Origin of the sequence: Micromonospora sp. NPDC049374, from assembly GCF_040677165.1 — a bacterium.
Lineage (GTDB): Bacteria > Actinomycetota > Actinomycetes > Mycobacteriales > Micromonosporaceae > Micromonospora.
The window spans coordinates 57,672-173,014 of record NZ_JBFAQH010000015.1 but is presented as its reverse complement, the minus strand read 5'-3'; the positions used below and the strand labels follow the sequence as shown (position 1 = coordinate 173,014).

Below are 115,343 nucleotides of genomic sequence, written 5' to 3'. Positions count from 1 at the left end.
CGGGCGGCTGGCGTAGCAGCAGCAACCGACCTGCCCCCGTCGCCTCACTGTCGCGGAGCAGGGTGACCGCGCCGACGATGTACTTGGGTACGGCCATCCGGACCAGCCGACGTCGGACCGGCAACGGCAGCCGGTAGAAGACCTGGTACGCGACGGCGCGTCCGGTGCGGCGGGTACGGGGGATCATGGCTCCAGGCTAGTGGCCGTGAGGCGCGCTCGCGCCACGAGGAGCACGCCGGGTACCGCATGGGGCCAGGACGGTCACTGACGGTGGTCGACCAGGTCGATGAGTTGGCGTACCACGGCGTCCGGCTCGATGACCCGGTCGAAGACCGCGACCAGCAGGGTTTCCAGATCCGGGTAGCCGAGTTCCTCCGACAGCCGCAGCAGCGGCAGATCGCTGGCCAGCCCTCGGTTGTGCTGACGCAGGGCCAGCCCGATGGTGGCGCGGCCCAGGCGTACCTTGTCGCTGATCGAGATGCCCGGCTCGCTGTGCTCGGCGAACCACCGGTTGATCTGCATCTGTGCGTGCGGTGACTTGACGAACCCCAGCCACTCGCGACGCGGCCCGCGGGGGGCCACCTCGGCGTCGAGGCTGCTCTCCTCGTCGGTCTCGGTGAAGATCTCCACCACGTCACCCTCCTCAAGCTCGGAGGAGAGCGGAACCAGCCGACCGTTGACCCGTGCGGCCAGGCACCGGTCCCCCCGGTCGGTACCCAGCTCGTACGCCAGGTCGACCGGGGTGGCGCCGGCGGGCAGCACGATCTGGCGACCGTCGGCGACCACCTGGATCTGCGCCTCGGACAGGTCGCAGCGCAGCGAGTGGAGGAACTGGGCCGGGTCGGCGGCATCCTGCTCCCAGTCCAGCACCCGGCGCAGCCAGTCGAGCTGACCCGAACGGGCCGTGGCCCCGCCGGAGCGGGGGAAGCGGAAGTCGGCGGCCACCCCGTACTCGGCCGCGCGGTGCATCTCCGTCGTGCGGATCAGCACCTCGACCGTACGGTTCTTCGGCCCGCAGACGCTTGTGTGCAGGGACCGGTAGAGGTTGTTCTTCGGCGAGGCGATGAAATCCTTGAACCGGCCCGGCACCGGCCGCCAGAGGCCGTGTACCGCACCGAGCGCCGCGTAACAGTCGGTCGCCGGGCCGTCCACCACGATGGTGATCCGGGGCAGGTCGAACGGGGCGGTGTGGCCGCCGGCCACGGTGTCCTTCCAGATCGAGTAGAGGTGCCGGGGCCGTGGCGCCACCTCCGCGTCGACCCGGCTGCGCCGCAGCGCCACCCTGGCCTGGGTGACCACCTCGGCGAGGTAGCTGTCCCAGCCGGGCCGGTCGTGCACGTGCCGCGCGATGCGGGCGTGCTCGTCCGGTTCGAGGTGCAGCAGCACCACGTCGTCCAGCTCCCGCTTGAGGGTCTGGATACCCAGCCGGTCGCAGAGCGGTACCAGCACCTCCTGGGTCTTGCGGGCGATGCGCTCGCGGGAGGCGGCCGAGCGTACGCCCAGGGTGCGCATGTTGTGCAGCCGGTCGGCGAGCTTGATGATGAGCACCCGGACGTCCTTGCCGGCCGCAATGATCATCTTGCGGATGGTCTCCGCCTCGGCGGCCTGCCCGTAGAACGCCTTGTCGAACTTGGTCACCCCGTCGACCAGGTGGGCGACCTCGTGGTCGAAGTCCTCCGCGAGGGCCTGCAACGTGTAACGGGTGTCCTCCACCGTGTCGTGCAGCAGCGCCGCGACCAGGGTGGTGGTGTCCATGCCGAGTTCCGCGCAGATCTGGGCGACCGCCAGCGGGTGGGTGATGAACGGTTCCCCGCTCTTGCGGAACTGGCCGCGGTGCATGTTGTCCGCGATGGTGTAGGCGCGCCGCAGCACCGCCGGGTCGGTGCCGGCGTGGATGGCGCGGTGGGTGCGTACCAGTTGGCCGACCGGCTCGGTCTCGGCGGTCGGCCAGGTCAGTAGCGATCGGAGTCGTCTGGTCAGGGGCAGCTCGCCGGGCTGTGTCGGGAGCGCACCGCCCAGGGCGCCGCCGTGTCCGGCGTTGACGTCCACCTGGGACACCCCCTCACGCCTGCTGCGCCACCACCGGAATCCGGCAAGCGGGAGCAGACCCTCGAAACGGGCAGGACTGCACTTCCTTAACAGAGTAAGTGAGTCGACGTAGTCCGATCGGACAGTTGCTCATGAGCGTTCGGACCAGAGTTGCCGGGACGCTGCGCCCTCGGCCTTGGTCAACAGGTCGCGGAACCGTGCCGCGCCGGCCACCGGGGAGGACCAACCGGCGGACATCTCGACCAGCCGGGTCTCCGGTCGCTCCAACCAGGACAGGATCCGCTCGGACTCCTCCGGGCTGGCCGCCGGGACCGGGCCGTGCCCGGGCGGCACCGTCTCGGCGGTGGCCCGGATGGTGGCCAACGTCGGTCGAGGGTGGACCCCGGGTGGGGACACGCCGGCCCCGGCGAGCCGCCCGTGGCGTACCAACGCCAGCTCCCAGCCGCCGCCGGCCGCCGGGTGGGCGGCGGCCACCTCGGCGAGCCCACTCAACGCGGCGAGGCGCTGCATGCGTACGGCGGCCCGTAGCACCGCGGCGAGGCGGGAGCGCAGCACGGCCGCGTCCTCGTAGCGCTGGTCGGCCGAGAGTGCCTCGATCCGGGCGAGCAGGGCGTCGACCACCGGCTGCGGATCGCCGGTGGTGGCGGTGGCGAACGGCGTGACCGCCCGGACGTCGTACTCCTCGGGAGAGATCCGGTGCTCGCAGGGTGCCGGGCAGCGACCCAGCTCGGCCAGCGCGCAGGCCGGCGTGACGGTGCGCAGCGACAGCCGGTGGGTGCACTGCCGTAGCGGCACCGCGTCGTGGAATCCGGCGGCGGCCAGCTCGGCGGCGCGTCGCGAGGTGAACGGGCCGAGGTAGGCGCGGTCGCCCGGGGAGATCTCCCGGACCACCGACAACCGGGGGTACGGCCCGTCGGTCAGCTTCAGCCAGACCACCCGCTCCGGGTACTTCGACCGGCGGTTGTACGGCGGTGCGTGCGCTGCGATCAGCCGCAGCTCACGCACCTCGGCCTCCAGCGAGTGCGCACACTCCACCGCCTCCACCTGTTCGGCGGCGGCCAGCATCTCCGAGATCCGGGCGCGTTTCTCCGCGGCGGTGAAGTAGCTGCGTACCCGGGTGGCGATGTCCCGGGAGGTGCCGACGTAGAGCGGCCGGTCGTCGGCGGCCCGGAAGATGTAGACCCCGGGGGAGCGGGGCAGGCCGTCGGCCAGGTGCCGCTTGCGACGCTGCGTCGGGGTGACGGCGCGGGCGAACTCGATGGCGTCGCCGATGGTGTCGACCCGGTGCCCGCCGAGGCGTCCGATGAGCCCGTGCAGCACGTCGACGGTCGCCCGGGCGTCGTCCAGGGCCCGGTGGGTCGGCTGCGTGGCCGCCCGGAAGTACGCGGCGAGGGTGCCGAGCTTGCGGTTGGGCACCTCGTCGCGCAGCAGCACCCGCCGGGCCAGCGCCGCGGTGTCCAGCACCCGAGGGTTCGGCCAGCGGTAGCCGTGCTTCGCACAGGCCGCCTTCAGGAAGCCGACATCGTACGGTGCGTTGTGGGCGACCAGCACGGCGTCCGAGACGAACTCCAGGAAGCTCGGCAGCACCTGCTCGATCGGCGGTGCCGGCAGCAGCATCGCCTGGGTGATGCCGGTCAGCACGGTGATGAAGGGTGGGATCGGCACCCCGGGGTTGACCAGGGTGGCCAGCACCCCCAGCTGCTCGCCGCCGCGTACCTTGACCGCGCCGATCTCGGTGATGCCGCCGCCGTCGGGAGCTCCGCCGGTGGTCTCCAGGTCGACCACCACGAACGTCGTCGCGTACAGCGGCAGCGCCGGGTCGACACCGCCGACGGTCGGGTCGAGCCCGGCCAGCGCCGGTTGCAGGAACTCCTGTGCTGCCATCCGCGGCACCGTAACGGTCCGGTCCGACACTCACGCCCCATCCGTCCCACCCGCCACTGCCGGGTCTAGGATGAGAGATCGGCTCACTCACCGGGCGGTGGGCCCGGTCGCGGTGGGAGACTTGCCACATGCCCCTCACCGAGCCGCACGACGACAACCTCCCGCAGGAGGAGCAGGTCGTCGCGGTGCCCGCGGCCGGTGACGGTGCCACCGACGACCCGGTGGTGGACCCCGGGCCGATGGAGCCCGGGCAGCCGGAGCCGGAGCCGAGCCTGCCCGAGCCGGTGCGACAGCGGATCGTCTCGCTCACCGCAGCGGTGCTGCCCGGCCTGCCCGGTGACGAGGTGCCCGTGCCGCTGCGCCGGGTCGCCAAGTTCGCCCCGAACCGACGGGCCCGGCTCGGCGCGCCGGCGATCGCCGCCCAGCTCGCCGCCGATCCGCTGTTCCGGCAGCGGGTCACCGCCCGGGTTCTGGCCGACGCCGGTGACCTGGGTACCGCCGTGGTGGAGGGCACCGCCCCCGCCGCCGCCGACCCGGTCGAGGTGGCCGCCCTGGCCTATCTGGCCCGCCCACGCGGCTGGCGGAAGTTGATCGACGCCAGCGGGGCGGCGGTCCGCGCCGAGGCGGACACGGCGGTGGTGGCCGAACTGGTCCGGCAGGCCGAGCAGCGGGCCACCCGGGCCGAGCATGACCGGGCGGTGGCCCGGGTGGAGGCCGACAAGCTCCGCGACGAGCTGGCCCGGGTACGCGAGGAGTTGGGCCAGCTGCGTGAGGAGGCCCGGCAGTTGGCCCGTACGCTCCGGGAGAGCCAGGTCCGCGAGCGTCGGGCGAACGAGCTGCTGGCCACCGAGCGGGGCCGGGCCACGCGGGCCGCCGCCGACGCGGACGCCGAACTGCGTCGTGCCCGGGCCCGGCTGGCGGAGGCGGAGGCGGCGGCCGGGGCGGCCCGCAGCAGCGCCAAGGAGGCCCGCTCGGTCGACGACGCACGACTGTGGCTGCTGCTGGAGACGATCGGTCAGGCCGCTCTCGGGTTGCGCCGGGAGCTGGCCCTGGACCCGGTCGACAAGCTGCCCGCCGACTTCGTGGCCGACTCCTTCGCCGATTCTCCGGCCGCCACCGCGGCCGCGGCCCGTGCCCAGGACACCGACGACCCGGCCCGGCTGGATCAACTGCTGGCCCTGCCCCGGGCGCACCTGGTGGTCGACGGCTACAACGTGACCAAACGCGGCTTCGGTGAGATGTCCCTGGAGCAGCAGCGCAAGCGGCTGGTCACCGGCCTCGGCGGGATCGCCGCGCAGACCGGTGACGAGGTCACCGTGGTCTTCGACGGCGCCGAGCGGGTGCACGGTCTGCCACCTGCCCCGCGAGGCGTGCGGGTGCTGTTCTCCCGCAAGGGTGAGACCGCCGACGAGTTGATCCGCCGGCTGGTCCGTGCCGAACCGCCGGGCCGCCCCGTGGTGGTGGTGTCCTCCGATCGTGAGGTCGCCGACGGGGTACGTCGGCACGGTGCGTACCCGCTGGGGGCGGACTCGCTGGTGCGCCGGCTGTCGCGGTCCTGAGTCCGGCTGCGGTTCCGGGCCGGCTGCGGTTCCGGGGCTGGCGGCAGCGGTCCGCTGCGCCGGCGGCGGATCCTGAGCCGGTCGGGTGGGGGTCGACGGGCGTGGGGCGGGCACACCCCGGGACATAGGATGGGCGCCCATGGCGACAGGGAGCAGCGGTATGAGGCGCACGGCGGGCGAGGGTTCGGTTCGCGTTCGCTGCGGCGGTTCGCCGATGCCGGGCGGAGCGGCGCGGTGAGCCCGCGGGGCTGGGCACTGCTGACCCTGGCCGGACTGGGCGTCGCCCTGGTCGTGGCGGCACTGGTGCTGATCCCGTGGCAGCGTCCACCAGCTCCCCGGGCAGACCAACTCGCCGCCCTGCGTGACCTGCCGACCGAGCAGGTGGAGCAGGCCCGGCAGTTCCGGTCCGCGTTGCGTCCCGGCGGATGGGCGGCGCTCGGCGTCGGGCTGCTGGTGGCACTGGCGCTCGGGTTGACCCCGCTGGGCAGTCGCCTGGTCGAGTTGGCCGGGCGCCCCTTCGGCGGGCACTGGATCGCGCAGGCGATCCTCGGCGGTCTGGCCGTGGTGCTGGTCGCCGACCTGGTGACGCTGCCGTTCTCGGCCTGGCGGCACAGCGTGCTCACCCGTTACGGGCTGGCCACCAACGGCTGGGGCGGCTGGGCGGTGGACCTGCTCAAGTCGTACGCGGTGAGCGCCGTCATCGGCGCGGTGGCGCTGCTCGGCTTCTACACCGTCATCCGACTCGCCCCTCGCTGGTGGTGGGCGTTCGGCGCGGCCGGAGCCGCGACCCTGGTGGTGCTGCTCTCCTTCGTGCTGCCGGTGCTGGTCGAGCCGGTCTTCAACCGGTTCAGCCCGATGGAGCCGTCGCCGCTGCGCAGCCAGCTCATGGAGCTGGCCGAACGTGACGGAGTGCCGGTGCGCGACGTGCTGGTCGCCGACGCGTCCCGGCGCACCCGGGCGGTCAACGCGTACGTCTCCGGATTGGGGCCGACCCGCCGGGTGGTGGTCTACGACAACCTGCTGCGTGAGGCGACGCCGGCCGAGGTGACCGCGGTGGTGGCGCACGAACTCGGCCACGCCCGGGACCGCGACGTACCGGTCGGCACCCTCACCGGCGCGCTCGGTGCCGCCGCCGCCGTGGTGGCGCTCTACCTGATCGGCTCCTGGCCACCGCTGCTGCGCCTGGCCGGTGTCGACTCGGTGGCTCAACCCCGCGCGTTTCCGCTGCTGCTCGCCCTGGTGACGGTGGCCGGGCTGGTCTTCGCCCCGGTGCAGGCGCTGATGTCGCGGCGGATCGAGGCCCGCGCCGACGCGCACGCGCTGGCGTTGACCGAGGATCCGGCCGCATTCGAGTCGATGCAGCGGCGCCTGTCCGCGGTCAACCTCTCCGACCCCGACCCGCCCCGCTGGGAGTACCTCTACTCGGCGTCCCACCCGTCCACCGTGGAGCGGATCGCCGCCGCCCGCGCCTACGCCCGAAAGGTCGGCCGGTGAGCGAGCGTCAGCGAGCGAATCATCAACGCAGCGTCCTGGTGCCTCCTGGCGGCGCGCAACGTAGCGGAGGGCCGGCATGAGCCGCACGTTGCTGGTGACGAACGATTTTCCGCCCCGGCCGGGCGGCATCCAGTCGTTCGTGCACAACCTCGCGGTGCGTCAGCCGGCCGGTTCGGTGGTGGTGTACGCGTCGCGCTGGGCCGGGTCGGACAAGTTCGACGCCGACCAGCCGTTCGAGGTGGTGCGGGAGCGCACCAAGGTGCTGTTGCCCACCCCGCTGGTGGCTCGTCGGGCCGCCCGGCTGGCCCGGTCGTACGGGTGCGACACGGTCTGGTTCGGCGCGGCGGCTCCGCTCGGCCTGCTCGCCGCCGGGCTGCGTCGCCGGGCCGGGATCCGGCGGGTGGTCGCCCTGACCCACGGCCACGAGGTCGGCTGGGCGGCGCTGCCGATGGCCCGGACGGCGCTGCGGCGCATCGGTCGGGACACCGACGTGGTCACCTACCTGGGGGAGTACACCCGCACCCGGCTGGCTCGGGCGCTGGACGGCCTGACCGAGCTGCGGCGGCTCGCGCCCGGCGTGGACACCGACGTCTACCATCCGTCCGTCGACGGCGGCGCGGTGCGGCACCGGCTCGGCCTGGCCGATCGGCCGGTGGTGGTCTGCGTGTCCCGGCTGGTGCCCCGCAAGGGCCAGGACATGCTGATCCGGGCGATGCCGCTGATCCGTCGTCGGGTGCCCGACGCCGCGCTGCTGGTGGTCGGCGGCGGACCGTACCGGACCACGCTGGCCCGGCTGGCCCGCCAGGCCGGAGTGGAGCGGGACGTGGTCTTCACCGGATCGGTGCCGTCGGCCGAACTACCCGCCCACTACGCGGCCGGCGACGTGTACGCCATGCCGTGCCGCACCCGTAACCGGGGATTGGACGTCGAAGGTCTCGGCATCGTCTACCTGGAGGCGTCGGCGACCGGCCTGCCGGTGGTGGCCGGCAACTCCGGCGGTGCCCCGGACGCGGTGCGCCAAGGCGAGACGGGCTACGTGGTGGACGGTCGGGATCTCGTCGAACTCGCCGACCGGGTGGCCACCCTGCTGGCCGACCGGGACCTGGCCCGGCAGTTCGGCGCCGCCGGCCGGGCCTGGGTGGAGCGGGAGTGGCGCTGGGAGACGCAGGCGCAACGCCTGGCAACGCTGCTCGCCGGCTGAGACACCGACGGGCGTCGCACACGCTGGTCCGGGGCGACGGTGGCTGGCTCAGCGTCGTGGTGGCGGACGTGGCTGGTTCAGCGGATGCGGGCGAGGATGTGGTCGGGGGGAGCGGGGCGGCCGAAGTGCCAGCCCTGACCGGCGTCGCAGCCGATCGCCCGCAGTCGTTCGGCCTGGCCGCCGGTTTCCACGCCCTCGGCGGTCACCGTCAGGTCCAGCGCGTGTGCCAGCGAGACCAGCGAGGCGAGGATCCGCTCGTCGGCGCGGGCCTCCGGGGCGCGTAGGCCGCGGACGAACTCACCGGCCACCTTCAGCTCGGTCACCGGCAGATCCCGCAGGTAGGCCAGGTTGCTGTAGCCGGTACCGAAGTCGTCGATGGCGATCCGGATGCCCAGGTCGGCGAGGGCACGAAGGGCGCGTACCGGCTCCTCGGAGGTGGTCATCATCATGCTTTCGGTGATTTCCAGCTGGAGCCGGTTCGGCGGCAGGCCGGTACGCCGCAGCAGGGCCCGCACCTCCTGCACCAGACCGGGGCGGCGGACCTGACGGACCGCCAGGTTGACGCTGACGTACGGCGGTTGGCCCGAGGTGGACGTCCAGCCGACCGCCTCGCGGCACGCCTCGGCGAGCACCCAGCCGCCGAGCTGCACGATCAACCCGGTCTCCTCGGCCAGGCCGATGAAGCTGTCCGGACGCAACACACCCAGCCGTGGGTGGCGCCACCGGACCAGCGCCTCCACGCCCAGCAGAGAGCCGTCGTGCAACGAGGTCAACGGCTGGTAGTCGAGGAAGAACTCACCCCGTTCCAACCCCGTCGGGATGGCCGCGCTCAGCTCCTGACGGGCCTGTTCCCGCCCGTCGCGTTCCGCGTCGTACAGGGCCCACCCCGCGCCCCCGGCCGACTTGGCCCAGTGCAGGGTGCTGCCGGCGGCCCGCATCAGGTCGTCCGGTGAGGTACCCGCGACCCGCCGCTCCACGATGCCCACGCTCGCCGTGACCGTCACGTCATGCCCGTCGACCACCACCGGCTCGGAGAGCGCGGCCAGTGCCGCCTCGGCGACGGCGACCACGTCCCCGGTGCCGGTGGACCGTTCGACGAGAACGACGAAGGCGTCCCCGCCGAGCCGCGCGACCAGGTGCGGCTCGACCGCCCGCCGCAGTCGCCGCGCCGCCGCCACCAGGGCCCGGTCGCCGATCTGGTGCCCGAACGAGTCGTTGACCCGCTTGAACCGGTCCAGGTCGAGAAAACACAGCCCGACCCGACGGCCACTGCCGGACGGCCCGTCGACGGCCGCGGCGAGGCGTTCGGCGAAGAGCGTGCGGTTCGGCAGGTCGGTCAACGGGTCGTGGGTGGCCTGATGCCGGAAGCGGGCCTCGCTGGCCCGCAGGGCCTGCTCCGCCTCGGCGCGGGCGGTCATCGCGGCACGTCGGATGGACTCCTGCTCGTCGAGGGTCCGGTCACGCAACGCCCGGGCGTAGCCGGTGGCGACCGCGCCCAGCAGGCGGGCCATCCGGTCCTCGATGTCGTCGGAGACCAGGTCGAGGTCGCGGACCAGGCGGAGCTGGATCACCTCGACGGTCCGGCCGAGCGCCTCGGCGGAGGCGATGTGCGCGGCGACCAACTCGTCGGCGACCTTGTGCCCTACCCGCAGGTCGAGCGGCTCCGCCCGCAGCGCCTCGGCGAGCAGGTCGGTGAGCCGCTGAAGCAGCGTCTCCAACTGGGCGTGGGTCATCGGTAGATAGCTGGTGCCCGCTACCGCCTTCGCCCAGGCGCGGGCGAACACGCCGGCGCAGGGCTGGCCGTCCGGAGGCTCACCCACGAAGGCGCCCGACCCCGCCGAGGAACACCGCCCGTTCGGCGTCCTCGGCGCTCTCCGGGGTTTCCGGACGCCACTGCGGCACCCACACCACGCCGGGCTCGACCAGCTCGAAGCCGTCGAAGAACCCGGTCAGCTCGGCCCGGCTGCGTACCCACAGCGGGTTGTCGGTACGCCGGTAGACCTCCTCGGCCTCGGCCCGCTCGGCTTCGTCCCGGCCGTCGTCGCTGGCCTGCGACAGGACCAGGTAGCTGCCGGGGGCCAGCGCCGCCCGCAGGGTCCGCAGCACCTCGGCCGGCCGGTCGTCGTCGGCGACGAAGTGCAGCACCGCCACCACCAGCACGGCCATCGGCTGGGAGAAGTCGAGCATCGCGCGGACGTCGGGGTGGGCCAGGATCCGGTCGGGCTGGCGTAGATCCTCCTGGATGACCGCCGTGCGGTCGTTGCCGGCCAGGATCTCCCGACTGTGCGCCACGGCGACCGGGTCGACGTCGACGTAGACCACCCGCGAGTCGGGGGCGTGCCGCTGCGCGATCTCGTGCACGTTGCCCACCGTGGGGATCCCGGAGCCGATGTCCAGGAACTGCCGGATGCCGGCGTCGGTGAGGAACTGCACGGCCCGGCGCAGGAAAGCGCGGTTGGCCTGGGCCATCAGCGGTGCCTGTGGCACCGCCGCCACCATCGCGCGGGCGGTCGCCCGGTCCACGGCGAAGTTGTGTGAGCCGCCGAGGTAGTAGTCGTACATGCGGGCGACGCTGGGACGTTCGACATCGATTGTCTCGGGTGCCCAGTCCGGCCGCTGCAATGCCCTCACCCCTTCGCACGTCCTCGGGGCGACGGCGCCCCGGCGGGTATTCTGCCCCGCTTTCGCAAGGGAGGCCATAGCCGTTCCGTGCCGGAGGGCGATCGATGCGAAGATCCGTGCCCCGCCGTGGCCGGCGGGACACGGATCCCCTTCGGTGCCGCGTCGGTCAGAACTTCGGCGCGTCCGGTGCCTCGAGCAGACCGAGCCGCAGTGCGGTCATCAGCGCCTGCGCCCGGTTGGCCGCGCCGAGCTTTTCGTAGAGCTTCGAGATGTGGGTCTTGGCGGTCGATTCGCTGACGAACAGCTGCTTGGCGATCCCGGCGACGCTCATCCCGTCGGCGAGCAGCCGCAGCACCTGTCCCTCGCGGGGGGACAGCTGCGGGCCGGACGGGGCGAGTCGACGCTTCATCGCCTCAGCCAGGTCGGCGGCGGTGAAGGCGCTGGGGGAGGAGGCGGCGTGCCGGGCGGCGGCGACCACCTCGTCGGCCGGCGCGGTCTTCGGCACGAACGCGCTGGCGCCAGCCTCCAGGGCCCCGAAGAGCTGGTCGTCGCCGGCGTACATGGTGAGCACCACGATGCCCATCGACGCGCTGGACTTGCGCAGCGCCCGGGTGGCCTCCAGGCCGCTGCCGTCGGGCAGTCGCAGATCCATGATCACTACGTCCGGCTGCAGGGCACCGGCCTGCCGGACGCCCTCCGCCGCCGTGGCCGCCTCGCCGACGACCTCGAACTGCCGGTCGCGCTCGAAGGCGTGCCGCAGGCCCTTGCGGATCAAGTCGTGATCGTCGACAAGGAGGACCTTGGTACGGGTTGCCGGTGTCGGGCTTGTGGTCATCCTCGGCTTACTCCCCTTCTGCTGCGGCGGCGCTACCGCGAACGTTATCGCGCCGGGGCGGTGAACCGACCACCACCGCGACGGTCGTCCCGCTCGGCTGCCGCGGCCTGATCTCCAACCGGCCTCGGATACGTTCCGCTCTCTCGGCCATGATCGCAAGACCATAGTGCCCGTCCGAGCGCTGGTCACCTATGCCGTGACCGTCATCCGACACTTCGATCTGCGCGTAGGGCGGGTCCACCTCGCAGGTGACCCAGAGATTGGCCGCGCCGGCGTGCTTGCGGGCGTTGGTGACCGCCTCCTGGGCGATGCGCAGCAACTCGGCCTCGGTCGCGGCGGGCAGCCTGGCGGTGGACTCGTCCAGGGACAGGTGCACCCGCAGTCCACCGGAGGCACCGACGGTGCGCGCGTACTCGGCGATCGCGGCGGCCAGGCCACCGTGCCGGTCCACCTCGCTGCGCAGCTCGAACAGGCTCAGCCGCAGCTCGGTGATCACCCGGGTCACCTCCTGGCGCAGCAGGCGCAGCGACTCGGCGGTCTCCTCCGCGTCGTCGTGCACGGTGGCCAGGGCGTTGTCGATGCCGTAGCCGACCATCACCAGTTCCTGGGCCACCCCGTCGTGGATCTCCCGGGCCAGCCGCTGCCGTTCCTCGTTGGTGGCCAGCGAGCGCACCTCGTCGAAGAGCAGGGCGGCCTCCAGGCGTAGCGCGGCCGGGCCGGTCAGCCCGGTCACCTGCGCCACCACCGGTGGCGGGTACGCGTGCGCCGTGTCGGTCTCCAGCACCACCAGGCCCACCGTGCGCAACCCGGCCACCAGCGGCACGATCAGCGCCGAGACCTCACCACCGCGGTGTGAGCGGGACTGCGAGCGGGCCGAGGTCTGCGACTGCTGACTCGCCCAGGCGTCGGCGATGGCCGAGTCCGCGTCGATGGTGGTCTCCCAGTCGACCCGGTCCGCACCGAGCTGGGCGAGCACCACCAGCCGGCCACCACCGCTGGCGGAGAGCACCGCGCCCCGGTCGGTACGGGCCACCGTGCGCAGCTCCTCCAACAGGTGCTCGGAGATGCCGCCCGGATCCAGGGTGGCGCCGGGCAGTTGGCGGGCCACCGTACGCAACTGGGTCAGCAGCCGGGTCGCCTCCGCGTACGGCTGGGGTTTGTTGTCGTGGCGGGCCTGCATCACCCGGTGCAGGGTGCCGGCAGCGTAGAGACCGAGGGCGGCCAGGATCAGCCACTGCGCGCAGACGGCGAGGTAGCCGGGCTGGCTGAGCTGGCGAACCCCGCCGACCTCGGTGACCGCGCCGGCGACCAGCAGACTGCCGGCGGTCACGGCGATCAGCGCCGCGCCCTCACGGAACCGGCGACGCAACGCCGTGACGGTGACCGGCACCGCGAGGTAGGGCAGCACCGCGGAGGCACCCAGCCCGCCGATGTGGCCGCCGACGGTGGCCACCGCGGCGACCTGGCTGGCCGCCAGACCGAGCACCACCACCTCCGCCACCCGGCTGAGCGGGCCGACGAGCCGGTGCTGGGGGGCCAGCATCGCCGGTAGCCCGGCCAGCGCCAGCAGGACGATCCACCACAGTTGGCTCACGTCACGGGTGGCGAACAGCGTCAGGACGGCGACCAGTGTGAGCACGACGACGCGTGCCGCCGCGGCGAGCGGGTGCGAGCGGGCCAGGGCGGATGTGGAGGCGGGCACGTGACGGATGGTAGTCAGCCGCGGTAGATGTCGGCGATTTCCGCCGCGTACGTCTTGTGCACGACCTGGCGCTTGACCTTCAGCGACGGGGTCAACTCCCCGGTCGCCTCGGTGAAGTCGCGCGGCAGCACCCGGAAGACCTTGATCGCCTCGGCCTTGGAGACAGACTGGTTGGCCCGGTCCACGGCCGCCTGGATCTCCGCGCGCAGCCCGTCGTGCTGGCGCAGTTCCTCGATCCCGGTGTCGGCCGGCAGCCCGGCCGACTCCAGCCAGCCCGGCAGGGCCTCCTCGTCCAGGGTGACCAGCGCGGCGATGAACGGCTGCCGGTCACCCACCACGACGCACTGGCTGACCAGACGGTGCGAGCGGACCTGGTCCTCCAGCACGGCGGGGGCGACGTTCTTGCCGCCGGCCGTCACGATGATCTCCTTCTTCCGGCCGGTGATGGTCAGGTAGCCGTCACCGTCGAGCGAACCCAGGTCGCCGGTGCGGAACCAGCCGTCGGCGGTGATCGCCTCGGCGGTGGCCGCGTCGTTGTGCCAGTACCCCTGGAAGATGAGATCACCGGCGACGAGGACCTCGCCGTCGTCGTCGATGCGGATGGTCACGCCGGGCAGCGGCCGGCCGACCGTGCCGATCCGGGTGAATCCGGGCAGGTTGGCCGAGGCGGCGGGAGAGGTCTCGGTCAGGCCGTAGCCTTCGCAGACCGTCACGCCGATGCCCCGGAAGAAATGGCCGAGCCGGGCGCCGAGTGGTGCGCCGCCGGAGATCGCATCGCGGCAGCGCCCGCCGAGCGCGGCCCGCAGCTTGCCGTAGACCAGCCGGTCGAAGAGCGCGTGCTGGGCCCGCAGCGCCAGGCCGGGACCGCCGGGCGTTTCCAGCGCCTCGCTGTACGCGATGGCGACCGCCTCGGCCCGGGCGAAGATCTTGCCCTTGCCGCCGGCCTCGGCCTTCTGCTTGGCGCCGTTGTAGACCTTTTCGAACACGCGCGGCACCGACAGGACGAAGGTCGGCTTGAACTCCTGGAGCTGGGCGACCAGATCCTTGGTGTCCGAGCAGTGCGCCATGGTGGCCCGGGCCTGCACCACGCCGATCTGGATGAGCCGGGCGAAGGCGTGCGCGAGCGGCAGGAACAGCAGGGTCGACGCGTTCGGCCCGAACAGGTTCGGCAGCACCGGGACGGCATTGGCGATGTCGGCGTACATGTTGCGGTGGGTCAGTACGCAGCCCTTGGGCCGGCCGGTGGTGCCGCTGGTGTAGATGATGGTCGCCACGTCCGTGGAACGCAGGCCCGCGCGGCGGCGGTCGATCTCGGTCGGTTCCACCTCCGCGCCGGCGGTCATCAGGTCGTCCACGCCACCCAGGTCGATCTGCCAGACGTGGGACAGGGCGGGCAACTGGTCGCGGACGCCGGCCACCAGGGTGGCGTGCGCGGTGGTCTCCACCACGACGGCCACCGCACCGGAGTCGCCCAGGATCCAGGCCGCCTGCTCGGCACTTGAGGTCTCGTAGATCGGCACGGTGACCGCGCCGGCCGCCCAGACGGCGTAGTCGACGAGGGTCCACTCGTAACGGGTGCGGCTCATCAGCGCCACCCGGTCGCCCGGCTGCACCCCGGCGGCGACCAGCCCGCGGGCGACCGCGGCCACCTCGTCGCGGAACTGCCGGCAGGTCACGTCGACCCAGCCACCCGCCGCGTCGCGGCGGGCGAACTGCACCGCGTCGGGCGCGGTCTCGGCGTTGTCCCAGACCGGATCGGTGAGGTTGGCCGAATCGCCGACGGTGACGATCGGCGGGACGGTGAACTCGCGCACCTGCACTCCCTCGTGCTCACGGGACCGGGTCGGGGCCGCCACCTGCGCCGGTGGCTTTGTCGAAACCTACCCGCCCGGCCGGCCGGGAGCACACCGCAGGTGGGCGGCGCGGCGCGCGGGGGGTCACCGGACGGTAGCCTCCCAGCATGGCGGACTCCTCCACCCAGTCGATCATCATCGGCGCGTCACCGGACCGGGTGGCCGCGGTCATCTGTGATTTCCCGAGCTACCCGGAGTGGACCGACGCGGTTCGCGAGGCGGAGGTGATCGAGGAGTACGAGGACGGTTACGCCAGTCAGGTCCGTTTCGTCCTCGACGCCACGGTGATGGCCGACGAGTACGTGCTGGCGTACGCCTACGCCGACGACCTGTCCCGCATCGAGTGGCACCTGGTGGCCCCGTCGAAGATGCAGAAGGCGCAGCGGGGCGCGTACGACCTGGTGGCCAACGCCGACGGGAGTACCACCGTGACCTACACCCTGGAGGTGGAACTCGCGGTCGGGATGCTCGGCATGTTCCGTCGCAAGGCCGAAAAAATGATCATGGATGCCGCGTTGAAGCAGCTCAAGCGCCGGGTAGAAGCATCCGGTGCGGCGCAGTGACGCGTCCGGCGACCCGGTCGCCGCGGTAGAGGAGCCCAGCATGGGTGCGACAGATCCGGGCACGGCCCGGGAAGAAGCGGAGCGGCTGGTCGCCACTCTGCTGGCCACCGTACGGTTGGCCGCCGCCAACCCGGCGGCGGTACCGCTGGGCCCGCTCGGCGGGATCGTGACCGGTGTCCTCGGTCACAACGAGGCCCCGGGGGCCGCGTCCGGTGGCACCGGGGGTGGTTTCGCCACCGGTGCGGCCGAGTGCTGCGTATGCCCGGTATGCCGGGGCATCGCCGCGTTGCGTGACCCCAGCCCCGAGTTCGCCGAACGACTGGCCACCGGTGCCGGGGATCTGGCCGCTGGCCTGGCCAGTTTCCTGCGTGCCTTCGCCCCGGCCGAGTCGCCGGGCGAGCCGGCCGCCGGACCGGCGTCGGGGCCCGCCGCCGATGCCACCGCCACCGCCTCCGCCGATCCGTACGACGACCACGTGTGGCGCGAGGCGACCCGGACCGGGCATGATTCTCAGCCGGCACCGGAGCGGGACGTCTGGTCCGCCGCGACCCGGGCGGAGGACGTCACCGTCCCGGCCGCCGTGCCCGTCGACGCCGCCGGGCCGGTCGCACCGGCCGGACGCCGGACGTCGACCGAGCGTCGCGTGGTGCCCGCCTCCCGGGTACCCGACGGCGAACCCGCGCCGGGTGACGAGCCCGCACCGGACGGCCGAACCGTGCCCGGCGGGCGGCAGGGCGCACCAGGCGACGGGGCCTGATCACGGACGACCCGCACCACCGGCGAGGGCAGGTGTGCGCGGGGTGGCACAGCAGAGGGGAGTGGCAGCGGTGACGCTGACCATCGGAGTCGACGTCGGTGGCACCAAGGTGGCCGGCGGTGTCGTCGACGACACCGGCACGGTCCTCGTGCAGACCCGACGGGACACCCCCGCCGACGACGTCGGCAAGACCCGCGACGTCATCATCGAGCTGGTCGCCGAACTGGCCGCCGGCCACGACATCCGGGCGGTCGGCATCGGCGCGGCCGGTTGGATCGACGCCAGCCGTTCCACCGTGCTCTTCGCCCCCAACCTGGCGTGGCGGGACGAGCCGCTGCGGGCGTACGTCAGCGCGGCGGTCGGACTGCCGGTCATCGTCGAGAACGACGGCAACGTGGCAGCCTGGGCGGAGTTCCGCTACGGCGCCGCCCGCCACGCGGACGACTCGATGGTCATGTTCACCATCGGCACCGGCGTCGGCGGCGGCATCGTGCTCGGCGGTGAGCTGGTGCGCGGTGCCCACGGCATCGCCGCCGAACTGGGCCACATGCTCACCGTTCCCGACGGCCACCAGTGCGGCTGCGGCCGACTCGGCTGCATCGAGCAGTACGCCAGCGGCAGCGCCCTGGTCCGGTTCGCCCGGGCCGCCGCCCGGCAGGAGCCGCACCGGGCCGCCGCCCTGCTGGAACTGGCCGACGGGGAGGCCGAAGCGATCACCGGCCCGATGGTCACCGCCGCGGCCAAGGGCGGCGACCCGGTCTCGGCCGAGGCGTTCGCGCAGGTCGGCCGCTGGCTCGGCACCAGCCTGGCCGACATGGCGCAGATCCTCGACCCGCAGATCCTGGTCGTCGGCGGTGGCGTCATCGACGCCGGTGACCTGCTGATGGGCCCCACCCGTCGCTCGTTCACCGAGGCGTTGGCGCAGCGCAGCCGGCTGCCGGTGGCCGAGATCCGGCCAGCCGAACTCGGCAACTCCGCCGGGGTCATCGGCGCCGCCGACCTGGCCCGGCGGATCTAGCGGTGTCCTCGACGCCGCACCCGGTGACCGCACCCGGTGTGCCGCTGCGCGTGCTGTCGTACAACGTCCACGGCCAGCGCGACGACACCGCCGCGCTGGCCACGGTGGTGCGCGAGGCGGCACCGGACGTGGTCATCGTCCAGGAGGGGCCGCGCCGGTTCCGGTGGCGGGAGAAGTCGGCCGCGTTGGCCGAGTCGTTCGGTCTGGTGGTCGCCGCCGGCGGGCTGCCGTCGCTTGGCAACCTGGTGTTGACAAGCCTCCGGGTGCGGGTGACCGACACCCGCTGCCGGCGCTTCCCGCTCACCCCCGGCCGGCACCTGCGCGGCGCCGCGTACGCCGACTGTCGGGTGGGCACCTCCGCCCGGTTCACGGTGGCCGGGTCACACCTGTCCACCGATCCTGCCGAGCGTCCCGGCCAGGCCGAGCTGTTCAAGCGGGACCTGACCGCCGCAGCGCACCCGGTGATCGCCGCTGCCGACCTCAACGAGGAGCCGGGTGGGCCGGCGTGGCGCACCATCGCCGACGGGCTGACCGACGCGGCGGTGGCGGCCGACCGGACCGACCGGCTCACCTACTCGTGCGCGGACCCCCGACGGCGCATCGACGCCCTGTTCGTCGATGCGCGGATCACCGTGGTCGACTACGACGTGGTGGACACCCCGCTGACCCGGCGGGCCAGCGACCACTTCCCGGTCCTGGTCGACCTGCTGCTGCCCGCCACCGCCTGAGACCGGCCGGCCGCCGGGCTGGACATCCCGCTCCGTTGTGGAGAGGATTTCGCGCGACCCGGCACTCGTGCCGAGACGAAGGAGATCCCCGGTGCCCACCTCCACCGAGCCCGGCCGGCCAGATCCGGAGACGACCACGCTCGCCCGCGGCCACGACGGCCGTCCGGTCTCCGACCGGGGCGACACCGTCTGCGTCATCGGCGCCGGTGCCAGCGGCCTGACCGCCGTCAAGAACCTCGCCGAGCACGGCTTCGGGGTCGACTGCTACGAACGCGAGACCGGCGTCGGTGGCGCCTGGAACTGGCGGCACGACCGCAGCCCGGTGTACGCCAGCACCCACCTGATCTCGTCGCGGCCGTTCACCCAGTTCCCCGACTTCCCGATGCCCGACCACTGGCCGGACTACCCGCACCACAGCCAGCTGCTGTCGTACTTCGAGCGTTACGCCGACCACTTCGACCTGCGCCGGCACATCTGGTTCGGCACCGAGGTGGTGCGGGTCGAGCCGGTCGCCGACGGCCGGTGGGACGTCACCACCCGCAGCACCGGCGGCTACGGCCCCGAGCGCACCTCCCGGTACGCCGCGGTGATGATCGCCAACGGGCACAACTGGTCACCGAAGCTGCCCCGTTACGAGGGGTTGGAGCAGTTCCGCGGCGAGGTCATGCACGCCTCGTCGTACAAGGACTCGGCACAGCTGCGGGGCAAGCGGGTGCTGGTGGTGGGCGCCGGCAACACCGGCTGCGACATCGCCGTGGAGGCCGCCCAGCAGGCGTCGCGTTGTTGGCACTCCACCCGCCGCGGCTACTGGTACGCCCCGAAGTACGTCTTCGGTCGCCCCGCCGACCAGGTCAACGACCTGCTGCTGGCGCTGCGGGTGCCGCTGCGCGTACGGCAGTGGCTCTACCACCGGACGCTGCGCCTGACCGTCGGCGACCTGACCCGCTTCGGCCTGCCGAAACCGGACCACCGGGTGTACGAGACACATCCGATCGCCAACAGTCTGCTCGTCTACCACGTGGGGCACGGCGCGATCGCCCCGGTGCCGGACATCGAGCGTTTCCACCCGCACTCGGTGGAACTGACCGACGGCCGGCAGATCGACCCGGAACTGGTCGTCTTCGCCACCGGTTACCTGCCGCGCTTCGAGTTCCTCGACGGGAAGATCCTCGGCGACGACGAGGGGGTGGGTCGACCCCGGCTGTGGCTCAACGCCCTCGTACCGGACCATCCCACGCTCGCGGTGACCGGGCTGCTCCAGCCGGACTCCGGCATCTTCACCCTGGCCCACTGGCAGGCCGTGCTCTTCGCCCGGTTGCTGCGGCTGCGTGCCAGCCGTCCGGAGCGGGCCACGGCCTTCGCCGCCCGGGTCCGTGCCGGGGCCGGCGAGCGCTACTCGGGACAGGTGAAGGACTCGACCCGGCACTGGTTCGAGGTCGGGCACGCCGACTACCTGCGCGCGCTGGAGCGCGCCCTACGCGAGCTGGAGAGCAAGTGACCGAGCGGGTGATGCGCAGCTGGGAGTGGGCGCGGCCGGTGCGCCCGGTCCGGCGTGAGGTGCTCAGCGCCGTCCCGGAGCTGGAGGAGGGGCGACCACCGCTGCTGTTCGTGCCGGGCTTCGGCCACGGTGCCTGGGCGTACGCGGAGAACTGGCTCGGACATGTCGCTGCCCGTGGCTTCAGCGCCTACGCGGTCAGCCTGCGCGGGCACGGCGGCAGCGAGCCGGCACCGGAGGCGAGCCTGCCGGCGTACGCCCACGACGTGGTCCAGGTGGCGGCGAGCCTGCCGCGCCGGGCGGTGCTGGTGGGGCACGGCGCCGGGGCCCTGGTGGTCGCGCACGCCATGGCCCGCTATCCGGCCCGGGCGGCGGTGCTGGTGGCGCCGGTGTTCGGCGGTTGGGCGACGTTCGGCACCGCGTTGCGTCGCAACCCGTTCGGTACCCTGCCGGCGGTGTTCGGCGCCGGGCTGCGGCTGAACCGCAGGCAGCTGTTCAGCGGCGAGCTGCCCGACGCCGACGCCCGGCGGCACGTCGCCCGGCTGGGGCGGGCGGCCCGGCGGGCCCAGTGGCAGCTGTTGACCGGCGTCGAGCCGGAGCCGGCGGTGGGTGACCCGCCCGTGCTGGTGCTGGGAAGCCCGGACGACCGGGTGGTGCCGGCCTCGGCGCTGACCCGCGCCGCCCGGCGGTACGGTTCGGCTCCGCTGCTCTTTCCCGGTATGGGGCACGACCTGATGCTCGACGCCCGGTGGCGGGAGCCGATCGACGCGATCCTCGACTGGCTGGTCAAGGAACCGGCCCGCGACGACCTCGGCTGAGGCGTCGCGGGCCTGGCCCGGCGGGCCGGTCTCAACCGCCGCCGAGACGGGTGAGCATCGAACCGCTCTGATCCAGCGTGGACAGATAGGAGCGGGCCCAGGCCCGGATGTCGTGTTCGTGCAGGTGCGCGCGCATGGATCGCATCCGCTCCCGTACGTCGGCGGGGTCGGCTCGTAACGCCGCGAGCAGGCCCTGCTTGAGCCCCTCCAGGTCGTGCGGGTTGACCAGGTACGCCTGCGGCAGCTCGGCGGCGGCCCCGGCGAACTCGCTGAGCAGCAGCGCGCCGGTGTCGTCGACCCGGGCGGCGACGTACTCCTTGGCAACCAGGTTCATGCCGTCGCGCAGCGGGGTCACCGCCATCACGTCGGCGACCCGGTAGAGCGCGGCCAACTCGGCGCGGTCGAACGGTTGGGTGAGGTAGTGGATGGCGGGCTCGCCCACCCGGCCGAACTCCCCGTTGATCCGCCCGACCTCCCGCTCCACCCGGTCCCGGAGGATCTGGTACTGGCTGACCCGCTCCCGGCTGGGCACCGCCACCTGCACCAGGACCGTGTCGCGGACCTTGACGTGCCCGCCGGCCAGCAACTCGCTGTACGCCTTGAGTCGCTGCTCGATGCCCTTGGTGTAGTCCATCCGGTCGACGCTGAGGATCACCTGGTCGGGGCTGCCCAGGTCGTGACGCAGCCGGCGAGCCCGGTCGGCCACGTCCGGGCGGTCGGCCAACGCGGCCATCTCGACGGTGTCGATCGACACCGGGAACGCGCCGATGCGCACCACCCGGTCCTCGATCCCGATCCGCCGGTCGGTGGCCGGCAGCCCCAGCACCTTCGTCACCAGCTGGGCGAAGTTGTGCGCCGCCTGGGCCCGCTGAAAGCCGACCAGGTCGGCGCCGAGCATCCCGCGCAGCAGCTCGGCCCGGCGGGGCAACTGCATGAACAGCTCCGGTGGCGGGAAGGGCACGTGCAGGAAGAAGCCGATGCGCAGGTCGGGTCGGAGGGTGCGGAGCAGCCCCGGCACCAGTTGCAGGTGGTAGTCCTGCACCCAGACCACCGCATCGGCCTCGGCGACCTGCGCGGTGGCCTCGGCGAACCGCTGGTTGACCCGTAGGTAGGCGTCCCACCAGCGTCGGTGGTGCTGCGGCTGCTCGACCGCGTCGTGGTAGATCGGCCAGAGGGTCGCGTTGGCGAAGCCCTCGTAGTGGTCGCGCAGGTCTTCGCCGCTGAGCGGCACGGAGTGCATCCGTACCCCGTCGATGTCGGGCAGGGCGGGCGCGGGACCGGTCCCGCCGGCCCAGCCGACCCAGGTGGCGGGGGTGTGGCGCAGCAACGGGTGCAGCGCGCTGACCAGCCCACCGGGGCTGCGCCGCCACTCGCAGGCACCGTCGGGGGCCACACTGTCGTCGATGGGTAGGCGGTTGGCCACCACCACGAGGGAACTCTGTCGCATCTCGGGCATTCCGATCAGCAGGGGAGTGACCGCCACGAGGGAGGAACAACCGGGCAGTCGGCGGGTGACGTGACGTACTGCGGTATTCCTACTGACAGTAAGTTACACCACTGTTACGCACGTCGGCACGGGCGGTCGCCGTCCCGGTATCCGGACGGCTACCCTGCGCGGCGAATCAGACGACGGCGCCGTCGTCCGGGTCGCGATCGTCGGCATCGCCCGGACGCAGCCGCCACACAAGCGTGACGAAGCCGGCGAGGATGCCGGTGAAGCCGAGCAGCGTCACGATGCCCTGGTCGGCGGGGAGCAGATCGGGAAAGAGGAACAGCACGAAGCCGAGCAGCACGGCGAGGATGCCGGCCATCGCGAACTTCGACACCCGGGGCAGCGGTGGTGGTGGCGGCGGTACGTAGCGCTCGTTGTCATCCGGGTCGTCGGGCAGCTCCGCGCCGAAGGTGTCCAGGCCGTCCAGCAGCGACGGCCCCTCCCCGTCCCGGGGGCCACGTCCCAACGAGACGCCGGAGATGTCGGCGGCGTACGGCAGCCGGCGTACGTCGGTGGCGGCCGGGCCGGGCTCCTCGGAGCCGGGCCGGGTGGCAGTGGCCGTGCCACCGCCCCGCCCGGCCGGGTCGTCCACGTTCTCGGCGGCGGGCCACGGATGGTCGCCGGAGTCCGGCGGGGCGTGGAAGCCGGCGACGATCCGCTCCCACTCGGCGTCGATGTCCGGTTCCTCGCTGGCGCGGGCGTCGCCGGTCTCGTCGGCGAGCTGGCTGAGGTAATCCCGGGCGGTGCTCAGGTGCGAGCGGTCCACGTAGAGCCGGTCCACCGGTCGGGGTGGCACGGTGGTGGTGCGGGTGACCGGGTTCAGGTCAGCCGACGGTTGCAGGTAGGCGGCGATCCCGCCGGCGGCCAGCACGTCGAGCAGGTGCTCGCCGACGCGCGGATCGACATCGCCGGCGATGGCGTACTCGCTCGCGTCGAGACCGTTGTCCCGCCGTCCCCGGCGGGCCCCACCCGCTGACACCGGACCATCCTCCTCATCGCGCCACCGGCGCGCCCCGCAGCCCCTCGACGCGCCCCCGCACGCCCCGTGCCCTGAATCGTGACACGTCGAGGGTGGGTTCGGGGAGTGCCTTGTGGCGCGGCGTACGGTCCGACGCCGGCCCGGGGGTCGGTCCGGCACCGAACGTGACGGGCGATTTCGGGCCGAGCGTCCGTTGCCGCGGCTGGCCGACGGTTCGTAGGCTCGTGTCACGATCACCCGACCCGGCGCGGTCCGCGGTGACAAACACCTGGGGAGAGGATGGCCGGTGCTCTACTGGCTGCTGAAGTACGTGCTGCTCGGCCCGCTGCTGCGGCTCATCTTCCGGCCGCAGGTGGAGGGTCTGCACCACGTACCGCCCACCGGTCCGGTCATCCTGGCCAGCAACCACCTCTCCTTCTCCGACTCGATCTTCACGCCGCTGATCGTGCCCCGGAAGGTCACCTTCGTGGCCAAGGCGGAGTACTTCACCGGCAAGGGGATCAAGGGCTGGCTGACCAAGATGTTCTTCACCGGCACCGGCACCATCCCGGTGGACCGCTCCGGCGGCCGAGCCGCCCGCGCCGCGCTGGACACCCAGCTGAACGTGCTGCGGGCCGGCGGCATCGCCGGCATCTACCCCGAGGGCACCCGCTCGCCCGACGGTCGGCTCTACCGGGGCAAGACCGGGGTGGCCCGGCTGGCGCTGGAGAGCGGTGCGCCGGTCGTACCGGTGGTGATGCTCAACCTGGACGAGATCCAGCCACCCGGTCAGCTCGTCCCGAACCTGGCGCGGGTCCGGATCCGCTTCGGCCCGCCGCTGAACTTCTCCCGCTACGCCGGGCTGGCCGGCGACCGGTTCGTCGAGCGCGCGGTCACCGACGAGATCATGTACGAGTTGATGGAACTCTCCGGCCGCGAGTACGTCGACGTCTACGCCCAGCAGCTCAAGACCCGGCCCACCGCGACCACCACGACGCCCGCCACACCCGTCGCGGCCTGAGCCGCCCACCCAGGGCAGCAGACCGGGCGGGAGGGGCCGGGCCTGCCGCGGTTCAGGAGGCGAGGGTCTGCGTGGTGCCAGCGGGCGGATGGGCCAGGGCGAGCAGGCCCGGTGCGCCGTTGCGGTGGGCGAAGGCGCGCAGCTCGGCCAGGGGCGCATCGGCCGCCGCATGGTCGCCGGCGCGGGTCAGTTCGCGTACCGCGAAGGTAAGCGCCAGCATCCGGTCGGTGACGTCGGGGATGCCGGCGTAGGTCTCCGCGGCGGCCAGGTGCAGCTCGGCGGCGTGCCGGTGGTTGTCGTCGGCCCCGGCCAGCGCGCCGGTGACGGTCCGCAGCGCCGCCTCCGACCAGGGCGTACGGTGACCGACCTGGTCGAGCATGGCGCGTACCCGGGCGGCGGGCTTGCGCCCGGCGAGACTGGCCGCCCAGCTGGCCGCGGCGATCCACTCGCCACTGGCCAGCGCCGGCACCGCCGTCCACGACCCGGCCAGCTCGTCGACCAGCGCTGCGGCCTCGTCGAGGCGACCCTGTACCGCCCGGCACAACGCACCCATCGCCAACATCGTCCAGTGCAACCGGTGGAAGCCACTGCGCCGCGCGGTGTCCAACGCGGCGGCCACGTCGTCGCGCGGCGGTGCCCCGGTCGGCGACCCGTCGGCGGGTGGACCCGGCGGCACCGGCTGGCCACGCAGCACCAGCAGGCACGACCGCAGGCCGCGTACCTGCATGTCCCAGCTGCCGGTCGGAGTGTCCACGAACGCCTCGGCGGCGGCGAGCAGTCGGCCGAAGTCCCCCTCGAACCAGGCCCGCATCGCCTCGCCCGAGTAGCTGGTGGTCAGGGTCTGCCCGCTCGCGGTGCGGGCCGGTGCCGCCGAGAGCAGGGCGTCGGAGCGCAACCAGTCGCCCTCCTCGCGCACCGCGTAGGCGAGATTCTGGGTGGCCCGGGGCAAGGCGAGGAGTTGACCGGCCCGGCTGAACTCCACGATGGCGTACAGCTCGTCGAGCCCGGCCCGGTCGCCGGCCTGGTATCGGGCGGTGGCCGCGGTGATCCGGGCGTTGGTGCGGATCTCGGTCAGCCCGAGCCGCTCACCGATCTCCGCGGCCGTGTCGGCCGACGCCACCGCCGGATCACGCTCGTAGTTGAGCATGTGCAGCCGCCCCAACTCGGCGAAGGCGTCGGCCTTCTGCGCGCTGTCCGGCAGCGGGTCGAACAGCCGTACCGCCCGGTCCAGGCAGGCCAGCGCCGCCCGCCGGTCGGCCCGCAGCCACGCGGCCTGGCCGAGCAGTGTCCAGGCCCGCGCCGCGCACGCCTCGTCGCCGTACGCGAGCAGCCGGTCGGCCAGCGCCTGCACCTGCTCGGAACCACCGCCGGAGAGGAAGGCGTTGCCGTCGCGGTAGAACGAGATCTCGGTGCTCAACAGCTCCAACTGGAGCCGGCCCACCGGGTCGGAGTCGTCGGCCAGGCCGAGTGCCCGCCCCGCGTGGCTGGCGGCGGCGTCCAGCCCGTGCAGCGCGTACGCCCGGCGCGCCGCCCGGTGCAGCGCGGCCCGGGCCGGCGCGGCGTAGCGACGGGTCTCCATGCCCAGCGAACGGGCGATCTCGTGTGCCGCCCAGCGGTGGTGGGCCAGCACCTCGGCCAGGTCGGTGTCCCGGCTCTGCGACAGCGTGTCCAGCCAGTCGGCGGTGCGTTCGTGCCGGGCCACCCGCTCGGTACGGGGCAGCCGCTGATAGCACACGTCGCGGACCAGGACGTGCCGGAAGCGGTACTCCGGTTGACCGGCCATCGTGGAGGCGGCCTGCTCGTGGACGAAGTCCCGCTGTTCCAGCCGACGCAGGGCACGCTCGACGGACTCGACCGGCTGTCCGACGGCGGCGGCCACCGCCCCCGGCCAGAACTGCACCCCGACGACCGCGGCGGCCAGCAGCACCGCCCGGTCCTTGGCGTCGAGCAGGTCGACCCGGTTGGCGATGACCGCGTGCACACTCTCCGGCATCGGCAGGTCCAGGTGCTTCTCCAGCGACCAGCCACGCCCGCACTGCCGCAGCGCTCCCTGCTCGATCAGCATCCGGACGTACTCGTGGGCGTAGAGCGGATTGCCGCCGGCCACCTCGATCAGCGGGGTCAGCAGGTCGGCGGAGAACGCGGCCTGGCCGAACATGTGCGCGTACAACGCGGCGATGCCGGTGTCCCGCAACGGCGGCAGGGCGATGGTGACCGAGCCGGTGATGGTTCCCGCCCAGCTCGGATCCCGGTCGACCAGTTCGGGACGGGCGGTGCACAGCAGCAGCAGCGGTACGTCCCGGGCCGCCGCGCCCAGCAACTCCACGAAGCGCAACATCGCGTCGTCGGCCCAGTGCAGGTCCTCGAAGACCAGCACGGTGGGGCGGCGGGCGGCGAGCGCGAGCAGGAACCGCCGCCACGCCGATTCCGCCTCCTCCGCCGGCAGCGGGTTGCCGGCCAGCCCGACCAGCGGACGCAGCGCGTCGGCCACCCGGTCCCGCTCGGCGACGCCGACCAACTCGCTGACGGCGGCGGTGAGTCGTTGCGCGGCGCTGGCCGCCGGGTCGGTGTCGAGGATGCCCGCCTCGGCCTTGACGATGTCGGCCAGCGCGGCGAACGTGACGTTCTCGCCGAACGGCGGGCATCGGCCGATCCGCCAGGTCAGCGGCTCGTCCACCAGCCGGCCGGTGTGCCGGTGCAGCTCACGGACCAGCCGGCTCTTGCCGATGCCGGCCCGGCCGAAGACGGTCACCACCTGGGGTCGGCGGTCGCGCAGGCTGCGGTGCAGGGCGTTGACCAGCATGCCCAGCTCGTGTTCCCGGTCGATCAGGGGGGTGGTGTCCGGCTCCCGGTCGGTGGATTGCTGGCGTACGGCGGACCGGGCCAGCCACACCTCGGTCGGTGCCGACCGACCGCGCAGGGTGACCGCGGGCTGCTCGTCGTACCGGATGGTGTCCCGGGTCAGCGCGTGCGTGGCGCCGTCGACAAGCACCCCGCCGGGCGGTGCCGCCGACTGCAACCGGGAGGCGGTGTTGACCACGTCGCCGGCCACGATCGCCTGCCCACCGTCGCGGGCGGCGGCCACGTCGACAAGCGCCTCCCCGGTCGCCACCCCGACCCGGAAGCGCAACCCGTCGGTGCCGGTGGGGGTGAACCGGGTCAGCACCCGCTGCAACTCCAGCCCGGCCCGCACACACCGCAACGCGTCGGTCTCGGTGGCCACCGGCGCACCGAACAGCGCCATCACCGCGTCGCCGATGTACTTCTCCACCACCCCGCCGTACTGGCCGACCACCCGCCGGGCGGCGGAGAAGAAGCCGGTCTGCATGCCCCGGACCAGCTCCGGGTCGGCCCGCTCGACGTACGGGGTGAAGTCGATCAGGTCGACGAAGAGCACACTGACCCGGCGGCGGTCCTCCTGGTTGATGGTCGCCGGCCGGTCCGTGCCGGCCCGGGGTGCCCCGCAGGAGGTGCAGAAGGCCACGTCCGGCGCGAGCGGGCGCAGGCAGTGCGGGCAGACGGCACCGAGTTCCGCGCCGCAGCCACCGCAGAAGCGGTCGCCCTCGGCGGCGGTACGTCCACAGCGGTCACACTGCGCGGCGATGACACCCTCCACTGGCAGGCCCCCGACGCCCCGGGGCGCAGCATCGAGTATCGCCGCCCGGCGCTCTGTCGGGTACCGGGCTGTTGGCTTGTGGACACTCAGCCGGGCAGCTCACCGCGTTCCGGAACGGCTAGATTCAGGCAGCCGATTCGTCGACCGCTGATCAGGGGGACAGCTCCATGGTGTACGTGATGCTGAAGAGCGACTGGACCGACGGTAACGGGGTGGCCCACTCCGCGGGTGACTCGGTGGACGTGGACGCCGCCACCCTCGCGCAGTTGCAGGCGCAGGGAATCGTCGGCGAGGTGCCCGGCGGTGGCAAGGACGGCACGGACTGGGCCGGGCCGGGTGGCACCGACTGGGCCGGGCCGGGTGGCACCGACTGGGCCGGGCCGGGCAGCACCAAGCCCTGACCGAACAGCTACGGGCGGGGCCGGGACGATCGTCCCGGCCCCGCCTCGGTCTTCGTCCGGGTGGGCTGGTCAGCGCTCGTTCATGCCGGCGCGGCGGCGCAGCGCGGGCACGTCGGTGACCACGATCCGGCGGCCCTCGGTACGCAGCCAACCCCGGTTGGCGAACGACCCGATCGCCTGGTTGACGCTCTGCCGGGAACCGCCGGCCATCTCGGCGAGCTGGCTCTGGTTCAGCTCGATGGTGATCATCGGAGCCTGACTCTCGCCGGCGAGCCGGACCAGCGTCTTGGCCACCCGGCCGGGCAGATCGAGGAAGACGTGGTCGGCGTTCTGCTCGGTCAGCCGACGGATCAACGCACCGAGGGACCGCATCACCGCGTCGAGGATGCGCGCGTTCGAGTGCACCAACTCCATGAACGCCGGCCGGGACAAGGCCAGCGCGGCAGTGTCCTCGATCGCCTCGGCCGAGGTCGACCGGGTCGAGGCGTCCAGCAGGGAGACCTCACCGAGCACGTCCGGTGGTCGCATCACGGTCAGGATCGCCCGTTCACCGGTGGGCGCGGTCCGGAACACCGCCACCGCTCCCCGCCGCAGGATGATCAGCGACTCGCCCGGGTCGTTCTCCACGAACAGCAGCTGACCCTTGCGGTACGTCCGGGGCACCGCTGCGGCGACCACCCGCTGGCGTACCTCCGGCTCAAGCCCGGCGAACATGTCAACGCCGGTGAGCGCGTCGCCCGGCTCCGGCAGGCGCATCTCCACGGCCCCACCCCTCCCCGGTCAAGGACCCCAACTCGCTCACCGGGTGAGCCTGGCGGCCCTGACGAGGTGATCCGACACCCGTTCGGCGTCCGGCAGCGGTAACACATCAGATCATGACGGTCCGGTCGCGTGCTGTACACCCCTCAAATCACTTCCGTGACCGGTTCGAGCTGGGGCGTGACCTCGCTGCGGACCATGGAAGCGCTCCCGGCGCCGCGGACCCGGTGGACGGGCCGCGGTGACCGTCGGCGAGGATGGTCCCGATGGCCTACCGCTACTTCTACGACTGCGAGTTCATCGAGGACGGCCGGACCGTCGAACTGGTCTCGATCGGCGTCGTCGACGAGCACGGCCGCGAGTTCTACGCGGTCTCCACCGAGTTCGACGCGTCCCGGGCGGTGCCCTGGGTGCGTCGCAACGTGCTGGACAAGCTGCCCTCCCCGGCCGACCGGGCGTGGCGGTCCCGCGAGCGCATCCGCGATGACCTGTACGACTTCCTCGTCGAGCCGATCCGGGGTCGCCCCGGCGAGGAGGTGGAACTGTGGGCCTGGTACGCGGCGTACGACCACGTGGCGCTGGCGCAGTTGTGGGGCGCGATGCCGGCGCTGCCCCGGGAGATCCCCCGGTACACCAAGGAACTGCGGCAGCTGTGGGACGACCGGGGTCGGCCTCCGCTGCCGAACGCCGCGGCGGCCCGGCACGACGCGTTGGTCGACGCCCGGCACAACCTGGCCCGGTGGCGGGCGATTACCGGTTCGTGAGATCCGGTATTTCGGTGGTTTGACCCGTGCTGTCCCGGGCATCGGGTTCGCCGAAGGCCGAGGCGAGGGAGTGTCGGCGTGGGCAGGCACAGGGGGGTACCGACGTGAGCGGCGGGGTGATCGGCGGCCGGCAGGCCCGGAACCGGATCACCGAGCTGATCCGGGCGGCGCGGATCTGCACCCTGACCACGATCTCCCTCGACGGTCGGCTGGTGGGCCGGCCGATGACCCTGCAACGGGCGGAGTTCGACGGGCAGCTCTGGTTCTTCGCGTACGCCGGTTCGGCGACCGTCCGACAGTTGCGGGTCAATCCGGAGGTCGAGATGAGCCTGCACGACCCGCAGGCGCAGGTCTGGGCCTCGATCACCGGCAGCGCCCGGGACGACCATGACCAGGCGCGCGCCGAACGGCTGTGGCATCCGGGACTGGCCGGGTGGTTCCCGGACGGTCCGGCCACGGCCGGGCTCACGCTTGTCGCCGTGCACGCCACGGCCGCGCGGTGCTGGGACGCCCGGGGCGGCCAGGTCGAGCTGATCGGTCCGGTCGGCGCAGCGTCCAGCGGTGGGTCGTCGGCCGATCGTCGGGAGGATGGCTACTGACCGGTAGCAGGGCGCGGTGTGTGCCGTAACGAGCGGCGACTACAGTTCGTAGGGACGGCCCGCCCCGGGCCGGCAACGGTGCCGAGGGTCCGCGCTGACACATATCCTGGGGCTTGATCGGGCTTGACCAGATGCTCCCCAGGAGGATGAGCAGATCATGCGTATCGGCGTGCTCACCGGCGGCGGCGACTGCCCGGGTCTCAACGCGGTCATCCGGGCGGTGGTCCGTAAGGGCGTCGCCAGCTACGGCCACGAATTCGTAGGCTTCCAGGACGGTTGGAAGGGTCCGCTCGAGGGGCTGTCCCGCCCGCTCGGCATCGCGGAGGTCCGCGGCATCCTGCCCCGTGGCGGCACGATCCTCGGCTCCTCCCGGACCAACCCCTTCAAGATCGAGAATGGCGTCGAGCGGATCAAGGACAACCTGGCTGCGCAGGGCGTCGACGCGCTCATCGCCATCGGCGGTGAGGACACCCTCGGTGTCGCCACCAAGCTCCACGAGCTGGGCGTCAACGTCATCGGCGTGCCGAAGACCATCGACAACGACCTCGGCGCGACCGACTACACGTTCGGCTTCGACACCGCCGTCAACATCGCCATGGAGGCGATCGACCGACTGCACACCACCGCCGAGAGCCACCACCGCACCCTGGTGGTCGAGGTGATGGGCCGGCACGCCGGTTGGATCGCCCTGCACGCCGGTCTGGCCGGCGGCGCCAACGTGATCCTGCTGCCGGAGCGGAACTTCGACGTCGAGCAGGTCGCCGGCTACGTCGAGAAGCGTTTCCAGCACCAGTACGCCCCGATCGTCGTGGTCGCCGAGGGTGCCCAGCCGCTGGAGGGCCAGATGGTCCTGCAGAACCAGGAGCTGGACGCGTTCGGGCACGTGCGGCTCGGCGGCATCGGCCAGTGGCTGGCCGAGCAGCTGGAGGCCAAGACCGGCAAGGAGGCCCGCACGGTCGTGCTCGGCCACATCCAGCGTGGTGGCACCCCCACCGCGTTCGACCGGGTGCTCGCCACCCGGCTGGGCCTGCAGGCCATCGACGCCGTCCACGAGGGCGACTGGGGCAAGATGGTCGCGATGCAGAGCACCGACATCGTCCGCGTTCCGCTCGCCGACGCCACCGCCGAGCTGAAGACCGTTCCGCTGGAGCGGTACGCCGAGGCCGAGGTCTTCTTCGGTAGCTGATCGTCGTTCCGGCGTCGCGGTCGGGCCGCCGGGCCCGCCGCGACGCCGGCCCACCAAGGGGGTACGCCAGGTGTCAGCCGTGGTGCACACCGTCGCGGTGATCGGGGCGGGCAAGATCGGCGAGCTGATGCTCTCCGGGCTGCTGCGATCCGGCTGGCCGGTGGACCGGCTGCTGGCCACCGCCCGCCGCCCGGCCCGCGCCGAGGAACTGGCTGCCCGCTACGGCGTACGGGTGGTGGACAATCTCACCGCCGTGGACGAGGCCGAGGTGCTGGCCGTCTCGGTGAAACCGCAGGACGCCGCCGCGCTGCTGGACGAGATCGGGCCCAAGGTGCCGCCCGGCAAGCTGCTGATCTCGCTCTGCGCCGGCCTGCCGAGCAGCTTCTTCAGCCGCCGACTGCCCGAGGGCACCCCCGTGGTGCGGGTGATGACCAACACCCCTGCCCTGGTGGACCAGGCGATGACCGCGATCTCGGCCGGCGCGTACGCCACCGGCGAGCACCTGGCGTTGGCCGAGGAGATGTTCAAACCGCTCGGCGCGACCATCCGGGTGCCGGAAACCCAGCAGGACGCGGTGACCGCCCTCTCCGGCTCCGGCCCGGCCTACTTCTACCTGCTGGTCGAGGCGATGACCGACGCCGGCATCCTGCTCGGCCTGCCCCGCCAGGTGGCGCACGACCTGATCGTGCAGACCGCGATCGGCTCGGCCGTGATGCTGCGCGACTCCGGTGAGCACCCGGTGAAGCTGCGCGAGGCGGTCACCTCGCCCGCCGGCACCACCATCTCCGCCATCCGCGAACTGGAGAACCACGGCGTCCGCGCGGCCCTGCTGGCCGCCCTCGAGGCCGCCCGCGACCGCGCCCGCGAACTAGCCACCCAGGCCGAGTAACCGCCCCACCCCACCCCCCACCCCACCCCCCCCGCCCCCACCCAACCAGCGTTGATCATGAGGTTAGCGGCAGTAGTCGATCTCTGAACTGCCGCTAACCTCATGATCAACGGGGGCAAGGGAGCCTTTCGGCGTACCGGAGTGTGGTGGGGGGGTGGTGGGGTGATCGGGGTGGCGCATACTGGCGCGGTGTTCACTCTTGCCCAGGCCCGGCACCTGGTAGCCACTCTGCATCCGCGGATCGACGAACTGATTCGGGTCCGTGCCGACCTGGCCGAGTTGCAGGCTGACCTGGCCAACCACGGGCTGAGCGCACTTGGCGGCCGGGCCGAGGTCAAGGGCCTGGAGGCCCGGCTGCACGCGGTCCTCGACGAGATCCAGCAGCACGGCATCGAGGTCAAGAGCGTGGCGCCGGTGCTGCTCGACTTTCCCGGTGAGCGTGCGGGACGGCAGGTGCTCTGGTGCTGGCTGGAGGGCGACACCGACGTGCGTTGGTACCACCGCGCCGACTGCGGCTTCGCCGGGCGCCGCCCGATCTGACCCCCGGTGCGTCGGGGCCGCGACATTGCCGAGTCGGTGGGGGGCCAGGCGGAGACGCCGAGACGGCTAGGCTCTGCCGGTGAGTGGAGCGCGGCGGGCGACTGTGGACGACGCCCGGGAACTGGTCCGGCTGCGGGCGGTCATGTTGGGTGCGCTGAGCGGTACACCGCCGGAGCCCGGCGAATGGCAGCACACGGCCCTGCGTACGCTCCGGTTGCAGCTGCCGGACCTGGAGGCCGACCTCGCCGCCTACGTGGTGGATGCGCCGGGCCGACCTGGGACGCTTGCCGCCTGCGCGGTCGGGGTGGTCGACCTGCGGCTCGGCGGGCCGGTGGATCCGAGCGGCCGGTCCGGGTACGTCTTCAACGTGGCGACCGATCCGGGGTACCGTCGTCGGGGTTTCTCCCGGGCCTGCCTGGGCGCCTTGCTCGACTGGTTCGCCGAGCGGGGCGTGCGCACGGTGGATCTGAAGGCCAGTCCGGAGGGCGAGCCGCTCTACCGGGAGCTTGGCTTCCGTCCCACGTCGATGGCCGCGATGCGGCGGGGTGAAGGGCTCTGATGTTCGCCATTGCGTTGGGTGAGGACGCCGAGCTGCGGCCGCTGAACCCGTGGCACGCCGAGGAGTTCCTGGGCAACCTGGACCGGGCGCGGCAGCACATCGCGCCGTGGGTGTCGCCGTCCTTCGTGGCCACCGACCTCGACGGGGCGCGGCACGTGCTTCAGCGTTATGCCGACCGGTGGGCCCGCGACGACGGCGGTATCTGGGGCATCTGGTCGGGCGGCACGCTTGTCGGCGGGGTGCTGCTGGTGTCGCTCAACGCGGCGTCCGGGGTGTGCGAGGCGGGTTGCTGGCTGGAACCTGCCGCCGAGGGCCGGGGTCTGGTGACCAGGGCGGTCGAACGGCTCATCGACTGGGTGCTCGTCGAACGCGGACTGCACCGGGTGGAGTGGCGCACCAACGCCGGCAACGCGCGCAGCATCGCGGTGGCCCGCCGGCTCGGCATGCGGCGGGACGGCGTACTGCGCGAGGTGTCGCCCGGCCCGGACGGTCGGATCGACCTGGAGGTCTGGTCCCTGCTCGCCCCCGAGTGGCGGGCCCGGGGCGCCGGCGTCCTGTCGATCCGGGACTCCGGCGGCGTGGCTTCTGACAAGTAGTTCAGCCGCCGGTGGCGGGGCAGTTGGCCCCGCCACCGACGGCTGATCGCTCAAGGCCGGGTCAGGAGCTGGCGACGTCCACCGTGCCGGCGTAGTCCGGGTTGGCCTTCAGCCACTCCTCGACGGCCTTCTCCTCGTCGTCCTTGTGCACGTTGAACATCAGGTCCTCGAGCGAGCCGAGCTGCTGATCGTCCATCTTGAACTTCTTCAGCATCTCGGTGACCTCGGGGAAGTCGGCGCCGAAGCCCTGACGGGCCAGCATGTTGATCTCCTCGGCGCCGCCGAGCGTGCCCTTCGGGTCCGCCAGGTCCTTCAGCGGGTAGTTCGCGTAGGCCCAGTGCGGGTGCCAGAGGGTCACCACGATCGGCTTCTGGTCCTTGATCGCGCCGTCCAGCGCGGCCAGCATCGCTGGCGTCGACGACGTCTTCAGGGTGAGCTTGCCGGTCAGGTCGTACTCGGGGATGACCTTGTCCTGGGTGGCGGCGGTCAGGCCGGCGCCGGGCTCGATGCCGATGATCTCGCCGCCGAAGGTGTCGGCCTTGGCGGCGAGGTCCTCCAGCGAGTTGACGTCGCTGACGTACTCCGGCACGGCGATGCTCAGGCTGGCGTTGTCGTACCAGACGCCGACCTTCTCAATCTTGTCGCCGTACTCCTTCATGTAGTCGGCGTGGGTCTGCGGCAGCCAGCTGTCGAGGAAGAGGTCGATGTCCCCCGTCGCCAGGCCCTGGTAGACGATCCCCGCCTCGACGTTCTTGAGTTCGACGTCGTAGCCCTTCTCCTCCAGCAGGTTCTTCCAGAGGTAGGAGCTGGCGATGGCTTCGTCCCAGGCCATGTAGCCGATGGTGATCTGCTTGTTGTCGCCGGCGGCGTCGCCGGAGTCGCCGTCGTCGCCGCAGGCGGCGACGCCGGTCAGCGCCAGGGTGGCGGTGGCCGCCAGCGCGACCCGGCGCACCAATTTACTGCTCCACATGTGGAGTTTCCTTCCCTTGTTGCGGTCAACCGGCGGAACTCGCGGTAGCGAGGCAGGGCGCCGGCAACGGTGACTTCCCCGCGTGGGTCAGGACGGAGGGTCAGGCCTGTTGCATGGCGCGTTGCGCCTTCGCCGAGGCGGTACGCGCGCCGATCGAGTCGGTGAGGCGGTCGAGCACCACCGCCAGGATCACCACGGCGATGCCGCCCTCGAAGCCCGCGCCGACCTGGACCCGGGCGAGCGCCGTCATGATCACCTCACCGAGACCGCCGGCACCGACCATCCCGGCGATGACGACCATCGACAGGGCCAGCATGATTACCTGGTTGACGCCGGTCATGATGGTCGGCAGGGCCAGTGGCAGTTTGGTCCGCAGCAGGATCTTCCACGGCGACGCGCCGAACGCCTCGCCGGCCTCGATGACCTCGCGGTCGACCTGGCGGAGGCCCAACTCGGTCAGGCGTACCCCGGGCGGCATGCTGAACACCACGGTGGCCAGCACGCCGGGCACGGCGCCGACGCCGAAGTAGAAGATGGCCGGGATCAGGTAGACGAACGCGGGCATCGTCTGCATCAGGTCCAGCACCGGCCGGACGACTGCCGAGACACGGCGGCTCTCCGCGACGAGGATGCCCAGCGGTACGGCGAGCAGCAGGGCGATTCCGCTGGCCACCAGGACCAGCGCCAGCGTACTCATGGTCTGTTCCCAGATCGGCAACCCGGCCACCAGGCCGAGTCCGAGCATGGTGCCGAGACCGAACCTCCAACTCCGCAGCCACCAGCCGAGGCCGGCGAAGATCATTACCATGACGATCGCCGGGGGCGCGGTCAGCAGGTCCACCAGCGGCTCCACCAGCGAGTCGACGGCGGAGGCGATGCCGTCGAAGACGGCGGACAGATGATCCCTCGACCAGTCGACGCCGACCTTGAACGCGTCGCCGATCCGTACGTACGGCAGCAGGTCATCGATACTGTCGGCGCTGTTCATGCGGGCTCTCCCGTCAGCCGGGCCGATGGTTCGGCAACCACCTGGGCCGGCACCTCCGCTGTCGGGTCGCCGTTCCCGGTCGGTGCCGTGCCGGCCGCTCCGACGGCCTGGGTCGGGTCAGTGGTCGGGTCAGTGGTCGGCGTCGTACCAACCTCGTCGGCAGGCCCGGGTGTGGCGGTGGTCTCGCCGGTGTCGGTGCTGAGGCTGCCCAGGGCGCTCAGCAGGGTGACCCGCGGAATCACGCCGGCGAGCCGCCCGTCGCTGTCGATCACGGCGACCGGTGCCGGGCTCTGGGCGGCGGCGGCGAAGATGTCGGCCACCGGCGTCGTGTCCTCGACCGTGTGGACGTACTCGGTCGACACGATCTCCTGGAGGTTCTTCCGGCCGTCCCGGACCGCCTGGGTGGCGGCGTCGGCGGTCACGGTGCCCAGGTACCGCTTGTCCCGGCCGGTGACGTAGACGGCCGACGTCTGGGTCTCGCGCAGCACCCGGGCGGCCACCCGTGGGCCGGAGTTCACGTCCACGACGCCGAGCGGTCGCTCCATGACCGCCGACGCGGTGAGGATCCTGGTCCGGTCGACGTCGGCGACGAACTGGGCGACGTAGTCGTTGGACGGGTCGGTGAGGATCTCCTCGGCGGTGCCGATCTGGACGATCCGGCCGGCACGCATGACCGCGATGCGGTCGCCGAGGCGCATCGCCTCGTTGAGGTCATGCGTGATGAACACGATCGTCTTGCCGAGTTCGGCCTGTAGCCCGATCAGCTGGTCCTGCACCTCGCGGCGGATCAGCGGATCGAGCGCGGAGAAGGCCTCGTCCATGAGCATGATGTCGGTGCCGGCGGCGAGCGCGCGGGCCAGGCCGACGCGCTGGCGCATGCCGCCGGAGAGTTCCTGCGGCAGCTTGTCCGCCGAGCCATCGAGTCCGACCATCCGGAGCGCCTGTAGCGCCTTCTCCCGGCGCTCGGCGCGAGGTAGGCCCGCGATCTCCAGCGCGTAGCCGGCGTTGTCCAACACCGACCGGTGTGGCTGGAGCGCGAAGTGCTGGAAGACCATGCTGATCTTCTCGCGGCGCAGCTTCCGTAGCGCGGCCGGCTTGAGCTTGGTGATGTCGACCCCGTCGATCTCGACCGTGCCGTGCGTGGGGGACAGCAGCCCGTTGAGCATCCGGATCAGGGTGGACTTCCCCGAGCCGGACAGGCCCATGACCACGAAGATCTCGCCGCGCCTGACCTCGAAGTTCGCGTCGACGACCGCGGCCGTGACCGGTAGTCCTGCCAGCTTCTCGTCCCGGCCTGCGCTGTTCCGGAGAATCTCCGCCGCCTTGTCGGCGCGGCTCCCGTAGACCTTGTAGAGGGATTTCACTCTGAGTGCGGACACGGTCTCCATTCCAAGGGACATGCGGTACGCGGACAGCTTTCTTGGGCGACGCACGAAAGTGCGTTTCTACCGACACTATTTCCTTGCCGTGGACCTGCCGAAGTCACGACAGCCCAGGTGAGCGAGCCTCGACCCTACCCGAGAGTTTTCTGTGAACGGCAACCCCGTAGCCCGGTCCGTTGGCGCATCGTTGCACGAGGGTGAAGCGATGTGGATCGATGCGTCTGCGTCTGGACATTGGTAACCGACGCGCAATTCTGGTATCGAGGATCGGGTGGTCGACGAGCCCCTCCGACGCCTGACACTCCGGACGTGATGGGCCATATCGGCACCGGAGTGATCACGGTTCGCCGCCATGACCATCCGAATGAGTTCTTCGCCCGTGTTGGCGCCAGGCGTCCGCTGAGACCGGTGGTGCCGTTTTCTTCGCTGGCGGCGCGTCATTCTTCGGTGTGGTCCGCGTCTCGGTCCGGCGGCTCGTCTCGTGCCCGTCATATCTGGCCAGCGGGGATATTCACGGAATCGACATGGAATCTCCATGGGACCGAGACGGAATCTCCATGACATCTACATGACCCGACGGCACCTGATTCCGGCGACCGGCGGAGATCGACGAATCTCGACCGACGCCCGAATGGTGGCTCCGGGGGTGAGGGTGTGATCCCGCCGTCGACCTCATGGCCGCGGTGTCCGGATGCCCAACGCCACCTGGCCCCGCCTCCGCCTTTGCCGCCCTCGACCAGCCTTCACGGCCTGTTGCCGGAGGGCGGACCGGCAGGCGCAGGCGGGGACGACGTCGGGTGTCGGAATGCGGGGACGACGTCGGGTGTCGGATCGCGGCCGGGACGTCGGGCGGGAGTGCGGCCGGGTCAGCCGGCGTCAGCGAGGGCGGCGCGTAGCACGCCCGCACCGGCCGGGGCCTCCTGTTCCCATTTCGTCGGGTCGGCGGAGTAGATGACCCCGTAGGCCGGGGTGTCCGGCTGGAAGCGCCAGCTGTCGGCGAGCGTGCCCGCGTCCACCGTGTCGTAGCCGATCCGGTCCAGGAAGTCGGTCACGGTGGACTTGGCCTCGGGGGCGTCACCGGCGATCGGCAGCGCGCTGCGGTCGGCGGCATCGCCGGGCCGGGCCAGGGTGAGCAGATGCTTGAAGAAGATGTTGTTGAACGCCTTGACCACGCGGGACCGCGGCAGGTGACGTTGCAGCAGCTCGCTGCTGGTGACGCTGCCCTCGTCCAACTCGGGGATCTGACCGTCCCGCTGGGGGTAGTAGTTGTTGGTGTCGACGACGACCTTGCCGGCCAGCGGCTCGGCCGGCACGGACCGGTACGACTTGAGCGGGATGGTGACCACCACCAGGTCACCGGCGCGAGCCGCGGCGTCGACGGTGCCGGCGCTCGCCTGCGGCCCCAGTTCGTCGACCAGGTCGGTCAGGGTCTCCGGCCCGCGTGAGTTGCTCAGCACCACGTCGTAGCCGGCGTGCACGGCCAGCCGCGCCAGAGTCCCTCCGATGTGCCCGCTGCCGATCAACCCCACCGTCGCCATACCTCACCCCTCCACCGCGCTGGCTGCCCCGGACCTACCTCGCTCCGCCGTTCCACCCACCGGCTCGTCGATCATGCAGTTTTTGTCGGTCCAAAAGTGTGCGAAAGCCAGAAAAAGGCGACCACAACTGCAAGATCGACGAGGTGGGGGGTGGGGGCGGGGGTGGGGTGGGGTGGGGGGTTAGGCGGGGAGGTGCTTGTCGAGGGTGGTGTGGAGGGTGGGGTCGTCGGGGGTGGCGGTGGGGGCGAAGCGGGCGGCGACGGTGCCGTCGGGAGCGACGAGGAACTTCTCGAAGTTCCAGCGAACGTCGCCGGTGTGACCGTCGGCGTCGGCGGTGTCCACCAGGGCCGCGTACAGGGGGTGACGGTCGGAGCCGTTGACCTCGACCTTCTCCGTGATCGGGAAGGTCACTCCGTAGTTGACCTGGCAGAACTCGCTGATCTCCGCCGCGCTGCCCGGCTCCTGCCCGGCGAACTGATTGCACGGCACTCCGAGCACGGTCAGCCCACGATCGGCGTACTCGTCCTGAAGTGCCTGCAGGCCCGCGTACTGCGGGGTGAGGCCGCAGCGCGAGGCGACGTTGACGATCAGCAGGGCGCGTCCGCGGTACTGCGCGAGGTCGGCCGGGCCGCCGGCGAGCGCACCGATCGGGATGTCGAAGACGGTCATCACCGGAGGCTACCGCCGGAACGATGACTGCGGGCGATGCGGGTGGCGGTGAAGTTACCGATCGGTACCCGAGCCTTGACCGGCGGTGACGCCGGGGGAAGTCCAATCTGGCCTCCTCGCCCAATCGATACATGGACATCTTGACGAAGTGGTGGCGTGTGAGTAGCGTCTCCTCATCCTTTTGGAAAGTTTCCTAACTGTTTGGAGACGCCACATGAAGAGATCGCTTCGCCGGGCCCTCTGGGTCGGCGCCGTGGTCGCGGTGACCGTCGCCACGGTCCCGATGGCCTCGGCGTTCGGCGCCGGAAGCGTGACCACTTCGTTCACCCGGGTGTCGGACTGGGGGACGGGTCACGAAACGCGGGTCACCATCACCAACGGGTCGGACGCCAGCGTCAGCACCTGGCGCATCGAGTTCGAGCTGCCGTCGGGCACCAGCATCGGCAGCTTCTGGGACGCCGACGTCACCCGCAACGGCAACCGCTATGTGGCGGTCAAGAAGAGCTGGGCCGGTGCGCTGGCCCCGGGCGCCTCCTTCAGCTGGGGCTACAACGGCACCGGCGCGTACCGGGCACCGCTGAACTGCACCATCAACGGCGCGTCGTGCGGCGGTGGCAGCACGCCGCCGACCACCACCGCACCGCCCACCACGACCCCGCCCACGACCACGCCGCCCACGACCACTCCGCCGACCACCACGCCCCCGACCACCACGCCGCCGAACCCGGGTGCGCAGAAGGTGGTCGGCTACTTCGCCCAGTGGGGCGTCTACGCCCGCAACTACCACGTGCGGAACATCCACACCAGCGGCTCGGCCGCGAAGCTGACCCACATCCTGTACGCCTTCGGCAACACCACGGGCGGTCGGTGCACCATCGGGGACAGCTACGCCGACTACGAGAAGGCGTACACCGCGGCGGAGAGCGTCGACGGCGTCGCCGACACCTGGGACCAGCCGCTGCGTGGCAGCTTCAACCAGCTGCGCAAGCTCAAGAAGATGTACCCGCACCTCAAGGTGATCTGGTCGTTCGGTGGCTGGACCTGGTCCGGCGGCTTCACCCAGGCCGCGCAGAACCCGACCGCCTTCGCCGAGAGCTGCTACAACCTGGTCGAGGACCCGCGCTGGGCGGACGTCTTCGACGGCATCGACATCGACTGGGAGTACCCCAACGCCTGCGGCCTGACCTGTGACGCCAGTGGCCCGAACGCGTTCAAGAACGTGGCCGGTGCGCTGCGTGCCCGGTTCGGCTCGAACAACCTGGTCACCGCCGCGATCACCGCCGACGGCAGCAACGGCGGCAAGATCGACGCCACCGACTACGCCGGTGCCGCCACGCACCTCAACTGGATCATGCCGATGACGTACGACTACTTCGGCGCCTTCAACGCGCAGGGCCCCACCGCCCCGCACTCGCCGCTGTACTCGTACTCGGGCATTCCGCAGCAGGGCTTCTGGTCCGACGCGGCGATCCAGAAGCTCAAGAGCAAGGGCATCCCGGCCAACAAGCTGCTGCTCGGCGTCGGCTTCTACGGCCGTGGCTGGACCGGGGTCACCCAGTCCACGCCGGGCGGCACCGCCACCGGGCCGGCACCGGGCACCTACGAGCAGGGCATCGAGGACTACAAGGTGCTGAAGAACACCTGCCCGGCCACCGGCACCGTCGCCGGCACGGCGTACGCCAAGTGCGGCAGCAACTGGTGGAGCTACGACACCCCGTCGACCATCGGCGGCAAGATGACGTACGCCAAGAACCAGGGCCTCGGTGGCGCCTTCTTCTGGGAGCTCTCCGGTGACACCAGCAACGGTGAGCTGATCAGCGCCATCAAGGGCGGTCTCGGCTGAGCCGACGGCCGACGCACCACCCACACGACGGGGAGGGGCCCCGCACCGGCCCCTCCCCGTCCGGCGTGCCCGGGGTCGATCCCGATGCCTGGACGGCGGTGTGACAGACTCGCCGCTCGACCGTGTCTCGATGTCCGGCGTCGAGGGAGGTGCCGATGCGGGTCATGTACCGGCGTCCGGCGAGCGTCATCGCGCTGCTCGCCACCGTGCCCTTCGCGCTGGCCGGCTGCGGGCTCGTCGGCGGTGAGCCCGAGGCGGAGCAACCGGGGCGGGCGCCGGCCGAGGAGGCCACGCTGAAGTCCCGCGAGCGGGTCCAGGCGTACCTCGACGCGATGGCCGCCAAGGACGTGGCGGCCGGTCGCAGCCAACTCTGCGCGGTGCTGCACGAGGCGTTCGACGCCGCCGCCACCGACCCGAACGGCGACTTCGCCGACCACTTCGAGGTGTCGAAGTCCGAGATCACCGACATCCGACCCGGCCCGTCCGGGCAGCAGGTCAGCACCGCGGTCACGGTGACCGTCGGCAAGAAGAAGGCGACCCGCCCGCTGCTGTTCACCGTCACCCGCGACGGGCTCGACTGGTGCATCTCCGACGAGCGGCCCGGCGCGAACAGCCCGGCCCCGGCACCCACGCCCTGACCTGCGCCACCGTCGAGGGTCGTCCATCTGCCGGAACCCGGCCCCTCGCCGGTGGCCCACCCGGCTGGTCGCCGTACGCTGAATACCATGCGCCATGAGTGGCATCAGTTGAGTCATCCGGCGGTGGGCAGCCCGGTGCTGCAGACCAGCCGCCCGACCGTCGACTCCGCCGAGGACGAGGCTCTCGGCCTGGACCGCTGGCGGGAGCTGCCGCGCGCCCAGACCCCGCCCTGGCCCGACGAGGCCCAGGTCGCCGAGGTCTGCAAGGTGCTCGACACAGTGCCGTCGGTGGTCGCTCCGTACGAGGTCGATCAGTTGCGCCAGCGTCTGGCGTTGGTCTGTGAGGGCAAGGCGTTCCTGCTGCAGGGCGGTGACTGCGCGGAGACCTTCGCCGACAACACCGAGAGTCACCTGCTGGCCAACGCCCGCACGCTGTTGCAGATGGCCATCGTGCTGACCTATGGCGCGTCGTTGCCGGTGGTGAAGGTGGCCCGGGTGGCCGGGCAGTACACCAAGCCCCGGTCGCTGCCGACCGACGCTCGCGGCCTGCCGGCCTACCGCGGCGACATGATCAACTCGCTGGAGACCACGCCGGAGGCGCGGGTCGCCGACCCGCAGCGCATGATCAGGGCGTACGCGAACTCGGCCGCCGCCATGAACATGTTGCGTGCCTACCTGGCCGGTGGGCTGGCCGACCTGCACGCGGTGCACGACTGGAACAAGGGCTTCGTGCGCAACTCCCCGGCCGGCGAGCGGTACGAGGCGATCGCCCGGGAGATCGACCGGGCCCTGGCGTTCATCCGCGCCTGCGGGATGACCGAGGACGACGCGTTGCGCACGGTCACCCTGTACTGCTCGCACGAGGCGCTCGCGCTGGAGTACGACCGGGCGTTGACCCGGGTCTCCGGTGGCCGGCCGTACGGGCTTTCCGGGCACTTCCTGTGGATCGGTGAGCGCACCCGGCAGATCGACGGGGCGCACATCGACTTCATCTCCCGCATCGCCAACCCGATCGGGGTCAAGCTCGGCCCGACCACCACTCCGGACGAGGCGATCGAGCTCTGCGAGAAGCTGAATCCGGACAACATCCCCGGCCGGCTCACCCTGATCAGCCGGATGGGCAACCACAAGGTCCGGGACGCACTGCCGCCGATCGTGGCGAAGGTGACCGCCGCCGGAGCCAAGGTGGTGTGGCAGTGCGATCCGATGCACGGCAACACCCACGAATCGTCAAACGGCTACAAGACGCGCCACTTCGATCGGATCGTCGACGAGGTGCTGGGCTACTTCGAGGTGCACCGTGGCCTGGACACCCACCCCGGCGGTCTGCACGTCGAGCTGACCGGCGAGGACGTCACCGAGTGCCTCGGCGGCGCCCAGGGCATCGCCGACCTCGACCTGCCCGACCGCTACGAGACCGCCTGCGACCCCCGTCTCAACACCCAGCAGTCCCTGGAGCTGGCCTTCCTCGTCGCGGAGATGCTCCGTGGCTGACGCGAGGAGTGAGCTTGCGAGCCCCGCAGTCGGCGGCCGAAGGAGTGACTGTGGCTGACGCGAGGAGTGAGCTTGCGAGCCCCGCAGTCGGCGGCCGAAGGGGCGACTGTGGCTGACCTGATCGACCTGCGTTCGGACACGGTGACCCGGCCCACCGCCGAGATGCGGCAGGCCATGGCCGGCGCCGAGGTGGGTGACGACGTCTACGGCGAGGACCCCACGGTCAAGGCCCTGGAGGCCGAGGTCGCCGCGATGTTCGGGCACGAGGCGGCGTTGTTCTGCCCGAGCGGGTCGATGGCCAACCAGATCGCCCTGCAACTGCTGGTGCCGCCCGGCTCGGAGCTGCTCTGCGATGCAGACGCGCACGTGGTCACGTACGAGATGGGGGCTGCCGCCGCGTACGGCGGGGTCACCTCGCGGACCTGGCCTCCGGTGGGTGCCCAGCTCGACCCCGACGTGGTCGCCGGAATGGTGCGTCCCGACGGCTACTGGGCGGTGCCCACCCGGGCGATCGCGGTGGAGCAGACCCACAACCGTGGCGGCGGCGGGGTGATCCCCCTCGACACGCTGCGCGAGCTCCGCCGGGTCGCCGACGCCGGGCAGGTGGCGCTGCACTGCGACGGTGCTCGGATCTGGCACGCCCACGTCGCCGACGGGGTGCCACTGGCCAACTACGGTGCGTTGTTCGACACCCTGTCGGTCTGCCTGTCCAAGGGGCTCGGCGCGCCGGTCGGCTCACTTGTCGTCGGCGCTGCCGACCGGATCGAACGGGGCCGGGTGATCCGCAAGCGGATGGGCGGTGGGATGCGTCAGGCCGGCATCCTGGCCGCCGCCGGTCGGCATGCCCTGGCGCACCACATCGACCGGCTGGCCGCCGACCATGCGAAGGCGGCCCGGCTGGCGGAGGCGGTCGCCCCGTTCGGGGTGCTGGCCACCACGGTGCGCACCAACATCGTTCCGCTGGATCTGACCAAGGCCCCGCTGGACGCGCCCACGCTGGCCGCCGCCGCCCGCGCTGAGGGCGTACTGATCTCGGTGCTCGGTCCCCACACGGCCCGCCTGGTCACCCACCTGGACGTCACCGACGCCCAGGTCGACCAGGCCGCCACCACCCTCACCCACATCCTCCGCCACTGACCCCCGCCCCTACCCGCCACCTCTGTTGATCATGAGGTTAGCGGCACTCGCAGAGATCGACATCGCCGCTAACCTCATGATCAACGAGGGGAGCGGGGGAGGGGCGGGGGCGGGGAAGCTGGGGGCGGGGAGTTAGGCGCGGGGGAGGAGGCGGCGGAGGGTGGTTATGTCGGCGGCGTGGCCCTCGTGGCGTTCGGTGGGGGTTTCCACCAGCACCGGGACGCCGAGGGTGGCGGGGTGACGCATCAGCTCGGCGAAGGCTGGTTCGCCGATCGTGCCCTTGCCGATGTTCTCGTGGCGGTCCCGGGTGGACCCGCACAGGTCCTTCGAGTCGTTCGCGTGTACCAGCCGTAGCCGGTCCGTCCCGACCGCGGTCACCAGGGCGTCCAGCGTCGCGGTCATCCCGCCCTCGGCGGCCAGGTCGTGCCCGGCGGCCCAGGCGTGGCAGGTGTCGAAGCAGACACCGAGCCACGGGTGCCGGTCCACCGCGTCGAGGTACGGCCCGAGCTGTTCCACCCGGCAGGCCAGTGACCGGCCGCCACCGGCGCTCGGCTCGACCAGCAGCATCGGGCCGCCCGCGTCGGCGGCCGAGTCGAGCAGCGGCAGCAGCGACTCGCGCACCTGCCGCATGGCCGCGTCGGCGTGCCCGGCGTCCACCGCACTGCCGGCGTGGAAGACCACCCCGCGCGCGCCGATCGCGGCACCTCGGCGCAGCGCGTGCGCCAGGGCCTGGGTCGACCGCTCGACGGTTGCCGCGGTCGGCGAGCCGAGGTTGACCAGTAGCGACGCGTGGATGTAGACGGCGACGCCGCGTTCGGCGCAGCCGTCGCGGAACAGCGCGTCCTGCACCGGATCGCCGGCCGGCATCGCCCAGCCCCGGGAGTTGCCGACGTAGACCTGCGCCACCTCGGAGCCGGCCGCGTCGACGTACGGCAGTGCCGCCTTCGCCAGCCCACCCGAGGTGGGTGTGTGCGAACCGATCGGTCGGTGGCCGGGATCCGGAGCCGGCATCAGAAGCACCCGATGGTGATCTGGGTCCCGGGGGCGACCTGGGCGTTCTCGTTCGGGTTCTGGAACCGGGTGACGGCGTTCGGGTTGAACTGCACCGCCACCGGGAAGCCCTGGCTCTCCAGCACCTGCTTGGCCTGCTGGCACGGCAGGTCGACGACGCGCGGCACGGTCACCAGCGGCGGACCCTCGCTGACCTCCAGCCGGATCTGGGCACCCTTCTCCACGCCGCCGCCGGCGGTCGGGCTCTGCCCGATCACCTCGTCACGCGGCTTGTCGGACTCCTTGCGCGTCGGCTCCACCAGCACCAGGCCGAGCTGCGCGATCTGGTTACGGGCGTCGTTGAGGTTCTTGCCGACCAGATTCGGCACGGTGATCGGGGCCCGGCCCTTGCTGAGGATGACGGTGATCTCGTCGCCCGGTTTGACCTCCTCGCCCGCCTTCGGGTCGGTGGCCACTACGATGCCCTCCGGCAGGCTGTCGTCGTACCGGGCGGTGCCCTTGACGACCTCGAGCTGGGCGCTGAGGAGGTCGGCCTCGGCCAGCGCGAACTCCTTGCCGACCACGTCCGGCAGCTCGAAGCGCTCCGGCCCGAGCGACAGGGTGAGGGTGATGGTGCCGCCCTTGAGGATCCGGGCGGACGAGGCGGGATCCTGGCCCAGCACACCGTCGCGGGGGATCTGGTCGTCGTACCGCGGGTCGGCGTAGATCACCTCGAAGCCGGCCTGGGATGCCTGTGCCTCCGCCTCGGCCTTGTTCATGCTCACCAGCTGCGGCGCGGTGGTGTACCGACCGACCCCGAACCACCAGCCACCGAGCGCGGCCACCAGCCCGAGCACCACGACGACGGCCGCGACGGCGAAACGTCCGCCGCCCTGGCCGGTCAGCCGGGCGCCCAGCCCGGCCAGTCGGGTACGCAGATCGTCGCCGCCGCTCGGCGTCGCCCGACGCCGACCGCGAGTGGGTGGGCCGCCTTCCGGCAGGCGGGCCCAGGTCGGTCGCTCGGGCGGACGTACGGGCGCGACCATCATCGTCGGTTGCGACACGGCCGGGCCGCCGGTCACCGGAGCGATCAGAGCGGTGTGGCTGTTCGGACTGCCCAACCCGTCCCGGGCCACCTGCACCTCGGCCAGCAGCGTGCCGGCGTCGGCGGGGCGGGCCGACGGGTCGCGCCGGGTTGCGTGGGCGACCAGGTCGTCGAGCACCCTCGGCAGGCCGGGCACCAGCATCGACGGTGCGGGGACGTCCCGGTCCACGTGCTGCCAGGCGATGTCGATCGGCCGGTCACCGTCGTACGGCACCCGGCCGGTGAGCATCTCGAACAGCACGATGCCCGTCGAGTAGACGTCGGTGCGGGCGTCGGCCCGGCCGTCGGTCACCAGCTCCGGAGCCACGTACGCCACGGTGGCCATCAACTGGTTCCCGCTGTCGTGGTCGGTGCTCGCCTCGACGGCCCGGGCCAGCCCGAAGTCGGTCACCTTGACCACGCTGTCGACGAGGTTGGCCGGGCCAGCGCTGGGTGCCTCGGCGACCAGGACGTTCTCCGGTTTCACATCGCGGTGCACCAGGCCGGCCCGGTGGGCGGCGCCGATGGCCGCGAGCATCTGCTCGGTGATGGCCAGCGCCTCGTCCGGGTTGAGTCGGCGCCGCTCGGCCAGCACCTCGCGCAGGGTACGGCCGCGGACGTACTCCATGATCAGGTACGGTCGCCCGGCGTGGGTGCCCTGGTCGTAGACCGCCACCACGTTGGGGTGGGTGAGCCGGGCGATCGTCTTGGCCTCGTCGGTGAACCGGTCGACGAAGCTGGGTCGACCGGCCTGACCGGGTGACCCCTGGGCCGAGTGAATGATCTTGACGGCGACGGTGCGTTCGAGCCGCTCGTCGGTGGCTGTGTACACGGTCGCCATGCCGCCACGGGCCACGCGACCGCGAATGCGGTAGCGCCCGTCGATCAGCGAGCCCAGCAACGTGTCGGCGACCTGTGTGTCCATCAGCAGGCAGTCTATGTGTCGGGGGACGAAGGTTGAACAGGATGCTACCGGCAGGCGCCCGCCCCCGGGTCCGGCGCGCGCGCAGGGTGACGATTGCCCCTGCTCAGGGTGGTCGCCGGGAGGTCGTTGACCGGGCGCGAGGGCGGCGTGGCAGGGTGTTGCGCGTGACCGATTACGTACCCGCTGAGGGCACCGCGCCCCTGGCCGGTCCCGCCGACGCGGCGGGCTGGCTGACCCTGCCGGACGTCGCCGAGCGGCTCGACCTGCCGATCAGCAAGGTCCACCAGATGATCCGGGACCGGGAAATGATCGCGGTGCGCCGCGACGGTGTCCGCCGGATCCCGGCCGACCTGGTGGCCAACCACACCGTGCTCAAGCACCTGCCGGGCGTGCTGACTCTGCTGGCCGACGCCGGTTACGACGACGAGGCCGCGCTGCGCTGGCTCTACGAGCCCGACGAGACGTTGGCCGCTGGTACCCCCGCGGCCGCCCTCGGCGGCGATCAGGCCCGTGAGGTCAAGCGCCGCGCCCAGGCCCTGGGCTTCTGACGGAGTCAGTCGGCGCGACGGGTGGCGGCGATGGCCAGGTCCACCAGCGCCTGCCGGGCCTCGGTGTCCAGGTCGACGGCGGTGAGCGCGGCGAGCGCCGCGTCGGTCAGCGTGACGATGCGCTGCTCGGTACGGGCCAGTGCACCGGTGTCGACGATCAGTTCCCGCAGCCGAGCCACCCCGGTGGCGTCCAGCTCGCCGTCGCCGAGGCCACCGAGGAGCAGCGTGCGACCGGCGTCGTCGGCCACCTCCAGGGCCGCCGCCACCAGGTAGGTCCGCTTGCCCTCGCGCAGGTCGTCGCCGGCCGGCTTGCCGGTCTGCGCCGGGTCGCCGAAGACGCCCAGCACATCGTCGCGCAACTGAAAAGCCTCACCCAACGGCAAGCCGTACGCCGAGTAGGCGATGCGTACGTCGGCGGGGGCGTCGGCCAGCGCCGCGCCGATCAGCAGTGGCCGTTCCACGGTGTACTTGGCCGACTTGTACCGGGCGACCTTGCCGGCCCGTTCCAGCGAGGTGTCGCCGGTGGCCTGGGTCAGCACGTCGAGGTACTGCCCGATGGTGACCTCGGTGCGCATCTCGTCGAAGTCCGGTCGGGCCCGGGCCACCGTCCGGGGGTCGAGCCCAGCGGAGTGCAGCAGCTCGTCGGACCAGACCAGGCACAGGTCGCCCAGCAGGATCGCCGCTGCGTCACCGAAGCCGTCCGGGTCGCCACCCCAGCCGGCTGAGCGGTGCCGGGTGGCGAACCGCCGGTGTACTGCGGGCTCACCCCGTCGGGTGTCGGAGCGATCCATCAGGTCGTCGTGGATCAGGGCGCTGGCCTGCACGAACTCGAGTGCGGCGAGAGCGGTCACCACCGGGTCGGTGTCCACTCCGCCGGCACCCCGGTAGCCCCAGTAGGCGAAGGCCGGCCGCAGCCGCTTGCCGCCACCCAGCACGAACGCCTCGATCGCCTCGGCGACCGGTACCAGGGCGTCGTCGACGTCGGTCAGCCAGGCGCGACGGCCGGCGAGGAAGTCCGACAGCGCCTTGTCGACCCGCTGGCGCAGGCTGGCACGGTCGACCGGGGAGACGGGAGCAGCATGGGTCACGTCCCGACGCTAATGGGTCGGGGTACGCCGCGACGACCCACCCGCCCTCCGGCGCGTCGTGCGTCGCTGGTCGCGGCCGGGTTGGCCCGGCCGGGCCGGGGAGCGCCGTGCCGTGCGTGGCGGGCTGCCGGGCACCGCGAGGATCCGGACCAGCCAGCCGCGCCAGAAGCGTCCCGGCACGCGCACCCCTCGCTCCCATCGGGAAATCTCGTGCCGGCTCAACGTGAACACTCCGGCGGCGGCACAGAGTTCGGCGGCGAGCCGGGACTGGCTCCACCCACGGGCGAGCCGTGACCGGGCCACCAGCGGGCCGAGGGCGGCCGGGGCGGGCCGGGTAGGGGCGAGCGGGGACGGGGACATTGATCCTCCGGCGGGTCGGCGGGGTGACGGCCCGACCCCACCCGATCAGGGCGGTGCCGGTACGCACCGTCTGCTGCTGACCCCCGCGCGGCCCCCCGGTGGGCTCTCGACCACACCCGCGCAGGTCAGCAGGCTAGTCCGGCGGTGCGACAGTTTTCCGCGCCGCTGGGCGCGGCGGGCCATGAACATTCTGTTGTCTCCACCGCTGGGAAGTCGGTAGGGGTGCCCGGCCCGGCCCGCTAGAGTCGGTGCGTGGCGCTCGGTCTTCCCTCGGTCCTCCCGAACTCGCAACCGGCGATCGGAGAGCTGGTCCGCGACTGCCAGCCGACCTTCTCCTTCGAGTTCATGCCCCCGAAGACGGAGCAGGGCGAGCGGCAGTTGTGGCAGGCCATCCGCGAGCTGGAGCCCCTGCGTCCCTCCTTCGTCTCGATCACCTACGGTGCGGGCGGCTCGACCCGGGACACCACGGTCGCGGTCACCGAGCGGATCGCCACCGAGACCACGCTGCTGCCGATGGCCCACCTGACGGCGGTCAACCACTCCGTCGCCGAGTTGCGGCACGTCATCGGCCGGCTGGCCGGGGTCGGGGTGCGCAACGTGCTGGTGGTGCGCGGCGACCCGCCGGGCGATCCCACCGGCGAGTGGATCCCGCACCCCGACGGCGTGCACTACGCCGAGGACCTCGTCCGGCTGGTCCGTCACTCCGGCGATTTCAGCGTCGGCGTCGCCGCCTTCCCCTACCGGCATCCGCGCTCACCGGACGTCGCCGCCGACACCGAGTACTTCGTGCGCAAGTGCCGGGCCGGCGCGGATTTCGCGATCACCCAGATGTTCTTCGACGTCGACGAATATCTTCGGCTGCGTGACCGGGTGGCTGCCGCCGGCTGCGACACCCCGATCCTGGCCGGTGTGATGCCGGTGACCCGGATCGGCACCATCGAGCGATCCGTGCAACTGTCCGGGGCACCCTTCCCGCCCGCACTGGCCGCGCGGTTCGAGCGGGTCGCCGACGATCCGGAGGCGGTCCGCCGGCTCGGCATCGAGCAGACCAGCGAGATGTGCCGGCGGCTGCTCGACGAGGGGATCCCGGGGATCCACTTCATCACCTTCAACCGTTCCACCGCGACCCGGGAGATATGGCAGAACCTTCGGGTGGGCGCCGCGACGTGACCCCCGGCGCGCGACACCTCGGCGCTGTCGCGACGGTTGAACCGTGGTGGGCAGACAGCTGAACTGGAACGAGTACGCCACGGCGTGGGCGCGGCTGCACGGCGGTTTCGATCCCCGGGTCGCCACTCCGGTGGTGCGTGGCTGGCTGCGCTTCTCCTACCACGTCGGGTTCCTGCTGGGCCGGCTACGGGTCGGCCCGACCGCGGTGACGGTGGTCGGGGTGCTGCTCTGCCTCTGCGTACCGCTGCTCGCGGTCCGGCCGGGTGACGGACCGTTCCTGGGTGCGCTGTTCGTGCTGCTCGCCTCGGTGGCCGACAGCGTCGACGGTGCGGTGGCCGTGGCCACCGGGCGTACCACCCGGCTCGGCTACGTCTACGACTCGTTGGCCGACCGGATCGGCGAGGCCGCCTGGCTGGTGGCGTTCTGGCTGGTCGGCGCGCCGGGTGCGCTTGTCGCCGCGGGTGGTGCGCTCTCCTGGTTGCACGAGTACGTCCGGGCCCGCGCGGTCGCCGCCGGCATGCGGGAGATCGGCGCGGTCACCGTGGGGGAGCGGCCCACCCGGGTCTGCGTGGCTGTGGCAGGGCTGCTGCTGGCCGGCCTGAGCGGACTTATCGAGGTGGACCTGGCCGCCGGCACCATCACCATGGCGACCGCGGTCTGGGTGCTGCTCGCCGCCTTCGGGCTGGGGCAGTTGCTCTCCGCCGTCCGCCGGGCGTTGCTCGACGCCGACTGAACCCGCCGGTCGAGCCACCGGCCCCGCCGGTCACTACCAGGCCGGGCCGATCGCGTCGGCGACGATCTGCGCGGACAGGGTCACCATCGGCAGGCCACCGCCGGGATGGCTGGAGCCACCGACCAGCCACAGGCCCCGGGCCGGTCCCCGGTTGGCCGGCCGGAGCAGGCCACCGGCCGTGCCGTAGATGGTGCCGCCCGGCGCGCCGGTGGCGGTGGCCAGATCGGCCGGGGTGCGCACGTCGCGGAACACCAGCCGGTCGCGGACGTCCACGCCGCGTTCGGCCAGCACGTCCAGGACCCGATCGGCGTACGCCTGGGCCAGGCCCGGCCGGCGCCAGTCGATCGCTCCCGGGGCGGTGCCCTGACGAGCGGCGTTGACCAGCACGAACCACGCCTCGTGTCCGGCCGGACGGACTGCCGGGTCGTTCGCCACGGTGACGAAGACCGTCGGGTCGGCGGCCGGGCGGGCCCGCCTCCCCCGTCCCGGATCACCGAAGACCGCGTCGAACTCGGCGTCGTAGTCGTGGGGGAAGAAGACGTTGTGGTGGGCCAGCCCGGAGTCGCCGCGTACGCCGAGCAGCAGCACGAACCCGGCCAGGCTGCGGTCGGTGAGCCCGGCCAGCCGGTGCGGATCGGGCAGCAGGTCGCGGTAGACGCTGAGCGCGTCGACGTTTGCCACGACCACGTCGGCCGGGACCGGGGTGGTCGAATCGGCGATGCGTACCCCGTGCACCCGGCCGCCCACCGCGTCGATCCGGGTGACCGTGGTGCCGGTGCGCACCACCACCCCCAGGTCCAGGCAGCGTGACAGCAGCGCGTCGGCGAGGGTGCCCAGCCCGCCGCGCAGATACCAGCCGCCGAAGGCCAGCTCGGCGTAGGGGACCGCGACCAGCGCGGCGGGTGCCCGGCGCGGGTCGGCCCCGGTGTAGGTGGCGTACCGGTCCAGCAGCATCCGCAGTCGTCGATCGAAGATCAGGGTGCGACCCAGCCCACGGAGGCTCTGGCCGGGCCGGATCGCGGCCAGGTCGCCCAGCCGCCAGGCCAACCGGGCCAGGTCGCGGGGAGAGTCGACGCGGCGGCGCAGGATGTCGCGTTCGGAGGCCCGCCACACCCGGCCGGCGCGCCGCCACAGTCGCTGCCAGTCGGCGGCGGCCCGGTCCCCGAGGGCCGCGCCGATCCGGGCGGTGAACTCGGCCGGGTCGGCGCAGGAGTCGAGCACCGGGCCGCCACCGGGGAAGACGTGCCGCACGATCGGGTCCAGCGGCACCAGGTCGAGGTACTCGTCGAGCTTCGCCCCGGTCGCTTCGAACAGCTCGTGGAAGACCTCGGGCAGGGTGAGCAGGCTGGGGCCGGTGTCGAAGTGGAACGAGCCCTCGGGGGCGTCCCGGCGGTGCCGTCCGAGTTTGCCGCCGACCTCGTCGGCACGTTCGAGGACGGTCACCTGGTGTCCGGTGACGGCCAGCCGGGCCGCGGTGGCCAGCCCACCCACCCCGGCACCGACCACCACGATCCGCGCCATGCCGCGTCCTCCCAGGCCTATCCGACCGGACGGCCACGCCAGGACAGGCGTCGCCGCTTGCGCAGATGGTACGACCGCAGCGTCAGCCAACCGAGGACCGCGACCGACACGGGGTGGCTCAGCGCGTCGGGCCAGGCCCGACCGCCGGTGGCCCGGGCGCTGACCACCCGCCCGGCCACCCCCGCCAGGTACGCGCCCACGGCGACCCCGGCCACCGTCGGGGCGCCGGCGAGCAGCGCCACGACGGCCACCAGCGGCGGTGCGGTGTAGAGCGCCAGCAGCAGGGTCAGCACCACGGCCGCGGCGGTCGGGTGCCCGAACGAGGCCCACAGCGACTTGGTGTAGCCGTCGCGCAGCTGCGGCCAGTCCTCGTACATCCGGCAGCTGGCCAGCCGGGCGCCGTCGGCGAGGGCGATCCGGCCGCCGGCCCGCTTCACCGCCCGGGCCAGCTCGATGTCCTCCAGCACCTTGTCGGCGACCGCCGCGTGCCCGCCGGCCCGCAGGTAACCGGCCCGGTCGACGACCAGGAACTGCCCGCCGGCCGCGGCCAGCGACGGCCGCGGCGAACGCTCCATCGCCCGCAGCGGCAGGAAGGTCAGCCACAGCCACTGCAACAGCGGCTGCACCAGCCGGTCGGCCACCGTCCGCACCACGATCCGTGGGTACGGCGACAGCAGCGTCGCCCCGGCGGCGCGCAGTTCGGTGACCGCCGCCGCCACGGCGTACGGTTCGAGCACCACGTCGGCGTCCACGAAGACCAGTGCGGTGGCCGACTCCCCGCCGCGGGTGGCCAACTGCCAGCAGGCGTGCGGCTTGCCCAGCCAGCCCGCCGGTGGGGTCGCCCCGGTGAGCAGGGTGACCCGGGGGTCGTCGGCGACCACCGCGCGAACCACCTCGGCGGTGCCGTCGACCGAGCCGTCGTCGAGCACCACGACGCGCAGCCCGGGCACTCCCCGCTGGGCGAGCAGGGCGCGCAGGCACGGGGTGACCCGGGCGGCCTCGTCGCGCAGCGGCAGCAGCACCGTCACCGTCTCGCTGACCTCCACCGGTCGGTCGGTCGGCCGGCGCAGCCAGCGGCCCGCGTTGACCACGGTGTGCGCGGTCAGCACGGTGACACCGAGCAGCAGGATCAGCGCGACGGTCATGCCGCCACGTCGACCGGGGAGCGTGGCGAACCGGTGTCCCGGTCGCGGGTCCGCCGGGCCCGCAGCAGGGCGACGGCCAGTGGTACGGCGACCACCGCCATGCCGGCCGCGCCCCACACCGCCGAGGCGGGCAGGTCGAGGAAGACGGCGTGGGCGAGCACGCTGGAGCCGTACGTCCACAGGTAGAGCGCGTACATCGGCTGGTCGCCGGTGCCGGTGGTGGCCACGGTGGATCCCGCGAGCGGGCGCAGCGCGGTCATCATCAGCACCGCGAACAGCAGCCAGCCCAGGTAGTTGCTGACCGGGATGCCGGGCAGTCCGGGCAGGGCCGGTGTGGCATCCCGCCACACCCAGTGCCCCTCGGCCACCATCTGCGGGTCGAGGAAGAGATCCCAGGTGGCCAACCCGACGGTGGCCAGCGCGATCCGGCCCGGCCAACGCCACCGACCGGATGACCCGCCGGTGATCCGGGTGGCCGCCAACCAGGCGGGCCAGGCCATCCAGGTCCAGGCCAGCGGGATGATCAGCGGTACTCCGGCCAGTTTCGGGCCGAGCTGGCCGGAGTAGTCGTAGCTGCCGAACGGGAAGCCGGTGGCCACGCCGAGCGCCTCGATGGCGAACCCGCCACCGGTGGCCACCGCGACCAGCGCCGCCGCCGCCCGTGGCCCCCGGGTGGCCAGGGCGTGACCGACCGAGAGCAGGTAGCCGAGCACGACGGTGGCCACGGTCAGCCGGGCCCGGGTGACCCCGCCGGTCAGCGGGTAGCAGATCTGCGCCAGTACCAGCAGGGCCAGCAACGTCCAGGCGTAGCCGCGGGCCGGTGCGCGTGCGGTCATGACCGGGCAGGCGGTGGGGTCGGCACCGACGGCTGTGGTGTCGATCCCGGCACGGGCAGCGGCAGGTCCCGGCCGAGCACCCCGAACGGGCGTTCGTCGCCGGGGAAACGGAAGTCGCGCAGCACGTCGACGAAGCCGAACCGGCGGTACAGCCGCCAGGCGCGCGAGGTCTGCTCGTCGGCCTCCGGGGTGGACAGCAGGGTGGTGGCGCCCTCGGCCATGGTGAGCAGGGCGCGCAGTTGCCCGGCGCCCAGCCCGTGCCCCTGAGCCGGTGGCCGCACGTGCAGCTCGACCACCTCGAAGCAGTCGGTCAGCCAGCGCCGCCGGGTGGGCTGGTCCAGTGCCCGCCAGACCTGGTCGTGCCACCACTGACCGGCGGCACCGACGTAGCCGTACCCGAAACCGGCCAGCTGGCCGGAGCTGGTGAGGCTGGCCACGGCGCGGAAGCCGGGCCGACGTACGTGGGTGGCGATGTAGCCGCGACGGGCCTCCAGCAGGTCGGCGCGGTAACCCATCGCCTCGCCGTAGACGGCCACCACGTCGTCCAGCCGCCGGAGGAGATCGTCCGGCGTCCACCGCACCAACCTCATGCCCGCTCACCCTTCGCCGGGTCACCGTCGTCGGTGACCCACCCCAGTACCGTCCGGTCGCCGACCACGTCCCGCACCTCGAACCGGGCGAAGAGTTCCTCCGCGTACCACCGCTGGGTCTCCGTCCGGATGATCGCGGCCCGGTGCTGCGGGTGACGGTACGCGAACGCCACGAGATCCGCCGGTTCACGCCACACGCTCACCGTGCCCTGCCAGCCCAGGGGTGCCTCGCCGACACCGAAGCGGGCCAGCAGCCCGGGTGCGGCGTGCAGGGCCGCGGCCACCGGCGGGACCGCCCGCCAGAAGGTGAGTGCCCGGGTCGGGCGTAGCCGCGCCCGGGTCAGCGCCAGCACCGGGCCGGTGACCCGGCCGCCGGCGGGCGCACCGAACGGCCGCCGTCCGGACCATTCACCCCGGCTGGTCAGCGGTCGCAGGTCGAGCCGGACGCCCGCGCGGGCGAGACCGGACCAGGCCCGCGCCACCGGCGAGTCGGCGAACCGGGCGGCCGCGGCGGGGGAATCCCAGACCGTCAGCGCCGCCCACCGGGTCAGGTCCGCGTCGCCGGGCCCGAAGCCGGTGCCGGTCCCGGTGCCGAGCAGCTTGCCGAACCGTACGCCGGGCAGGGCACGCAGCCGGCGCGGGTCGACCGCCATCCGGGTCAGTGCCCGGCCCACGGCGGCCGGTGCGATCCGCCACACGTGCAGGGTGACCAGCTCGGGGACGCTCTCCGGGTGACTCACGCCGCCACCTCGCTGCGCTCGCCGCCGGCGCGAGGCACCACTGTGCTGTGCCTGATGGTTCGCTCGCTTCGCTCGTTCACGCCACGTCGGTCGGGGTCCCGCCGGTGACCCGGAGCAGCTCGGCGTAGGTGGTGGGGAAGACCGCCTGCGGTACGCCGCCGGCGGCCCAGATCTCGTCGTACTTGTCCAGGGCGGTGTCGACAAGCGTGCGCAGCGGCTGCGGGTGACCCACCGGGGCGACCCCGCCGATCACCTGCCCGGTGTGTTCCTTGACGAACTGCGGGGTGGCCCGGCGCAGCCGGGTGACGGCGAGCCGGGTGGCCAGCGCGGTGGTGTCCACCCGGTGCGCGCCGGAGGTGAGCACCAGCAGCGGGCTTCCGTCGGCGTCGAAGACGAGCGAGTTGGCGATGGCGCCGACGTCGACGCCGAGTGCCTCGGCGGCGGCCGCGGCGGTGTGCACGGCGTCGGGCAGCAGGCGGACCGTGGCGGGTGCGTCGGAGCCGTTCCGGGCGTTCGCGGCATCGAGCGCGTCCTGCACCGCCCGGACGTTCGGGTGTGACTGCATGCCGCCATTCTTCCCGGTACGCGGACCGCCCGCGCCACCGCCCAAGTTGGTGTGCGTCGTGCGTTGCGTTTTCGTCGGAGGGAGGGTGTACTGTCAGCAGCAGTTAGAACGAGTGTTCGATTGCCTCGAACGTTCGTTCCAACCCCTCTCGGGGGCGGGTGTTTCGCGGCACCGGCTTCCGACAGGTGCGGTGCCGCGGACCGCACCTGGGCTCCGGGCAGTCGCGAGTCCGGGCCCGTCAGGCAGGACCGTCGTCCGCCGCCCAACGACCCCCGGGCGGCGGACGATGGACCCGCCGGTACGCCGGCCGGGTGTGGTGTGGGGAAGCTCCGCACCCGGCCGGCCACCCACCTGGTGCGTCTTCCTCCGCACCGACCGCCGCGGGTCGCCGCGTCGACGGCTCCGACTCCGTCGCGCGCCTGCCCGCCCCGGCTCATCTGGAGGAGACCAATGCCGACCAGCCCGGCTCAGGCGCCGACGGTGCCCGCGAACGTGCTGCCGCACCGTACTCCCGTCCAGTTGCTCGCGGTGGCCCGGCAGGGGCTCGCCGAGGCCGCCCGGACCGGCCCCGATGGCCTCCGGTACGCCGCCGCTCACCTCGCAGCCCTGCGTGCCGCCGCGGCGGTGCTCGCCGCCCGTGCCCGTCCCGCGCCCACCCGACGCCACCGGATCACCAGCGTCTGGGTCCTGCTCGCCAGTGTCGCCCCCGAGCTCGACGAGTGGGCCGGCTACTTCGCCCTCGGCGCCGGCAAACGAGCCGCCGCCGAGGCCGGTATTCCCCGGGTGGTGACCGCCCGGGAGGCCGATGACCTGCTCCGCGCCGCCGAGGAGTTCGTGACGGTGGTGGAGGCGGCACTCGGCCTGGCGCACCAGCCGGCGATCGACGGTCTCGCCGCCTGAGCCGCGGCGTCCGGCCACCGTTGGCGGGACCCTAGGGTGGCCGGACGCCGCCCCGCCACACACACGTTCTTCTGATCCACGACAGCACCATCCACGGGCCGGATGTCCGTGGCGATGACGGGGGAGGTCCGATGGCGGGCCGCATGGTGGTCGGTTCCGCCGCGCTGGCCGGGCTGGTCCGCCCGGCCAGCGCACCCGACCCGGCGGGTGGGCACCGGGTGCTGCCCGTGCGGCCCGAGTTGACCGGGTTGCTGCCCAACCGGGGGCTGCGGCGCGGCAGCACCATCGCGGTCGGTGGCGGGCAGACCCGACCCAGCGGCACCACCTCGTTGTTGCTCGCGCTGCTCGCCGAGGCGTCCCGCGCCGGATCCTGGTGCGCCGTGGTCGGGATGCCGACCTTCGGGGCCGGGGCGGCAGCCGAGGCCGGCATCGTCCTGGACCGGCTCGCCCTGGTGCCGCAGCCCGGTCCGGAGTGGCCCACCGTCGTCGCCGCGCTCATCGACGGGGTCGATGTGGTGGTCACCGCGGTCCCGTCCACCGTCTCCGCCTCCGTCGCCGACCGGCTGGCCGCGCGGGCCCGGCAACGCGGCAGCGTGCTGGTGCCGTACGGCCGGTGGGACGGCGCGGACGTGACGCTCCAGGTGGTCCGTGGGATCTGGCAGGGGCTCGGGCCGGGGCGGGGCCGGTTGCGCCGTCGGGAGGTGACCATCTCGGCTCGCGGGCGGGGCGCCGCCGCCCGACCCCGGGAGGTCAAGGTCTGGTTGCCCGGTGACGAGCTGACCCGGGTCGTGCCCGGCCCGGCCGCCGCCGCTCGGTCGGGTGCCACTCGGCTGCGGGTGGTGGCGGGCCGTGGGTGAACCGGTCCGGACACTGCTGCTCTGGTGCCCCGACTGGCCGGTACTCGCCGCCGAGATCGTCGACGGGGTGCCCGCCACCGGGCCGGTCGCCGTGCTGCACGCCAATCGGGTGATCGCCTGTTCCGAGCGGGCCCGCGCCGAGGGGGTACGCCGGGGGCTGCGTCGGCGGGAGGCGCAGGGTCGCTGCTCCGGGCTCACCGTCGTCGACCACGATCCGGGGCGGGACGCGCGGGCATTCGAGCCGGTGGTGGCCGCCGTCGAGGAGGTGGCGGTCGGGGTCGAGGTGATCCGCCCGGGGGCCTGCGCGCTGGCCGCCCGGGGGCCGAGCCGCTATCTGGGTGGTGAGGAGGCCGCCGCCGAGCGGATCGTCGAGCACGTCGCCCTCAGTTGCGCGGTGGAGAGCCAGATCGGTGTCGCCGCCGGGGTCTTCGCCGCCGGTCTGGCCGCCCGCGAGGGGCGGATCGTGCCGCCCGGCGGGACACCGGAGTTCCTGGCCGGTCAGCCCGTCGAGGCGCTCGGCCGCTCCGCCCTGGCCGACCTGCTGCGCCGGCTGGGGGTGCGTACGCTCGGCGACTTCGCCGCGCTGCCCGCCGGCGACGTACTGGCCCGGTTCGGGTTCGACGGGGCGCTGGCCCACCGGCTGGCCGCCGGACGGGACGACCGGCCGCTCGCGGTGCGGCGCCCGCCGGTCGACCTGACGGTCACCGCCGACCTGGACGAGCCGATCGACCGGATCGACGTGGCGGCGTTCGCGGCCCGGACACTGGCCGAGCAGCTGCACGAACGGCTCGCCGGGCACGGACTGGCCTGCACCCGCCTGGGCATCGAGGCGGTCACCGCGCACGGCCAGGAGCTGCACCGGGTCTGGCGGCACGACGGGCTGCTCACCGCGGCGGCGATCGCCGACCGGGTCCGCTGGCAACTGGACGGCTGGCTCTCCGGTGCCCGTCGCGGCGGTGACCGGCCGGCCCGTCCCACCGCCGGAATCATCCGGCTGCGGCTGCTGCCGGACGGAGTGCTGGCCCAGGCCGGCCTGCAACCGGGGCTGTGGGGGGAGACCGGTGCGGAACGCGAGCGGGCCCACCGCGCGCTGAGTCGGGTGCAGGGCCTGCTCGGTCCCGAGGCGGTGGTCACCGCGGTGCTCGGTGGTGGACGGTCCCCGGCCGACCAGACCCGGCTGGTGCCCTGGGGCGACGAACGACTCCCGGCCCGTCCCGGTGGGCGGCGGGCGGGCGCCGGGCCGGCTGTACCGTCCTGGCCGGGGCGACTGCCGCCGCCCTCGCCGGCCGTGGTGCTGCCCACCCCGCTCGCCGCGAGCGTGCTCGACGCCACCGGTGCGCCGGTCGTGGTGAGCGCCCGGTTGGCGATGAGCGCCCCACCGGCCCGGCTGAGCATCGGCACGATGCCTCCGCAGCCCACCGGCTCCACTCCCGCACCCGGTTCCGCCCCTTCGGCCACCGCCCCTTCGGCCACCGCCCCTTCGGCCACCGCGCTCCGTGGGGGCACGGTCGCGTCGGTCGAGATCGTCGGTTGGGCCGGTCCGTGGCCGGTCGACGAGCGGTGGTGGGCACCGGCCGAGGCCCGCCGCCGAGCCCGGTTCCAGGTCCGCCTCGCCGACGGCAGCGCCCTGCTGCTCGCCGTCGAGTCCGGCCAGTGGCTGGTGGAGGCGCTCTATGACTGACGGGGCACTCGGGCCGGCGGGCTTCACCAGTTGCGGCATGTCGGGGCATCTGGGCCGGTTGAGGGCACGAGGCACGGCGTCCTGCGCGACGGCGGGGTGGCGGCGGTGAGTTTCCACAACCCCCGGCTGCCGTGGTCGGAGTTGGAGCGGGTGCTCTCCGGGCGGTCGGGCGGCGGGAAGGGCGGCGGCGGGAAGGGCAGCGGCGGCGGGAAGGGCGACGGTGCGGGGCGGCACCTGCATGTGGTGGATCCCCTGGCGGTCGACGCCGACGGAGGTGACTCGCCGGCCTGGAGCCGGCGGCGGGAGCACTACCGACCGCCGGAGCTGACCCGGCCCGACGACGTGCCGCCGTACGCCGAACTGCACGCACACACCAACTTCAGTTTCCTCGACGGTGCCAGCCACCCCGAGGAACTGGCCGAGGAGGCCGTCCGGTTGGGGCTCACCGCGCTCGCCGTCACCGACCACGACGGTTTCTACGGCGTGGTGCGGTTCGCCGAGGCGGCCCGTGCGCTGGGCCTGCCGACGATTTTCGGAGCGGAGTTGTCTCTCGGCCTGCCCGGTCCGCAGAACGGCGTACCCGACCCGCACGGCAACCACCTGCTGCTGTTGGCCCACGGTCACGAGGGGTACGCCCGGCTGGCGGCGACAATCGCCCGCGCCCAACTGCGTGGCGGTGAGAAGGGCCGCCCGGTCTACGGCGAGCTGGAGGAGATCGCCGCCGACCTGCGGGACCACGTGCTGGTGCTCACCGGCTGCCGCAAGGGGCACGTGCCGGCCGCCCTGCTCACCGAGGGGGTCGACGCGGCGGCCCGCGAGCTGGACCGGCTCACCGCACTGTTCGGCGCGGAGACGGTGGCGGTGGAGCTGACCGACCACGGGCATCCGATCGACGGCGACCGCAACGACGCCCTGGCCGAGCTGGCAACCGCCGCCGGCCTGCCCACGGTGGCCACGAACAACGTGCACTACGCGACTCCGGGGCGGCGTCGGCTGGCCACCACCCTCGCGGCCGTCCGGGCCCGGCGCAGCCTGGACGAGATCGACGGCTGGCTGCCCGCGGCGGGTACCGCCCACCTGCGCGACGGCGCCGAGATGGCGGCCCGGTTCGCCGCCTACCCGGGCGCGGTGGCCCGGGCCGCCGAGTTCGGCGCCGAGCTGGCCTTCGATCTTCAACTCGTCGCGCCGCAGCTGCCGGCGTACCCGGTGCCGCCGGGGCACAACGAGATGAGCTGGCTGCGCCACCTCACCGAGCGGGGTGCGCGGGAACGCTACGGCCCGCGCGAGGCGCACCCGCAGGCGTACGCGCAGCTCGACCACGAGCTGAACATGATCGAGGAACTGGGCTTCCCCGGCTACTTCCTGGTGGTGTACGACATCGTCGACTTCTGCCGGCGGGCGGACATCTACTGCCAGGGCCGGGGTTCGGCGGCGAACTCGGCGGTCTGCTACGCGCTGCGGATCACAAACGTGGACGCGGTCCGGCACCGGCTGCTGTTCGAACGGTTCCTGGCACCCGAGCGCGACGGGCCGCCCGACATCGACGTGGACATCGAGTCCGACCGCCGGGAGGAGGTCATCCAGCACGTCTACGCCCGCTACGGCCGGGAGCACACCGCCCAGGTGGCCAACGTGATCTCCTACCGGCCCCGCTCGGCGGTGCGGGACGTGGCCAAGGCGTTCGGCTTCCCACCCGGCCAGCAGGACGCGTGGAGCAAGCAGATCGACCGCTGGGGCGACGTGGCCACGGTGGACGTGCCGGAGATCCCCGAGCAGGTGGTCGCGTACGCCAACGAACTCCAGACGTTCCCCCGGCACCTGGGCATCCACTCCGGCGGCATGGTGATCTGCGACCGGCCGGTGATCGAGGTCTGCCCGGTGGAATGGGGGCGGATGCCCGGCCGCAGCGTGCTCCAGTGGGACAAGGACGACTGCGCCGCCGTCGGCCTGGTCAAGTTCGACCTGCTCGGCCTCGGCATGCTGTCGGCGTTGCACTACGGCTACGACATGATCGGGATGAGCCTGGATCTCGGCGACATGACGCTTGACGACCCCGAGGTCTACGACATGCTCTGCCGGGCCGACTCGGTCGGGGTGTTCCAGGTGGAGAGCCGGGCCCAGATGGCCACCCTGCCCCGCCTGCGGCCCCGCGAGTTCTACGACCTGGTGGTCGAGGTGGCGCTGATCCGGCCCGGGCCGATCCAGGGCGGCTCGGTGCACCCGTACATCCGGCGCAAGAACGGCCAGGAACCGGTGACCTTCGCGCATCCGCTGATGCGCAACGCGCTGGAGAAGACCCTCGGCGTGCCGCTGTTCCAGGAGCAGCTGATGCAGCTCGCCATCGACCTGGCCGGCTTCGACGCGGCCGAGGCCGACCAACTGCGCCGGGCGATGGGCGCCAAACGGTCGGTGCAGCGGATGGAGCAGATCGCCGACCGGCTCTACCGGGGCATGGCGGAGCGCGGCATCACCGGCGAACTGGCCGACGACGTCTACCGCAAGCTCACCGCGTTCGCCAGCTACGGATTCCCGGAGAGCCACGCGATGAGCTTCGCCTACCTGGTCTACGCCAGCTCCTGGCTGAAGCGCTACCACCCCGGTCCGTTCCTGGCCGCGCTGCTGAGTGCCCAGCCGATGGGCTTCTACTCGCCACAGACCCTTGTCGACGACGCCCGCCGGCACGGCGTGCAGGTACGCCGACCGGACGTCAACGCCAGCGACGCGAAGCCGGTGCTGGAATCCACCCCGGACACCCGCTGGGGCAGCCGGGCGGGTGAACCACCGCACGCCTGGGGGCTGGGCGGTCCGGCGGTCCGGCTCGGGCTGTCCAGTGTGCGTACCCTCGGCGACGGCGTGGCCGAGCGGATCGAGGCCGAGCGGACAGCGAACGGCCCGTACCGCGACATGCCGGATCTGGCCCGGCGGGTGGGTCTGACCGCCGCGCAGTTGGAGGCGCTGGCCACCGCGGACGCGTTCGCCTGTTTCGGGTTGACCCGGCGGCAGGCGCTCTGGGCGGCCGGCGCGGCGGCCCAGGAGCGGCCCGGTCGGCTGCCCGGCACGGTGACCGGTACGGCGGCACCGGTGCTGCCCGGGATGGAGGAGGTGGACCGGCTGGTCGCCGACGTCTGGGCCACCGGGCTGTCGCCGGAGAACCATCCGGCCCGGTTCATCCGGCCGCAGCTGGACGCCGTGGGCGCGGTGCCGATCGACCGGTTGGGCCGGGTGGAGCCGGGGCGGCGGATCCGGGTCGGTGGGATCGTCACCCACCGGCAGCGGCCGGCGACCGCCGGTGGGGTCACCTTCCTCAACCTGGAGGACGAGACCGGCATGCTCAACGTCACCTGCTCGCCGGGGCTGTGGCAGCGGCACCGGCGGGTGGCCCGCACCAGCACGGCGTTGGTGGTGCGGGGCCGGCTACAGCGGCACGAGGGGGTGGTCAACCTGGTCGCCGACCGGCTGGACCCGATCGAAGCGCCGGTCCGCCCCACCTCCCGCGACTTCCGATGACGGCGGGACGACGGCCGACAGGTGCCCCCTGGCGGTCTGCTCCCGGCTGACTAGGCTCGACCGGGTGGAACAGACCCCAGGCCCGGCCGGGCCGCCGCTCACCCCCCGTACCGCCGTGGTCTGGTCGGTGCTGCGCGCCGAGTTGGACCGCCGGCCGGTCGCCGAGCTGACCGTGCTGGACGTGGGGGGTGGCACCGGCGGCTTCGCGGTGCCGCTGGCCCGGGCCGGGCACCGGGTGACCGTGGTCGACGCCAGTCCCGACGCGCTCGCCGCGCTCAGTCGCCGAGCCGCGGAGGCCGGGGTGGCCGGGCGGGTACGCGCGGTGCAGGGTGACGCTGACGCGCTGGCCGGCTTGATCGAACCGGCAAGCGTCGACCTGGCGCTCTGCCACGCCGTGCTGGAGGTCGTCGACGACCCGGCACCTGTGGTGTCCGCGCTGGCCGGCGTGCTGCGACCGGGCGGGGCGGCGAGCGTGCTGGTCGCCGGGCGGGCCGCCGCGGTGCTCGGCCGGGCGATGAACGGGCACCTCGACGTGGCCGCGACGCTGGCCGCCGACCCGGCCGGCGCCGCCGGCACCCGGGACACCCTGCGCCGCCGCTTCGACGTCGAGGGCGCCGCCGCGCTGCTGACCGCCGCCGGGCTCACCGTCGAGGAGATCCACGGCGTACGCGTCCTGGCCGACCTGCTGCCCGCGGCGGTGGCGGACGGTCAGGCCGCTGCCCTGGTCGAGTTGGAGCGGACGCTGGCCGGGCAACCACCCTGGCGGGACGTCGCGGCCCAGCTGCACCTGTTCGCCCGCCGCCCGGCATGACCGGCCTGATCGGTCGGGCCCGACCGCTGGAGGTCGTCGCACCGGGCTACGGCGGTGGAAGCCTCGCCGACGTGCTGCCCAGCGCGCTGGCCGTGCTCGGTGTCCCCGGTGCCACGGACCCGCTCGGCCTCGCCGCCGAACTGTCGGGGGTGCGCCGGATCGCGGTGCTGCTTGTCGACGGCCTCGGCTGGTACCAGATCCCGACCGCCGCACCGTACGCGTCGACGCTTACCGGACTGACCGCCGCGTCCGGCCGACCGCTCACCTCCGGTTTTCCCTCCACCACTCCGACCAGCCTGGTCACCCTGGGCACCGGCGCGGCACCCGGTGTGCACGGGGTGCTCGGCTTCACCGTGTGCGTTCCGGGCACCGAACGGGTGCTCAACCACATCGAGTGGCGCGACGGCGATCCCGATCCGCTGCGCTGGCAGCCGGTCCCCACCCAGTTGGAACGGGCGCGGGCGGCGGGTGTGGCGGTGACCGTGGTGAGCCGGCCGGAGTTCGGCGGTACCGGCCTGACCCTGGCCGCGAACCGGGGCGGTGACTACCGGGGTGCGGCCGGGGTCGACGCGGTGGCCGCCACCACGCTTGCGGCGCTGACCGCCGGCCCCGGCCCGACTCTCGTCTCCGCCTACCACCCGGACGTCGACCGGCACGGTCACCTCAGCGGCGTCGACTCGCTGCCGTGGCGGGTGGCGGTGACCGAGTTGGACGGGTTGTTGGCCCGGTTGGTGGACGGGTTGCCGCCCGACGCCGCGCTGCTGGTCACCGCCGATCACGGGCAGCTCGACATCCCCGCCGGAGATCGGTTCGACCTGGACACCGACCCCCGGCTGACCGACGGGGTGCGGGTGGTGGCGGGCGAGCCCCGGGTGCGTTACCTGCATGTCGCCCCGGGGGCCACCGCCGACGTGGTGGCGGCCTGGTCGGCCGTGCTCGGCACCGCCGCCCGGGTGCTGACCCGCGAGGAGGCGGTGGCCAGCGGCCGGTTCGGGCCGGTGGCCGCCGGCCACCTGGACCGGATCGGCGATGTCGTGGTGGTCTGCAACGACACGTACGCCGTGCTGGCCAGTCGGTCGGAGCCGCCGATGGTCTCCCGGTTGGTGGCCTTCCACGGCGCGGACACGGCGGCCGAGATGACCATTCCGCTGCTTGTGGTGCGGGGCTGACCGGCCGGAATGTCACAGCCGCGGGCTAATCTGCGCGGGTGGGCCGCAGCCAGTCGCTACCCCGGGGCGGCGATCCCCGGTTCGGGCCCGGCGCCGACGACGCCGGGTGCCCGATCCTGCACGTCGACATGGACGCCTTCTACGCCTCGGTGGAGGTTCGTCACCGCCCCGAGCTGCGTGGTCGGGCCGTCGTGGTCGGCGGGGTCGGTCCGCGCGGGGTGGTCAGTTCGGCCAGCTACGAGGCCCGGCGGTACGGCGTACGCAGCGCCATGCCCACGATGCGGGCCCGTGCGCTCTGCCCGCACGCGGTCTTCCTCGCTCCCGACTTCGCCCGCTACACGGCGGCCTCGCGGGCGGTCATGCAGATCTTCCGTGACGTCACGCCGCTGGTCGAGCCGCTCTCCCTGGACGAGGCGTTCCTCGACGTCGCCGGTGCTCGGCGACTGTTCGGTCGGCCGGCGACGATCGCTCGCCGCATCCGGGAGCGGGTCGCCGAGGAGCAGAGGCTGACCTGCTCGGTGGGGGTCGGACCGAGCAAGTTCGTGGCCAAGCTCGGCTCGACCCGGGCGAAGCCCGACGGTCTGCTCGTGGTGCCGGCCGACCGGGTGCTCGAGTTCCTGCACCCGCTACCGGTCGCCGCGCTGTGGGGGGTGGGGGAGCGTTCCGAGCAGGCACTGCTGCGGCTCGGTCTGCGTACCGTCGGTGATCTCGCACAGGCTCCGCTGGGCATGCTGCGGACCGCGCTCGGCGAGGCGGCCGCCGCGCACCTGCACGAGCTGTCCTGGGGTCGCGACCCGCGCCGGGTCAGCCCGGAGCAGGCCGAGAAGTCGATCGGTGCGGAAGTCACCTTCGATGTGGACGTCGACGATCCGGACGAGATCCGCCGTACGCTGCTGGCCCTGGCCGAGAAGGTCGGAGCCCGGTTGCGGTCCGCCGGGCAGGTGGGGCGGACGGTCTCGCTCAAGGTGCGCACCGCCGATTTCCGCACGGTGAGCCGGGCCCGCACCCTGGACGTGCCCACCGACGTGGCCCGGGAGATGTTCGACACGTCCTGGGCGCTCTACACCGCGCTGGACCCGGGTGAGCGGATTCGCCTGCTCGGTGTCCGGGCGGAGGGACTGACGGCGGCGGACCAGACGCCGCGGCAACTCGCCCTCGGGCAACCGGAGCGGGGCTGGCGGGAGGCAGAGGTCGCCGCCGACGCGGCGGCTGCCCGTTTCGGGCGGTCCGTCATAGGACCGGCCAGTCTTCTCACCGGGCGCGATCCCCGACGAAATGAAAATCCGACCCGGCCGTAGGTCGTCCCGCTTTCCGACGCGCGAGGGCCCTCGTAGACTTGCGGGTAAGCAGCCGGTTGGCTGCCACGGTCTGTCGGTCCGACCGGACCGACCAACGTGACCGGGGAGGAGTGCCGTGCCGCTCTCGGAGCACGAGCAGCGGCTGTTCGAGCAGATCGAGCGGTCGCTTGCCGAGGACCCCAAGTTCGCCTCGGCCGTGCGCGCCAGCGATCCGCGCTTCCACGCGCGGCGTCGCCTGCTCGTCGCTGCCGGCGTGATCATCGCTGGCCTGGCGTTGCTGGTCTATGGCGCGGTGATCAAAACTCCGCCGCTGGCAGTGGCGGGATTCGTTGTCATGTTGGCCTCGGCCGCGTTCGCGGTGCAGTCGCACCGTCGGGCGCAGTCACCCGACCTGCACGTCGTCGGAGGCACGGCGAGTCGTCGCCGGTCCCGAGGTCGTGCCGGCCGGAGGTCGGGTTTCCTCGACCGGATGGAGGACCGGTGGCGGCAGCGCCCGGAGGGGCACCGCTGAACCCGTTCCGCCGCTGACGAGGAAGCACGTCACCCCGGGCCGACCGCCCGGGGTGAGTGGCGCGCAAACGGCCAGAGTGCCGCGCGAGGCTTCGTGTTGCCCGCCTGTCGCTGTTAGCTGTCGCCGGTCGCCGTCACCTTGCCGTTGCTGTCGGATCGCCGGCAGGCGACGCGCCGAGCAGACTGATCGTGACTCACCGGATGCCGGTCGGCGGCCCGTTGCCGGCGACCCACGATGGTGTCGCCGGCAGCGGGATCAGCACACCGCGTGGCTGGCTGGCGTTCAGCGACCCGCGCGGCTGGCGATCAATCGGCGCGGACTGAACCGCAGCAGCCTCCGGCGCACCTGCCCGGCCGAGTTGACCAGTCGTGACGAGTTGTCCGCGATGGCGGTGCGCCACCGGGACAACACCGACGGCGGCAGCATGGTCGCCACCAACCGGGTCCGCCGGTCGGCCTGCCCGGCGAGCGCGCCGCGTACCGTCCGCAGGGCCGCCGGCAGCGGTTCGCCGGTCAACGGGTCCCGGGCGTAGCGGGCCCGCTCCTCCGCCCGCCCGAGCAGGCGTACCGCCGACTCGGCGTCGTTCTGCGCGGCCAGGCGCTCCCGGGCCACCCGCTCCGCCGTGGCGCGTGGGGTTTCCGTCCGATCCACCCCGACCCGGTAGTCGACAAGCGTGTCGATCAGTTCGTCCCAGGCGGCGTGCGCGTCGGCCCGCGCCCGGTCCGGATCGGTGGTGACCACCACGAGCGGTTGCCCGGTCGCGGACGGGTCCGCGTCCGGCGCGTCGACCGTCCGCACCGCTGGTGCCGGCCGGCCCCGACGGCGGCGCAGCGCGAGCCGGCGCAGTGCGGGCACGGCGAGCAGCACCAGCAGCGCCAGGACGCTGGCGGCGACCAGCCACGGCCAGACGGGCGTCTGCTCGGCGGGAGTGTCGGAGCCGAGCGCCGCACCCGGGTCCTCGCCCTCCTCGAACTGGTTCGGTCCCTGCTCCGCCTCGGCTGACGGATCCGTCTCCTCGGGCGTGTCCGAGTTGCCACCCTGCGGTGTGCTCTCCTCCGGGGCGTCCACGTCCGGCGCCCACGCCGAGCGGGTCGAGCCTGGCACGCCGTAGGCCGGGGTGGCGTCGAAGGGCACCCAGCCGATCTGGTCGAAGTAGACCTCTGTCCAGGCGTGCAGGTTGCGGTTGGTCAGGGTGAGGGTGTCATCGCTGCGCCGGCTGCCGTTGGTGAACCCGAAGGCGACCCGCGCCGGGATCCCCGCGTCGCGGACCATCCAGGCCAACGCCGCGGCGTACTGCTGGCAGTAGCCGACCTTGTTGTCCAGGAAGTCGAGAATCGCCTGTCCACTGGTGCCCTGCTCGGTACTGAGTCGGTAGCTGAAGCCGTTGTCCTCGGAGAAGTAGTCGTAGATGGCTCGCACCTTGTCGTACTCGGTGCGCGCCCCCCGGATCAGGTCCTCCACCAGGGCACGGACCTCCGGCACGTCCGGCGTCACGGTCTGCTGCCGGCGCAGCGGCAGGTCCGCCGGCAGCGGCTGAGCCCGCCGCAGCGCCTGCGGACTGTACGACGAGCGCACGTAGTCGAAGGAGTACTCCTTGCCCCGGGAGTTTTCCCGGTTGGAGAAGACGACCTGCAGGTTCGGGTCGTAGAACCAGTTGTTGCCCAGCTCGGCGAAGCTGACCGGTTCGGCGTAGACCGGCAACAGTGGCATGTTCAGCTCACGGCTCACCTGCACGGTGGCCCGTTGCCGGGTGCGTTGGATGCCCGGCGCCGACCGCCCCGAGGGATCGGGCAGGTCGCCGGTGACCCGCCGACCGTTCGGGCCGCGCACTCGGAAGCCGTCGGTACGCAGGTCGTCGGCGACGCCGAAGCGCAGATAGAACGGCTCATCCTCGGTGGTGGTGACCGTCACCAGGTCGGTCACCTGGGACTGGTTGAGCTGGCCACTGAGCGCGGCGAAGAGGTCGACCCGGCCGGGGGAGCCACCGAAGCCGGGACCGATGCCGGAACCGGTGCCGGAGTTGAGCGTGGTCATCAACCCGGCGGTCATTCCCGGCACGGCCAACGGCACCAGCACGGCCAGTGCGAGGCCGACCACCGCCAGTCGCCGGCCGGCGGCGGCCAACGGCGAGGACTCCCAGACGTCGACGTCACGGCCGTCGCCGGTGAACCGCCGGCCGAACCGGCGGACCCGGTCCACGTTGTCGGTGACCAGCAGCCACAGGAAACCGGCGGCGCCGATCGCGAACGGCACCGGCGGGACGCTGTCCACGTAGACCGCCACCGGCACCGAGTAGATGGCCAGCATGGGCAGCCCGGCCAGGGCGGGGCGGCGCAGTCCGACGCAGAGCACGTCCACCAGCACCGCCACCCCGCCGATGCCGAGCACGGTGACGAACAGCAGCGGGTCGGTGTCCGGGACCTTCACGCCGTGGGAGCGCATGTCCTCGACCGAGTTGCCGAGCAACTCGGCGAAGTGCCCGAAGGTGGCCGGGGTGGGCAGCACCGCCAGCAGTTCGGAGCCGCTGGGGAACAGCCAGGTCAGGGCCAGCGTGAGACCGCCGACCATGGCCAGGATCTGCACCCACAGCGGGGTCCGGCCGAGCCGGGCCAGCGACGCCGCGGCGGCCACCGCGGCCACCGCGATGACTGCCTGGACCAGCCACGTCCAGCGGTCGAAGATGGCCGACAGTGGTGCTGCCGCGAGCAGCGTCGCGCCGGCGGCCACCAGGCCCAGGTTCCGATGGGCGATCATGAGGGGGACCTTCCGTTCATCGCACGCCACCGGCCACGGTCTCGGCCATCGCCGCGCGCAGCGCGAACCCCTGCGAGCCCCGCCCCGCCTGCGGCCAGAGCGCCGGTAGCCGGCCGCCGTGGTCGACGCCGATCACCCGCCAGCCGGAATGCAGCAGCGCCAGCGCCGCGGCGTCGTGCGCCTGATCGGCCTCGGCCCGTGCGGGCGTCGGCAGGTTCAGCCAGGCGGAGCTGTCCAGCAGGAAACAGACACAGGTGGCGCCGTTGGCCCGAAGCCCGGCCAACAGCTCGGCCTCGGCGGTGCTCAGCGACCCGAACAGACCGATGACCAGCCCGCCGTCGGCGCGTTGCCGTACGTGCTGCACCAGGGTGGTGATCTCGACCCGCTGGTCGAGCCGGACCTCCGCGAGCTGGTCGAGCAGCAGGCCGTCGCCGGCGCCCTCGGTGGCGTCGACGTCCGCGCCCGAGCCGGTGACCAGGCGTAGCTTGTACCCGGCCTGCCGCAGATGCACCGCGATGCTGGCGGCGGCCGAGACCGCCCACTCGAAGCTGGCCGTCGGACCGTCGCCCTGATGTCCGTACGCGCGGGTGTCCAGCAGCACCGTGGCCCGGCTCTCCCAGGGCTGCTCCTCCCGGCGCACCATCAGCTCGCCGGTGCGCGCGGTCGACTTCCAGTGCACCCGGCGCAGGTCGTCGCCGCGCCGGTACTCCCGGGTGGCCGCGTCGTCCTCGCCGTGCACCGCCACCGAGCGGGCCCGACTCTCGCCGCTGCCGGCGTACTCACCGGGCAGCCGCACCGACGGCAGCGGGACCACCTGCGGAACGACGGTGAGCCGGTCGGTGCCGGGGAAGGCGCGACTGAGTTCGCAGAGGCCGAACGGGTCGGTCATCCGGACCACCAGCGGCCCCACCTCGTACCGGCCACGCACGTCGGCGCGCACCGTGTACGCCACGGAACTGGCCTGGTGCGCGCCGAGACGTTCCAACACCACCCGGGGGCGGCTGCCGAGGGCGTACGGGAGCCGGTCCTCCAGCAGCAGGGTGCCGGTGGGCAGCCGGGACATGTTCTGCAGGCGCAGCACCACCCGGGCGGTCGCGCCGACCGGCACCCGGTGCGGCTCCAGCGACCGGTGGCAGGCGAGCTTGTAGCGGCTGCGGCCGACGTAGAGCGCGGCGAGCAGCGGCAGGACGGCCAGCAGCACGGCCACCCGCAGCAGATCCTTCTCGCCGAGGATGCCGGCGGAGATGGCCGCCGCCACCGCCGCGGCCAGGAAGGAGCGGCCGCGGGTGGTCAGCCCGCGCAGCCCGTCACGCACGTCACGGCCTCCGCGGCTCGAAGGGGGCCCGGCCGTTACCGCTCGGTGGCCGGGTGTCGTAGGGCGAACGCTTGCGGTCGTGCGGCAGCGGCAGCCGGTGCACCAGGTCGGCGACGATCGCGTCGGTGGTACGCCGGGCGAGCTGGGCGTCGGCCGTGGGGATGATCCGGTGCGCCAGCACCGGCACGGCGAGCACCTGGAGGTCGTCGGGCAGGACGTAGTCACGCCCGTCGAGGGCGGCCACCGCGCGGGCGGTGCGCAGCAGTTGCAGGGTGCACCGGGGGGAGGCGCCCAGGCGAAGGTCGGGTGACTCGCGGGTGGCGGTGACCAGGTCGACCGCGTACTGCTTGACCGCGTCGGCGACGTGCACCTGCCGGACGTGACCGATCAGCCGGCGTACGGTGTCGGCGTCGGAGACCGGCCGCAGCCCGGACAGCGGGTCGACCGCACCGTGCCCGTCGAGCATGGCCAGTTCGGCGGTCGGGTCCGGGTACCCCATGGCGATGCGGGCGGTGAACCGGTCGCGCTGCGCCTCCGGCAGCGGGTAGGTGCCCTCCATCTCGATCGGGTTCTGAGTCGCGATCACCATGAACGGCGTCTGCAACTGGTAGGTCACCCCGTCGACGGTGACCTGCCGTTCCTCCATGCACTCCAGCAGCGCGGACTGGGTCTTCGGCGAGGCCCGGTTGATCTCGTCGCCGACGACCAGGTTCGCGAAGACGGCACCCGGACGGAACTCGAAGTCGTGGGTCTCCTGGTTGTAGACACTGACCCCGGTGACGTCGCTGGGCAGCAGGTCGGGCGTGAACTGGATGCGGCGCACCGAACAGTCGATCGACCGGGCCAGGGCCTTGGCCAGCTTGGTCTTGCCGACGCCGGGCACGTCCTCGATGAGCAGGTGACCCTCGGCGAGCAGGACGGCCAGCGCCAGCCGCACGGTCGCGGTCTTGCCTTCGATGACCTGTTCGATGTTGGTCACGATCGCGTCACTGGCGGCGCGGAACTCGTCGTACGGCAGCAGACCGCCAACGTCGTCCCAGGTCTGTTGTGTCACGGGCCTCCTCCTCGTCGCCGTCACGGCAGCTCTCTACAAGAGCACCTGGCCCCGCCGTTTCGTTCGCGACGTGTGAGCCTCATGTGCCGCGGCAATCTCACTGGCCTCTCAGGCTAACCATGTTTGTCGTCAACGCCGACCGCCGCAGGTGTTTGAGCGCTTACGCAGTGATTTGTCATCACGCAGCGCATGTCATCGGTTCTGCCGGGTAAGCGGCCCCGAATCCGCCGGCCCGGGACGGGAGGGACATGCCGGAGACGACGTTGCCGATCAACCTCGGCACCTGGCTGCTGGCGATCAGCCCCATCCTGCTGCTCCTGCTGCTGCTGGCGGTGCTGCGGTGGAAGGCGCCACAGGCCGGCCCGGTCGGCATGTTCCTCGCCGTCGCGGTCGCCGTGCTGTTCTTCCGTACGCCGTGGGAGTCGGTCGCGGTCGGCGCCGGCAAGGGTGTCTGGGACGCCGTGTTCATCCTGCTGGTGATCTGGCCGGCGTTGCTGCTCTACCGCATCGGTACCGCCTCCGGTGCCTTCGACGCGTTGCGTCGGGGGCTGTCCCGCTACAGCCGCAACCACGTCTTCCTGGTGCTCGCTTTCGGCTGGGTCTTCGCCTCCTTCATGCAGGGCATCGCCGGCTTCGGCGCGCCCATCGCGATCGTGGCGCCGCTGCTGCTCGCGATCGGGGTACGGGCCGTCTACGCCGTGGTGATCCCGCTGATCGGGCATGCCTGGGCGAACATGTTCGGCACCCTGGCGGTGGGCTGGCTGGCCACCCTCCAGGTGGTCGATCTCGAGGACGAGCTGACCACCACGCTGATCACCGCGGCGCTGCTGGCTCCGGTGACCCTGATGGCGGGTGCCGCCATCGCCTGGATGGCCGGCAAGGGTCCGGCGCTACGGCTGGCCTGGCCCTTCATTCTGATCATCTCGGCCATCCACGGCGGTCTCCAGTTCGTGATCATGTACTGGGAGCCGGTGCTGTCGACCTTCCTCGCCGCCACCGTGGCGCTTGTCGCGCTCTACCCGCTGTCCCGCTGGTCCCGCTACCGGGAACCGGCCCGGAGCGTCCCGGACCGCCCGGCGATGAAGCCGGAGGCCGGGGAGACGGCCGAGGACGAGGACGAGCACGCACCGACGATGAGCCTGTCCTGGGCGCTGTTGCCGTACGCGGTGCTCACCGCCGTCGCCGTGTTCACCCTCGCGGTGCCGCCGGTCGAGGCGGCGCTGGACCGGATCGAGTTCGGTCTGCCCTTCCCGGAGGCCGACACGGGCTACGACGTGGTCACCGAGGCGGAGCAGCCCTACTCCGCGATCGCTCCGTTCACCCATCCGGGCTTCTCGCTGATCGTCGCGGTGCTGGTCACCTGGCTCGTGTTCCGTGCCAGGGGCTTCTTCGCCGCCCGGGCCGAGCGGCAGGGACGGCAGCCGGTCTGGTCGAGCCTGGCCGCCGACGCCACGCCGGCCTCGGTGGCCATCCTGTCCTTCCTGATCCTGGCGGGGGTGATGGAGCACTCGGGGCAGACCGACGTGTTGGCCCAGGGCATCGAGCAGATCTCGCCACCCCTGCTGTACGCCTTCGCCGCGAACCTCATCGGCCTGATCGGCGCCTTCATGACCTCCAGCAACACCGCCTCGAACGTGCTGTTCGGCCAGTTGCAGCAGGGCGTGGCGTCCGGCACCGGCCTGTCCGAGAGCGCGGTCATCGGTGCGCAGAGCGCCGGCGGGGCGATCGGCAACGCCATCGCCCCGGCCAACATCGTGCTCGGCACCGGCACCGCCGGCATCGTCGGGCAGGAGGGCGCGGTGCTGCGCAAGACCCTGCCGTGGACCCTGACCGCCGCCGTGGTGATCGGGCTGCTGACCCTGCTGTTCGTCTGACCGGAAGGAGTCGACAGTGAGTGAGCTGCGATGGCTGCTGCTGGCGATGGTGCTGTTCCTGCTGGCTCTGCCCGCGTTGAGCCTGGGCACCGACGGCGGGTTGCCGGCGTTGTGGTGGACCGGGCTGGCCCTGGTGGCCGTCGCGGCGGCGATCCCGGTCGTGCTGCGGTTCGCGCCGTCGGGCGGTGCGGACTGACATGGCCGCGTACCGGGAGATCTACCGCGAGACCGGCGACGGTGGGGTGCAGCTGGGAGCCAGCGCCGACCGCTGGTACCTCTACGAGGACCACGTCCACCTGGCACCGCACCACACCGAGGGACAACTGGTGCGGTTCGACGCCGAGTTGCTGCCGTTCGTCGACAACCTGGACCGGGGCGCGCTGGCGGTGGTGGACATGCAGAACGACTTCTGTGCGCCGGGCGGCTGGACCGAACGTTCCGGGCTCGACCACGAGGCGTGCCGGGCGGCCATCCCGGGTGTGCAACGGGCGATCGACGCCGCCCGGCGACACGGCATGTTCGTCATCTGGATCTACTGGCACAACCGGCCGGACCTGCGCAATCTCGGCGCGCCGACGCTGCACTCGTTCAAGCACCGCCTCGATCAGGCCGGAATCGGGGAGGACCTGGACAACGGCGCGGTGCTCACCGCCGGGTCGTGGGGCGCGGAGACGGTCGACGAGCTGAAGGGCTACCTGGTCGACGACGACATCCACGTCGAGAAGGTGCGGATGAGCGGCTTCTACGGCACCCATCTCGACCAGGTGCTACGGACCCAGGGCATCCAGACCCTCTACGTCTGCGGTGTCAACGCCGACCAGTGCGTCAGCACCACCCTGGAGGACGCCTACTTTCGTGACTACAACCCGGTGCTCATCGCCGACGCCACCGCCACGTCCAGCCCTGCGTACTGCAAGGACGCGGTGCTGTTCAACACCAAGCAGTGCTGGGGTTTCGTCACCACCACCGACGCCTTCGCCAACCCGCAACCGTACGAGCGGAAAGGGAGGCCATGACCGCACCCCACGGACCCCGCACCGGTCGGCCGCCCACCCGCGCCGACCGCGGCATGGTCGCCTCGCCGCATCACCTGGCCAGCGGTGCCGGGTTGGCGGTGCTGCGTGCCGGCGGCAGTGCGGTGGACGCCACGATCGCGGTCAACGCACTGCTCTGCGTCGCGTACCCGCACATGGCGGGCCTCGGCGGTGACGGCTTCTGGCTGCTGGCCGAGCCGGATGGTGCGGTGCACGCGCTGAACGCCTCCGGCCCCGCGGCCCAGGCAGCCACTCGCGACTACTACGGCGAGCGGGGCCACACCGACGAGGTGCCGTCGCGCGGCGCCCTGTCGGCGCTGACCGTGCCGGGTGCGGTCGACGGCTGGCGGCTGGCCCACGAGCGGTACGGCCGGTTGCCCTGGGCCAGCCTGTTCGACGACGCCATCCACTACGCACGGCACGGAATCCCGGTGGCCCGCTCGCTCGCCGACTGGTTGGTCGAGGATCTCGATCTGCTCGGCGCGGAGCCCACGACCGCGCGGCTGTTCGCGCCGCAGGGTCGGGCGCGGCGTGAAGGTGAGCGGATCGCGCAGCCGGAGCTGGCCCGCTCGCTGGAACTGATCGCCACCCAGGGGGCCCGCGCCGGATTCTACGAAGGTGACCTCGGCCGGCGCTTCTGCGCCGGGATCGCCGAGCAGGGCTCGCCGCTGCATCCGGACGACCTGGCCGCCTACCAGGCCCACTGGGAGGCCCCGATCGCCACCGACTACCGGGGCCACACGGTGTACGAGTTGCCGCCGAACACGCAGGGCTTCGCCGCCCTGCAGATCCTCAATCTGATCGAGGGCTACGACGTGGCCGCCTGGGGTGACGGCACCCCGGACTACTACCACCACCTGGCGGAGGCGGTGAAGCTGGCCTTCGCCGACCGGGACGAGTGGCTCACCGACCGGCACTGGGTGGACATCCCGATCCCTGAGCTGCTCGACAAGGCGTACGCTGCGGGGCGCCGCGAGTTGATCCGGCCGGACCGGGCGATGCTGATGGCCGCCGTCGAGCCGGGAATCCGCTTCGGACCGAAGGCACGTCGGCGCGCACCGCAGGGCGACACCTGCGCGTTCTGCGTCGTCGACGAGCGCGGGCTGGTCGTGTCCGCCATTCAGTCGATCTACCACGACTTCGGCTCGGGGATCGTCTCCGGTGACACCGGGATCATCCCGCAGAACCGGGGCTCGTTCTTCTCGCTGGACGAGCGACACCCGAACCGGATGGAGCCGGGGAAGCGGACCTTCCACACCCTCATACCCGGGCTGGTCTGCGTCGACGGCCGGCCGTGGTTGGCCTTCGGATCGATGGGGGGCGAGGGGCAGCCGCAGACCCACGCGGCGCTGCTCACCCGCCTGATCGACTTTGGTTACGACGTGCAGCAGGCGATCGAGTCACCCCGCTGGCTGATGGGTCGCACCTGGGGCACCACCGCCCAGGACCTCTCCCTGGAAGGGCGCATCTCCGACGAGGTGGTGCGGGAACTGCAACGCCGTGGCCAGCCGGTGCGGATGCTGCCGAACTGGGACGACAACATGGGCCACGCGCAGGCGATCCGGATCGACGCCGAACGGGGCCTGTTGGAGGCGGGCGCCGATCCGCGTGGTGACGGTGCCGCGATCGGCTATTGAGGCGGGCGGGACGAGGTGATCCTCGCCGCCACGCTCGCCTGGCAGGTCGGCCTGGCGGTCTGCGTACCGCTGCTGGTGCGGCGCTTCGGCCGTAACGCCGGCTATCCGTTGGCCGCCGGCTATCTCGTCGCGGCGTCGCTGCTGCTCACCCGGTTGCCGGTGATCCTCGACGACCGGGAAGTCACCGTGGCCTGGCGGTGGCTGCCCGGGCTGGCGGTCCACGCCGCGTTGCGGATGGACGCGCTGGGGCTGGTCTTCGCGTTGCTGGCCCTCGGGGTGGGCGCGCTCATCATGGCCTACTGCCCCCGCTACCTCGACGGCAGCGAGGACGAGCAGAAGCGGGTGTACGTGACGATGACCCTCTTCGCCGCCGCGATGCTGGGCCTGGTCCTCGCCGACGACCTGCTGGTGCTCTTCGTCTTCTGGGAACTCACCTCGATCCTCTCCTTCGTCCTGATCGGGCAGGGCGGTCGGCCGGCGGCCACCGGACCGGCCGTGCAGGCGCTGCTGGTCACCGTCGCCGGCGGTCTCGCGCTGCTGACCGCGATCGTGCTGCTGGCGGTCCACCTCGGCACCACCAGCCTGGACACCATCGTGGCCGAGCCGGAGCGGTTGAGCGGCGTACCGGCCTGGGTGGTGGGGACGCTGATCATCGTCGCGGCGTGCACCAAGTCCGCGCAGCTGCCGTTCCATTTCTGGCTGCCCGGTGCGATGGTCGCGATCACACCGGTGAGCGCGTACCTGCATGCGGCGACGATGGTGAAGGCCGGCATCTACCTGCTGATGCGGTTCTCGGCGGTGTTCGGTGGCTCCTGGGCGTGGGACGGCACCCTGATCGCCGTGGGTCTGCTCACCGCGATCCTCGGCGCGTTGCTCGCGCTGCGTCAGTACGACCTGAAGGCGCTGCTGGCGTACTCCACGGTCAGTCAGCTCGGCCTGCTGGTCGGGGTGATCGGCGTCGGTACCCCGGACGCCGACGCGGCGGCGATCCTCTACACCGTCGCCCACGCGCTGTTCAAGGCGACCCTGTTCATGCTGGTCGGCATCATCGACCATCAGGCGGGCAGCCGCGACGTGCGGGAGCTGGCGGGGCTGCACCGGGTGATGCCGGCGACGGTCTGGCTCACCGTGCTGGCGGCGATGTCGATGGCCGGCCTGCCGCCGACCATCGGCTTCGTCGGCAAGGAGGCGATCTTCGAGGCGCTCGGCGGGGCCTACGGGGGAGGGTGGTTGGGCTGGTGCGCGGCCGGGCTCGGAGTGCTCGCCTCGGTGCTCACCTTCGCGTACGCGGCCCGTCTGGTGCACGGGATGGTGGAGGGACCGACCCGGCAGCGCCAGCTGCGCGAGCCGTCCTGGGCGTTTCTCGCCCCGGCCGCGGTGGCCGCGGTGACGGCGGCCGTGCTCGGCCCGACAGTGGCCGTACTGAGCCCGCTGGTGGAGCGGGCCGCGGACGATGCCCGCCCGGAGGGTACCCCGCCCTACCTGGCCTTCTGGCACGGCTTCACCCCGGCGTTGGGGCTGAGCGTGCTCACCGTGCTGCTGGGTGTGCTGATGTTCCTCGGCCGGGTCCGGGTGGACCGGTGGCTTCGGGCCGTACCCACCACCCCGCCGCTCGCCGAGTTGTTCGAGCGCGCCCGGCAGGCGGTGCTGCACGGGGGTTCGATCATCGCCCGGACCGCGCACGCGCCGGGCCCGGCGCCCTACCTGGCCCGGCCGTTGCTGGCGACGGTGGCGCTGGCCGCCGTCGCGGCGGTGGCGCTGCCCAACGTCTCGGCCGGCGTCGGCGGTGACCCGGCCCGGCCCGGTGACTGGTTGCTGCTGGGGCTGCTCGTGACGGCCCTCGCCGGGCTGCTGGTGGTGCGCTCCGCGCTGGCCGCGATCGGACTCACCGGCGTGGTGGGGCTGCTGCTGTCGGCGTGGTTCCTGACCCTCGGAGCACCGGACGTGGCGTTGACCCTGATGCTTGTGGAGGTGCTGACCGCAGTGGTCATCATGCTGGCCCTGCGGCAGCAGCCGCGTCGGCTCGCGCCCGTCGGACGACGCTTGCCGGTCGTGGGTGCGGCCCTGCTCGCGACCGCCACCGGGGTCGCGGCGGTCGCCGGTACGGCGGTACTGACCGGACGCGACCAGGTGTCCGACCCTGGCCGGTGGTATCTCGACCGGGCGGAGGTGCTGACCGGCGGTGCCAACGTCGTCAACACCATCCTGGTGGACTTCCGGGCCCTGGACACCCTCGGCGAGGCGGTGGTGCTCGCGGTGGTGGCACTCGGGCTGGTCCGGCTCGCCGCCGGTCGTCCGGTCGAGCCGGCCAGCACCGGGCCCACCGGCGACGACCTCGTGCTCGGCCTCGCCTACCGGGTGCTCGCACCGGTGATGCTGCTCGCCTCGGCGGTGCTGTTCCTGCGCGGACACGAGGAGACCGGCGGCGGCTTCATCGGGGCGCTGCTGGCGGGCACCGCCGTCGGGCTCGGTCAGTTGGCACACCCCGGCGGAGCACCACTGCTGAGCCGGCTCAGGTCGGCGCCACTGGTGGCGGCCGGGCTGCTGACCGCGACGGTCGCCGCGCTGGTGCCGCTCGCCGTAGGTCGGTCGCTGCTCACTCCGCTCGCCCTCGGCACACCGGATCCGTTGCCGTCGCTGTCCACGTCGCTGCTGTTCGACCTCGGGGTCTACCTGATGGTCCTGGCACTGGTGGTGGCCGCCGTACGGCGGCTCGGCGTACTGCCGGCCCAGCCGGCCAACCAGCCGGAGACCGGAGGTGCCCGGTGAGCGCCGCGTTCGTGGTCGGCGTCCTGGTGGCCGCGGGGGTGTTCCTGCTGCTGCGGCCGGGCCTGCTGCGCGTGGTGCTGGGCTTCGTGCTGCTCGGCCACGCCGTCAACGTGGTGCTGCTCGCCGCCGGCGGGCTGGGCCGGCGGACCGCGGCGCTGGAGGAGGTGGGTCCCGACACCGCCGACCCGTTGCCGCAGGCGTTCGTGCTGACCGCCATCGTGATCACCTTCGGGATCACCATCCATCTGCTCGGCCTGCTGCGACGCGGCGCCGGTGGGCCCGCCAGCGGCGCGGACCCCACGGACGGCAACGATGGTGACGCCGCCGGCGACTCCGACTCCGACGGCATCGGTGGAGCGGGCGGGTACGGCACCACGGGGCGGCGGCGGTGAGCGGTCTGCTCCTGATCCCGGTGGTCGGGCCGCTGCTGGTCGCCGGGGTGCTGCTCGCCCTGCCGGGCCGCACCAGGCTGCATCGGGTCGGCGCGTTCACCACCGTGACGGTGGTGCTGGCGAGCGGCCTGGTTCTGCTGGTGCGGACCAGTGGGGGCGCGCTGGCCGTGCTGCGGGTCGGTGGCTGGCCCGGTCCGATCGCCATCAGCCTGGCGGCGGACGTGCTCAGCGCCCTGCTGGTCACCGTGACGGCGCTGGTGGTGCTCTGCTGCCTGGTCGCCGCGGCCGGCTCCGGAGACGACCGTCGCCCGTACTTCCTGCCGCTGGTGCTGGTGCTCACCGCCGGGGCCGGCGGCGCGTTCCTCACCACCGACCTGTTCAACCTCTTCGTACTCATCGAAGTGATGCTGGTGCCCTCGTACGTGCTGTTGAGCCTGGCCGGCGGGGCCGGGCGCGGCGGCGCGGCACGGGTGTACGTGGCCACCAACCTGCTCGGCTCCACCCTGCTGCTGGCCGGGGTGGCCCTGGTCTACGGCACCACCGGAGTGGTCGGGCTGGGCGACCTGGCCGGCGCGGCTCGCGACCGACCGACCGTCGCGGTCGCCTGCGGTGTGGTGCTGCTCGCCCTCGGCGTCAAGAGTGCGCTGGTGCCGCTGCACGACTGGCTGCCCCGCACCTATCCGGTGGCCTCGCCGGTGGTGGTGGCGCTCTTCTCCGGGCTGCTGACCAAGGTCGGTCTCTATGCGGTGATCCGGATCTACGCGGTGGTGTACGGCGGTGATCCCGGATACCGCTGGCTGCTCGGCGCGGTGGCGCTGTTGTCGATGGTGGTCGGTGTGCTCGGGGCCGTGGGCGAGACCTCGATGCGGCGGATCCTGACCTTCCACATGGTCAGCCAGCTCGGCTACGTACTGCTCGGCCTGGCCCTGTTCACCGCCGCCGCGCTGGCCGCGGCGGTCTACTACCTGGCCCAGTACATCCTGGTGAAGGCGGCGTTGTTCCTGTGTGCGGCAGCGGTACGCGCCGGCCGGGGTACCGACCGGCTCGACGGTTCCGGCGGTCTGGCCGGGCAACGTCCCGCGCTCGCCGTGGCCTTCGCCGGGGCGGCGCTGTCGCTGGCCGGCCTGCCGCCGTTCTCCGGGTTCCTGGCGAAGTTCCTGCTGCTGCGGGCCACCGTGGAGACCGGTGCCTGGCTGGCCATGGCGGTCGCGGTGCTGGTCAGTCTGGTCACCCTGCTGTCCATGCTTAAAATCTGGAGCGCGTTGTTCACCGGCGACCCGCCGGCTTCGTCGACCGTGGCGAAGCGGATCGGACCGACGCTGTTCGGCCCACCGCTGGCGCTGGCCGGCCTCTCCCTGGCGGCCGGGCTGGCGGCTGCACCGCTGCTGGTGGTCGCCGACACGGCGGCGGCCGGGCTGCGTGACCCGGCGGGCTACGTCCGGGCGGTGACCGGCCGATGAGCAGCGACGCGATGACGACCCCCCGGCGCACCGCGGTGCGGGCTCGACGTGTCCTGCGGTTCGCCGGCTACTTCGCGGTCCGGCTGGTCCAGGCGAACCTCGCCGTGGCCTGGGAGATCCTGACGCCGGGTTCCGGGCTGGCACCCGCGGTGGTGCGGGTGCCGCTGCGGGCGGCCACCGACACCGAGGTGGCGGCGGTGGCGCTGGCGGTGAGCCTGACCCCGGGCACACTGACTCTGAGCGTGCACCGCGAACCCACCGCCGCGTTGTGGGTGCACGGCATGTACGCCGCCGACCCGGTGGCGTTCCGGCGGGCGGTGACCGAGCTGGAGTGGCGGCTGCTGGCCGCCCTGCGTCCGGCCGCCCACCCGGACGGCCCCGACGCCGGCCGGTCGGAGGTGACCCGGAGGTGACGATGCTCCTGCTCGACTCGGTGCTCGTGGTCCTCGCCGGCTCGATGGCGGTGGTGATCGCCCGGCTGGTGGTCGGTCCGACCGACGCCGACCGGGCGGCCGCCCTGGATCTCGGCTTCTTCGTCTTCCTGGCGGCCCTGGCGGTGCTCGCCGCCCGGCTGCACGCCCCGGACCTGCTCGACCTGGTGCTCACCGGGACGCTTGTGAGTTTCCTGGCGACGGTGGCGATGGCCCGGCTGGTGCACCGGAGGCAGCGGTGATCCGGACCCTGGCGGCGTCGACGCTGCTGCTGCTCGGCACCGCGCTGATCGCGACCAGCGCGGTCGGCCTGATCCGCCTGCCGGACGTCTACCACCGGATGAACTCCGTGGCCAAGGCGGCCAGCCTCGGGGTGAGTTGTGTCCTGCTCGGTGTGCTGCTGCTGATTCCCGGCTGGCGTACCGCCGTGGTGGTCCTGGCCGCCGTCGGACTGCAACTGTTCACGGCACCGATCGGCGGCTACGCCCTGGCGCGGGCCGCCTACCGGGCCGGGGCGCCGCTGGCACCGATCACCCGCTACGACGAACTCGGCGGTCGGACCGGTGAGGGCGGCGACGAGTCGGCCCGGGACCCGGTCTGAGGGGTGGTGGGCGGCGGCGAAACACCCGGGCGCGGTACACTGCCGGTCATGGCCGGAGTCTTCCTGCTTCTTACCGGGCCGTGCTGATGCGCTGAACGCGCGACAGCACGGCGGCCCCTCCTGCGTGAGGGGCTTTTTCGTGCCCGCCGCCGGTCCCCGACGGGCCGGCGCGGCAGACCCGAGACCAGCCAGCACTCCGACAGACTCCGCCGAGCGACGCGAGGAGAAGGCCATGACCGAGGCAGACGTCCCACCGTTCCGGTACACCGCGGCGCTGGCAGACGAGATCGAACGCCGCTGGCAGGACCGTTGGGAGCGGGAGGGCGCCTTCCACGCGCCGAACCCGTCCGGTCCGCTGGCCGATCCGGCCCACCCGCGGTCCGGTGCGGAGAAGCTGTACGTGCTGGACATGTTCCCGTACCCGTCCGGGGCCGGGCTGCACGTCGGGCATCCGCTGGGATACATCGGCACCGACTGCTTCGCCCGGTACCAGCGGATGGCCGGCCGCAACGTGCTGCACGCGATGGGTTTCGACGCGTTCGGCCTGCCCGCCGAGCAGTACGCGGTGCAGACCGGCACCCACCCCCGGACCACCACCGTGGCCAACATCGACCGGTACCGGGCGCAGCTGCGCAGGCTGGGGCTGGCCCACGACCAGCGGCGATCGGTGGCCACCATCGATACCGACTTCTACCGCTGGACCCAGTGGATCTTCCTGCAGATCTTCAACTCCTGGTACGACCGCGAGGCCGGCCGGGCCCGACCGATCAGTGAGCTGATCGCCGAGTTCGCCGGAGGCGTGCGGCGCACCCCGGACGGCCGGCCGTGGGCGGAGCTGTCGGCCGCCGAGCGACGCGCCATCGTCGACGACCACCGCCTGGCGTACGTGTCGCAGGCGCCGGTGAACTGGTGCCCCGGGCTGGGCACGGTCCTGGCCAATGAGGAGGTCACCGCCGACGGTCGCTCCGAGCGGGGCAACTTCCCGGTCTTCAAGCGCAACCTGAAGCAGTGGATGATGCGGATCACCGCGTACGGCGACCGGCTGCTGGACGACCTGGACAAGCTGGACTGGCCGGAGCCGATCAAGCTGATGCAGCGCAACTGGATCGGCCGGTCGCGGGGCGCGCACATCGACTTCCCGACCGCGGTCGCCCCGATCCGGGTGTTCACGACCCGGCCCGACACCGTCTTCGGCGCCACCTACATGGTGCTGGCCCCGGAACACGAGCTGGTGGACACGCTGATGCCGGCGGCCTGGCCGGAGGGCACCCGGGACGCGTGGACCGGCGGGCACGCCGCCCCGCGGGAGGCCGTCGAGGCGTACCGCAAGGCGGCGGCCGCCAAGACCGACGTGGAACGGCAGGCCGAGACGAAGGAGAAGACCGGCGTCTTCACCGGCGCGTACGCCACCAACCCGGTCACCGGCGGCCAGATCCCGATCTTCATCGCCGACTATGTGCTGGCCGGCTACGGCACCGGCGCGATCATGGCGGTGCCCGCCCAGGACGAGCGGGACTGGGAGTTCGCCGAGGTCTTCGAGCTGCCGATCGTGCGTACCGTGCAGCCGCCGGAGGGCTTCGACGGCAAGGCGTACACCGGGGAAGGGCCGGCGATCAACAGCGCCGCGCCCGAGCGCGGCCTGGACCTGGACGGCCTGGGGGTGGCCGACGCCAAGGCCCGGATCATCGGCTGGCTGGAGGAGACCGGCAGCGGCCAGGGCGCGGTGACCTACCGGCTGCGGGACTGGCTGTTCAGCCGGCAGCGTTACTGGGGCGAGCCGTTCCCGATCGTGTACGACGCCGACGGCGCCGCCATCGCGCTGCCGGAGGAGATGCTGCCGGTCGAACTGCCCGAGGTGGACGACTTCTCCCCGCGCACCTTCGACCCGTCCGACGCCGACAGCGATCCGGAGACGCCGCTGTCGCGCCGCCGCGACTGGGTCGAGGTCGAACTGGACCTGGGTGACGGCCCGAAGCGGTACACCCGGGAGACGAACGTGATGCCGCAGTGGGCCGGCTCCTGCTGGTACGAGCTGCGCTACCTGGACCCGACCAACGGCGACCGGTTCGTCGACGCGGACAACGAGCGGTACTGGATGGGACCGCGGGGCGAGGGCGACTGCGGCGGGGTCGACCTGTACGTGGGCGGTGCCGAGCACGCCGTGCTGCACCTGCTGTACGCCCGGTTCTGGCACAAGGTGCTGTACGACCTGGGCCACGTGTCGTCGTTCGAGCCGTTCCGCAAGCTGTTCAACCAGGGCTACATCCAGGCGTACGCGTACACCGACGCCCGGGGCGCGTACGTGCCGGCGGAGGAGGTCGCCGAGCGCGACGGCGGCTTCTTCCTGGGCGACGTCCAGGTCAACCGCGAGTACGGCAAGATGGGCAAGTCCCTGAAGAACGTGGTCACGCCGGACGAGATGTGTGCCGCCTACGGCGCGGACACGTTCCGGGTGTACGAGATGTCGATGGGACCGCTGGAGGTGTCCCGCCCGTGGGAGACCCGGGCGGTGGTCGGCTCGTACCGGTTCCTGCAACGGGTCTGGCGGGCCATCGTCGACGAGCAGACCGGTGAGTCCCGGGTCACCGACGAGCCGGTCGACGAGCAGACCCGGCGGCTGCTGCACAAGGTCATCGACGGTGTCCGGGGCGACATGGAGCAGATCCGGTTCAACACCGCGATCGCCAAGCTGATCGAGCTGACCAACGGGGTGACCCGGCTGGCGCGTACCCCGCGCGAGGTGGCCGAGCCGCTGGTGCTGATGGTCGCGCCGTTCGCCCCGCACGTCGCCGAGGAACTGTGGCAGCGGCTGGGCCACTCGACCTCGTTGACGTACGCGGACTTCCCGGTCGCCGACCCGGCGCTGCTGGTCGCCGAGACGGTCACCTACCCGGTGCAGGTCAACGGCAAGGTCCGGGGCCGCATCGAGGTCCCCGCCGACGCAGGCGAGACCGACGTGCGGCAGGCGGCCCTGGCGGCGGTGGCCGGCCCGCTGGCCGGCAAGAACCCCCGCAAGGTCATCGTCATCCCCAACCGAATGGTCTCCATCGTCCTGTAACCCCACCCCACCCACCCCACCCACCCCACCCTGCCCTGTCTGCGTTGATCATGAGGTTAGCGGCAGTTTGAAGATCGACTACTGCCGTCAACCTCATGATCAACGCTGGGTGGGGTGGGGTGGGGTGGGGTGGGGTGGGGTGGGGTGGGGTGGGTGGGGGGTTAGGGGGCGCGGCGGTGTAGGGCGAGCGTGGTGACCAGGGCGGCCACCACCGCCCAGGCGGCGTACGTGGTCCAGGCGCCGGAGACGCTGGCGGCGTGGAGGTCGGTCAGCCACGGCGGGGGACCGGTCGGATCCCTCAGCCGCTGCCACGCCGGCACCAGCATGGCGTGCCGGAGCAGCGCGCTCCAGCGCTCGTCCTCGTTGACGGCGGTGGGCAGCAGGAGCAGCACCGTCGCGGCGGTGACGATCGCCGGTGCGGTGTGCCGGATCAGCGCCGCGAGGGCCATTCCGACGAGCGCGCAGAGCGGCACCAGCAGAGCGGAGGCGGCGATGCCGCGCAGGGCGCCGGGGTCGCCGATGGACATGCTCGCGTCCACGTCGGCGAGGATCGCCTGCGACACCGCGAACGCCGCCGCCGCGCCAAGCGTTCCCAGCAGGGTCAGTACGCCGGTCAGCACGGTCAACTTGGCGGTGGCCACCGCGTAGCGCCGGGGGACGGCCGCGAAGGTGGTACGCATCAGCCCGGAGGCGTACTCACCGCCGATCGCGACCGCGCCGACACCACTGGCCGCGAGGACGACGAACATCTGCGCCTCGGTGGGGAAGGCGTCCCAGAGCGGGGAACGCAACGCCCGCCGCTCGGCCGACCAGTCCGGCCAGCCCGCATGGGTGGCCAGTGCGGCGTGGACGGCGAGGCCGACCATGGCCAGCAGGATCAGGGCGAAGGCAGCCCAGGTGGAGCGCAGCGACCAGAGCTTGATCCATTCGGCGGCGAGCAGGTCACGGAAGCGCGCCGGGTGGGTCGGGACGGTCTGCGTGGCGGGTCGGGTCACGGTGGTCATCGGGTCTCCCGGGCGGCGTACTCGACGTCGGCGGCGGTGAGTTCCATGAAGGCTTCCTCCAGCGAGGCGGTGCGGGTGGTCAACTGATGCAGCGGGATCCGCAGGCCCAGGGCCAGCTCGGCGATCCGTTCCGGGCTCACCCCGGTTACGGCGAGCACCCCACCGGCATCCGGCCGCACGTCCGCGCCGACGTCCACCAACGCCGTGGTCAGGGTGGCCGGTTCGGGGGTACGCACGACGACCTCGGCATGGCCGGCGCGGGCGGCGAACTCGTCCAGCGACTCGTCGGCGATCAACCGGCCCCGGCCGATGACGACGAGGTGGTCGGCGCAGTGCTCGACCTCGCCCATCAGGTGACTGGAGACGAAGACGGTGCGGCCCTCGGCGGCGAGCCGTCGGAACAGTTCCCGAACCCAGCGCACCCCTTCCGGGTCGAGGCCGTTGAACGGCTCGTCGAACATCAGCACGGGTGGGTCGCCCAGCAACGCGGCGGCGATACCGACGCGTTGCCGCATGCCGAGCGAGAACGCGCCGACCCGGCGGTCGGCGGCGTCGTCGAGGCCGACCTGCCCCAGCACCTCGTCGACCCGGGCGGCCCCGATGCCGTTGCTGCGAGCCAGGCTGGCCAGGTGGGCGCGGGCGCTGCGCCCGCCGTGCACGTCCGCGGCGTCGAGCAGCGCGCCGGCGTGCCGCAGCCCCCGGGCAAGCTCCCGGAACCGGACGCCGCCGACGGTGGCGGTGCCGCTGGTCGGGGTGGTCAGCCCTAGCACCATGCGCAGGGTGGTGGACTTGCCGGCTCCGTTGGGGCCGAGGAAGCCGGTCACGCGGCCGGGCCGGACGGTCAGGGTCAGGTCGTCGACGGCGGTGGTGTTACGGCCGTACCGCCGGGTCAGGCCATCAAGTTCGATCATGCCGTTCACGCTGCCGGTCGCCGGGCACGGCCGCGTCGCCCCGTCGGCCGTACGTTGTGTCTCGGTGGTGGCCTGCGGGCGTACATCCCCGGGCCGATGCCGGTGCGGCGCGGCGCTGGATACCGTGTGCCGATGGATGCCATCGCCCTGATCCGGCCGCGTGCCGCCGTGCCGGTGATGCGGGCGATCCTGGTGTGGGCCGGGGTCGCCCTCCTACCGGTGCTCTGGGTGCTGGCGCCGGCCGTGGCGAACAGTGGCGACGGTGTCGGCGTGGTGGGTTGGTGGCTGCCGGTGCGCTACCTGGTGCCGGTGCTGATCGTTGCACTGCCGACGGGTCTGCTGCGTCGCCGGCCGCTGACCGCGCTCGGTCTGATGCTCGCCGGAGCGACACTGTGTGCCGCGACCGTGCACGGCCGGGACGCCGGGTACCTCGGCGACATCTTCAACCTCCAGTTCCTCGCCGTCGACGCGGCACTCGCCGTCGTCGCCGCGAACCGTTCCCGTCGGGTGTCGTTGCCGGCCGCCGGGGTGGTGCTGGTGACACAGGTGCTCGCCGGCTTCGTGGCCCTAGGAGTCGAGCCGGTGGACCAGGCCGCGCTGACCGTGCTGGCGGTCGCGGCCGCCTGGATCACCGGCAACTCGGTGCGGGCCCGGCGGAACTACGCGGCCGCGCTGCGCGTCCACGCCGCCACCGAGGCGGTCACCGCCGAACGGCTGCGCATCGCCCGGGAACTGCACGACATGGTCGCGCACAGCATCGGTGTCATCGCCATCCAGGCCGGGGTGGGAGCGCGGGTGATCGACACCCAACCGGCGCACGCCCGCGCCGCCCTGGCCACCATCGAGGCGGCCAGCCGGGACACGCTGGCCGGACTGCGGCGTACCCTCGGCGCGCTGCGCCGCGGCGACGGGGATCCGGCGTCGCTGGAGCCCGCGCCCGGGTTGGCGGACCTGGACCGGCTGGTCGCGGCCACCGGCGATGCGGGTGTTCGGGTCGAACTGCGTACGACCGGCGACGCGCCCGTCCCGGCCGAGGTCGACCTCGCCGCGTTCCGCATCGTCCAGGAGGCGCTCACCAACGTGGTCCGCCACGCCGGGGTCGACGCGTGCCGGGTCGTCGTCGAGCGCGGCGATGAGGCGGTCACGGTGGAGATCGTCGACGACGGCCGGGGCGGCCCGATCGGCGTCGAGGGGCACGGCTTGATCGGCATGCGCGAGCGGGTCATCGCCGTCGGTGGCCGGTTCCGGGCCGGGCCACGGTCCGAGGGAGGCTTCCGGGTGACAGCCCGGCTGCCGGTGTCGCCGGAGAACGCCGTCCCGGCCGGTGGCCGGCCGGTCGACGCCGTCCGGGCGGGTGGCCCTCCGGGCGGTGCTGGTTCGGTCGGTGGCCGTCCGGATGGTGGCGGCCGGCTCGGCGACGGTCCGGGTGGTGCCAGTTCCGTCGGTGGCCGTTCGGATGGTGGTGGCGGGGCCGGTGGCCGTCCTGACGAGGCGGTGGAGCCGTGACCATCCGGGTGCTGCTCGTCGACGACCAGCCGCTGGTGCGGGCCGGGCTGCGCGTGCTGATCGCCGACGTGCCGGACATGGCAGTGGTCGGCGAGGCTGGCACCGGCACCGAGGCGGTGCGCCTGGCTCGTGAGGTGCTGCCCGACGTGGTGCTGATGGATCTGCGGATGCCGGGGACCGACGGCATCCAGGCGACGCGGACGATCACCGACTCCGGCGGTCCCGCGCGGGTGCTGGTGCTCACCACGTTCGACGACGACGAGCACGTACATGCCGCGCTGCGGGCCGGCGCGAGCGGCTTTCTCGTCAAGGACATGGCGCTGGAGGACATTCTGGGCGCGATCCGGGTGGTAGCAGCCGGGGACGCGTTGATCGCACCGGGCGTCACCCGGCGACTGATCGCCGAGTTCAGCCGCCGGCCGCCGGCCTCGATGCCCCGGCCGCCGGCCTCGATGCCCCGGCCGCTGGCCGGGGTGACCGATCGGGAGCGCGAGGTGCTCACCCTCGTGGGCCGGGGCCTGTCCAACGCCGAGATCGCCGCCGAGTTGGTGATCAGTGCGGCCACCGCCAAGGCGCACGTGGCCCGGCTGTTCAGCAAGCTCGGCGCCCGCGACCGGGTGCACCTGGTCATCGCCGCCTACGAAGCCGGCCTGGTCACCCCACCCCGCTGAACCACCCCACCACCCCGCTGCCCGTCCCGGCGTGCCGTTCACCCGGGTTCACTGCCGCCCGTCCCCGGTACCCGGGTTCACTGCCGCCCGTCCTCGGCGTGCCGCTCGCCGGATCCACTGCCGACAGTCCCACGGGGCTAACCACCCGTCCCCGGCTGCCGTCCCCATCCCGGGCTGCCCGCCCAATCGCAGCCCGTTGCCCACGCTCCGGCTTGCCCTGGGTTGCGCGGTCCCGCTCGAAGTTGCGGCGGGCACGGTCGGGGTTGCGGGTCGGCGCGAGACGGTGGTCGGCGTGAGAGGGTGCGTCGCGCGGTGCGATCTCGGTGCCGTTGCCTTGGCTGGGTGGGCTGGGTGGGCGGGTCGTGTTCGGTCAGCGGGAAGTGCGGCGGAGGCGGCGTTCGGCGCGCCACCAGCGGGCGAGCAGGATGGCGCTGGCGATGAAGCCCAGCGAAGCCGGGGCGGCGGCGAACCAGTTGATCTCGTTGGGGCTGGTCACGGCTGCACCGACCGCCGCATAGCCGAACGCGGTCGGCGCGGAGGCGATCACGCTGCCGACGAGGAACGGCAGCACCCGCGCGCCGGTGGTGCCGTAGCCGTAGCTGACCAGACCGAAACCGGAGATGGGCAGCAGCCGTACGGTGACCACGCCGAGGACGCTCTGCCGGGTGAACCAGCGGTCGAGGCGGGCCAGCCGGCCCCGGACGCGTTCGGCGACGAAATCCCGGCCCAGCACCCGACCCACGGTGAAGCCGATCGCCGCCGCCAGCAGTGCGGCGCCGAGCGCGTACGCGGCACCTTCCAGGGCACCGAAGATCGCCCCCGCGGCGAGCGTGATGAACGTGCGGGGGACCAGCGCCACCAGCAGCAGCGCCCCGCCGAGCACACCGGCCACCGGAGCGAGCCGCCCCATCCGGTCGGCCAGGTCCGGCAGCGCCGTCGGCTCCGGGTGCGGCACCAGCAGCAGCGTCGCCCCGAAGACGGCGAGCAGGAGCAGCAGCAGCGCGAACCGGGTGGCCGACGGCGTCGCAGCGACAAGCAGGCGGCGCCACCAGACCGGCGGAGGGTCGACCGGTGGGGTGGCGGGCTGCGGAGGGGCGGCTCCGGGGTCGCCCGACCGGCTCGCCCGCAGTAGTCGTCTCCGCAGCTTGCGGATCATGCCCGGGCGGTGGCCACCGCGGTCCGGCGTTCGGCCCGCAGCCGGTCGGCCCAGGTGTCGTCGAGCGGGGGCAGGTGCTGCGCGCCGGTCGCCCAGCGCAGCAGCAGGTCGGCCAGGGCCGGGTTGCGGGCCAGCGCCGGGCCGTGCGAGTACGTGCCGAGCAGTTTGCCCCGCCAGGCCCCCTCGGTGGCACCGTCGTTGCCGACCCCGGCGGTGACCCGGGCCAACGGGGAGACCCCGGGACCGAGGTGGGTGCGGCCGCCGTGGTTCTCGAACCCGGTCAGCGGCGGTAGGCCGAGGCGGGCGTCGATGTCGCCGGCCAACTCGCCGACGGCCCGGCTGGGGCCCCGGTCCGAGGAGAGGTCGAGCAGTTCCAGGCCCGGGTACTGGGCGCCCTTGGCGAAGAACGAGGTGCCCAGCAGTTGGTAGCCGGCGCAGACCCCGAAGACCACGGAGCCCTGAGCCACCGCCCGGTGCAGGCCACCGTCGGCGAGCAGTCGTTGCGCGCCGAGCGCCTGCGGGCCGTCCTCGCCGCCGCCGATGAGGTAGATGTCGGCTGTGGTGGGCAGCCGCTGGTCGGAGCGGACCTCCAACACCTCGACCGGGAACCCGCGCTGCTGGGCCCGGCGGGCCAGGATCAGGGCATTGCCCCGGTCGCCGTAGGTCGACAGCAGGTCCGGGTAGATCCAGACGATGCGCAGGGTCTCAGTTGACACGGTCCAACTCCGCTCGGATGTCCTGGAACGCGGTGTAGTTCGCGATGACCTCCAGCCGACCCGGCGGTACCGCCCGGACGGCCTCGTCGAAGGTGCGTACGTACTGGAAGGGCACGTCGTTGACCTCCAGCCGCACGGCCAGGTCGTACGCCCGGTCGCCGGTGATGAGCACCAGGCGTCCACGCAGCGGGGCGAAGTCGACGTCGAAGAGCCAGGAGGTGTCCAGCCCGTCGGGGTCCCGGGCGTTGATGGACAGCAGCGTCGGCGCCTCGTCCGCCATGTCGAACGCCTCCAGCCAACTGGCCGGGTTCTTGGCCAGCAGCAGTCGCACGGTGCGACCCTCCCGGACGACCTGGGCGTAGCGCCCGGCCACCGAGGTCACGTCGCCGAGGCGGGGGACCGCGTCGAAGGGGCGTACGCCGAATTCGGCCGCGACCGCGAGTGCGGTGGCCGCGTTGCCGACGTTGACCTTGCCGGGGAGTTGCAGCTTGACCTTGTACCAGGCGCCGGTCGGGTCGACGACGCCCTCGTCGTCCACGGTCCACTGCGGCTCCGGCCGGCGTAGCGGGCAGCCGGTGCACCACCACTGCTCGCCGGAGCGCTGGATGGTGGAGCCGCACTCCGGGCAGACCCAGGAGTCGTCGTGCCAACGCTGCCCGGCGGAGAACCAGGTGACGTGCGGCGGGGTGATCCGCTGGTCGTGGGTGGCCGGCGGGGTGGCGGCCCAGACCACCATCGGGTCGTCGGCGTTGGCGATGACGCGGATGTCCGGGTGCCGGGCCAGCGACGCGCGCCAGAGCTGCGCCATCATGGCGACCTCCTTGGCCCGGTCCAACTGGTCACGGGAGAGGTTGAGCAGCGCCACCACGTGTGGGTCGGTCGCCTCGATCACCTGGGCGAGGTAGTGCTCGTCGACCTCCAGCACCGCGTACGGCGTGCTGCCGGCCTTGGCCAGGGCGGAGGTGTGTCCGGTGGGCATGTTGGCGCCGAACGAGTTGGTGGCGACCCGGCCGAGCACCCCGACGGCCGCGGCCGCGAGCCGGGTGGTGGTGGTCTTGCCGTTGGTGCCGGAGATCAGCGCGATGGCCCGGCCGGCGGAGAGGTGAGCGAGCAACTCCGGGTCGATCTTCAGGCCGAGCCAACCACCGATCACCGACCCGTCGCCCCGGCCCGCCGCCCGGGACAACGCCGCGGCGGTCCGTGACACGGAGCTGGCCACCTTCGCCCGCAGGGGCATCTTCGCGTCCGTCACGCGAGCGAGGTTACCGGACCAGCGGACCCGCGAGATCGCCACCGACGGCGATCCGTTCGGGTCGGCTCTGCCGGCGCACGGTCGGATGACGCTCGGCCGGACGGAGTCGATCTATGTCGGAAAGCGGACCCGCCCCGCGGGGCCGTCCGGCCCTCCACTCCGCTCCACCCCGGCTGACGTGCGGTTTTGTGGCGAGACGCGGCGCGCCACGCGGTCGAATCTGGTTGCGAGTGGAGGGAAGTGGAGTAGAGTGGGGCGCATTGGTGGGGCCGGGAGGGGCCCACCGGCCCGGGGGGTCAGCGGCGCGCGAACGCCGCTCAAAGGGCGAGGGGGTTGGGCCGATGTTCCTCGGCACCCACACTCCGCGCCTGGACGACAAAGGCCGGTTGATCCTTCCGGCGAAGTTCCGGGATGAGCTGGCGGGGGGTGTCGTGATCACCAAAGGGCAGGAGCGCTGCCTCTACGTCTTCCCGACGCCGGAGTTCCAGCGGATCGCGGAGCAGTTGCGTGCGCAGCCGATGACACACAAGGCGGCCCGGGCCTACAGCCGTGTGTTCTTCGCCAGCGCGCACGACGAGGTGCCGGACAAGCAGGGTCGGGTGACCATCCCGGCGCACCTGCGTACATATGCGGGGCTCGACCGGGACCTGGTGGTCATCGGTGCGAGCACCCGGGTGGAGATCTGGGACAAGGTCGCCTGGGAGACCTACCTCGCCGAGAGCGAAGACGACTTCGCCGACATCGAGGAAGGGGTGCTGCCCGGCGGTCTGTAGGGCGTGGCGACGCCCGACGTACTGCGAGATCTCCAGCCGCTTTCGAGTTCCTGGCATCCCTTCCCCGGTGCCAGGCGCACGATCCGACCCTCCGGGCCTGCGGCCCGACGGGCGGGCGGAGAGCGGATGGGGATCTGGCGGTACGACGGCACGGCGTCGTCCGACGAACAGGGCGCGAACACACAACCGGTTCAACCAGTGGGGGTCGACATGGGGGAGCTACGCGGCACGCACGTGCCGGTGCTGCTCGAGCGATGTCTCGAGCTGCTGGCCCCCGCACTGGGCCGGGGTGGGCGCACCGTGCACGTCGACGCGACGTTGGGTCTGGCTGGCCACGCCGAGGCGGTGCTGCAGGCCCATCCGGAGACGGTGCTGGTGGGCCTGGACCGGGACACCGAGGCGCTGGCCCACGCCAGGGTCCGGCTGGCCCGGTTCGCCGACCGGGTCCATCTGGAGCACGCCGTCTACGACGAACTGCCCGAGGTGCTCGACCGGCTGGGATACCCGTCCGTGGACGGGGTCCTGTTCGATCTCGGTGTCTCCTCGTTGCAGCTCGACGCGCCCGACCGCGGGTTCGCGTACGCACAGGATGCGCCGTTGGACATGCGGATGGACCAGACCCGGGGGGTGACCGCCGAGGAGGTGGTCAACACCTACCCGCACCCGGACCTGGCACGGGTGCTGCGGGTCTACGGCGAGGAGAAGTTCGCCGGGCGGATCGCCTCGGCGATCATCCGGGAGCGGGAACGCGGCCGGATCACCTCGTCGGCGCGGCTGGCCGAGCTGGTCCGGGAGTCGATTCCGGCACCAGCCCGACGAACCGGGGGACACCCGGCAAAGAGAACGTTTCAGGCTTTACGGATCGAGGTAAACAGAGAACTGGCAGCGCTGGAGACAGCGTTGCCGGCCGCTCTGGACCGGCTCGCCGTCGGCGGTCGCCTGGTGGTCCTGTCCTACCACTCGTTGGAGGACAGGCTCACCAAGCAGGCGCTCGCCGATCGGGTCCGCAGCACGGGCCCGATCGACCTCCCGGTCGAACTGCCCGGGTCAGAGCCGACGTTCCGGCTGCTCAGCCGGGGCGCGGAACTGCCCGGGGAGGTGGAGGTCACCGCGAATCCGCGGGCCGCTTCGGTGCGCCTGCGGGCCGCGGAGCGGATCGACCCGCAGGCACGGCAACGGGGGCGTACCGACCGCGAACGGTACCGCCGCCGGGTAAAGGCGATGCACCAACCGGGGACGGGGTCAACCACGGAATCCGGTCCGGATCCGCGGCGGGCGCCGGGGGACACCACGGACGAAGAGGGGGAGGGGACATGAACGTAGACAAGCGTCGGGACATCGCCGGCGTCGGGCAGCGCGCACCGCGGTCGGGGGGCCGGATCGCGGCGGAGCGGACCCGGGGGACGGGCGACGGTGCCCGGCGGACGGACCGGGTGAACCGGTCGGCGGAGACTCGCGCCCGGGGGGCGCGCGAGTTCCCGACTCAGGGCAGCGCGGCGCTGCGTCCGGTGGAGCGGGCCGCCGTCGCGGCCGAACGGTCGGAGTCGCCGCGGCTGCGGGTCGCCCCGCCGCCGCCGGTGCGGGTGCCGCGGGCGCCGTTCGCGGCGCTGGTGGTGGTGCTGGTCGTCGGCGGGGTGCTGGGCATCCTGGCGGTCAACACGAAGATCAACGAGAACGCCTTCCGGTTGGACGAGTTGCAGCAGCAGCAGGCCAAGCTCGACGTGGAGCAGCAGCAGCTGAAGAAGCAGATCGCCGAGTCCGAGTCGCCGGGCAACCTCGCCGCCCAGGCCCGCAAGCTGGGGCTGGTCGAGTCGGGTGAGCCGGCGTACATCCGGCTGCCGGACGGCAAGGTGATCGGGGTGCCGCAGCCGGCCGGTGGGCAGCTCTCCATCACCAGCCAGCAGGGCGCGGAGGGGTAGGCCGTGCCACCGAGATCGGATGAACCGCGCCGGGACGCCGAAGGCTCCCGGCGCGGTTCGTCGCGTGGCGGCGGGCAGCGGGGGAGGCCGCCCCGCGCGGCGGCGGAGCGGGACGCGGAGGCGGGCCTCGGCGGAATCTCCGACGCCCGCGCCTACACCCCCCGGGGCCGCTCCATCCGGGAGGGCGGCGCGCCGTCCGGCACCGGACGCGCGGAGCAGCGGCGTACGCCGCGCAGCAACCGGTCGCAGGATCCGTTCCGGCCGGCGCTACAGGTCCTCGACGGTGGCCGCGTCACCGCCGGCCGGGCGGCCGGCCGGCCGGGCGGCGCGGCCCGCCGGGACGGTGGCGCGGCACGCGCCACGGTGACCCGTACCGTCACCGACCGCACCCCGCGCGACGAGCCTCCGCTCACCGCCCCCCGACGGCGGGTGGCCAGCCGGGAGCCGCATCGCGGGGACCGCACGCCGCCGCGCCGGCCGTCGCGCAAGCGTCCCCGGCCGCCCCGGCTGGCCGACCCGGGGCGTCGGCTGCGGCTGGGTACCGCGTTGACCCTGGCCCTCTTCGTCGCCGTCGGCGTGCGGCTGGTCGTGCTCCAGACCGTCGACACCCCGGCGTACGCCGACGGCGGGCTCGCCGACCGCATCACGACCGTGCCGCTGCCCGCGCCGCGGGGCGCCATCTTCGACCGCTCGGGCGAGGCCGCCCTGGCGCACAGCGTCGAGGCCCGGTACGTCTACGCCGATCCGACCCGGGTCGTCGACATCGCGGCGACCGCGCGGGCGCTCAGCCCGTTGCTGGGTATCCCCGCCTCCGAACTGGCCGGGAAGATGAAACCCCGCAAGCGGATCAACGGCGTCGACTCGCAGTTCGAGTACCTGGCCCGAGGGGTGGACATCGACCGCGCCAAGGAGATCATGGCGCTCAAGCTGCCCGGCATCGCCACTCACCGCGACGAGCGGCGCGAGGTGCCCGGCGGGGATCTGGCCGCCAACCTGATCGGCTTCACCAGCCCGGACATGGTCGGGCTGGAGGGCCTGGAGGCGCGCTTCGACGACGTGCTGCACGGCGAGGACGGCCAACGGGTCTTCGAGGCCGGTCTCGGCGACCTGGCCGCACCCATCCCGGGGGGCTACAGCCGCACCACGAAGGCCAAGCCGGGCAGTTCGGTGGTGCTCACAATCGACCGTGACCTGCAGTTCATGGTGCAGCGCATCCTCAGCGAGCAGATGCAGCAGGTGCAGGGCAGCACCGGTGCCGCCGTGGTGCTGGACGCGCGTACCGGTGAGGTGCTGGCCCAGGCCAGCCACCCCACCTACAACGCGGCGAAGCCCTTCCCGAGTGAGCCGACCGACCGGGAGGACGCGGCCACCAGCTTCATCGTCGACCCGGGCTCGGTGCACAAGCCGATCACGTTCGGGGCCGCCCTGCAGGAAGGGGTGATCACCCCGGACACCTCGTTCCCGGTGGCCAACGCCATCCGCAAGGGCGACACCTGGTTCCGCGACACCCATCAGGCGAACGGGCGGCGGATGAACGTCGCCGGCATGATGGCGTACTCGTCGAACGTCGGCACCATCCAGATAGCTGACAAGCTCGGCGCGGAACGCCTGCTCGACTACCAGCGGCGGTTCGGCCTGGGTAAGGCGACCGAGGTCGGGATGCCCGGTGAGGCGAGCGGGCGGCTGCTGCCGGTGGAGGAGTGGAGCGGGTCGTCGCATGGGTCGGTGCCGATCGGGCACAGCGTGGACGCCACCCCGTTGCAGATGGCCGCCGCCTACGCCGCGATCGCCAACGACGGCACATACATCCAACCGCACCTGCTGAAGGAGACGATCGCGCCGAACGGGAAACGGACCCCCGCACCGGCGCCGGAGACCCGGCAGGTGCTCAGTCCGGACAACGCCGCCGCCCTGCGTACGATCATGGAGGCGGTCACCACGGTCGAGGACGCCACCGGGCTGGCCGCCGCGGTCCCCGGTTACCGGGTCGCCGGCAAGACCGGCACGGGCTGGCGGCTTGTCGACGGCAAGAAGCAACCCGGTGAGGTCGCCTCGTTCATCGGGATGGCCCCCGCGGAGGACCCGCGCTACGTCATCGCGGTCTTCGTGCACAGCCCGAGCGGCGGCGGCGGCCAGATCTCGGCACCGGCCTTCCAGGACATGATGACCTTCACCCTGCGTCATCACCGGGTACCGCCGTCGACCGAACCGGCACCGACGTTCACCGTCTTCCCGTAGCCACCACCTGCGGTTCGACTTCATCAGACGGAGATTCAGGCGCGCCGTGCGGCCCGGACCGAGCGACCGGGTAGGGTCTGACGCCGTGCGCGGCAATCCTCGTCCCCGTTCCGTGACCGGGATCCGGCTCGGTGACCTGGCCGCCCGGCTCGCCGTGGCGTCCCCGACCAGTGCCGACCCGATGGTGACCGGGGTGACCCACGCCAGCGGCGAGGTCCGCCCCGGCGATCTGTACGCGGCCCTGCCCGGTGCCCGACGGCACGGCGCGGAGTTCGCCGCCGACGCGGCGAGCGCCGGTGCGGTCGCGATGCTTACCGATCCGGCAGGTGCCGAGCGGGCCGCCGACAGCGGGTTGCCGGCCCTGGTGGTGGCTGACCCCCGCGCGGTGCTCGGCACGCTCGCCTCGGCCGTCTACGGCGATCCCACGGCGGGGCTGACCGTGATCGGCGTGACCGGCACCGCCGGCAAGACCTCCACCGCGTACCTGATCGAGTCGGGGCTGCGGGCCGCCGGCCACACCACCGGCCTGATCGGCACCGTGGAGACCCGCCTCGGCGATCTGGTGATCGACAGCGTGCGAACCACGCCCGAGGCCACCGACCTGCACGCCATGCTCGCCGCGGCCGGCGAGCGTGGGGTGACCGCGGTGGTCATGGAGGTCTCCAGCCACGCCCTGGCGATGGGCCGGGTCGGCGGGGTGCGGTTCACCGTCGGTGGCTGGACCAACTTCGGCTCCGACCACCTGGACTTCCACGCCGACGCCGAGGACTACTTCGCCGCCAAGGCCCGGCTGTTCGACGGCCGGTGCGCGGTCGAGGTGCTCAACCACGACGACCCCGCGCTGAAGGCGTTGTTCAAGCCCGGCACGGTCAGCTTCTCCGCCGTCGGGGACCCGGCCGCCACCTGGTGGGCCGACGAGCAGACCGGCGAGGGGTACGCGCAGCGGTTCACCGCGCACGGCCCGGACGGGCTGACCCTGCCCGCCCGGGTGGCGCTGCCCGGCCGGCACAACGTGTCCAACGCCCTGCTGGCCATCGCCAGCCTGGTGGCCGCCGGGGTCGACCCGGCGACCGCCGCCGAGGGAGTCGCCGCCTGCGGCGGCGTACCCGGGCGGCTGGAGTCGGTGGGGGTGGCCGGCGGGGTCCGCGGGGTGGTCGACTACGCGCACAAGACCGACGCCGTGGTGGCCGCGTTGGCCGCGCTGCGGGAACTCAGCACCGGCCGGCTGATCTGCGTCATCGGGGCCGGTGGTGACCGGGACCGGGCGAAGCGGCCGGCGATGGGTGCCGCCGCCGCGGCCGGTGCCGACGTGGTGGTGGTGACCGACGACAACCCCCGCACCGAGGATCCGGCGGCGATCCGTGCCGAGGTCCTTGCCGGTGCGTACCGGGCCAACGCATCGGCCCAGGTCATCGAGGTCGGTGGCCGCCGGGCGGCGATCGACGAGGCGGTGCGGCTGGCGACGTCGGGTGACGTGGTGGCCCTGCTCGGCAAGGGGCACGAGCGGGGCCAGGAGATCGCCGGCGAGGTGTACCCGTTCGACGACCGAACCGAGCTTGCCGACGCGCTGCGGGGCCGCTTCGGGGATCTGGAGGGCCAGTGATCACGCTCAGCCTGGCGGAGGTGGCCTCGGCGGTCGACGGTCGGCTGGTCGCCGCCGATCCCGCCGCGCAGATCACCGGCAGCGTGGAGTTCGACTCCCGCAAGGTCACCCCCGGTGGGCTGTTCGTCGCCTTCGACGGGGAGAAGGTGGACGGCCACGACTTCGCCGCCGCGGCGGTGGCGTCCGGCGCGGTGGCGGTCCTGGGTACCCGCGAGGTGCCCGGGGTGCCGATGATCGTTGTCGCCGACCCGTTGGCGGCGATGGGCCGGCTGGCCCGTGCGGTGGTGGACCGGCTGCCCGGGCTCACCGTGATCGGGCTGACCGGCTCCTCCGGCAAGACCACCACCAAGGACCTGATCGCCCAGCTGACCACGCGGCTCGGGGAGACGGTGGCACCGCCCGGATCGTTCAACAACGAGCTGGGGCACCCCTACACGGCGTTGCAGGCCAGCCCGACCACCCGCTATCTGGTGATGGAGAAGGGCGCCCGGGGCATCGGCCACGTGCGGTACCTCTGCGAGGTCGCGCCGCCGCGCATCTCCGTGGTGCTCAACGTCGGGGTGTCGCACATCGGCGAGTTCGGGTCGCAGGAGAACATCGCTCTGGCCAAGGGCGAGCTGGTCGAGGCGCTGCCGGCCGACGGTCTGGCGGTGTTGAATGCCGACGACCCGCTTGTCGACGCCATGGCCGCCCGGACGGTGGCGCGGGTGATCCGCTACGGCGAGTCGGCGCACGCCGACGTGCGGGCCGTGGACGTGACGTTGGACGAGCGGGGGCGGCCCGCGTACACCCTGGTCACGCCGGAGGGCAGTGCGCCGGTGCGACTCGGGCTCACCGGCCGGCACCAGGTCTGGAACAGCCTGGCCGCCGCGGCCGTGGCGCGGGAACTGGGGATGCCGCTGGCCGAACTGGCCACCGCGCTGGGCGCGCTGGGGCTGGTTTCCACCCGTCGGATGGACGTCTTCGAGCGCACCGACGCGGTCACGGTCATCGACGACTCGTACAACGCCAACCCGGCGTCGATGGCGGTGGCGCTGCGGGCGCTGGGCGGCATCGGCGCGGGACGGCGTACCGTCGCGGTGCTCGGCTACATGGCCGAGCTGGGCGAGTTCGAGGCGCAGGGACATGCCGAGGTGGGCCGGCTCGCGGCCGAGCTGGGTGTGGACCGGTTGCTCGTGGTCGGCGAGGCGGCGGCGCCGATCCATCACGGGGCGACATCGGTAGGTGACTGGGGAGGAGAGTCGGTGCTGCTCACCGATCAGGCGGCGGCCGTCGAGGTGCTGCGCAGCGAGCTACGGCCGGGCGACGTCGTCCTGGTGAAGGGCTCCCGGTACCGGACGTGGGAGGTGGCCGACGCGCTGCGCGTCGAGGCCGCCGGGGACGGTACGGGTACGTCGGCGTCGGCCGGGGGTGGCACCGCGTGAGGGCGGTCATCGTGGCCATCGGGGTGGCCTTCCTGGTCTCGCTGTTCTGCACCCCGATCGCGATCCGGGTCTTCACCCGGCTCAAGGCCGGACAACCCATCCGGGCCGAGGGCCCGCAGATGCACCAGGGCAAGAAGGGCACGCCGACGATGGGCGGCGTGGTGTTCATCCTGGCCACCGTCATCGCGTACGTGGCCGGTCACCTCGCCCTGACCACGCTGCCCGACGCGCAGATCGCCCAGGTCGAGCCGACCATCACGGCGCTGGTACTGCTGGGGCTGATGGTCTTCGCCGGTGCGGTCGGCTTCATCGACGACTTCCTGAAGGTGCGCAAGCGGCACAGCGGTGGCCTGAGCGCGCGTGGCAAGCTGCTCGGGCAGATCCTGGTCGGCGCGGTGTTCGGGGTGGTCGCGCTCTGGTTCCCGTCCACCATGACCGACGCCACCGGCGCGGTGACGAACACCGAGACGGTCGGCAGCACCACGCTCAGCTTCATCCGGGACATCCCGGCGCTGGACGTCACCAAGGTCGGCGCGGTGATCATCTTCATCTTCGTGGTGATGGCGGCGACCAACGGTGTCAACCTCACCGACGGCCTCGACGGGCTGGCCACCGGCGCCTCGGTGATGGTGCTCGGCGCGTACGCGGTGATCGCGTTCTGGCAGTACCGCCACTGGTGCGCCGACCCGGCGTACACCGCGAATCCGGACAACTACTGCTACACCGTCCGCGACCCCCTGGAGATCGCGCTGATCGCCGGGGCGGCGGCCGGGGCCTGCGTCGGCTTCCTGTGGTGGAACACCTCGCCGGCCCGGATCTTCATGGGCGACACCGGAGCACTCGGCCTCGGTGGCCTGATCGCCGGCATGGCGATGTCGACCCGTACGATCCTGCTCCTGCTGATCATCGGTGGCCTGTTCGTGATCATCACGATGTCGGTGGTGATCCAGATCATCTCCTTCAAGACCACCGGCAAGCGCGTCTTCCGGATGTCCCCCCTCCAGCACCACTTCGAACTGGCCGGCTGGAGCGAGGTCAACATCGTGGTCCGCTTCTGGATCATCGCCGGCATCGGCGTGGCCATCGCCCTCGGCCTCTTCTACAGCGACTTCCTGGCCAACATGGGCTGACCCACCCCCTTCGGGCCGCCCCTCCGGACGGCGCGGCCACGTTGATCATGAAGTTGTTGTCGCTCTGTCCGGCGTGGCGCGGCAACAACTTCATGATCAACAGGGTGGGGGCAAGTGCGACACGCCGAGTGGGCGATAGCGGCGGTGTCGGATGACGACAGCGGCGATGATGGCGTTGTGGGGGAGGCGCGGGACGAGAAGGGTGTGGAGCCGAGCAGGCGACGGTCCGGTGGCGAGGCGGCGAAGGCTGCCAGTTCGGCGAAAGCTGCCAGTTCGGTGAAGGGTGCCGGAGCGGTGGGTGCGGCTGGCGGTGCGGTGCGAACCGAGGACCCGCCGCGACCACCCGGGTCAGGTACGGGCAGCGGTGCTACCCGCTCGGCCGGGGCGGGTGCCGTCGGCGTCGCGTCGGACGGTGGCGCGTGGCGAGGGCTGGATGCGGTGGGGTCGCTGGCCGCGCTGCGGGGCCTGCTGTCCCGGCCGCTGGCCTCCTACCACCTGCTGCTGGCCAGCGCCGGGCTGCTGCTGCTGATCGGGCTGACCATGGTCTTCTCGGCCACCAGCGTGCGGGACTACGCCCAGGGCGGCAACGCCTCGGCGTCGCTGACCAAGCAGGCGATCTTCGCGGTGATCGGCATCGTGGCGTTCTGGGCCTGCCAGCGCCTGCCGGCCAGCACCTACCGGGCTCTGGGCCGGCCGACCCTGGCGGTCGCGGTGGGCCTGCTGATCGTGCTGAACCTGCTGGTGGCGTACGGGCGGCTGACCGACGGCGACCCGAAGATCGGCCCGCTGGAGGCCGAGCTGCTCTGGCTGTACGTCGGCGAGATCAGCCTGCAACCCTCGGAGCTGGCGAAGTTCGCGCTGGTGCTGTGGGGTGCGCACGTGCTCGCCCGCAAGGGCGCGGCGCTGGGCTGGTGGCGGGAGTTGGCCACGCCGTTGTTCCCGGTGGTGGGGCTGCTCTTCGTTTTGGTCGGCTACAACGACCTGGGCAGCATGCTCTGCCTGCTGGCCCTGGTGGTGGGGTTGCTCTGGGCGGCCGGGGTGCGGCTGCGGGTCTTCGCCGCGCTCAGCACGATCGGGCTGCTCGGCATCGGCCTGCTGGTCGCGGTGGCCTCCCTCGGCGCCGGTTCCGGCGTACGGGGTGAGGATAACTACCGCCTGGCCCGGCTCACCATGTTCTTCAGCCCGCCGCCGTTGGACGCCTGCAAGGAAGAACTCTGCTACCAGATGGTCCAGGCCCGCTACGCCATCGCCAACGGCGGCTGGTTCGGCACCGGGCTGGGCCAGGGGCGGACCAAATGGGCCTGGCTGCCGGCAGCCGAGAACGACTTCATCTTCGCGGTGATCGCCGAGGAACTGGGGGTGGTCGGCTGTGCCGTGATCGTCACCCTCTTCGCCGTGCTCGGCTACACCGGCCTGCGCATCGCCCGCCGGGTCGACGACCCGTTCCGCCGGCTGGCCGCCGCCGGCGCCACCGCCTGGCTGGTCGGGCAGGCGTTCATCAACATCGGCGGGGTGATCGGGCTGCTGCCGCTGACCGGCGTACCGCTGCCCTTCATCTCCGACGGCGGCAGCGCCCTGGTGGTCACCCTCGCGGCGGTCGGCATGCTGGCCTCGTTCGCCCGTGCCGAACCCGATGCGGCCCGGGCCCTGCATGCCCGTCCGCCGGCCCGGTGGGTCCGACTAGTGTGGGCACCGTTGCCGCCGCTTCCCGGCCGGCGGCGCCGCTCGGCGCCGCCGTCGACCGCCCGGGGTCCCGTGCCTCAGGCACGTAAGCGGCGCACGGACGACCAGGCCACACCGCGTGGCACCCGGGCTGCCCGGGGTCGCGGCGGGACGGCGAGCGAGAGGAGACGTTGATGGGTCCGCTGCGTTCGGTGGTGCTCGCAGGAGGTGGCACCGGGGGGCACATCTACCCGTTGCTCGCCTTCGCCGACTGCCTGCGCCGGCACGACCCCGGCGTCCGGATCACCTGCCTCGGCACACCGAAGGGCCTGGAGAACGAGCTGATTCCGCCGGCCGGGTACGACCTGCGGAACATTCCCGCCTACCAGTTGCCCCGGTCGATAAACATGAACCTGGTCCGTACCCCGGGCCGGATGTGGACCGCGGCCCGCGCGGCGGGCAAGGTCATCGACGAGGTACGCGCCGACGTGGTGGTCGGCTTCGGCGGGTACGTCTCGGTGCCGGCCTACCTGGCCGCCTGGCGGCGGGAACTGCCCATCGTGATCCACGAGGTGAACGTGCCCCCGGGGGTTGCCAACCGGTTGGGTATGAAGTTCACCAAGCATGTCGCGGTCGGCTTCCCGCACCAGCCGGCGCAGGCGGAGTCGCTGCGCGACGCCCGGGTGGTCGGCGTGCCGCTGCGCCGCAGCATCGCCGGGCTGGACCGGGCGGCGATGCGTAACGCCGCGCGCGCCCACTTCGGGCTCCGCCCGGACCTGCCGGTGCTCTTCGTCGCCGGTGGCTCCCAGGGCGCTCGGTCGATCAACCTCGCGGTTTCCGGGGCGGCCAAGGAACTGGCCCGCAACGGCGTCCAGGTGCTGCACGTGATCGGCGCCCGCAACGAGCCGGTGTCGGTCCCGACCGACCTGCCGGTGCCGTACGTGACGTTGCCGTACCTGTCCGACATGGACGCCGGGTACGCGGCGGCGGACCTGATGCTCGGCCGGGGCGGGGCGATGACCTGCGCCGAGGTCGCCGCGATCGGGCTGCCGACCATCTACGTGCCCTACCCGCACAGCAACCAGGAGCAGAAGCGCAACGCGCTGCCGGTGGTCGAGGCCGGTGGCGGCCTGCTCGTCGACGACGCCGAGGTGACTCCGGACTGGCTCGAACGTACGGTGATCCCGCTGATCCGCGACCCGCAGCGGCTGCACGCGATGGGTACCGCCGCGGCGGCCTACGGGCGGCGCGACGGCGACGAGGCGCTGCTCAACTTCGTCTACGAGGCGGTGGCCCGGTGAGCGCGAGGAGTGAGCCGGGTCTGCGAGCCCCGCAGTCGCGAACGAAGGTGGCCCGGTGAGCGCGAGGAGTGAGATGACCACGTTCAGCCCGGCGGGGACGCTGACCGCCGAGGATCTCGGCCACATTCACCTGATCGGCGTGGGTGGCGTCGGCATGAGCGGGCTGGCCCGGCTCTTCCTGACCCGGGGCCTGCCGGTCTCCGGCAGCGAACTGCGCGAGTGGCCGTCGCTGGCCGGCCTGCGGGCGCTCGGGGGGACGATCCACATGACCCACGAGACGGCCAACCTCGACGGGGTCGACACGGTCGTGTACTCCTCGGCGATTCCCGCCGACCATTTGGAGATGGTCGAGGCGCGCCGCCGCGGGCTGCGGGTGCTGCACCGCTCCGAGGCCCTCGCGGCCGCGATGACCGGTCGCCGTACCGTGGCCGTCGCCGGAACCCACGGCAAGACCACCACCACCTCGATGGTGACCATGGTGCTGCAACAGGCCGGAGCCGACCCGTCCTTCGTGATCGGTGGGGAGATCTCCGAGGTCGGTTCGGGGGCGCACCACGGCACCGGCGAGTACTTCGTGGTCGAGGCCGACGAGAGCGACCGCTCCTTCCTCATCTACCGTCCGTACGTCTCGATCGTCACGAATGTCGAGGCGGATCACCTGAACACCTACGGCGACCTGGCCAATCTGGAGGCCACCTTCGCCGAGTTCGCCCGGCTCACCGACCCGAAGGGTTTCGTCATCACCTGCGCCGACGATGCGGGTGGCCGGCGGCTGGCGGCGACCCTGCGCGCCGAGGGGCGTCGGGTGTACACGTACGGGGAGGCCGAGGACGCCGACCTGCGGCTGACCGACATGGCCTCCTCGGCGCGGGGGGTGCGCTACCTCGCCCACATCGACGGTCGTTCGCTTGGCGAGTTCCGGCTGCCGGTGCCGGGCCGGCACATGGGGCTCAACAGTGCCTCGGCGGTGCTGGCCGCGTACCTGCTGGAGCTGCCACTGCCGGCGGCGGAGGCCGCGCTCGCGGCCTTCCCGGGGGTGCGCCGACGCTTCGAGCGCAAGGGCGACGTCGACGGGGTGCTGGTCTACGACGAGTACGCCTACCACCCGACGTCGATGACGTTGGCCCTGCGGACGTTGCGCGAGGTGGCCGGGGAGGGCCGGCTGATCGTGGTCTTCCAGCCCTACCGGCTCTACCGCACCCGGGAGTTGCAGGCGGAGATCGCCGAGGCGCTGGCGATCGCCGACGAGCTGGTGCTGCTGGAGGTCTTCGGGCCGGGCGAGGAACGTGCCCCCGGCGAGGGATCGACCGCCCTGGTCGAGGCGGTGTCCCTGCCGGCGGAGCGGAAGGTCTTCGTCGACACGTGGGAGGCGGCGCCGACCGAGGTGGCCCGCCGGGCCCGGCCGGGCGACGTGGTGGTGACGATGGGTGCCCCGCCGATCTCGCTGATGGGTGACGAGCTGCTGGCCGCGTTGGCGGCGCGTACCGCCGGTGCGTCGGCGCTGACCGGCACCGTCGCCGGTGGCTCGGCCGGCGGGTCGACGAGCATCGGGGGCAGTGTGCCCGGAGCCGTCGGCGTGGACGGCGCGGCGCCCGTCGCCGAATGAGCCCCGGTCCGGCCCGCGGTCGCGGCACCGGTGTGGACGGCGGTGCGGGGCGTCGCCCGGTCCGCCGGTGGCAGCTGGTACGCGCCGGCAGCGATGCGGTACCCGCCTCCACCCGGAGGTTCATGGCCCGGGCCCGGCGCCGTCGGATGCGTGCGGCGTTGCCCTGGGCGGTGGCCGGTGGCGTGGTCGCGGTGGCCGGGCTGGTGGCGTGGACGTTGCTGGGCACCGGCCTGTTCGGGGTACGCGAGGTGCGGGTGGAGGGTGCCGAACTTGTGACGGCGGTGCAGGTGCGGGACGCAGCGGACGTGCCGGACGGTGCCCCGCTGGCCCGGGTGGACCTGGCCGCGCTGGCCGGCCGGATCGGTGCCCTGCCGCCGGTGGAGCGGGTCACCGTCACCCGGGACTGGCCGGACGCGTTGGTGGTACGGCTGACCGAGCGCACGGGGGCGGCGGTGGTGCCGCGCGGGGAGCAGTTCGCGGTGCTCGACGCCGCCGGTGTGGTTTTCCGGACGGTGCCGCAGCGCCCGGGCGGCCTGCCGTTGGTGCGGCTGGCCACGCCCGGTCCGGACGATCCGGACACCCGGGCGGGTCTGGAGGTGCTCGGTGTGCTCACCCCGGAGCTGCTCGACCAGCTGGTCGAGATCAGCGTCGAGGGGTTGGCCCGGATCAGCCTGAGGTTGCAGGACGACCGTACGGTGTTCTGGGGCGACGCGACCCGTGGCGCGGACAAGGCGCGGGTGGCCACCGCGCTGCTTGACCAGGACGCGGCCCGGATCGACGTGAGCGCGCCGGACGTGGTCACCTTCCGGTGAGCGGCCGGTCAGTGGGTGAGCCGTCTCGCTACACCGGCGACACGCCGGAGCGGTCCTTGGCTCATCGCTCGGCTGCGCTTACGTTGCCCCGAAGAGGATCAGTGGTTGACATAACTCTAACCCTCTAGTAGAGGGTCAGGGTTTACCTCTCGACCTCGGTGGTGGTAACTGCGTCGACCGTCGGTCCGGCCAGGCCGTAGCCGGTCGGGGAGTAGCCGATCTCGAAGGAAAGGACCGGAGATGACACCTCCGCACAACTACCTGGCGGTCATCAAGGTCGTCGGCATCGGGGGTGGCGGCGTCAACGCCGTCAACCGGATGATCGAGGTTGGGCTCAAGGGCGTCGAGTTCATCGCGATCAACACGGACGCGCAGGCGCTGCTGATGAGCGACGCCGACGTCAAGCTCGACGTCGGCCGCGAACTGACCCGGGGGCTGGGCGCCGGCGCCAACCCGGACGTCGGCAAGAATGCCGCCGAGGACCATCGCGACGAGATCGAGGAGGTCCTCAAGGGGGCCGACATGGTCTTCGTGACCTGCGGTGAGGGTGGTGGTACCGGCACCGGCGGCGCGCCCGTGGTGGCGAACATCGCCCGGAAGCTTGGCGCGCTGACCATCGGTGTGGTCACCCGTCCGTTCTCCTTCGAGGGTAAGCGCCGCCAGGTGCAGGCCGAGGCCGGCATCGACGAGCTGCGCAACCAGTGCGACACCCTGATCGTCATTCCCAACGACCGGCTGCTGGCTCTCGGTGATCGCAACATCAGCATGATGGACGCGTTCCGGACGGCCGACCAGGTGCTGCTCTCCGGTGTGCAGGGCATCACCGACCTGATCACCACGCCGGGTCTGATCAACCTCGACTTCGCGGACGTCAAGAGCGTGATGAGCGGCGCGGGCAGCGCGCTGATGGGCATCGGTAGCGCCCGGGGTGAGAACCGCGCGGTCGAGGCCGCCGAGGCCGCCATCTCCAGCCCGTTGCTGGAGCAGAGCATGGACGGTGCCCGTGGCGTGCTGCTCTCCATCGCCGGTGGTTCCGATCTCGGCCTGTTCGAGATCAACGACGCGGCCCAGCTGGTCACCGACGCGGCCCACCCGGACGCGAACATCATCTTCGGTGCGGTCATCGACGACGCGCTCGGTGACGAGGTGCGGGTCACCGTGATCGCGGCGGGCTTCGACGGCGGCACACCGGCGTACAAGGCGGCCGAGCCGGCCCGCAAGACCAACCAGAACCAGCCGGCACAGCCGAGCACGCCGATCCTGCCGTCGCCGGCTGCCCCGGCCACGCCGCAGTCGCCACGCCGGGTGCTCTTCGACGACGTGGACGTGCCCGACTTCCTGAAGAACGGGTCCTGAACACCGCCGATGACCGACAGCCAAGCCCCGGCGAGAGCCGACCGGCGCGCGGAGATTGCCGCCGCGCTCGCCCGCGTACGCTCCCGCATCGCCGACGCCTGCGCCGCCGCGGGCCGGAACCGGGCGGAAGTGACAATGATCGCGGTGACCAAGACCTACCCGGCGTCCGATGTGGTGACGTTGGTCGGCCTCGGCGTGACCGACGTGGGGGAGAACCGCGACCAGGAGGCGGCGACCAAGGCGGCGCAGGTCGCCGCCGCCGGAGTCATCCCGCGCTGGCATTTCGTCGGCCGGTTGCAGCGCAACAAGGTCAAGTCGGTGCTGCGGTACGCGGACGTGGTGCAGTCCGTCGACAGCGTCCGTTTGGCGTCCGCGTTGGACGCCGGCGTCACCGCCATCGGCCGGGACCGGCCGTTGGACGTGCTGGTGCAGGTCAGCGTCGACGGTGATACGGCGCGGGGCGGTGCGGTGCCGGACTCGGCCGATCCGGACGTCGGCCTCGGCGCGGTCACCGAGGCGGTCGCCGCCGCCGGTGGGCTGCGGCTGGCCGGCCTGATGGCGGTGGCGCCGCTGGGCTGGGAGCCGGAGCGTGCCTTCGCCCGGCTGGCAACCGTCGCGGCGCTGGTGCGGGCGGACCATCCGCAGGCCACGGAGCTGTCCGCCGGCATGAGTGGCGACCTGGAGGCGGCGATCGGTTACGGCGCGACACATGTCCGCGTCGGCAGCGCGTTGCTCGGAATGCGTCCCACGCTGCGGTAGCCTGGCCGCGAGGGAAGCAAATTACATCAGTGTTGTTTGTGGGAACGGCCTTCCCGGCGACGGGGGGCGTGACGTGCAACGCGAATTGCGCGTCGGGGGATTGCCGTTCCTGTCCGGTGGGCAGGAATGGTCCACTCGCGACAGGCGACACGGCGGGGGCGTGTGCCGCACGGCGGACGGGAAGGGCGCGGGGATGGGTGCACTGCGCAAGGCGGGGGTCTGGCTCGGACTGGTCGAAGAGGACGACGAGCGGGCCTACGACGACGGTGGCTACGACAAGGGTGGCTACCGGGAGTCGCGCTACCGGCAGAGCCGGTACGCCGAGGAGTTCGCCGACGAGGAGGAGGAGCCGGAGGAGCCGCCGGCGCCCCGGCCACGGCTGGGTGACCGTGGGCGTCTGAGCGAGCGGTCGGGCCGGTTGGGCGAGGCCGAGCGGCTGGAGTCCGAGCGTCCGGAGCGGTCCGAGCGGTCCGAGCGGGCCAGTGTCCGGTCGATCACCCGGTCCACCGGCGAGCCGTCCGGCGCGCTGACGTACCACACCCGGGACAATCTCGCCCTGGCACCGCAGGTGCAGCAGCGTGAGCGTGCGCTGGTGCCGGAGGAGGAGCAGCGTTACCAGATCACCACGCTGCACCCGACCACCTACCGCGAGGCGCGCACGATCGGCGAGCACTTCCGCGACGGGGTGCCGGTGATCATCAACCTCACCGAGATGGACGAGGCGGATGCCCGCCGTCTGGTGGACTTCGCCGCCGGGCTGGCCTTCGGGCTGCGCGGTACGATCGAGCGCGTGACCAACCGGGTGTTCCTGCTCTCACCGGCCAATGTCCAGGTCACCGCGGAGGACAAGGCCAAGATCGCTGAGGGCGGGTTCTTCAGCCTGAGTTGACCCGCCCGACCCGAGGGACGTCGCCTGCCGTGTTGTCGATCTTGTTACAGGTTCTCTACCTGACCACGTACATCTTCCTGATCGTTCTTTTGGCCCGTTTCGTACTCAGCGCGGTGTTGCAGTACGGCCGACGCTGGCAGCCTGGTCGGGGAGCGTCAGCCGGACTGGAATCCGTGTGGAGCGTCACTGATCCCCCGCTCCGGGCGTTGAGGCGTGTGATCCCTCCGCTGCGAATTGGTACCGTGAGCATCGACCTGGCCTCCCTTGTGCTCCTGGTTATCCTGTTCGTGCTGATGAGGTTTGTGTTAGAGCCGGCGATCATCAGGACCGCCTGATGACCGACGCGCTATCGCGGCCGCAACTGACCCGAGGAGTTTCGATGCCGCTGACCCCGGCCGACGTCCATAACGTCGCCTTCAAGAAGCCGCCGATCGGCAAGCGGGGCTACGACGAGGAGGAGGTCGACGCCTTCCTGGACGAGGTCGAGCGCGAACTCGCCCGTCTGATCGAGGAGAACAACGAACTGCGCGCCCAGGTGGAGCGCGGTGGGCGGGGCGGTGCCCCGGCCGGCCCCGGCGGCGACGCCCGCCTGGCGGCCGAGCTGAACGACGTCAAGGCCCAGCTCGACCGGGTGCAGCGCGACAAGGCCGCCGCCGAGCAGGCCGCCCGCGCCATGCAGGCCGAGCTGGAGCAGGTCCGCTCCGTCGGTGTCGGTGTCGGTGGCGCCGTGGCCGGCCCGGACGGCGAGCAGCAGGCGCTGCGCGTGCTCATGATGGCCCAGCGCACCGCCGACGACCACGTCTCCGACGCTCGCCGCGAGGCCGACCAGCTGCTCTCCGAGGCCCGTTCCAAGGCCGAGGAGGTCACCCGCGAGGCCCGCGCCAAGGCTGACGCGCTGGAGCGCGACGCCCGGCAGCGGCACCAGGAGGCCATGGGCGGCCTGGACGCCAAGCGCACCGCGTTGCAGAAGCACATCGAGGAGCTCAAGCAGTTCGAGCGGGAGTACCGCACCCGGCTCAAGGCGTACCTGGAGAGCCAGCTGCGTGACCTCGACGGCCGTGGTCAGGGCCTGGAGGCCGAGATGACCCGCGGCGAGGGCGCCCGGGCCGCCGGCAACGGGCTCGCCGCTGCGGGTCTCGCCGGGTCCTACGGCGGGGGCCGCTCCGGCGCGCTTGAGGCCGGTCGCTGAACCGGGTCGGTGACTGCCGCCAGCGCGGCGATCACCCGCCCTGCCTCATCGGTACGACACGGCGAGGGTGAGCCATGATAGTCATCAGTCTCGCGCTCATTCTCGTCGCTGTGGTGCTGCTGGTCTTCGGCCTGGCCGGTGGCTCCAGCCCACTGCTGGTCGTCTCGATCGGGGCCAGCCTGCTGGCCGCCGTGGCACTGGTGGCGGGCGCCCGCCAGGCGGCTGGCCGGGCCTCGGCTCCCAACGGTGCTCCGGCTGGCCACGGCGGTCGCGGCGGCGACGGGCGTGGGTCGGGCATTCCGACCCAGCAGACCTCGGCAACCGTGGACACCGGCGATGCCGGGTGGCGGCAACCACCCGGCTCGCCGGTGACCGGGCCGCGCGAGCGGTCGGGCGTCGCCGACGGGTACGACGACGAGCCGGCGACCGAGGAGACCACGGCGGAGCAGGCCGCCCGGGTGGCCCGCCTCGCGGACGAGGTGCGGGTCGTCGACGGTCGGCCGCGGTACCACCTCGACGAGTGCCCGCACCTGGTCGGCCGGGAGCACGAACCGCTGCCCGTCGCCGAGGCGGTCGAACTCGGCTTCACCCCCTGTGCCCACTGCACGCCGGACACGGTGTTGCTGGCGGAAACCGAGCGCCGCTGACTTGGCCCCGATGGACGACGCGCTCATCGTCGCCGTACGGGTGAAACCGGGTGCCTCCCGGGCCCGCGTGGGTGGCCGGTTCGACGGTCCGCACGGGCCCGCTCTCGTCATCGCGGTGCACCCTCCGGCGGCCGACGGTCGGGCCACCGAGGCTGCCCGTCGCGCGCTGGCCGCCGCGCTCGGCGTTCGGCCGGCCACCGTGTCGCTGCGCACCGGCGCGGCGAGCAGAGACAAGCTTTTCCTGGTCACCCCGTCTGGGCCGGATCTGGCCGGCCGGTTGAGCCGGTTGCGGGACGGCGTGGAACCGGCCGGCTGAGTGGCGGTCATCTGCTAGCGTTCCCTTTGCCCTGAAATGGCAGTAACCGGGGTGGAACGGGCGTTGCGGTGCGGCACGTTGTCGGACGCCTTTACGTTCCGTATCCTTGCCAACCTCCGGAGTGCGCGGCCCCGTGGCCGCGCGCCCGTTTTGTACCTGGGGCGGCCGATGCGGCGGCCCCTGTCGAGGCGTCGCGGGCTCACCGCGGCTCCGTGGCCGAGGGAGCGACGATGGCCAAGCCAGCCGACACCAGGACCGCAGGCCGCAAGCCTGCGGCGAAGTCCACCCGCAGCGCCGCGGAGACCGAGAAGATCCGGGCCGCGTTGGCGGCCCGGCACGAGGAACTGCGAGCCGAGTACGATCAGACGCTGAGCGAGATCACCGAGCTGCAGCGCGACCGCCTCACCGACTCGGCCGGGGACGACCAGGCCGACACCGGCACCAAGACGTTCGAGCGGGAGCAGGAGATCTCCCTCGCCAACAGCATCCTGGAACGGATCACGCAGGTCGAGCGCGCTCTGGAGCGCCTCGATGAGGGTGGCTACGGCTGGTGCGAGCGATGCGGCAACCCCATCCCGGTGGAGCGGCTGGCCGCGTTCCCGTCGGCCACCCTCTGCGTGACCTGCAAGCAGCTGGAGGAGCGGCGCTGACGGCACGCTCCCCGGCGTCCATGCGCAGCGGTGCGACCGTACCGCCGCGATAGTCGATGGGGAGCAGATGAGCGCAGCACCGCCCGCTGGATCCGGCACCACCGGGTCGGGCACCGCCACGAGATCGCGGCGCCGATCCGTCACGATCCTCCTCTCGCTCGCGGTGTTCGCGCTGGCCGTCGACCTGTTGACCAAGCACCTGTCCCTCCAGGAACTCGGCGACCGCGAGCCGGTGCGACTGCTGGGTGGGGCTCTCTACCTGTCGCTGACCCGCAACAGCGGGGCCGCGTGGAGTCTGGGCAAGGACTACACATTCATTTTCCCGATCATCGCGATCGGGGTGCTGGGCTGGATCGCCTGGATGGCGCGGACGTTGCGCTCGGTGCCGTGGGCGATCGCGCTGGGCCTGGTGGTCGGTGGCGTTGTCGGCAATCTGATCGATCGGATCTTCCGGGCACCGGGCTGGTTCGTCGGGCACGTGGTCGACATGTTCAGCGTCTTCGACCCGTACGGTCGGGTCTTCCCGATCTTCAATGTCGCCGACAGCGCGCTGGTCTGCGGTGTGCTGCTCGCCGTCGGGCTGGAGTTCACCGGACGCCAGCGCGACGGCACCCGGGCGCTGCCCGACGACCGGCGGGGTGACACCGGCCGGGAGGACACACCGGCCCCGGACGGCACGGCAGACCGACAGCCCGCCGGGGCAGGCGACCTGGGCGACACCGACGGCGGACGGCGGGATCTGGCGTGACGGCCATCTTCGCCGCCGGCGGCGACCAGCGGAGCCTGCCGGTACCCGACGGACTCGACGGAATGCGGCTGGACCAGGCCGTCGCCAGGCTGTTCGGCCTGTCCCGTACCGCCGCCGCCGCGCTCGTCGACGCCGGTGAGGTACTTGTTGACGGTGCGGTACGTGCCAACTCGCACAAGGTGCGGGCGGGTTCCTGGCTGGAGGTGACGCTGCCCGCGCCGGCCACGGCGCCGGTGGTGGTGCCCCAGGCGGTGCCCGGCCTGCGCGTGGTGTACGCCGACGACGACATCGTGGTGGTGGACAAACCGGTCGGCGTGGCGGCGCATCCCAGTCCCGGCTGGACCGGACCGACCGTGATCGGCGGGCTTGCCGCGATCGGGCACACGATCGCCACCAGCGGCGCCGCCGAGCGTCAGGGCGTCGTGCACCGCCTCGACGTCGGCACCACCGGCGTCATGGTGGTGGCCAAGAGCGAGCAGGCGTACAGCGTCCTGAAGCGGGCCTTCAAGTATCGGGAGGTGGAGAAGCGCTACCACGCGGTGGTGCAGGGGCACCTGGACCCGTTGCGGGGCACCATCGACGCCCCGATCGACAGGCATCCGCACCACGACTACCGCTGGGCGGTGGTCTCCGACGGTAAACCGAGCATCACCCACTACGACACCATCGAGGCGTTTCCGTCCGCGAGCCTGGTCGACGTTCGGCTGGAAACCGGCCGTACGCACCAGATCCGGGTGCACTTCTCGACGCTGCGGCATCCGTGCGTCGGTGACCTCACGTACGGAGCCGATCCGACACTCGCCGCCCGGCTCGGACTGGACCGGCAGTGGTTGCACGCCAGAGAGTTGAGCTTCGAGCACCCCCGTACGGGGGACGAGGTCCGCTTCGTCAGCGACTACCCTGACGATCTGGGACGCGCGTTGGACATCCTCCGCGACTGACGCGTCCCACCCGTTCCGACCGACCGACGAGGGGACCGCCCGTGCGCGCCGGCGATCTGCTGCGGAAGTTGGACCAGCGACTGCTGCCTCGCCTCGCGGCCACGGTGACTCGGCTGGGCCACGGCCCGAGCCGCACGCC

Annotated in this window: 103 protein-coding genes (2 of these 103 cut by a window edge); 68 read left to right on the top strand and 35 right to left on the bottom strand. The window is 72.5% G+C overall.

Features of this window, described 5'->3' with window-relative positions; all coding sequences use genetic code 11:
• The 3 genes from AB0J93_RS23765 to AB0J93_RS23755 all read right to left on the bottom strand — a co-directional run.
• Positions 1 to 187 carry the start of an NUDIX domain-containing protein gene (locus AB0J93_RS23765; protein ID WP_363924519.1) on the bottom strand. It extends 356 nt beyond the left edge of the window, so the window shows 187 of its 543 coding nt (coding positions 1–187); it begins with the start codon at positions 185 to 187; its stop codon lies beyond the left edge, outside the window.
• A gap of 74 nt (positions 188 to 261) precedes the next feature.
• Entirely contained in the window at positions 262 to 2,049 is a 1,788-nt protein-coding gene (locus AB0J93_RS23760; RefSeq protein WP_363924518.1) for an HD domain-containing protein, read from the bottom strand.
• A 129-nt stretch (positions 2,050 to 2,178) separates the two neighbouring features.
• The gene (locus AB0J93_RS23755) at positions 2,179 to 3,933 is read right to left on the bottom strand and encodes a DEDD exonuclease domain-containing protein (protein ID WP_363924517.1); all 1,755 of its coding nucleotides are present in this window, start codon (positions 3,931 to 3,933) and stop codon (positions 2,179 to 2,181) included.
• A gap of 128 nt (positions 3,934 to 4,061) precedes the next feature.
• Between AB0J93_RS23755 and AB0J93_RS23750 the strand changes: the two genes are divergently transcribed.
• From AB0J93_RS23750 to AB0J93_RS23740, 3 genes are all read left to right on the top strand, one after another.
• The gene (locus AB0J93_RS23750) at positions 4,062 to 5,492 is read left to right on the top strand and encodes an NYN domain-containing protein (protein ID WP_363924516.1); all 1,431 of its coding nucleotides are present in this window, start codon (positions 4,062 to 4,064) and stop codon (positions 5,490 to 5,492) included.
• Positions 5,493 to 5,726: 234 nt separating this feature from the next.
• Positions 5,727 to 6,986, top strand: a complete 1,260-nt coding sequence (locus tag AB0J93_RS23745) for a M48 family metallopeptidase (protein WP_363924515.1) — start codon at positions 5,727 to 5,729, stop codon at positions 6,984 to 6,986.
• Positions 6,987 to 7,062: 76 nt separating this feature from the next.
• The gene (locus tag AB0J93_RS23740) at positions 7,063 to 8,187 is read left to right on the top strand and encodes a glycosyltransferase family 4 protein (RefSeq protein WP_363924514.1); all 1,125 of its coding nucleotides are present in this window, start codon (positions 7,063 to 7,065) and stop codon (positions 8,185 to 8,187) included.
• A 77-nt stretch (positions 8,188 to 8,264) separates the two neighbouring features.
• On the opposite strand, the gene AB0J93_RS23735 is transcribed toward AB0J93_RS23740, so the two are convergent.
• The 5 genes from AB0J93_RS23735 to AB0J93_RS23715 form a co-directional block, all read right to left on the bottom strand.
• Positions 8,265 to 9,920 (bottom strand): bifunctional diguanylate cyclase/phosphodiesterase, encoded by a 1,656-nt coding sequence (locus tag AB0J93_RS23735; RefSeq protein ID WP_363924562.1) that lies wholly within the window; start codon positions 9,918 to 9,920, stop codon positions 8,265 to 8,267.
• A 79-nt stretch (positions 9,921 to 9,999) separates the two neighbouring features.
• Positions 10,000 to 10,809 carry an SAM-dependent methyltransferase gene (locus AB0J93_RS23730; protein ID WP_363924561.1) on the bottom strand — a complete coding sequence of 270 codons (810 nt, stop codon included), beginning with the start codon at positions 10,807 to 10,809 and terminating at the stop codon, positions 10,000 to 10,002.
• Positions 10,810 to 10,975: 166 nt separating this feature from the next.
• Positions 10,976 to 11,644 (bottom strand): response regulator transcription factor, encoded by a 669-nt coding sequence (locus AB0J93_RS23725; protein ID WP_007072219.1) that lies wholly within the window; start codon positions 11,642 to 11,644, stop codon positions 10,976 to 10,978.
• A 7-nt stretch (positions 11,645 to 11,651) separates the two neighbouring features.
• Positions 11,652 to 13,346: a GAF domain-containing sensor histidine kinase gene (locus AB0J93_RS23720; protein WP_363924512.1), complete on the bottom strand. Its 1,695-nt coding sequence runs from the start codon at positions 13,344 to 13,346 to the stop codon at positions 11,652 to 11,654.
• Between the two features lie 14 nt (positions 13,347 to 13,360).
• Entirely contained in the window at positions 13,361 to 15,160 is a 1,800-nt protein-coding gene (locus tag AB0J93_RS23715) for an AMP-binding protein (RefSeq protein WP_363924511.1), read from the bottom strand.
• A gap of 146 nt (positions 15,161 to 15,306) precedes the next feature.
• Here AB0J93_RS23715 and AB0J93_RS23710 point away from each other — a divergent pair, with 146 nt between their 5' ends.
• The 6 genes from AB0J93_RS23710 (at position 15,307) to AB0J93_RS23685 (ending at position 20,578) form a co-directional block, all read left to right on the top strand.
• Entirely contained in the window at positions 15,307 to 15,762 is a 456-nt protein-coding gene (locus AB0J93_RS23710; RefSeq protein WP_363924510.1) for an SRPBCC family protein, read from the top strand.
• Positions 15,763 to 15,802: 40 nt separating this feature from the next.
• On the top strand, positions 15,803 to 16,519 hold the full coding sequence (locus AB0J93_RS23705) for a hypothetical protein (protein WP_363924509.1): 717 nt from the start codon (positions 15,803 to 15,805) through the stop codon (positions 16,517 to 16,519).
• Between the two features lie 70 nt (positions 16,520 to 16,589).
• Positions 16,590 to 17,537, top strand: coding sequence for an ROK family glucokinase (locus tag AB0J93_RS23700; RefSeq protein WP_363924508.1), 948 nt, complete (start codon positions 16,590 to 16,592; stop codon positions 17,535 to 17,537).
• Between the two features lie 23 nt (positions 17,538 to 17,560).
• Complete coding sequence (locus tag AB0J93_RS23695) at positions 17,561 to 18,265, top strand: endonuclease/exonuclease/phosphatase family protein (protein WP_363924560.1); 705 nt, start codon at positions 17,561 to 17,563, stop codon at positions 18,263 to 18,265.
• A 91-nt stretch (positions 18,266 to 18,356) separates the two neighbouring features.
• The gene (locus AB0J93_RS23690) at positions 18,357 to 19,763 is read left to right on the top strand and encodes an NAD(P)-binding domain-containing protein (RefSeq protein ID WP_363924507.1); all 1,407 of its coding nucleotides are present in this window, start codon (positions 18,357 to 18,359) and stop codon (positions 19,761 to 19,763) included.
• On the top strand, positions 19,760 to 20,578 hold the full coding sequence (locus AB0J93_RS23685) for an alpha/beta fold hydrolase (protein WP_363924506.1): 819 nt from the start codon (positions 19,760 to 19,762) through the stop codon (positions 20,576 to 20,578). Before AB0J93_RS23690 ends, AB0J93_RS23685 begins: the two co-directional genes overlap by 4 nt.
• Before the next feature lie 31 nt (positions 20,579 to 20,609).
• Here AB0J93_RS23685 and AB0J93_RS23680 read toward each other — a convergent pair whose 3' ends face one another.
• Both AB0J93_RS23680 and AB0J93_RS23675 read right to left on the bottom strand, forming a co-directional pair.
• The gene (locus AB0J93_RS23680) at positions 20,610 to 22,025 is read right to left on the bottom strand and encodes a trehalose-6-phosphate synthase (RefSeq protein WP_363924505.1); all 1,416 of its coding nucleotides are present in this window, start codon (positions 22,023 to 22,025) and stop codon (positions 20,610 to 20,612) included.
• Between the two features lie 175 nt (positions 22,026 to 22,200).
• Positions 22,201 to 23,049: a DUF308 domain-containing protein gene (locus tag AB0J93_RS23675; RefSeq protein WP_363924504.1), complete on the bottom strand. Its 849-nt coding sequence runs from the start codon at positions 23,047 to 23,049 to the stop codon at positions 22,201 to 22,203.
• Between the two features lie 286 nt (positions 23,050 to 23,335).
• On the opposite strand from AB0J93_RS23675, the gene AB0J93_RS23670 reads away from it, so the two are divergent.
• Positions 23,336 to 24,049 (top strand): lysophospholipid acyltransferase family protein, encoded by a 714-nt coding sequence (locus tag AB0J93_RS23670; RefSeq protein ID WP_363924503.1) that lies wholly within the window; start codon positions 23,336 to 23,338, stop codon positions 24,047 to 24,049.
• Positions 24,050 to 24,101: 52 nt separating this feature from the next.
• On the opposite strand, the gene AB0J93_RS23665 is transcribed toward AB0J93_RS23670, so the two are convergent.
• Positions 24,102 to 27,665 carry an adenylate/guanylate cyclase domain-containing protein gene (locus AB0J93_RS23665; RefSeq protein WP_363924502.1) on the bottom strand — a complete coding sequence of 1,188 codons (3,564 nt, stop codon included), beginning with the start codon at positions 27,663 to 27,665 and terminating at the stop codon, positions 24,102 to 24,104.
• A 167-nt stretch (positions 27,666 to 27,832) separates the two neighbouring features.
• Between AB0J93_RS23665 and AB0J93_RS23660 the strand changes: the two genes are divergently transcribed.
• Positions 27,833 to 28,066, top strand: a complete 234-nt coding sequence (locus AB0J93_RS23660) for a hypothetical protein (protein ID WP_363924501.1) — start codon at positions 27,833 to 27,835, stop codon at positions 28,064 to 28,066.
• Between the two features lie 69 nt (positions 28,067 to 28,135).
• Here AB0J93_RS23660 and AB0J93_RS23655 read toward each other — a convergent pair whose 3' ends face one another.
• Positions 28,136 to 28,828 (bottom strand): Crp/Fnr family transcriptional regulator, encoded by a 693-nt coding sequence (locus AB0J93_RS23655; protein WP_093401197.1) that lies wholly within the window; start codon positions 28,826 to 28,828, stop codon positions 28,136 to 28,138.
• A 263-nt stretch (positions 28,829 to 29,091) separates the two neighbouring features.
• Between AB0J93_RS23655 and AB0J93_RS23650 the strand changes: the two genes are divergently transcribed.
• The 7 genes from AB0J93_RS23650 to AB0J93_RS23620 all read left to right on the top strand — a co-directional run bounded on the left by AB0J93_RS23650 (position 29,092) and on the right by AB0J93_RS23620 (position 33,958).
• Positions 29,092 to 29,589, top strand: a complete 498-nt coding sequence (locus AB0J93_RS23650; protein ID WP_363924500.1) for a polyadenylate-specific 3'-exoribonuclease AS — start codon at positions 29,092 to 29,094, stop codon at positions 29,587 to 29,589.
• Between the two features lie 104 nt (positions 29,590 to 29,693).
• Positions 29,694 to 30,188 carry a pyridoxamine 5'-phosphate oxidase family protein gene (locus tag AB0J93_RS23645; protein ID WP_363924499.1) on the top strand — a complete coding sequence of 165 codons (495 nt, stop codon included), beginning with the start codon at positions 29,694 to 29,696 and terminating at the stop codon, positions 30,186 to 30,188.
• 157 nt (positions 30,189 to 30,345) lie between these two features.
• Positions 30,346 to 31,374 (top strand): 6-phosphofructokinase, encoded by a 1,029-nt coding sequence (locus AB0J93_RS23640; protein WP_363924498.1) that lies wholly within the window; start codon positions 30,346 to 30,348, stop codon positions 31,372 to 31,374.
• Between the two features lie 70 nt (positions 31,375 to 31,444).
• Complete coding sequence (proC, locus tag AB0J93_RS23635) at positions 31,445 to 32,263, top strand: pyrroline-5-carboxylate reductase (protein WP_363924497.1); 819 nt, start codon at positions 31,445 to 31,447, stop codon at positions 32,261 to 32,263.
• A 189-nt stretch (positions 32,264 to 32,452) separates the two neighbouring features.
• Positions 32,453 to 32,803: a DUF2203 domain-containing protein gene (locus AB0J93_RS23630; RefSeq protein ID WP_363924496.1), complete on the top strand. Its 351-nt coding sequence runs from the start codon at positions 32,453 to 32,455 to the stop codon at positions 32,801 to 32,803.
• Positions 32,804 to 32,882: 79 nt separating this feature from the next.
• Positions 32,883 to 33,362 carry a GNAT family N-acetyltransferase gene (locus AB0J93_RS23625; RefSeq protein ID WP_363924494.1) on the top strand — a complete coding sequence of 160 codons (480 nt, stop codon included), beginning with the start codon at positions 32,883 to 32,885 and terminating at the stop codon, positions 33,360 to 33,362.
• The gene (locus tag AB0J93_RS23620) at positions 33,362 to 33,958 is read left to right on the top strand and encodes a GNAT family protein (protein WP_363924493.1); all 597 of its coding nucleotides are present in this window, start codon (positions 33,362 to 33,364) and stop codon (positions 33,956 to 33,958) included. The genes AB0J93_RS23625 and AB0J93_RS23620 overlap by 1 nt, the downstream gene beginning before the upstream one ends.
• 61 nt (positions 33,959 to 34,019) lie before the next feature.
• Here AB0J93_RS23620 and AB0J93_RS23615 read toward each other — a convergent pair whose 3' ends face one another.
• The 5 genes from AB0J93_RS23615 to AB0J93_RS23595 form a co-directional block, all read right to left on the bottom strand.
• Entirely contained in the window at positions 34,020 to 34,928 is a 909-nt protein-coding gene (locus AB0J93_RS23615; protein ID WP_363924492.1) for a glycine betaine ABC transporter substrate-binding protein, read from the bottom strand.
• Positions 34,929 to 35,028: 100 nt separating this feature from the next.
• On the bottom strand, positions 35,029 to 35,916 hold the full coding sequence (locus AB0J93_RS23610) for an ABC transporter permease subunit (RefSeq protein WP_363924491.1): 888 nt from the start codon (positions 35,914 to 35,916) through the stop codon (positions 35,029 to 35,031).
• Entirely contained in the window at positions 35,913 to 37,304 is a 1,392-nt protein-coding gene (locus AB0J93_RS23605) for a glycine betaine/L-proline ABC transporter ATP-binding protein (protein ID WP_363924490.1), read from the bottom strand. The genes AB0J93_RS23610 and AB0J93_RS23605 overlap by 4 nt, the downstream gene beginning before the upstream one ends.
• An 860-nt stretch (positions 37,305 to 38,164) precedes the next feature.
• On the bottom strand, positions 38,165 to 38,836 hold the full coding sequence (locus AB0J93_RS23600; RefSeq protein WP_363924489.1) for an NADPH-dependent F420 reductase: 672 nt from the start codon (positions 38,834 to 38,836) through the stop codon (positions 38,165 to 38,167).
• A gap of 180 nt (positions 38,837 to 39,016) precedes the next feature.
• Positions 39,017 to 39,505, bottom strand: a complete 489-nt coding sequence (locus tag AB0J93_RS23595; protein WP_363924488.1) for a glutathione peroxidase — start codon at positions 39,503 to 39,505, stop codon at positions 39,017 to 39,019.
• 214 nt (positions 39,506 to 39,719) lie between these two features.
• Here AB0J93_RS23595 and AB0J93_RS23590 point away from each other — a divergent pair, with 214 nt between their 5' ends.
• The 4 genes from AB0J93_RS23590 (at position 39,720) to AB0J93_RS23575 (ending at position 44,617) form a co-directional block, all read left to right on the top strand.
• Positions 39,720 to 41,348, top strand: coding sequence for a glycosyl hydrolase family 18 protein (locus tag AB0J93_RS23590; RefSeq protein WP_363924487.1), 1,629 nt, complete (start codon positions 39,720 to 39,722; stop codon positions 41,346 to 41,348).
• A gap of 155 nt (positions 41,349 to 41,503) precedes the next feature.
• Positions 41,504 to 41,986, top strand: a complete 483-nt coding sequence (locus tag AB0J93_RS23585; RefSeq protein ID WP_363924486.1) for a hypothetical protein — start codon at positions 41,504 to 41,506, stop codon at positions 41,984 to 41,986.
• Between the two features lie 87 nt (positions 41,987 to 42,073).
• Positions 42,074 to 43,480, top strand: coding sequence for a class II 3-deoxy-7-phosphoheptulonate synthase (locus tag AB0J93_RS23580; protein WP_363924485.1), 1,407 nt, complete (start codon positions 42,074 to 42,076; stop codon positions 43,478 to 43,480).
• Between the two features lie 108 nt (positions 43,481 to 43,588).
• A complete protein-coding gene (locus tag AB0J93_RS23575; RefSeq protein WP_363924484.1) occupies positions 43,589 to 44,617 on the top strand; it encodes a GntG family PLP-dependent aldolase in 1,029 nt (342 codons plus the stop codon).
• 132 nt (positions 44,618 to 44,749) lie between these two features.
• On the opposite strand, the gene AB0J93_RS23570 is transcribed toward AB0J93_RS23575, so the two are convergent.
• Positions 44,750 to 45,628, bottom strand: a complete 879-nt coding sequence (locus AB0J93_RS23570; protein ID WP_363924483.1) for a deoxyribonuclease IV — start codon at positions 45,626 to 45,628, stop codon at positions 44,750 to 44,752.
• On the bottom strand, positions 45,628 to 47,616 hold the full coding sequence (pknB, locus tag AB0J93_RS23565; protein WP_363924482.1) for a Stk1 family PASTA domain-containing Ser/Thr kinase: 1,989 nt from the start codon (positions 47,614 to 47,616) through the stop codon (positions 45,628 to 45,630). The genes AB0J93_RS23570 and pknB overlap by 1 nt, the downstream gene beginning before the upstream one ends.
• Positions 47,617 to 47,816: 200 nt before the next feature.
• On the opposite strand from pknB, the gene AB0J93_RS23560 reads away from it, so the two are divergent.
• Positions 47,817 to 48,164 (top strand): Rv2175c family DNA-binding protein, encoded by a 348-nt coding sequence (locus tag AB0J93_RS23560; RefSeq protein WP_363924559.1) that lies wholly within the window; start codon positions 47,817 to 47,819, stop codon positions 48,162 to 48,164.
• Between the two features lie 5 nt (positions 48,165 to 48,169).
• Here AB0J93_RS23560 and AB0J93_RS23555 read toward each other — a convergent pair whose 3' ends face one another.
• Entirely contained in the window at positions 48,170 to 49,252 is a 1,083-nt protein-coding gene (locus tag AB0J93_RS23555; RefSeq protein WP_363924480.1) for a polyprenyl synthetase family protein, read from the bottom strand.
• A gap of 9 nt (positions 49,253 to 49,261) precedes the next feature.
• Positions 49,262 to 49,612, bottom strand: coding sequence for a helix-turn-helix transcriptional regulator (locus tag AB0J93_RS23550; protein ID WP_363924479.1), 351 nt, complete (start codon positions 49,610 to 49,612; stop codon positions 49,262 to 49,264).
• A 252-nt stretch (positions 49,613 to 49,864) separates the two neighbouring features.
• On the opposite strand from AB0J93_RS23550, the gene metF reads away from it, so the two are divergent.
• Positions 49,865 to 50,782 carry a methylenetetrahydrofolate reductase [NAD(P)H] gene (metF, locus tag AB0J93_RS23545; RefSeq protein WP_363924478.1) on the top strand — a complete coding sequence of 306 codons (918 nt, stop codon included), beginning with the start codon at positions 49,865 to 49,867 and terminating at the stop codon, positions 50,780 to 50,782.
• 43 nt (positions 50,783 to 50,825) lie between these two features.
• Complete coding sequence (locus AB0J93_RS23540; protein WP_363924477.1) at positions 50,826 to 51,515, top strand: CDP-alcohol phosphatidyltransferase family protein; 690 nt, start codon at positions 50,826 to 50,828, stop codon at positions 51,513 to 51,515.
• A gap of 33 nt (positions 51,516 to 51,548) precedes the next feature.
• Here the strand turns inward: AB0J93_RS23540 and crtI are convergent, their stop codons facing one another.
• The 6 genes from crtI to AB0J93_RS23510 form a co-directional block, all read right to left on the bottom strand.
• Positions 51,549 to 53,036 carry a phytoene desaturase family protein gene (gene crtI / locus AB0J93_RS23535; protein WP_363924476.1) on the bottom strand — a complete coding sequence of 496 codons (1,488 nt, stop codon included), beginning with the start codon at positions 53,034 to 53,036 and terminating at the stop codon, positions 51,549 to 51,551.
• Positions 53,037 to 53,053: 17 nt separating this feature from the next.
• Positions 53,054 to 54,181, bottom strand: a complete 1,128-nt coding sequence (locus AB0J93_RS23530; RefSeq protein ID WP_363924475.1) for a glycosyltransferase family 2 protein — start codon at positions 54,179 to 54,181, stop codon at positions 53,054 to 53,056.
• On the bottom strand, positions 54,178 to 55,017 hold the full coding sequence (locus AB0J93_RS23525) for a carotenoid biosynthesis protein (RefSeq protein ID WP_363924473.1): 840 nt from the start codon (positions 55,015 to 55,017) through the stop codon (positions 54,178 to 54,180). Before AB0J93_RS23525 ends, AB0J93_RS23530 begins: the two co-directional genes overlap by 4 nt.
• Positions 55,014 to 55,607, bottom strand: a complete 594-nt coding sequence (locus AB0J93_RS23520; protein WP_363924472.1) for a GNAT family N-acetyltransferase — start codon at positions 55,605 to 55,607, stop codon at positions 55,014 to 55,016. The genes AB0J93_RS23525 and AB0J93_RS23520 overlap by 4 nt, the downstream gene beginning before the upstream one ends.
• Entirely contained in the window at positions 55,604 to 56,347 is a 744-nt protein-coding gene (locus AB0J93_RS23515) for a monooxygenase (RefSeq protein ID WP_363924471.1), read from the bottom strand. Before AB0J93_RS23515 ends, AB0J93_RS23520 begins: the two co-directional genes overlap by 4 nt.
• Before the next feature lie 76 nt (positions 56,348 to 56,423).
• On the bottom strand, positions 56,424 to 56,912 hold the full coding sequence (locus AB0J93_RS23510) for a YbaK/EbsC family protein (RefSeq protein WP_363924470.1): 489 nt from the start codon (positions 56,910 to 56,912) through the stop codon (positions 56,424 to 56,426).
• A gap of 450 nt (positions 56,913 to 57,362) precedes the next feature.
• On the opposite strand from AB0J93_RS23510, the gene AB0J93_RS23505 reads away from it, so the two are divergent.
• The 8 genes from AB0J93_RS23505 (at position 57,363) to AB0J93_RS23470 (ending at position 67,646) form a co-directional block, all read left to right on the top strand.
• Complete coding sequence (locus AB0J93_RS23505) at positions 57,363 to 57,812, top strand: SAV_6107 family HEPN domain-containing protein (RefSeq protein WP_093401173.1); 450 nt, start codon at positions 57,363 to 57,365, stop codon at positions 57,810 to 57,812.
• Between the two features lie 131 nt (positions 57,813 to 57,943).
• Positions 57,944 to 58,669, top strand: coding sequence for a hypothetical protein (locus tag AB0J93_RS23500; protein WP_363924469.1), 726 nt, complete (start codon positions 57,944 to 57,946; stop codon positions 58,667 to 58,669).
• Positions 58,662 to 60,350 (top strand): DNA polymerase Y family protein, encoded by a 1,689-nt coding sequence (locus tag AB0J93_RS23495; RefSeq protein ID WP_363924468.1) that lies wholly within the window; start codon positions 58,662 to 58,664, stop codon positions 60,348 to 60,350. The genes AB0J93_RS23500 and AB0J93_RS23495 overlap by 8 nt, the downstream gene beginning before the upstream one ends.
• Before the next feature lie 105 nt (positions 60,351 to 60,455).
• The gene (locus tag AB0J93_RS23490; protein WP_363924467.1) at positions 60,456 to 63,857 is read left to right on the top strand and encodes an error-prone DNA polymerase; all 3,402 of its coding nucleotides are present in this window, start codon (positions 60,456 to 60,458) and stop codon (positions 63,855 to 63,857) included.
• Positions 63,858 to 63,903: 46 nt separating this feature from the next.
• Entirely contained in the window at positions 63,904 to 64,668 is a 765-nt protein-coding gene (locus AB0J93_RS23485) for a methyltransferase domain-containing protein (protein ID WP_363924558.1), read from the top strand.
• Complete coding sequence (locus tag AB0J93_RS23480; protein ID WP_363924466.1) at positions 64,665 to 65,837, top strand: nucleotide pyrophosphatase/phosphodiesterase family protein; 1,173 nt, start codon at positions 64,665 to 64,667, stop codon at positions 65,835 to 65,837. Before AB0J93_RS23485 ends, AB0J93_RS23480 begins: the two co-directional genes overlap by 4 nt.
• Positions 65,838 to 65,875: 38 nt before the next feature.
• The gene (locus tag AB0J93_RS23475) at positions 65,876 to 67,135 is read left to right on the top strand and encodes a DNA polymerase IV (RefSeq protein ID WP_363924465.1); all 1,260 of its coding nucleotides are present in this window, start codon (positions 65,876 to 65,878) and stop codon (positions 67,133 to 67,135) included.
• A gap of 115 nt (positions 67,136 to 67,250) precedes the next feature.
• Positions 67,251 to 67,646: a DUF3040 domain-containing protein gene (locus tag AB0J93_RS23470; RefSeq protein ID WP_099850992.1), complete on the top strand. Its 396-nt coding sequence runs from the start codon at positions 67,251 to 67,253 to the stop codon at positions 67,644 to 67,646.
• A gap of 282 nt (positions 67,647 to 67,928) precedes the next feature.
• On the opposite strand, the gene AB0J93_RS23465 is transcribed toward AB0J93_RS23470, so the two are convergent.
• Genes AB0J93_RS23465 through AB0J93_RS23455 form a run of 3 tightly spaced genes read right to left on the bottom strand, consistent with a single transcriptional unit; the run spans position 67,929 to position 72,769 of the window.
• A complete protein-coding gene (locus AB0J93_RS23465; RefSeq protein WP_363924464.1) occupies positions 67,929 to 70,400 on the bottom strand; it encodes a DUF3488 and transglutaminase-like domain-containing protein in 2,472 nt (823 codons plus the stop codon).
• 16 nt (positions 70,401 to 70,416) lie between these two features.
• Positions 70,417 to 71,715 carry a DUF58 domain-containing protein gene (locus AB0J93_RS23460; protein WP_363924463.1) on the bottom strand — a complete coding sequence of 433 codons (1,299 nt, stop codon included), beginning with the start codon at positions 71,713 to 71,715 and terminating at the stop codon, positions 70,417 to 70,419.
• 1 nt (position 71,716) lies between these two features.
• Entirely contained in the window at positions 71,717 to 72,769 is a 1,053-nt protein-coding gene (locus tag AB0J93_RS23455; protein WP_093401166.1) for a MoxR family ATPase, read from the bottom strand.
• A gap of 248 nt (positions 72,770 to 73,017) precedes the next feature.
• Between AB0J93_RS23455 and AB0J93_RS23450 the strand changes: the two genes are divergently transcribed.
• The 11 genes from AB0J93_RS23450 to leuS all read left to right on the top strand — a co-directional run bounded on the left by AB0J93_RS23450 (position 73,018) and on the right by leuS (position 86,025).
• Positions 73,018 to 74,643, top strand: a complete 1,626-nt coding sequence (locus tag AB0J93_RS23450; protein ID WP_363924462.1) for an L-lactate permease — start codon at positions 73,018 to 73,020, stop codon at positions 74,641 to 74,643.
• Positions 74,644 to 74,659: 16 nt separating this feature from the next.
• Positions 74,660 to 74,839, top strand: coding sequence for a hypothetical protein (locus AB0J93_RS23445; protein ID WP_363924461.1), 180 nt, complete (start codon positions 74,660 to 74,662; stop codon positions 74,837 to 74,839).
• Positions 74,829 to 75,659, top strand: a complete 831-nt coding sequence (locus tag AB0J93_RS23440) for an isochorismatase family cysteine hydrolase (RefSeq protein WP_363924460.1) — start codon at positions 74,829 to 74,831, stop codon at positions 75,657 to 75,659. The genes AB0J93_RS23445 and AB0J93_RS23440 overlap by 11 nt, the downstream gene beginning before the upstream one ends.
• Positions 75,656 to 77,314 (top strand): gamma-glutamyltransferase, encoded by a 1,659-nt coding sequence (ggt, locus tag AB0J93_RS23435; protein ID WP_363924459.1) that lies wholly within the window; start codon positions 75,656 to 75,658, stop codon positions 77,312 to 77,314. Before AB0J93_RS23440 ends, ggt begins: the two co-directional genes overlap by 4 nt.
• Positions 77,315 to 77,329: 15 nt before the next feature.
• On the top strand, positions 77,330 to 80,083 hold the full coding sequence (gene mbhE, locus AB0J93_RS23430) for a hydrogen gas-evolving membrane-bound hydrogenase subunit E (protein WP_363924458.1): 2,754 nt from the start codon (positions 77,330 to 77,332) through the stop codon (positions 80,081 to 80,083).
• Positions 80,080 to 80,475 carry a sodium:proton antiporter gene (locus AB0J93_RS23425; RefSeq protein WP_363924457.1) on the top strand — a complete coding sequence of 132 codons (396 nt, stop codon included), beginning with the start codon at positions 80,080 to 80,082 and terminating at the stop codon, positions 80,473 to 80,475. The genes mbhE and AB0J93_RS23425 overlap by 4 nt, the downstream gene beginning before the upstream one ends.
• On the top strand, positions 80,472 to 81,935 hold the full coding sequence (locus tag AB0J93_RS23420; RefSeq protein ID WP_363924456.1) for a proton-conducting transporter membrane subunit: 1,464 nt from the start codon (positions 80,472 to 80,474) through the stop codon (positions 81,933 to 81,935). The genes AB0J93_RS23425 and AB0J93_RS23420 overlap by 4 nt, the downstream gene beginning before the upstream one ends.
• Positions 81,932 to 82,348, top strand: coding sequence for a Na+/H+ antiporter subunit E (locus AB0J93_RS23415; RefSeq protein WP_363924455.1), 417 nt, complete (start codon positions 81,932 to 81,934; stop codon positions 82,346 to 82,348). The genes AB0J93_RS23420 and AB0J93_RS23415 overlap by 4 nt, the downstream gene beginning before the upstream one ends.
• 2 nt (positions 82,349 to 82,350) lie before the next feature.
• On the top strand, positions 82,351 to 82,608 hold the full coding sequence (locus AB0J93_RS23410; RefSeq protein WP_363924557.1) for a monovalent cation/H+ antiporter complex subunit F: 258 nt from the start codon (positions 82,351 to 82,353) through the stop codon (positions 82,606 to 82,608).
• Positions 82,605 to 82,967: a monovalent cation/H(+) antiporter subunit G gene (gene mnhG / locus AB0J93_RS23405; RefSeq protein ID WP_363924454.1), complete on the top strand. Its 363-nt coding sequence runs from the start codon at positions 82,605 to 82,607 to the stop codon at positions 82,965 to 82,967. The genes AB0J93_RS23410 and mnhG overlap by 4 nt, the downstream gene beginning before the upstream one ends.
• A gap of 232 nt (positions 82,968 to 83,199) precedes the next feature.
• Positions 83,200 to 86,025, top strand: coding sequence for a leucine--tRNA ligase (gene leuS, locus AB0J93_RS23400; protein WP_363924452.1), 2,826 nt, complete (start codon positions 83,200 to 83,202; stop codon positions 86,023 to 86,025).
• A 161-nt stretch (positions 86,026 to 86,186) separates the two neighbouring features.
• Here leuS and AB0J93_RS23395 read toward each other — a convergent pair whose 3' ends face one another.
• Positions 86,187 to 87,029 (bottom strand): hypothetical protein, encoded by an 843-nt coding sequence (locus tag AB0J93_RS23395; RefSeq protein ID WP_363924451.1) that lies wholly within the window; start codon positions 87,027 to 87,029, stop codon positions 86,187 to 86,189.
• On the bottom strand, positions 87,026 to 87,940 hold the full coding sequence (locus AB0J93_RS23390; protein ID WP_363924450.1) for an ATP-binding cassette domain-containing protein: 915 nt from the start codon (positions 87,938 to 87,940) through the stop codon (positions 87,026 to 87,028). The genes AB0J93_RS23395 and AB0J93_RS23390 overlap by 4 nt, the downstream gene beginning before the upstream one ends.
• Positions 87,941 to 88,072: 132 nt before the next feature.
• Between AB0J93_RS23390 and AB0J93_RS23385 the strand changes: the two genes are divergently transcribed.
• Both AB0J93_RS23385 and AB0J93_RS23380 read left to right on the top strand, forming a co-directional pair.
• The gene (locus AB0J93_RS23385; RefSeq protein WP_363924449.1) at positions 88,073 to 89,446 is read left to right on the top strand and encodes a sensor histidine kinase; all 1,374 of its coding nucleotides are present in this window, start codon (positions 88,073 to 88,075) and stop codon (positions 89,444 to 89,446) included.
• On the top strand, positions 89,443 to 90,117 hold the full coding sequence (locus AB0J93_RS23380) for a response regulator transcription factor (protein WP_363924448.1): 675 nt from the start codon (positions 89,443 to 89,445) through the stop codon (positions 90,115 to 90,117). The genes AB0J93_RS23385 and AB0J93_RS23380 overlap by 4 nt, the downstream gene beginning before the upstream one ends.
• A gap of 370 nt (positions 90,118 to 90,487) precedes the next feature.
• On the opposite strand, the gene AB0J93_RS23375 is transcribed toward AB0J93_RS23380, so the two are convergent.
• Genes AB0J93_RS23375 through AB0J93_RS23365 form a run of 3 tightly spaced genes read right to left on the bottom strand, consistent with a single transcriptional unit; the run spans position 90,488 to position 93,226 of the window.
• Positions 90,488 to 91,273 carry a VTT domain-containing protein gene (locus AB0J93_RS23375; RefSeq protein ID WP_363924447.1) on the bottom strand — a complete coding sequence of 262 codons (786 nt, stop codon included), beginning with the start codon at positions 91,271 to 91,273 and terminating at the stop codon, positions 90,488 to 90,490.
• Positions 91,270 to 91,989: a glutamine amidotransferase gene (locus tag AB0J93_RS23370; protein ID WP_363924446.1), complete on the bottom strand. Its 720-nt coding sequence runs from the start codon at positions 91,987 to 91,989 to the stop codon at positions 91,270 to 91,272. The genes AB0J93_RS23375 and AB0J93_RS23370 overlap by 4 nt, the downstream gene beginning before the upstream one ends.
• Positions 91,979 to 93,226 (bottom strand): MurT ligase domain-containing protein, encoded by a 1,248-nt coding sequence (locus AB0J93_RS23365; RefSeq protein WP_363924556.1) that lies wholly within the window; start codon positions 93,224 to 93,226, stop codon positions 91,979 to 91,981. The genes AB0J93_RS23370 and AB0J93_RS23365 overlap by 11 nt, the downstream gene beginning before the upstream one ends.
• Before the next feature lie 356 nt (positions 93,227 to 93,582).
• Between AB0J93_RS23365 and mraZ the strand changes: the two genes are divergently transcribed.
• The 22 genes from mraZ to AB0J93_RS23255 all read left to right on the top strand — a co-directional run.
• Positions 93,583 to 94,014, top strand: coding sequence for a division/cell wall cluster transcriptional repressor MraZ (mraZ, locus tag AB0J93_RS23360; protein ID WP_137781340.1), 432 nt, complete (start codon positions 93,583 to 93,585; stop codon positions 94,012 to 94,014).
• Between the two features lie 210 nt (positions 94,015 to 94,224).
• A complete protein-coding gene (rsmH, locus tag AB0J93_RS23355) occupies positions 94,225 to 95,331 on the top strand; it encodes a 16S rRNA (cytosine(1402)-N(4))-methyltransferase RsmH (RefSeq protein WP_093401553.1) in 1,107 nt (368 codons plus the stop codon).
• Positions 95,328 to 95,933: a septum formation initiator family protein gene (locus AB0J93_RS23350; RefSeq protein ID WP_363924445.1), complete on the top strand. Its 606-nt coding sequence runs from the start codon at positions 95,328 to 95,330 to the stop codon at positions 95,931 to 95,933. Before rsmH ends, AB0J93_RS23350 begins: the two co-directional genes overlap by 4 nt.
• A 3-nt stretch (positions 95,934 to 95,936) precedes the next feature.
• Positions 95,937 to 98,171, top strand: a complete 2,235-nt coding sequence (locus tag AB0J93_RS23345) for a penicillin-binding protein 2 (protein ID WP_363924444.1) — start codon at positions 95,937 to 95,939, stop codon at positions 98,169 to 98,171.
• A gap of 46 nt (positions 98,172 to 98,217) precedes the next feature.
• Positions 98,218 to 99,774 carry a UDP-N-acetylmuramoyl-L-alanyl-D-glutamate--2,6-diaminopimelate ligase gene (locus AB0J93_RS23340; RefSeq protein ID WP_363924443.1) on the top strand — a complete coding sequence of 519 codons (1,557 nt, stop codon included), beginning with the start codon at positions 98,218 to 98,220 and terminating at the stop codon, positions 99,772 to 99,774.
• Positions 99,771 to 101,198 (top strand): UDP-N-acetylmuramoyl-tripeptide--D-alanyl-D-alanine ligase, encoded by a 1,428-nt coding sequence (murF, locus tag AB0J93_RS23335; RefSeq protein ID WP_363924442.1) that lies wholly within the window; start codon positions 99,771 to 99,773, stop codon positions 101,196 to 101,198. Before AB0J93_RS23340 ends, murF begins: the two co-directional genes overlap by 4 nt.
• On the top strand, positions 101,195 to 102,328 hold the full coding sequence (gene mraY / locus AB0J93_RS23330; protein ID WP_363924441.1) for a phospho-N-acetylmuramoyl-pentapeptide-transferase: 1,134 nt from the start codon (positions 101,195 to 101,197) through the stop codon (positions 102,326 to 102,328). The genes murF and mraY overlap by 4 nt, the downstream gene beginning before the upstream one ends.
• Positions 102,329 to 102,775: 447 nt before the next feature.
• Positions 102,776 to 104,185: a putative peptidoglycan glycosyltransferase FtsW gene (locus AB0J93_RS23325; protein WP_363924555.1), complete on the top strand. Its 1,410-nt coding sequence runs from the start codon at positions 102,776 to 102,778 to the stop codon at positions 104,183 to 104,185.
• The gene (murG, locus tag AB0J93_RS23320; RefSeq protein WP_363924440.1) at positions 104,185 to 105,291 is read left to right on the top strand and encodes an undecaprenyldiphospho-muramoylpentapeptide beta-N-acetylglucosaminyltransferase; all 1,107 of its coding nucleotides are present in this window, start codon (positions 104,185 to 104,187) and stop codon (positions 105,289 to 105,291) included. The genes AB0J93_RS23325 and murG overlap by 1 nt, the downstream gene beginning before the upstream one ends.
• Before the next feature lie 73 nt (positions 105,292 to 105,364).
• A complete protein-coding gene (murC, locus tag AB0J93_RS23315) occupies positions 105,365 to 106,897 on the top strand; it encodes a UDP-N-acetylmuramate--L-alanine ligase (RefSeq protein ID WP_363924554.1) in 1,533 nt (510 codons plus the stop codon).
• A 32-nt stretch (positions 106,898 to 106,929) separates the two neighbouring features.
• A complete protein-coding gene (locus AB0J93_RS23310) occupies positions 106,930 to 107,709 on the top strand; it encodes an FtsQ-type POTRA domain-containing protein (RefSeq protein ID WP_363924553.1) in 780 nt (259 codons plus the stop codon).
• 240 nt (positions 107,710 to 107,949) lie between these two features.
• Entirely contained in the window at positions 107,950 to 109,065 is a 1,116-nt protein-coding gene (gene ftsZ / locus AB0J93_RS23305; RefSeq protein WP_363924439.1) for a cell division protein FtsZ, read from the top strand.
• A gap of 9 nt (positions 109,066 to 109,074) precedes the next feature.
• Positions 109,075 to 109,824: a YggS family pyridoxal phosphate-dependent enzyme gene (locus AB0J93_RS23300; RefSeq protein WP_363924438.1), complete on the top strand. Its 750-nt coding sequence runs from the start codon at positions 109,075 to 109,077 to the stop codon at positions 109,822 to 109,824.
• 193 nt (positions 109,825 to 110,017) lie between these two features.
• Positions 110,018 to 110,713 carry a cell division protein SepF gene (gene sepF / locus AB0J93_RS23295; protein WP_363924437.1) on the top strand — a complete coding sequence of 232 codons (696 nt, stop codon included), beginning with the start codon at positions 110,018 to 110,020 and terminating at the stop codon, positions 110,711 to 110,713.
• A gap of 29 nt (positions 110,714 to 110,742) precedes the next feature.
• A complete protein-coding gene (locus AB0J93_RS23290; RefSeq protein WP_309223421.1) occupies positions 110,743 to 111,048 on the top strand; it encodes a YggT family protein in 306 nt (101 codons plus the stop codon).
• Between the two features lie 44 nt (positions 111,049 to 111,092).
• On the top strand, positions 111,093 to 111,902 hold the full coding sequence (locus AB0J93_RS23285) for a DivIVA domain-containing protein (RefSeq protein ID WP_363924436.1): 810 nt from the start codon (positions 111,093 to 111,095) through the stop codon (positions 111,900 to 111,902).
• A 74-nt stretch (positions 111,903 to 111,976) separates the two neighbouring features.
• On the top strand, positions 111,977 to 112,549 hold the full coding sequence (locus AB0J93_RS23280; protein WP_363924435.1) for a hypothetical protein: 573 nt from the start codon (positions 111,977 to 111,979) through the stop codon (positions 112,547 to 112,549).
• 10 nt (positions 112,550 to 112,559) lie between these two features.
• Positions 112,560 to 112,865, top strand: a complete 306-nt coding sequence (locus tag AB0J93_RS23275; RefSeq protein ID WP_363924434.1) for a DUF167 domain-containing protein — start codon at positions 112,560 to 112,562, stop codon at positions 112,863 to 112,865.
• A 230-nt stretch (positions 112,866 to 113,095) separates the two neighbouring features.
• On the top strand, positions 113,096 to 113,515 hold the full coding sequence (locus AB0J93_RS23270) for a TraR/DksA C4-type zinc finger protein (protein WP_164449180.1): 420 nt from the start codon (positions 113,096 to 113,098) through the stop codon (positions 113,513 to 113,515).
• A gap of 67 nt (positions 113,516 to 113,582) precedes the next feature.
• Entirely contained in the window at positions 113,583 to 114,263 is a 681-nt protein-coding gene (lspA, locus tag AB0J93_RS23265) for a signal peptidase II (RefSeq protein ID WP_363924433.1), read from the top strand.
• Entirely contained in the window at positions 114,260 to 115,204 is a 945-nt protein-coding gene (locus AB0J93_RS23260) for an RluA family pseudouridine synthase (RefSeq protein ID WP_363924432.1), read from the top strand. Before lspA ends, AB0J93_RS23260 begins: the two co-directional genes overlap by 4 nt.
• 41 nt (positions 115,205 to 115,245) lie before the next feature.
• Positions 115,246 to 115,343, top strand: partial view of a hypothetical protein gene (locus AB0J93_RS23255; protein WP_363924431.1) — the 5' end (the start) only. It continues 940 nt past the right edge of the window; 98 of the gene's 1,038 nt are visible here — the first part of the coding sequence; it begins with the start codon at positions 115,246 to 115,248; its stop codon lies beyond the right edge, outside the window.

Bases quoted from the DNA above. Each gene is read 5' to 3' on its own strand.
- mraZ (WP_137781340.1), top strand. From the start codon at position 93,583: ATGTTCCTCGGCACCCACACTCCGCGCCTGGACGACAAAGGCCGGTTG.
- murG (WP_363924440.1), top strand. From the start codon at position 104,185: ATGGGTCCGCTGCGTTCGGTGGTGCTCGCAGGAGGTGGCACCGGGGGG.
- AB0J93_RS23280 (WP_363924435.1), top strand. From the start codon at position 111,977: ATGATAGTCATCAGTCTCGCGCTCATTCTCGTCGCTGTGGTGCTGCTG.
- AB0J93_RS23600 (WP_363924489.1), bottom strand. From the start codon at position 38,836: ATGGCGACGGTGGGGTTGATCGGCAGCGGGCACATCGGAGGGACTCTG.
- AB0J93_RS23570 (WP_363924483.1), bottom strand. From the start codon at position 45,628: ATGCCGGCTCCGGATCCCGGCCACCGACCGATCGGTTCGCACACACCC.
- AB0J93_RS23390 (WP_363924450.1), bottom strand. From the start codon at position 87,940: ATGATCGAACTTGATGGCCTGACCCGGCGGTACGGCCGTAACACCACC.
- AB0J93_RS23505 (WP_093401173.1), top strand. From the start codon at position 57,363: ATGCCGACCAGCCCGGCTCAGGCGCCGACGGTGCCCGCGAACGTGCTG.
- AB0J93_RS23680 (WP_363924505.1), bottom strand. From the start codon at position 22,025: ATGCGACAGAGTTCCCTCGTGGTGGTGGCCAACCGCCTACCCATCGAC.
- AB0J93_RS23415 (WP_363924455.1), top strand. From the start codon at position 81,932: ATGAGCAGCGACGCGATGACGACCCCCCGGCGCACCGCGGTGCGGGCT.
- AB0J93_RS23755 (WP_363924517.1), bottom strand. From the start codon at position 3,933: ATGGCAGCACAGGAGTTCCTGCAACCGGCGCTGGCCGGGCTCGACCCG.
- ftsZ (WP_363924439.1), top strand. From the start codon at position 107,950: ATGACACCTCCGCACAACTACCTGGCGGTCATCAAGGTCGTCGGCATC.
- AB0J93_RS23610 (WP_363924491.1), bottom strand. From the start codon at position 35,916: ATGAACAGCGCCGACAGTATCGATGACCTGCTGCCGTACGTACGGATC.
- lspA (WP_363924433.1), top strand. From the start codon at position 113,583: ATGAGCGCAGCACCGCCCGCTGGATCCGGCACCACCGGGTCGGGCACC.
- AB0J93_RS23585 (WP_363924486.1), top strand. From the start codon at position 41,504: ATGCGGGTCATGTACCGGCGTCCGGCGAGCGTCATCGCGCTGCTCGCC.
- AB0J93_RS23530 (WP_363924475.1), bottom strand. From the start codon at position 54,181: ATGACCGTCGCGCTGATCCTGCTGCTCGGTGTCACCGTGCTGACCGCG.
- AB0J93_RS23660 (WP_363924501.1), top strand. From the start codon at position 27,833: ATGGTGTACGTGATGCTGAAGAGCGACTGGACCGACGGTAACGGGGTG.
- AB0J93_RS23640 (WP_363924498.1), top strand. From the start codon at position 30,346: ATGCGTATCGGCGTGCTCACCGGCGGCGGCGACTGCCCGGGTCTCAAC.
- AB0J93_RS23605 (WP_363924490.1), bottom strand. From the start codon at position 37,304: ATGGAGACCGTGTCCGCACTCAGAGTGAAATCCCTCTACAAGGTCTAC.
- rsmH (WP_093401553.1), top strand. From the start codon at position 94,225: ATGGGGGAGCTACGCGGCACGCACGTGCCGGTGCTGCTCGAGCGATGT.
- AB0J93_RS23465 (WP_363924464.1), bottom strand. From the start codon at position 70,400: ATGATCGCCCATCGGAACCTGGGCCTGGTGGCCGCCGGCGCGACGCTG.
- ggt (WP_363924459.1), top strand. From the start codon at position 75,656: ATGACCGCACCCCACGGACCCCGCACCGGTCGGCCGCCCACCCGCGCC.
- AB0J93_RS23375 (WP_363924447.1), bottom strand. From the start codon at position 91,273: ATGATCCGCAAGCTGCGGAGACGACTACTGCGGGCGAGCCGGTCGGGC.
- AB0J93_RS23595 (WP_363924488.1), bottom strand. From the start codon at position 39,505: ATGACCGTCTTCGACATCCCGATCGGTGCGCTCGCCGGCGGCCCGGCC.
- pknB (WP_363924482.1), bottom strand. From the start codon at position 47,616: ATGGACACACAGGTCGCCGACACGTTGCTGGGCTCGCTGATCGACGGG.
- AB0J93_RS23735 (WP_363924562.1), bottom strand. From the start codon at position 9,920: ATGACCCACGCCCAGTTGGAGACGCTGCTTCAGCGGCTCACCGACCTG.
- AB0J93_RS23395 (WP_363924451.1), bottom strand. From the start codon at position 87,029: ATGACCACCGTGACCCGACCCGCCACGCAGACCGTCCCGACCCACCCG.
- AB0J93_RS23300 (WP_363924438.1), top strand. From the start codon at position 109,075: ATGACCGACAGCCAAGCCCCGGCGAGAGCCGACCGGCGCGCGGAGATT.
- AB0J93_RS23285 (WP_363924436.1), top strand. From the start codon at position 111,093: ATGCCGCTGACCCCGGCCGACGTCCATAACGTCGCCTTCAAGAAGCCG.
- AB0J93_RS23740 (WP_363924514.1), top strand. From the start codon at position 7,063: ATGAGCCGCACGTTGCTGGTGACGAACGATTTTCCGCCCCGGCCGGGC.
- AB0J93_RS23365 (WP_363924556.1), bottom strand. From the start codon at position 93,226: ATGCCCCTGCGGGCGAAGGTGGCCAGCTCCGTGTCACGGACCGCCGCG.
- murC (WP_363924554.1), top strand. From the start codon at position 105,365: ATGACCACGTTCAGCCCGGCGGGGACGCTGACCGCCGAGGATCTCGGC.
- AB0J93_RS23270 (WP_164449180.1), top strand. From the start codon at position 113,096: ATGGCCAAGCCAGCCGACACCAGGACCGCAGGCCGCAAGCCTGCGGCG.
- crtI (WP_363924476.1), bottom strand. From the start codon at position 53,036: ATGGCGCGGATCGTGGTGGTCGGTGCCGGGGTGGGTGGGCTGGCCACC.
- AB0J93_RS23550 (WP_363924479.1), bottom strand. From the start codon at position 49,612: ATGTCCCCGTCCCCGCTCGCCCCTACCCGGCCCGCCCCGGCCGCCCTC.
- sepF (WP_363924437.1), top strand. From the start codon at position 110,018: ATGGGTGCACTGCGCAAGGCGGGGGTCTGGCTCGGACTGGTCGAAGAG.
- AB0J93_RS23710 (WP_363924510.1), top strand. From the start codon at position 15,307: ATGGCGGACTCCTCCACCCAGTCGATCATCATCGGCGCGTCACCGGAC.
- AB0J93_RS23385 (WP_363924449.1), top strand. From the start codon at position 88,073: ATGGATGCCATCGCCCTGATCCGGCCGCGTGCCGCCGTGCCGGTGATG.
- AB0J93_RS23510 (WP_363924470.1), bottom strand. From the start codon at position 56,912: ATGCAGTCACACCCGAACGTCCGGGCGGTGCAGGACGCGCTCGATGCC.
- AB0J93_RS23480 (WP_363924466.1), top strand. From the start codon at position 64,665: ATGACCGGCCTGATCGGTCGGGCCCGACCGCTGGAGGTCGTCGCACCG.
- leuS (WP_363924452.1), top strand. From the start codon at position 83,200: ATGACCGAGGCAGACGTCCCACCGTTCCGGTACACCGCGGCGCTGGCA.
- AB0J93_RS23620 (WP_363924493.1), top strand. From the start codon at position 33,362: ATGTTCGCCATTGCGTTGGGTGAGGACGCCGAGCTGCGGCCGCTGAAC.
- AB0J93_RS23725 (WP_007072219.1), bottom strand. From the start codon at position 11,644: ATGACCACAAGCCCGACACCGGCAACCCGTACCAAGGTCCTCCTTGTC.
- AB0J93_RS23750 (WP_363924516.1), top strand. From the start codon at position 4,062: ATGCCCCTCACCGAGCCGCACGACGACAACCTCCCGCAGGAGGAGCAG.
- AB0J93_RS23705 (WP_363924509.1), top strand. From the start codon at position 15,803: ATGGGTGCGACAGATCCGGGCACGGCCCGGGAAGAAGCGGAGCGGCTG.
- AB0J93_RS23615 (WP_363924492.1), bottom strand. From the start codon at position 34,928: ATGTGGAGCAGTAAATTGGTGCGCCGGGTCGCGCTGGCGGCCACCGCC.
- AB0J93_RS23500 (WP_363924469.1), top strand. From the start codon at position 57,944: ATGGCGGGCCGCATGGTGGTCGGTTCCGCCGCGCTGGCCGGGCTGGTC.
- AB0J93_RS23410 (WP_363924557.1), top strand. From the start codon at position 82,351: ATGCTCCTGCTCGACTCGGTGCTCGTGGTCCTCGCCGGCTCGATGGCG.
- AB0J93_RS23590 (WP_363924487.1), top strand. From the start codon at position 39,720: ATGAAGAGATCGCTTCGCCGGGCCCTCTGGGTCGGCGCCGTGGTCGCG.
- AB0J93_RS23650 (WP_363924500.1), top strand. From the start codon at position 29,092: ATGGCCTACCGCTACTTCTACGACTGCGAGTTCATCGAGGACGGCCGG.
- AB0J93_RS23520 (WP_363924472.1), bottom strand. From the start codon at position 55,607: ATGAGGTTGGTGCGGTGGACGCCGGACGATCTCCTCCGGCGGCTGGAC.
- AB0J93_RS23525 (WP_363924473.1), bottom strand. From the start codon at position 55,017: ATGACCGCACGCGCACCGGCCCGCGGCTACGCCTGGACGTTGCTGGCC.
- AB0J93_RS23450 (WP_363924462.1), top strand. From the start codon at position 73,018: ATGCCGGAGACGACGTTGCCGATCAACCTCGGCACCTGGCTGCTGGCG.
- AB0J93_RS23275 (WP_363924434.1), top strand. From the start codon at position 112,560: ATGGACGACGCGCTCATCGTCGCCGTACGGGTGAAACCGGGTGCCTCC.
- AB0J93_RS23350 (WP_363924445.1), top strand. From the start codon at position 95,328: ATGAACGTAGACAAGCGTCGGGACATCGCCGGCGTCGGGCAGCGCGCA.
- AB0J93_RS23580 (WP_363924485.1), top strand. From the start codon at position 42,074: ATGCGCCATGAGTGGCATCAGTTGAGTCATCCGGCGGTGGGCAGCCCG.